Raw genomic sequence first — 115,343 nt, 5'->3', positions numbered from 1 at the left:
GACCTCGGTGCTGACGATCCTGTCGGAGATCGGCCCGGACCTGCGCCGCTTTGCTACCGTCAAGCACTTCTGCTCATGGCTCGGGCTGTGCCCCGGCACCAAGATCAGCGGCGGCAAGGTCCTGTCGGCGCGCACGCGACGCTCGACCAACCGGGTGCGCCAGGCGCTCAAGCTCGCGGCCATGAGTCTGTCGCGCAACGACTCCGCGCTCGGTGCCTTCTATCGCCGCCTGTGCGCCCGCATGGACAAGCCGCGCGCCAATACCGCCGTCGCCCACAAGCTCGCGCGCATGATCTACTTCATGCTCACGCGCGGTGAGGCCTTCCTCGACCAAGGTCAGCAGAAGTACGAGGAGCAGCAGCGCCAGCGCAGCATCGCCGCGCTCAAGCGCCGCGCCACCGCGCTCGGCTTCCAGCTCAGTCCTGTGGTGGCGGTGGCCCCCTGAACCCAGTTCTCAGGCGGTTTCACCGGTCTGTGCTTATCAATGTCCTACGCGCAGTCGATTACGCGCTGGTGCACTGGGCACAACGGAAATACAAAACCCTTCACGGTCGCAAAGCGCGAGCCTGGGCATGGCTGAACGGCGTCAGAGCTCGCCAGCCGGGCCTGTTCCCGCATTGGTCGTTGGGGGGCGGTTGAACGATAGGAGCCGGATGAATCGAGAGATTCACGTCCGGATGTGTGTCCAGCAAAGGCTGGCATGTTCAGCAGGAGATAGACCTGCCGGAGCAAAAGTCAGAAGCTCCGTAGTCAGTATGACTCCCCTGGGGGCAAGAGGGCTGGCCGCCGCGAGGAATCAAACGCGGGTTAGCATGACTGCCAGAGCCGCATGGTGTGGACAGTGCCACACCCGGCGATTTCCAGCGCGGAGGCCGGCGGGTAGCAGCAACGCATTGCTGCGTCGCCGCCCCCTAAGAACGCAGCGTGCGACTTTCACCGCACTGCGCTCAAGCACAGCGTTAAGTGTCGTCCCGACACCGACCATGTTGACTACATATGGACTTCGCATACGTCTCATCGTTGATTCACCGTATTGCCAAGGCGAGAGGCGCCGAACCGTAGTGATACCAGCCTCTTCCAGGCTTCCTCTCGTCGAATCTCAGACGATGGCATACGACAGCTGCACCATGCGGAAGTGGGCACCCTTTCAGGTCAGGGCAAATCTGGAACCCTTGTGCGCCCCATTACAGGCCGCCGTTCGCTTTTTCCGCAATCCCATGCCCGCTCCCCCAACAACTTTCCTTGCGGATTGCCTGCCTTCATACCGGTTCACTGGAATGAGGGCGAGAGATCGGGTTTACCACGTTCCCATCCTTGCCGACCCACGCCGGTGGGCCTATCCGGTTAGCACCTGCCTGTTCCCCGATGGCGCTTCGACGACGTACTTCCACATGCTAAGGAAGTAACCGGCCATTCACCTTTTGGTTCAAGCCCATCAGCAGCTTTGGCTTGTTCGTGTTTTCGAGGATTCGAGCGGCAATTCACTTACGTTGTGCATTCGGAACTTGCCTAGCCTTCACACCGCCTTGCTGCTTGCAGTGTCGGCCCCCTCGTCACCGAGATGAGCCGTCATTCGAAAAGTACATTGTCCCAAGAGCTTCACACCCGACAGTTACCCATCGCGCATGTCCTGGAAGGCAACTGCTGGTCGTACAGCAGGTCACAGTCTCTGCCGCAAATAGCAATGGCGGCGGAGTGTGACAAGGCAGGGAAGAGCTTTGCCATCCAATACCTCAACCGGTTTACGTCCGGCAGACGGCGACACGTGTCGCAAAGCATGGAGCACGATAGCACTTTGTATGTCGGGTTGGATGTCCACAAGGACTCGATCACGGTCGCCTATGCAATTGGCATGGGTGAGGTGGAGCTGCTTGGCAAGATCGGTACCTCGAAGACGGATATTGATCGCCTGTGCAAGCGCTTACAGTCCAAAGCATGCCGGATCCGCATCGTCTACGAGGCAGGCCCTTGCGGCTATGGCCTTTACCGGCAGCTTGCAGGGAAGGGATTCGAGTGTATGGTGTGCGCGCCGTCGCTGATCCCGAAGAAGCCCGGTGAGCGCGTCAAGACCGATAGGCGCGATGCGGTCAAACTGGTGCGATCGCTGCGTGCCGGTGACCTCTCGGCCGTGTACGTGCCTAGCGTCGAAGACGAAGCATTCCGCGATCTGTCACGCGCCTGGGTCAGCGCCAAGGACGATCTGAAGCGCGCCCGCCAACGGCTGAAGGCCTTTCTGCTTTTGCACGGTGTCCGCTACACCGGCAGAGCTGACTGGGGGCCGGCACACCGGCGCTGGATAAGCGAATTTGCGTTCGATAGCGCGTGGCAGCAACTTGCCTTTGACGAATATCGACGTGCTATCGAGGACCGGCTCGCGCAATGCGGCCGTCTCGAAGCGGCCTTGCGCGAAGCCGTGGTCAACTGGCGCTTCTATCCAGCCGTACTGGGCTTGCAGACCATGCGCGGCGTGCAGTTCACCACGGCGATAGGCATCCTCGCCGAGTTGGGCGATCTCTCGCGCTTTGTCCATCCGCGCCAACTGATGTCCTGGCTCGGCGTGACGCCCGCCGAACACTCGTCCGGTGAGAAGCGGCGACAGGGCAGCATCACCAAGAACGGCAATAGCTATGCAAGAAAGCTGCTAATCGAAGCCGCATGGAGTTACCGGCACCCCGCACGGGTGAGCCCCGAAATCCAGCGCCGGCACGAAGGCATCCCAAAAGCCATCGTTGACCGGTCCTGGGACGCCCAGGTCCGACTGTGCCGGCGCTATCGGAGACTTGCCGCACGTGGCAAGAACCCGAACATTGCGGTAGTCGCGGTGGCCCGCGAACTGAGCGGGTTCATCTGGGACATCAGCCAGCTCGCAATGTCGCTCGCCGTACCACATGAGGCGCGGGCAACATAACCCAGCGCCGCGGCATCGACGTATTTGACACCACTTTGGAGCCAGTTTCCTGAAGGCGGCGTAGCCCGGCACACGAGCAACCCGCGACCAAGCTAGGCAACGGATTTCATCCGACTCCCGGCCGTAGATAGCGGCAGGCTCATTGGGCGGACCTCTGTAATGCGGTAACCAACCCGCGGATATCAGCGTGATCCACCGTCGAGACTTACTGCTACGTCGCCCTCAGGAAATTGGGGAGAGAACAACATGCAACTGTGAAACTGAATCAAACCAATCTCGATTGACACGGGGAGTCATATCAGCTTGGATAGCAGGATGGCGGGAAACCAAGACTCTGAAGCCTATCGACAGGTGCTCCTTTGGGGAGTACGCGAGTCATCGGGCCGTAATGAAAGTGAACGTGAATGTGGCCTCGAAAATGAAAAGCCCCGAAGGCCGAGCCTGCATCCGTAGGGCGAAGGCAGCATGGGTAGCCGAAATCTGACCGATACGGCTATTCCACTTCGGCGGGGTGGAAGCGACGGCACGATGACAAGGACATGCTAAGCAACTGGAGAAGCCCTCCTCGCCCCGGCGCGAAATCACCGGAGCAAGGTAGGCCCTATAACCGGCGAACCCGGGAAGTGGGCCGAAGGCGAGAGGGTGGCGGATGGGTCCGTAGTAGCTGTGAAGCCGGTAACGACGGTGGAGCGAAGGGGCCCTGCTGTTTGTGATGTCCTCGACAACATGGGAGGCAAGGACGAGATGACAAAGGCGTCCAGCAGTTTGCAGGACCTGAGGCGGGGAATATACGTCAAGGCGAAGGCTGAACCGTCCTGGCGTTTCTGGGGGTTGTATGTCCATGTCTGCAAGATGGAAACGCTGCGCGAAGCGTACGCGCTGGCCAAGAAGAACGACGGCGCCCCGGGTAGTGATGGGGTGACGTTCGAGGTCATCGAGGCGCAAGGCGTGGAGTCCTTCCTCGAGCAGATACAGGGCGAACTGACCGAGCGCACCTACGTGCCGTTACGGGCGCGACGACAGGAGATACCGAAGGACGGGGGAAAAGTCCGCGTCCTCTCGATTCCTTGCATCCGCGACCGCGTGGTGCAAGGTGCGCTCAAGCTCATCTTGGAACCGATCTTTGAAGCAGACTTCCAACCGGGATCGTATGGCTATCGTCCGAAGCGGACCGCGCATGACGCGGTGCATCGGGTGGCGACGGCGATCGTCCAGTGGAAGACCCGTGTCATAGACTTGGATTTGCGCGCCTACTTTGACACCGTGCGGCATCATCTGCTGCTGGAGAAGGTAGCGCGTCGGGTCAATGATGGGGACGTCATGCATCTGCTGAAGCTGATGCTGACGGCATCGGGCAAACAAGGCGTTCCGCAAGGCGGGGTGATTTCGCCGCTGCTCAGTAACCTCTATCTCACCGAGGTGGATCGGATGCTGGAGCGGGCGAAGGAAGCCACCCGAAACGGGAAGTACACCTACGTCGAGTATGCTCGTTTCGCCGACGACCTGGTCGTGCTGATCGATGCCCATCCGCGCCATGCGTGGCTGCTGGGAGCGGTAAGCCGACGGCTTCGGGAAGAGTTTGCCAAACTACAGGTCGAGGTCAATGAAGAGAAGAGTCGCACAGTGGATTTGGACTGCGGGGAAAGCTTCGGCTTTCTGGGTGTTACGTCCCGCCGAACTTAAGGTTTAGCGAGGGGTGTTCATCGCGGTTTCGGCGAGAGCGTGTTTACGAACTTTGCCTTGATCATCGCGAGACTCAACGGATGTAAAGAAGGCCAGTACTGCTCTGATATCGTGCGACGTTTCCGACCCCGCACGAACCATCAGAACAGACCGGCCTATGCATCGAATTGTATTCGCGTTTCCCGCGCTCGAACAACATCTTCGCGCCGTGCGTTCAACGCCGCAGTCGTATCGGCCGGATGCCTGCGGGCATTGCGGTAGCGCATGCCTGTGGTGCCACGGCTGCTATCACCGCAAGGCTGACCGCAGTGATGACGGCTTGCTCAATCCGGTCCCTGTGCTGCGCTTTCGTTGTTCGACGTGCCGCCGAACCTGCTCTCGCCTGCCGCTGTGCCTCTGTCCACGCCGCTGGTACGACTGGACGGTGCAGCAGCAGGTCCTGCTGCTCCTGCTCATCGGCGCGTCGCTACGCCGCACGGCTGCGGTGCTCGGGCTGAGCTATTACACCGTGCGGCGCTGGTGGCGCTGGCTGCAAATGCATGGCGTCACCTTCGCCTTCCATCTGCGCAGCCGCTTTGCCGGGCTGGGCCGCGCCACCGATACGCGCGCGCTCTGGCTTGCCTGTTTCGACCGGATGCCATTGTGTGAAGCGATGGCCTGGCTCGATCACGACGGACAAGATGTCCCGTGATCCGTTGACTGCGGCGCGACGCGCGATGGGCCGATCCGCGCCGTAGCCAGCGCTCCACACACTTTGCCCACTGCCGCCGGATTCGGATCGCAGGTCTCATGGCGTTTCCTTTCTTTTAACGAGGAACGTTCATGAACGACATCGATCCGAAGGCGCTGTTTCGCCTGTCGGTGCTCGGCCCGCTGGTGAGCCGCGAGAAGCTGGGTCGCGGCGAGCTGCAGCAGCTCGTGCGGCAACTGGCCAGCCAGGAGTACGCGATTCCCGGCTCGCGCCGGCGCCACATCGGCGAGAAGACCTGGCAGGCCTGGTACTACGCCTGGCGGCGCGAGGGCATCGCAGGGCTGGCCGACAAGCCCCGCGCCGATACCGGCCGCTCCAAGCTGCCCGAGCCGGTGCAAGCCGCAGTGCTTTCCGCCAAGCGCGAGAACCCGCGCCGCTCGATTCGCCAGATCCGCCTGCTGCTCGAGGCCGCCGGCGTCGTGCCGCGTGACACGCTCTCGCGCTGCGCGATGCACCGACTGCTCCAGGCGCACGGTCTGTCGCGCATTGCCGGCCCAACTGTCGTGCCGGACGAGAAGCGCAGCTTCGTGGCCGAACACGCCGGTTCCATCTGGTACGGCGACGTCATGCACGGGCCCACACTGTCGCTCGGCGGCCGGCGCATGAAGACCTATCTCGTCTCGCTGATGGATGACGCCTCGCGGCTCATCGCCCACGGCGCATTCTGCCTGGCGGAGACGGCGCTGGATATTGAAGGCGTGCTCAAGCAGGCGCTTCTGAAGCGGGGTATCCCCAGGATGATCGTCGTCGACAACGGCGCGGCCTATCGCGCCTCGACCTTGCAGGCCATCTGCGCCAGACTGTCCATCCGCCTGGTCTATTGCCGGCCGTACGCGCCAGAAGGCAAGGGTAAGTTGGAGCGCTGGCACCGGACCCTACGCGACCAGTTCCTCGCCGAGCTCGACATAAGCCATATCCGCGACCTGGCCGACCTGAACGCCCGCCTGTGGGCCTGGGTCGAGCAGGTCTATCACCGCAACACACACAGCGCGCTCGGTAACCAAACGCCGCTGGCCCGCTATCAACAGGACCTACCCAGGATCCGCCTGCTGGGCTCGCTGGCCGCGCAACTCGATGAGCTGTTCCTGCATCGCGTCGCGCGCCATGTGCGCCGCGATGGCACGGTGTCGTTCCAGGGCAAGCGCTTCGAGGTCCCGTACGAGCTCACCGGCAGGACCGTGCTGCTCGTCGTCGATCCGCATACCGCGACGGTCAGGCGCGTCGAGAGCGAATCCGGACAGCCGCTGGGCGCCGCCACTGAACTCGACGCAGTCGCGAACCTCACCCGCCGACGCCGTAAGCCCCTGCCGGAACCGGCGAGCGGCGAACCCGCCGCGCCGGGTCCTAACCTGATCGAACTCGTTCACCAGCGCCACTACGCACCGGAGTCATGACATGTACCGACAACACTTCGGCCTGCATCGCGCGCCGCTGGACAAGGATTCGACCGAACTGTGGGACGATGGCGCGCTCGCCCAGTTGACTGAGCGCTTCCAGTGGCTGCTGACCAGCCCCGGCATCGGCCTGCTCACCGGCGAGCCCGGCGTGTGTTGGCGCCGATCCAAATCTGAGCCACCGTGCCGACTGAATATTGAGCCAGGGGTGGAAGCCGACTTCGAGAGGGTCGGCTGTGGATAAGTGTAGGGCTTGGCCTGGTTCGTTGATCTCCTTTGTGCTGTTTTGATGGCGAGGGGGAAGCCGCGTAGGGCGTAGCCCGTAGCGTCTTCCCCCTCGCGACTCCGGTCAGAATGGGTCGGCCTCAGCTTCAGTCCTGGCACTCGCGCGCGCCTGCTCGCGGGCTTTGATGCGCTTCTTCGCCTCGGCCGTGCTGCGACTGAAGCGGATCGACTCGTTGCCTGTCTCCACAATGTGGCAGTGGTGGGTGAGGCGGTCCAGAAGCGCGGTGGTCATCTTCGCGTCGCCGAACACACTGGACCATTCGGCGAAGTCCAGGTTGGTCGTGATCATCACACTGGTGTGCTCGTACAGCCTGCTGAGCAGGTGAAACAGCAGCGCCCCGCCGGCCTGGCTGAATGGCAGATAGCCCAGCTCATCCAGAATGACCAGATCCATGCGCAGCAGGCTGGTGGCGATACGACCAGCCTTGCCTTGAGTCTTCTCCTGTTCCAGCGCGTTGACCAGATCGACCGTGGAGTAGAACCGCACCCGCTTGCCATGCTGGGTGATGCCAGAAACGCCAATAGCCGTGGCCAGATGGGTTTTCCCAGTCCCGGGCCCGCCCACGAGCACGACGTTGTGCGCCTCGTCGGTGAAGGTCGTCGTGGCCAACGTGCCCACGAGTCTGCGGTCCACCGGCGAGACCTCGAAGTCGAAGCTCGCCATGTCCCGATGCACCGGGAACTTCGCCGCGTGCATTTGGTGGCTGACCGAGCGCATCGCACGATCAGTGCCCTCGGCCTGCAGCAGGTGCTCGATCAACCAGCGTGAGGACTCAATCCCCGCATGACCACCTTGCTCGACCAGATCGGCCCACGCGCCGGCCATGCCGTGCAGGCGCAGTGCCTTGAGTTCGACCAGCACGTCAGTCGTCATGGCCGGCTCCCTCGACGGTGATGCCAACGGTGTTGCCCACGCCGCTTGCAGCACGCAGGCTGTCGTAGCGCGCCGTGTTCGCCAGTGGTGGTGTAGCCACTTTCAACTGCGTGGCCGCTGTTGGCAGTGTCGGCACCGCGTTGAGCCTGCCCAGCACGTTGACCACGTGCTCCACACTGACCTTGCCCGGCGGCCCGCTCTCCAGGGCCAACTCCACCGCCACCAGCACCGCATCCAGTCCGGCGCTCAGCACGATGGCCAGCACCTGCGCCATCACCCTGTCGCCACCCGGGTTGCGCAGCAGCCCTCGGCGCAGCCGCTGCAGTGGCTCGGGCATGTCGGCAAACGGCGCGCCGTTCCTGAGTGCGCCGGGCTTCCGCTGCAGCAGCGGAATGTAGTGCTGCCAGTCGTACCGGGTCTCGCCAGCGCTGCTCAACCGGTCGTGGCGTGCAACGATTCTGTCCTCAGCCACGATGACGACGCTGGCCGGGTATAGCCGCGTGCTGACCATCTGGCCAAACAGTTCGCACGGTACCGAGTAGCGATTGCGCGCCACCGACACCAGGCAGGTGCTGGACACCCGAGCGGGCTTCTCGACGTAGCCGTCGAAGGGCGCGGGCATGGGCATCAGGTGCGCTCGCTCGTGCTCGAGCATCTCGGCCACGCTGAACTGCGTGTGCTCCGGGTGGCGCACCTCGTCCCACAGGGCCCTGCAGCGCTGGCCTAGCCAGGCGTTGAGTTCGGTGAAGCTGCCGAACTTGATCTTGGCCGCGTCGATCCAGATGCGCCGGCGGCTGTCCTGCACGTTCTTCTCCACGACACCCTTCTCCCAGCCGCTGGCCACGTTGCAGAAGTCGGGGTCGTACAGGTAATGCGCGCACATGGCGGCGAAGCGCTCGTTGACGATGCGGCCCTTGCCCTTCTTGACCTTGTCTACAGCCGTCTTCATGTTGTCGTAGATGCCACGCCGGGCCACGCCACCGAGCGCCGCGAACGACCGGGTGTGGGCATCGAACAGCATCTCGTGTCCCTGGCTTGGGTAGGCCACCAGCCAGAAGGCCCGACTGGCGCACAGCTTCATGTGTGAGACCTGCGCCCGGTAGTAGATGCCGCCTACCACCACGCCTTCCTCGCTCCAATCGAACTGGAAGGCCTCGCCCAGCTCAAAGGCCAATGGCACAAAGGCGTTGGCAGTCGCCGTTTGCCCTTCGCTCTGGCGCCACGCCCGGATGAAGTCGGTCACCCGCGTGTAGCCGCCTTCGTAGCCCGCGCTCCTGATTTCGGCGTACAGCGCCTTGGCCGTGCGACGCTCGCGCTTGGGCCGCCGGGAGTCTGCCTTCAACGCCTGCCGGAGCGCGTCGTGGAACGCTGTGAGCTTGTTCGGCTGCTGGCCGCGCCGGTACTTCGGTGGACTGTCCACCTCGCCGTGCAGCCACTTCGCAACCGTGTTGCGCGACAGCCCCGTCATGCGCGCAATCTCGCGCTCCGATTTGTTCTTCCGGGCATGCAAACGCCGGATCTTGCCAATCATGTCCATGGTGATCACTCCTCGTCCTCTGTTGCACAAAAAAGCAGCAGAGTAGGTTGCTCACCTGGCTCAGTTTTGGGTCGGCACAACCCTCATCAGTGGCTCAGTTTTCGGTCGGCGCCAACAGGGCGGTTCTGCGCGTGGATGCCGCCGGCGACGAAGGTGAAGACGAGGACTAGCCTGCCCCCGATGGATGCTCTCGCTTCCGCCGCTAGATGGTCAGCGCTGGGTTGCTCGGCACCGACTTCGGAGTCTTTGCGAGAGCGCTAAATGACTTGGCTCTATGAAAGGAATCGAAATGAAAACACTACTGTCAATCCTCGTCGCGGCGGCCTTTTCGGCCGTCAGTTTCTCTGCCCTTGCCGCCGATACGGGGGCGTCGGGAGTCGCTGCTGACGCAGCCAAGACGCAAACCGGTTAGCAGCATCGGGCTGCTTGATTCCCTCGGCTATAGGATTCGTGCGACAGAGGCAAGGTCAGCCGACGCGCATGCGAATTGACACTTTCGCTGACCAAGTAGTCACAATTTCCCTTTGTTGACAATATCACATTCAATTTTCTCCTGACGACTTCCAATAGACGGTCCTGCGCTTTGGGATGATGGTCGGGGCGATCTTTTGGGCCGGGAAATGGCCGCTTGCTCCACCCGATCGAAGGGCAGCGCCAATGATGACTGGCGTCACCTTGCCATCGACCGGCACGGTGGCAATCACTGGCGAAGGTGGCAGGCCGCCACCGACAAACAGGGTTGCGCGGCTGCCCCCACAGGCGCCCGGCACACCAACGGCACCGGATCCGTTGAACAGGTTGACCCAATATCCGTATGCCTTGCCCAGTGCCGTCGTGCAGGTGCCCTGCGTGGCCGGGATTGGCCGATTGGTACTGAAGGTCACCATGCCGCCACTGATCGCGGCGGACGTGACCGTTTGTTCGCCGGTCCCATTCTGGGTCAGGTCCATGAACCAGCCGCGCATGGTGGACGTCGGCAAAATGCCGGCGGTAGCGCATGTGGTGTCCTTGGTAAAGTCGACCATGATATTCGCATCGTCGAGATTGATGGCCGTAGTGCTTCCAAGGTTATCCAGGTAGATGTAGAAACGATTGATGACGGCGCTATAGGGGTACTGATTCGGCAAGGGATGCTCACGGTCTCCGGAACCGAGTGCCAGGTATACCTTGTTGCCAGGAGCCGGCAGCAGCGTGGGCGGAAACAGGAATTTCCGTCCTGCTCCCTCAGTGTAGGCGACGCGATTGATCGCCCAGGTGCTCACCTGCGAGCCGAAGTCGATGCGATAGATATTTCCCCCGGTGTCGACCGCGTAGGCGTGGTCTACCACGCCGGCAGTCTCCACGGCGAGCAGGGCTACTTCGGCTGCCACGCTGCGCGTGGTGCTGAAAGACTTGATCAAAGCGCCTGTACTTGCATCCAGTACGTACACGCCGGCACCCTTCGGGCTGGAGCACGCCGGCGAGGCCTGATTCGCATCCTCGCAAGCGTCGTATCCTCCGCCGACGATCACGACAGGCCCCGTGTAACCCTTGATCGCCGTCGTCACCTTCGGCATTGACCAGGTCTGCCCAATGCCGCTCATCCCGGTAGTGCACCCGCTGTCGTCGGCCAGATTCGGGCAGCCGACCTTCCACATATAGGCCGGCGAAGCGGGATCGGTAACGTTTAGCGCATAGATCACACGCCCACCGCGGCGCATCGTGGGGTAGATCCAGACCTTGGAATTGTCGGTGGGCTGGTACACGCCGATCGAGCCGTCGAAAAAGTAATCCTTGGCCGTCGGAGTCGGGGTGACGCCCGATGGCATACTTGGATAGTTGATCAATGGGCTGTTGTCCCTCAGCCGCTTGAGCCGTGGGAAGAACTCGGGCGCGATGAAGGCCCAGCGCTCGCGGCCCGTGGCGGCATCGACGGCCCGCAGCATTCCATCGTTGGCGCCGTAATAGGTGGTCACGCCAGTGCTGCCGCCATAGTCAACCGGCAGGGGACGGGAATGAATCGAATCCCCATGCAGCGAGGGGCGGGGCTCGGTCGTATCGCTGTTAGCATTCTCGTCATCGACATCCTGTCCCTTGATAAAGTTGACAAGCGTCGAGTCGCTGATCCCTGAATTCGAGGTTGAGACCGGTACCAGTGCACTACCCGATTGGGTATAGACCGTACGATTGAGCACCCACGTTGGTGTCGCATTCGTAGTGGGCGGGTTGTTGCCCTTGCGGATCACCTCGGCCACGCCGCCTTTTTCCACAATCGGGCCGTCAGGCGCATCTGAGAACTTACTGAAAGAGGTGTTCGGGCATTTTCCCGCCTGGTTAAGTGACTGCCAGTAGGTGCCGGAATCAGTCGTCCAGAAGCTGACTGCGCAGTCAGTCACAAAACCGGTTAGCGGATTTTCTGCTGGTTGCGGGGGCGAAGAGCTGTCGCCGATTGCCACATCGCTTCCCTGGCTGATCACTTGGTACTGCTTCAGGTTTCCCATCCAGCGCGGCTTGGCATCCGGGTCCGGCCGGAACATGGGAATGAACACCTGGTTCTTGTTCTGGGTGCGATTGGTTGTATTCACTGGCAGACTGGCCGATGCGAATGTCGAGTTGATCGCCTGGATCTCGACAAAGATTCTCAGCAACTCATTGGTGATTTCGACCTGGTTGCGAACGTGCTTGTAGCTTCCGCCGCCCTGCTTGGCCGTACTCTGCAAGGATTTGGAATAGCCCACATCCTGGTTGTCGTCAGGATAGTAGGCATCCAGCACGTAGGTCGTGATCTGCGGGTTGACGTTGGTATAGAGAAAACGCGCCCATTCTTGGGCATAGCTGTCCGGGGAGCTCGGCGCGGGGAGAATCTGCGGCCCTGCGTCAACGCCCTCATATACACGCTGTCCCATTGAGCCGCCGGCGGCGTTGTTGGCAACAATATAGATGATGTAGTTCTTGCCGCAATCCGAAGCGGTACTGTTGTATGTCCCGTCCGCCTTGAAGGCCCATCCTGAAGCCAGCCCCTGTCCGTATGCCGTGGAGCCCGCATATCCCCCCGCATTGCCGGCCGCATCTGCATACTTGTTCTGTGCAAGCGTGCCTGCGCGTGGCTTCAAGCCGGAAAAATACTTCCAGATTTCGTAGAAACCAGCGGACTCGTCCTTGTTGTTACCGGTTTCTTTGTTGACATTGGCATCGGCACTGATCTGCGCGATCAGGTTCTTGAGGGCTGTCCGATTCGCGTCAATGCTGATGTCTCTTGGGGCAAATCGAATATAGGCCCCTGAAGGACTGTTGTAGGAAAACGTGGCCAGGCCAACGTTTGTCGGTGTCTTGATGCTATCCAGCACCGCTGACAGCGCCAGGAATTTCGACTTGCCATTCGGCTGGTCGGATACCCAGTTGTTCGAGTTATCCATCAGGATCATGATATGCGGAGCAGCCGCCGATCCGCCCGATGAGCCGAGAAAGATGTCAATGTCGTCGGCCCTACCGAAACCTGGCGCGATCAAGAGACAGCAAAACAGGAAGCCCGAAATCAGCCTTCGAATGTGCAGAGCGCTCATGGGAAATCTCACGGTCAAGGACAAACGGAGGTTGCCGCCACGCGCACAGCGGTGCCCTGGTTAATGACATACTGCGCATTGCTCAGGACATCGGTTGCGACCGCCTGGACGTCCCACAAGGTATTTGCGCACATCGAGTTGTTGCTGGCGGCGCCGGCCACGCCAAAATCCTGACTGGCGCCCTCCAGGCAGCCCGCGTCGTTTGCATCGCTAAAGTTCAATGCCGATACGGGCACAATCTGAGTCGACACGCATTTCGACGTGACAACTACCGTGACATCGGTCACGCCGTCTCCATTGACATCGGCGCAGGTGGTGTTCGGCCCCGTCGCCTTGCACGGCTTGGCGAGCGCATTGGCTGGCGTCGTCGTAAACTGGGTGCTGCTGATGACCTGTTCGATGGCGCCCTGGGCCGCCGATAATGCCTGGTCGCGCTGCTGCGCATTCCCAACGACCTGTAGATTGCCCTTTGCAAGCCTGAATGCGCTAATGCCAAGCAGGGTCATCAGTAGCAGCATGACCATGCCCACCAGCAGCGTGGCCCCACGTTGACGAGATGAAAGCGATTTCATGGGGTATTTCTGCCGGCCGTGTTGTTCAGGCGGACCACGGAGTTATAGGCATGGCGCCTATAGGTGTCATTGAACGGGCCGGCCGTATTGGCAGTGCCATCCGCATTCAGACCCATGGCGTAGGTTTTGTTGTTGCCCCCGGTATAACCGGCAGAAGTCGCCTTGTTGCGAGCGAGCAGATAGACTTTCGCCGCGACCGTGTTCCGCCAGTACCCGACACAAGTCGATCCTGTGCAGCCCCCATAGCTGCCAGGATTGGCCGTAAATGCGCCGGCCGTACCTGTGGTCGGATTGACCGTCTCGAAGCCGTACTCGATCTGCAGGTTCTCGATGCCTTCGACCAGCGGGACGATGGTGAAGCCAGCTGCCCCGAGCTCCGCCCGTTTGAGGGTAGGAATGCCGTCCCCGCTCTTATCGTTGTTGGCAATGAAGTAAATATGCGTTCGGTACTGGTGCAAAGGTGCCAACGTTCCCGGCACGGGGGGATTGCAGTCCTTTTGGTGTAGGGTCAGCTTGGTGGTGTCGACCTCGAGTCCGTAGTAAAAGGAGACGTTGCCGGACGACAGTTCCGCTGTACTGCTGCAGGTCGAGGCCTGGAAATAGGGAGCGCCCGCGACAAGCGTGTCGCAACCTGCATCGCCGACGGCGCAAGTGCTTGCTCGGCGTACCACAACGATGTCCGTTCCCACGCGCACATCGCTCAGACAGCTCGGAGCAGCCGCTGGATTGTCATAACCCTGCACCGCAATCGGCAGAGCGGCCTTCAGATCGGCAGTTGCCGTGGCACATGGGTCGGGGAGCGCCGCCGGCGCCCCTAGCAGGGCCGGATTGAATTCAGCAAGGTAGCCAGCGTTGCGGAGGTCCTCCGTGAGCAGCCGCATGGCGTAGAGGCCGTTCTCCGTCTGCTCGCTGGCGCGCTCGATTTCGTTGCGTGTCTGGCTGTTGCTGACAAAGATCGTTGTCAAGCCTGCCGTGATGAGCAAGCCAAGCGTAATTGCTACCATCATTTCGATGATGGTATAGCCACTTTGCACAGGCTTATTGCTAGCGGTCATGGTCACTGCCGTCCGGAACATGGCAAAAGCACCAGGAGATCAATAGCATGCGGGCAACCCGACGAAAATCTGCGACGCGATAGAGCGCCGACGGGTGTCGTCGGTACCAAACTGTCCCTGGCCACAAGTGATGGCTGGTGCGGCGGTCTGGTGCATGCCCTGCCAGGCAACCGCTACTAGATAGATGCCGGGCGTGCAGATGCCGAGCGTCGGGTCAGGTGCCTGCACCTGCGTAATACAACCACGAGCCCCAACCATGGCGCCGATATTCGCCGATGCCTTCTGCTCTGCCGCCCCTTTCAGGGTATTGCTCCATTCGCAGAGATCCCGATCGGGCCCGACGGCGATACCGACACACGAAGCGGGCTGGCTGTCCCCTGTACCGATCGGGTTGGCGGCGACGTAGCTCGCAGCCTGTGCCCGGTTGGCACTGATTCGCTCGGTCATCTCATTCAGCACCAGAAGCGCCTGCGCACGCTGGTAAGACTCCACCTCGGCGAGATAAACTTTGCCGAGTAAACCGGCAAGGCCGAGCAGGCCGATCGTGAGGATCACGATGGCAACGAGCACCTCCAACAGGGAGATGCCTCGCTGGTCACTTGATCTATGTGATCGGGATGTCAGCATGATGGCGCCGCCACCATATATGGACGGCCGCTCAGGTCGACCGATACGCACTGGTAAGCAGTGGCTGATCCAGCCGTTGCCGTGATAAGAAATGAGGGCGCGGCGCCGGCGCCAAGCCGCCCGGACGCACGGTAAGTGACACTGGCGGGACCGTTGATGGTCATGCCTCCTGCGCTGCCGTGATCATCGAGCACATTTGCGGCATTGGACGGATCAAGAATCTGCCAGCCGCTTTGCCAGCTGCCCGCCTTGGGCGACAAGGTTACGGCCGTATTACGCATGATCGCCTCACTGCGCGTTCGCGACAGTGAGCCGAACAACTCCGAGGCAACGGCTTTGGCACGCTGGCTTGCTATCAGGCTGGAAAACGACGGCGCAGCGAGCGCGGCCAGGATGCCGGCAATGGCCACGGCTGCCATCAGTTCTATCAGCGTGAATCCCACTACGCGTTGCCATGGCGCTCCCCTACCACAGCGGAAAGCGGTTCTACGGAATTCACATGTAGTCATGCTGGTACACCTACCAGGTATTGGTAGGCGTCTTCGCGCCTGCGTTGTTGATAGTCAGGGTAACGTCAGCCGCCTGGGAGGTTCCGGCAATCGGTGTGGCAGTAGCTGTAAAGGCGGGCGGCGGGCCGGCGCTCGCGGTAATGGTGATGGTGTAGTAGGCGGAGACCTCGGGTGGCAGCGCAACATTAAGGCCAGCCAAGCTAGACGCGTAGGCTCTCGCATCCAGCAGATACTGCTGCTGCCGCTGCGCGACATCCATCAGCGCGGCTTGGGCGGATGAGCGCCTGCCCTTCACCACAGAGGAAATATATGAAGGATATGCGACCGTCGCCAATATAGCCACGATGGCGACAGTTATCATCAATTCGATCAAAGTGAAAGCTCTTTGTCGGCAAGGCACGCCTGCGGCCGAGATCTTCTTTGATGTCATGGCCGTGTCTCCGATGTGCCTTTTGTTGTTGTTTTCTTTATGAAAAACAATATGAGCACAGCAAACGGAGAGAGGACCCTCACAGCAGCGAGCGAAAATTCTAAGCGTCGAAGTGACAACTGTCGCCGGAGCAACCCGAAATTCTCGCGAGCAAAAAATGTGAATGGATCAAGTGTGGCGTCGGACCGGAGACTCCGAAATACGACGCCCTCGTAATCGGAAGCATCGGGGCTGCGGGGAGAACGCCAAGGGCATACGTACCGGCGCCCGGTGCCCATAATCCCGTTTACCCAAACGACCTGAAACGACAGATTGACCCGACTGTCGTGCCGCACTGCAGGGCTTCTCGGTCCCATGCTCGCGCTCCGATGCAAATTATGTGCTGATCGACTTATTTCCGACAGCTATGGCGTGAAGTGTAAGATAATAGTTACAAGTGGTCAAAAAATTCTGGTGTAGTGGCAATCAGCACGTTGCAGCAATCAGACAACGTCGGCATATTCCGCAACAGCCTTGGGGCGTATTGTGTGCGATGATGCGTCCCCTTCTTATACTGTATACCGCCGCACCACTCCTGCCGTCGCAGCAGGCGCTCGTCGACATCCGCGCTTCGTGCAGATGAACGGCGGAGCAGGACATGGTCTCATGCCCCTCATCGCGCCGCCCATGTGGCAGACCAGCAGCTTGTTCTACATGGCAGTAGGTTTCAGGCGTGCATGCATCATCAGCGCCGCATTCAACGTGGCCCCGCTGTCAATGGCTGCAACAAACTGCACCCCGATGAACAGGCCGTGGCCGCGGAGTCGCCCAAGTGAGGATGGCCGCTCGGGGCGTCGCGCTGGCGCGCGGCAAGGTATGCGGTGGCATGGCCGACGTACATCTGGCCTGTAAGAAACCGCTAAAGGTCACAATGATGTCATAGAGATGCGCCGCGTCGACAGCAGCATGGCTAGCCTTGGAGAAAGCAGCAATGAATCGGGCTTTGTTTAGGCCGTCGCTTCGGCAACGTTTCTAGCAGGCTGCTGAAGTACCTCGACCCCGAGTCAGCGCATCGACAGCTCGAAACGTTGATCTGAGAACTCGACACGATTCACTCTCCAACATTGCATGCGCGGCGCAGACACCTTCACCGAAAGCTTGTTCACCATGCGGCGGCTGGACGATTTCGTGCCCAAGTCCCATCCACTTCGCCCGATCCGCACCATGGTCAATCAGGCCTTGGCGAAGATGGATCGGCTGTTCGCGGGGATGTATGAGGCCGACATCAAGGGCGGTCGCCCGAGCATCGCGCCGGAGAAGCTGCTGAGAGCGATGTTGCTGCAGGTGCTCTACAGCATCCGGTCCGAGCGTCAACTGATGGAGCAGACGCAGTACAACCTGCTGTTTCGCTGGTTCATCGGGTTGTCGATGGACGACGCAGTGTGGGTGCCCACGGTCTTCACCAAGAACCGGGCGCGCCTGATCCAGCACGATGCGGTGATTGAATTCTTCAACGAGGTGCTGGCCCTTGCACAGAAGAAGAACTGGCTGTCGGGCGAGCACTTCAGCGTGGACGGCACGCTGATTCAGGCGTGGGCAGGCCACAAGAGCTTTGTTCGCAAGGATGGCAGTGACGGTGACGACGATAGTGGCGACTTCAGGGGGCACAAGCGCAGCAACGAGACGCATGAGTCCACGAGCGATCCCGATGCGAAGCTCTATCGCAAAGGCAAGACTGGCAGTGAGCTGCGCTACATGGGCCATACCCTGAGCGACAACCGCCACGGCCTGGTGGTCAGCGCCTTGGTGAGCACTGCTGATGGACACGCCGAGCGCGAGGCTGCGAAGGTCATGCTCAACGACGCCCGGCAGGCAACGGTCGACCCGGACACCGAAATCACAGTGGGTGCAGACAAGGGCTACGACGCGCAGGAGTTCATTCAGGCGTGCCTGGAGATGAAAGTGATGCCGCATGTCGCGCAAAACACCTCGGGTCGGCGCTCGGCCGTTCCTGATGCCATTGCCCGTAGCGAGGGCTATGCCATCTCGCAGCAAAAGCGCAAGCTGATCGAGCAAGGCTTCGGCTGGGTCAAGACGGTCGGGCGCATGCGCCAGGTGATGGCGCGCGGACTGAAGCGAGTCGACCAGATGTTCGTGCTGAGCATGGCCGCCTACAACCTCGTGCGCATGCGTTCGCTGGGACAAATCCGTCCGCAGTTGCAGTAAGCGGGCAAAGAAAGCCGGAAATGGGCGCCCAACAGCCGAAAAACTCAATTCAGGGGCGCGTAGGTTCCGGATTGTGAAATCAAACAGTGCCCACCTGCAGAGGCGGAAAGCATACCGTGTGTGCGGCGAGTACTTCAGCAGCCTGCTAGGCCTGCGACGGCTGGATGGTCTATTTATTCTCCTTTTCGCCTTGCTCGCCTGTCTGGCCATGCTGCTTGTCGCCTGATTCATCAGACTGAAATGCCAGCGCTGCTACCAACAGAGCTACTAATATGGCACCAATTCCGAGAACCCAACGGAGCGTCTTAGTCATCCTGTCCTCATGCGAAAATCGAGTGCAAATTGCGCTTTCTTAGGCAAGCCAATCCGCTGAGTTGTTTCGCTGATCCGATGAAATACGCGGCGCCTGTCAGTCTTGGTGCCCGTGCTGGCCGTGCTGGCCGTGGCCACGGCGGCCGTACCTGCGCCATTTCCACTCGCTTTGGTCGTCGTCATCGTCATAGTCCCGGCCTCGCCAACGAGGCCCATAAACGGGCGCGGGTGCCATGATGACCGGGGGAGGAGCATAGACAGGCGCCGGCGCGACGTAGACGGGCTCGGGCGCAACATAGACCGGGGCGGGCGCAGGGACGACAATGCCCGGAATGCCGATACCAACATCGACATTCACGTGCGCTTGGGCGGCGGGAGCAATTGCGAGCAGTGCGCTGCAGAGAACGAATGCAAGCTGCTTCATTTCTTCCTCAACTTTGGATATCGGCAACTGTACTTGCTCGCAGCGACCGCGTTGAGGCGTATTCTGTAACGGATAGTAACCGTTGTGTTTGCGCAGAATACGAGCACGCTGCGACCCTGGTCTGCGGCGGCACGACGAAAGCGGCGCGGGTTGGGTAAGCCAGAAACCTTTACGTTCCTGGGCTTCATCTTCATCTGCGGAAAGATGATCCGTTAAGCGTTCAACAAAAAGTCAATCTGTAGTCTGTACCGAATCCCTGAAGGATTACGTCGACATCAGCTTCTAGGGTTTTGGCGTCGCGGGCCTTGAAGGCCAGCCACTCGTATTTCATCTTGTGCCAAAGCTTCTCAATGCGATTGAGCTCCGGGCTGTACGGTGGCAGGAAGTACAACGTCAAACCTTTCCTTCGTAGCAGCCAGAGATAAGGCCGAAGTGCGCGTGCCGTGTGGACCGAGGCATTGTCGAGAATCACGGTCAGCGGCTTGCCGACGTGTTCGACCAGTAGGCCGAGGAATCCAACGAACAGCATCGAGGTCATCGTCTCCCACAACTTCACTGCAAACAGTCCTCCTGAGGAAAGCAGTGCTCCGACCACGTTCAGGCGCTTACCGCGCCGGGCTTCAATCATGTGCTGCTGCCCGACTGGTGTCCAAGCACTTCGATTCGGCTGCGCTTGCGCGAAGCCAGCTTCGTCTACGTAGGCGAGCTCGATTTCGCCACGCTTAGCTTGCTCGACCAACTCCCCGATTTCAGATTGGGCTTGTCGGAATCGCTGCTCATCCCGCTTTTTTTTAAACTATGCCGGGTTCGCTTCCATACCAGCCCCGCTCGCTTGAGAGCTGCTGTCAGCGTATTGCGATGAACCCGAACCCCGAACTTCTCTTCGAGTCGTGAGAGCAGTTCCGGAACAGTCAGCGCTTCCTGCGTCGCCCATGCCTTCAACTGTTCAACGTGCTCCGTCGACAGCTTGGATGGGGCACCGCTGCGCGGCGCGTCTGACAGCGCTGCCATGCCTTTTTCCAACCAACGATAGCGCCTCTCGTATACCGCCTCCAACGTCAACTCCTGTCGCTTGGCTATCTCCTTGGCAGGCACGCCATCGCTAAACATCAGAATTGTCCGCGACCTGTCTCGTGTTCTTCCATCACGGCGGCTTCTCGCCAGTGCTTCAAGCTCAGTACGTTGTTCCTTCGTCAGTTTCAGCGGCTTCAATACGGACATCGTCTATGTCGCAGTTCTTATTTGATTCGATATTATAGAGGTATTTCTTGTGAACCGCTTAGTGGGTAGCGATTTTTTGGCATAGAGCTCGGCATAGGTCGGCGCGGTGACGTCACCAGCGATGCCGAGCAGGGAGCGAAACGCGTTGAAGGGATAGAAACGGCGGTTGAAGCGGAAGGTGAATTCGTTGAGATAGGCTTGTAGGTGCTGCGGGCTGACACCGTGATGAATACCGCGCAGCCAGGTCTTGAGATTGGAGAACACAAGGTGAATGATCGGCAGGAAGGTTTCGGCCACTTGCATGTCACCGCGCTGCGCGATGGCGATATGGCCATAGCCGCGCTCGCCCAGCTTGGCATAACCGCTCCAGTCGTCGGTGATGATGGTTGCGCCGGATGCAACGGTACGCTCGATGAATCCGTCCAGCGACCGGGCACTTCGGTCAGGAACCAGAGCGAGCCGAACTCGTCCGGCATACCGTGCGCTCTTGCGTTTGTTGCGGCTGCCGGCAAGCTTGCGTTGCCGAACCTCGACAGCGCCGGCCACAAGAACCATGTCGTGCACGCCCCTGCCTTTGCCGCGAGTACGCCCACCGACGTAGGCCTCATCGGCCTCGACGTGTTCCTCAGGCTTGCCACCGATCCGATCCTGGTCGGGGCGCACCATGCCGGCGCGCAACTTGTGGAGTATCTGGAAGGCGGTCTCGTAACGCGACAGGCCGAGTTGGCGCTGGAACTGAACGGCCGACATGCCAGGCGTCTGACTGGCGACCAGATACGCCGCCCAGAACCAAACCGACAGCGGTGTGTGCGTGCGCTCCATGACGGTGCCAGCAGTGAGGCTCGTGTCGCGTGTGCAATGGCGACAACGGAAAACGCCGGGGCGATTGGCAAAGCGGTACGGCTCATCAATCAAGCCACAGTGGCCACAAATGAACCCATCGCTCCATCGAGCGCGCTCAAGGTAGGCCATGCATGCCGCTTCGTCTGGAAACATCCGCTGAAACTCCGGCAGCGAGCCCGGAAACGGCAGATCGCCTCGGTCAAGCACGTCAATAACCATGGTTGCCACGGGTTGGCACAGATGCCCAACATACTATCGGTAGGGGGCTTGGGAGACAACCGGATAAGCATGGCACCAACTACCTGTTTCGGCTGTACGAAGGCAGCGTCAAGAAAGAACAGGTGGTCGAGTTTCTTAAGGCGCTTAAAGCGCATCTGAAGCAGCCGTTGCTGATCATCTGGGATGGGGCCAGGCCCCATCGCGCCGCAATGGTCCGCGAATATCTGGATTCTCTCGAGGGACATATTCATATGACCTTCCTGCCACCGTACTGCCCCGAGCTCAACCCAGTTGAGTACCTGTGGGCATGGCTCAAGCGTCATGCGATTGCAAACTTCTGCCCCGACAACCTCAATGAGTTGCATACCGTCGCCCGCAACAAGCTCAAAAGCGCTCAACACCGGCCTTCGATCATCGCCGCGTGCTGGGTTCAGGCAACGTTGTGGTGATGTCGTGATTTACGGAAAGATCAATAGTCGATATCGTCCATTCGCTAGCCGAATACGGTCAGAACTTCGGCATGACTGCACGGGCATAACGCGGCGCCAACTTCAGGCCGGTGCTGGCGCACCGCTTACGTTGGTTACTATCACTACACTGATCGCAAAAGCCCCGCTAGCGCAGCTATGCCTGGTTTGGCTGCCCCCTCACACGCCTCATTGATTGTTTCCACTGCATGAAGCAAGTTCTTGCCGAGCGGAGTCAAATAAGTGGCCCGGCCTTGGATGGCGATGATCACAGGCAACTGCAGTGCATTCTCGAGTTCCTTTACCTTACGCCATGCTGTGCGATAGTGCATATTGTGCGCTCGCGCTGCGATGGTAATCGAACTGTGGGCATGTATGGCTCGCAGGAGGTCCAGCGTCTCAGGGGTCAATTTATAGTCCGAACCTATCTGCAGGTGCGGCCCTAACAAGTGAATTTGCATCCGTCCTTTCCATTTATTGCGCCAACGCGTCGGCAAGCCGTGACATTAACACTCTGCTGTGCACGGGCAGGTTCGTGAATGTTCGCCGTAGTTCCATCGAAAATTGCAATGCACCGCGAGTGGTGAACCTACAGACAGAGAAGCGCAGTATTTCAATTTTGCGCCGTATCCGGAAGCGGACCTGAGTAATATGCCGATCCGTCGCCCGCGGATTGAGGCCATTTGAGGGTCGCCCGGGATTCGGAAAGCATCCGCCTTCATGCCTCTGCAAGCTTCTGATTTAGCATCGAAACCGCATTTGCAGCGCCCGGTATCGCGCGGCAGTCCTCCTATCCGACCCGGTAAAACTCCACCGACTGTCCCGCATTGACCGCCCGCCGCAGCCAATCGGGCATCTCGCCCTGCCCGTCCCAGCTCATTCCCTGGGCGTTGCGATAGTAGACCGGTGGTGGCGGGGGCGGCGGATCGAAGCACCCCGCCGCTGCCAGTTCTTCCATCGTCAGCCCATAGTCGGCCATCTGGTCCTGGATCCAGCGGATCGCCGCGGCCCGCTCATTGTTGACTGTCATTGTCGTCGTTGCCATCGCTGCCGTCATCCGGATTCAGAGTTGTGGTTGGCGCGCCCTGATTTTCGCTCTGTGCTTGCTGCTCGGTCGGCGCTGGGCTCCCGGCCTTGCGCCGCCGCCCACCACCACTCTCCCCCCGCCGCTCCGGCGGCCCCATCCGCAATTCTGCCAGCAGCTGGCGCGCCAGCGCCGCCTCGGCCTCGGCGCGCTCCGCGCGGCGCTGCCCCGCGCCCAACTCCGCCTGCACCGCGTCCAGGTCGTGCACCGCTTTGCGCTGCGCCTGCTCGGCGGCCGCGAGCCGATCGGCGAGCGCCGCGGCCTGGGCCTCCAGCCGGGCCCGGACTTCGGCCTGCGCCACCGCCGCATCGCGGGCCTCGCTGCGCGCCGCCACCAGCTCCCCGCGCAACGCCTCGGCGGTGCGCTCGCTCTGCTGGCGCGCGGTCCGCTCCGCGTCCAGTTCGCGCAAGGCGCGGCGCTCGCTGGCTTCGGCCCGTTCCTGGGCAAGGGTCACCTGCTCGCGGGCGCGCTCGAGCTCGGTCGAGAATTGGGTACGCAGCTCCGCCAGCTGCCGCCCAGCGGCGTCCAGCTCCGCCCGCCCCGCTTCCAGCCGGGCCTGGGTCGCGGCGTGCCCCTGCCGCTCCGCCGCCAGCGCCGCCTGCACGGCCTCATGCGCCTGCCTAGCTTCGGCCAACTGCGCCGAGAGGGCGGCCACCTCTTCCCGCGCCGCCGCGGTCTCGGTGCGCGCGGCGTCGCGCTCGGCCTCGGCGGCGCTGACCGCATGGCGCGCCTCGGCGCGCAGCGTGGCCAGCTCGCCGGTGGCGGCCTCGTTGGCCGCCTGCCAGATGGTCTGCACCGCCCCGGCCGCGATCTCCTTCAACGCCTCCGGCAGGTCGGGGTGGTCAATGGTCACGCGCGTGCGCCCGCGCAGTTCCTGCCAGAACGCCTGCAGCACCTCGGCCGGCGTGCCCATGCTGCCCTTGCGCACCAGGCTGTAGAGCTTGTTGGCGGTGGGCGTGACGCCGTAGCGGAAGAACAGCAGGCCGCAGACCTCGCGGTAGAGCGCGCGGGTCTCGGGAAAACGCCCGCGCAGCTCAGCCAGGTCGGCCTGCAGCGCGGCGTCGGTCAGATCCAGGTCGGCAGCGGGCATGGGAAGAAAAACGCAAAAATGATGATAAATATTACACCGTAATACGTAATAAAGCCAATTTCAGGCAGCATATTTTAGACATAAGTCCGCTTATGTCTATAATATCGACACTAGGTGTGACTTTTAGACCCCGCCATGGACCCGCTTCCCCTCCCACCACGCCACAGCCTGGTCGACCCGCTCCCCACGCCGCTCGAGCGCCTGCGCCCGCCCCCAGCGCTGTCCGGCGCCCATGGCACCAACCGCGCACCGGCCACCGGCGCCCGCATTGCCGCGGCCGATGACCTGGCCGCCGTCACCGCCTGGCTCGCCCGCTATGCCGACAGCACCGCGACGCTCGCCACCTACCGCCGCGAAGTCGAGCGGCTGATCCTCTGGGCCGTCCTGCAACGCGGCAAACCCCTGTCGTCACTGACGCACGAAGACCTGCTCCTCTACGAGCGCTTCCTCGCCGATCCGCAGCCGGCCGCGCGCTGGATGCTGGCCGGCAGCAAGAAGCTCGCGCGCAGCCATCCGGACTGGCGCCCGTTTGCGGGGCCGCTGTCGCCCGGCAGCGTGCGTCAGGCGCTGCTCATCCTCAATGCCTGCTTCGCCTGGCTCACGGAAGCCGGCTATCTGGCCGGCAACCCGCTCGCCCTCGCCCGCCGTCGGCGCGCGCCCACCAAGCCACGGATCACGCGCTATCTCAGCCACGAGCTGTGGGCGACGGTCAAGGACACGGTCGCGGCGATGCCGACCGAAACCGCGCGGGAACGCCTGCACGCGGCGCGCTGCCGCTGGGTGCTGACCGTGCTCTACCTGGGGGGCTTGCGCGCCTCGGAACTGACGGCCACCCCCATGGGGGCGTTCTTCTGCCGCCGCGATGCCCAGGGGATCGAGCGCTGGTGGCTGGAGGTGACCGGCAAGGGCAACAAGACCCGGCTGGTGCCGGCCACCGACGAGTTGATTGCCGAACTGGCGCGCTACCGCCGCGCCCATGGGCTGCCGCCCACCCCGCAGTTCGGGGAGACGCGTGCGCTGGTGCTGCCGGTGATTGGCAAAGCGGGCAGCGAGAAACCGCTGTCACGCGGCGCGCTGCACCTGATTCTGAAGGAAATGTTCGGCATGGCGGCCACGCGGCTGCGCGCGCGCGGGCCCGAGTGGGAGGCGCAAGCCGCGGTGCTGGCCAGCGCCTCGGCGCACTGGCTGCGCCACACCGCGGGCTCGCACATGACCGACCAGCAGGTCGACCTGCGCTTTGTGCGCGACAACTTCGGGCATAGCTCGCTCTCGACGACGAGCGGCTACCTGCACAGCGAAGAGGATGCGCGGCACGAGGCCACGCAGGTGCGGCACCGGATCGGCTGGACGAACAAGGCCTGAGGCCGCCCCCTATTCGGCCCCGGCTAATTTCATGATCATGAAATTAGCCGGGGCCGTAAGGTTGCCACGCCGTGGCAGCACGGACCTGCCTTGCAGGGGTCATGCCGGGATAAAGCCGGAAATGACACTTAACACTAAAAGTAATATAGAACGCCGCTCTTATGCGATTAGTTGCGTGGCGTCAACTGCTCCAACGGCTCGATCTGACGGAGCCAGCCTTGCAGCATCGTGACGATTCGCAGCACTTCGGATAGCGTGTCGAACGCCAATTCCGGCAAACTTTCCTCGCCGGTTGCGACCGTCATCCCCGCGCCGTTGATGACGGTATGCGCCATCCCGTGCAGGCGCAGCAGCATATCGCGCAGCCCATCTTCGCCACGGGCTTCGCTCAACATGGCGTCGAGATCGTCCACCATGCGCAGTAGGCTCGTGGTGTCATAGGTTTGCTGTGCTTGCACCAATGCTGCCCGGTCCAGGCGACCGTAGGCCGTCTCGACCGTATCGTCGGAATCGCTCATATCAAATCCTCCTGATTTGTTGTTGCTGCTCAACCATTGCCGGCGTCGGCGCGCGCTCGTTTCACGGCTTGGCGGAACAAGGATTCCTTGAGCCACGGCTCCGGCGGCCGCTTCAAATCGAGGTGGTAGTTGCCGAACCGCTTGACCCCGGTCGTGCCATACGGGCTCATGAAGGCGGCATCGGCCGCGGAAACCGGTTCGCCGGCGGCGTGAAGGTCTTGCATGATCCGCATCATGTCGACCGTATTCTGCAGAATCACGGCCGAGGCCACCAGATCGATATAGCGCACGCGCTTCTGCTGCTCGTTCGGATCGTTTTCGGTAATGACGTCGCCGCCGAAATCGAGCCATTTGGTGAAGGCGTGATACGACTCGATCTTGTTGGTGGTCGCCGTCACCTCCTGCCGCATGTCCTTCTGCGAGATCCAGCGCAGCAGGTAGACTGTGCGCAGCACGCGACCGAGTTCTCTTGCCGCCGCAAACAGTCGGTTGTGCCGGCCCTCGTGGCTCAGCTTACGCAGCAGCATCGGCGACATGACGCGGCCGGCCTGGATTGAAATCGCCACCTGCATCAGATCCTTCCAATGGCTGCGGATCAGCTGCCAATCGATGACATCGCTGAACAGACGGTCGATGTGCTTGTAGCGGATGCCCTTCTCCGCCTTGTAGAAGCGCAGATCCTTCCAATTGCGGATGCGCGGCATCAACTGGATGCCGTTCAGGTAGGTGAATGCAAAGACGGCTTCGGATTGGCCGTGCGTATCCGAATAGACGGTGTCGGCCTGGACACTCAAGCCGGCTTTCAGCAAGCCCTCGATGACGTAAATGGCCTCCAGCACGCCTGGCGGGATGAAGTGGCGGAACACCGCGATGTAATTGTCGGCCACATGCCGGTAGGCCACGGCGCCCATGCGGCGGTAGCGGAAATGCATGCCGACCAGAAGGTTCTGCTCGTAGAAGTCGTACTGAGTGCCGTCGGCGGCCACCTTCTTGCCTTCGCCCCACAGCTTCGGCAAATCAAGGCGTAGATACAGCTCGGTCAGGTCGCGGCAGGCATTGTCCAACTGCTCGAGGCCCATGTGGCGCTGATTCACGTACGACAACTGATGTGGCGTCACGCCGTTCGACAAGTGCCGCGCCGCCTGGTTGGGGCCGAGGTTGCAACCCATGGCAAAGACGGTAAGCAGATAGCGTTCGCGCGCGTTGCGCAGTTTCGGATCGTCGCCGGATTGCGGGCCAAAATGGCGGGTGAACCCCGTCCAGTGCTCGATGTTGGCGAGGATGTCCAGCAGATTGCGCGGCACGAGCCGGCTGTCGATGGCGGCTTGCAAGGCAATGGCCGACGGCGGGACTTCGCGCGCCGTGACACGCGTGAGCGTAGGCTCGCCGCTGGGGCTGATCGTCACGTCGCCGGCATGCTGTGGGAATTCACTGTCGACCTGTTCGGCCGTCTGGGTCAGCAGCTGCTTGAGGTCGTTGACAAAGCCTTGCGCATCGGACGCCAGGCCGATCCGGTCGCAATAGTCCTGAAGCAACGCCTGACATTCTTCCCACGGCATCAATTGCTGACGAAGGTCGGCAAAGTTACCCGATCCTTCGATGCAAACGTCGCCGCAGCGCAGATCGCCGGCGAGATGGGAAAACACGCACACCTCCAGGTAGCGCCGATTCGTCGGCTTGCCCAAGGTCTGCGAGCGGCGCACCAGCTTGCGCCAGCGCTCGGATGCGAACGACAGGTCCACCTCGTCGGCGAGCCAATCGGTCTTGCGGTGCTCGTTCTGCAGCACGACGTCCAACGCCTTGAGCAGTCGGCGGTCTTCGGTCGCCGCGACAAAGCGCAAGCCCTTCGCCATCTGGAACATCGCCGCACGCCATGATTTGAAAGGCTTCCACAGCAAAGGCAAGTGATTGCCGTCGCTCCAGACGCGGATCGCTTCGCAATCGGCCTGCAGCTTGTCCAGATCGCCATGCGGCGCCAGCAGCTCGCGCACGCGCTGTCCGGTATGGGCATCGTCCAGGTCTTCGGCCAGAATGCCGATGACCAGCTCGAGCGCGGCGACCAGCTCTTCGCTCAATTCGCGCTGGCGCGCCTGGATGATGTCAAGTTCTTCCTTGGCACTCTTGTGGATCGCCCCCATGCGGCGGATGAACATTTCCGCGATGTCGTCGCGCGCGCCGATGCGCATCTGGCGCACCAAGGCCAGGATCAGTGCGTGTCGCTTGGCGGGCCGCAAGTCCTTCATGTCGCCGGCGTCGAGGGCGGATGCCATGTTGGCCAAGTGTTTTAGTTTGGTCGCCGGAACGCTGTCGAGTAGCGTGTCGCTGTCAGGCAGCGATTCGAGCCACTCCAACTGGTCCAGCACCAGGTCGAGGTGTTTGCGCGTCGCCTTCTTTGCGGATCGCTTGATCTGCTGATAGAGCGAGCGCCGCGCCGGCAGCTCGGTTTCCAGCAGTTGATCGAGCCATTGGCGCTGGTCGGCGGACAGGCGCTGCGCGATCTGGCGATGGAGCGCGGCTTCGGCCATGGCATGGGCCTGCTCCGCGATCTCGTCGAGCGTCCTGAAGGCAGGCAGTTCGTAGCCCAGCCGAACCAGTTCCTCGATCGTGATGTTGATGATGTCCACGCGTGTGTCCACCACGCCGGCGGCTTCCTCGGTGAGTCGGATTGCGACGAGGCGCGTCTGGGCATCGGTGTAAGGCTTGATGCCCAACAAGGTGCGGATCACCTTGTGATGCCGATAGCGCGCGGTATGCGCGGCGGGATAGGTGATCTGCCGTACCGGCGCCATGCCCAGGCAGGCCGACACGTGCTCGATGACTTCCGGGGGAACCGCCTCCACCGCCGGAAAGTGGCGCAGGAACTGGAAGCACTTCAGGTTGACCAGAAGCGCGAGGCGCCGCTCCGCGGTGCGGGCGAAGCCTTGCGCCCACTCAATTTCCTCCGGCCGCGGGGTGAACGAGGTCTGCAGATCCTTGAGCGTGAGCGTACGCGGAAAACGCGGATAGGCGGTGCGTTCGATGCTGGCCATGCAAGGGACTCCCCAACATGCGTTCCTTGTTCGCAACGGCTCGTTGCGCGGATCGCGCGCAAAGGCGCCAGCATATTCTGCCGCTGCCTGAATGCCAAGCCTGCTGCCATTACGCGGGGTTGGGGCCTGGTAGCGCGCCCGGCAGCGCCGATTCGATCCGGCGTCGGGCAAACGGGTCGGCCGCTTCGACATAGCGCATGGCCGAGTGGACATCCTTCCAGCCGACATATTCCATCAAGGTTTTGAGGTCCCAACCGTTGGAGGTCGCCCAATTGGCGAACCCGCGCCGCAGCGAATGCCCGCTATACAGCTCAGCCGAGGCGATACCGGCGTGCGCCAGGATCGAGCGCAGCAGCGGCACCAGGCTGTCGGCATGCAGCCCCGCCTCGCCGACATGGCCCCAGCGATCAATCGCGCGAAACACCGGTCCGGACGTCAGCCGCGCCGCTTCCACCCAGGCCGCATAGGCCTCGACCGGGCACAGCCGCGACAGCGCCGGCGCCTTGAAGGTGGTGCCCTGGTAGTGGCGGTCGCCCTTCGTCTGCGGGAAATAGCAGGTCATGCCTTCTCCGGGCGCGATGGCGACATGCTCGACCAGCAGGCGCGTCAACTCGTCGCCACGGAAGCCGCGCCAGAAACCGAGCAGGAGCAGCGCCTTGTCGCGCCGGTGGCGCAACTCGGCGCCGCGGTCACGCTCGGCGCGTGCCGTCTCGCTGGCGGCATCGAGCCAGCGCACGACCTGGTCCAGCTGCGCGAGCTGCAGCGGTTTAGCGCGCTTTTCCTGGGCGGGGTGCAGCGCCTGAATGCCGCGGAACACCTTGCGCACCACCGGCGCCTTGGTGGGATCGGGGAAGCCCTGCTCGAGATGCCATTGCGCCAAGGCGGCCAAGCGCTGCCGTAGCGTGTTGACCGACAGCGTCTCGGCTTGGTCGGCCAGGTAGCGCGCGATGCTGTCGGCGGTCGCCGGCAGGAAGCCGCCCCAACCGACCTCGAAGTGCCGCACGGCCGACTGGTAGCTCTGCCGCGTGTTGTCGCGCGTGGCGGCCCGCAGGTACTGGTCAAGCTTGCTCATCGGGGGGGCTCCTGTCGCTGGGCGAAGGCCGTATTACGGATCAAAGGGGCCAAAGCTGGCCGAATTTGCGCATGATACCGGATAACGCCGCCTTATCCGGTGTGAGTTTCCTCCCAAATCGTCATTGTCATGTGCGGTATTTTGCTATGTAATTACGTGGTATGTAATCTATTACGATATTTCGAGGACGCCCGATGGCCCGCACCGGACTCTACAAATCCGAAGTGAAAAAGGCGCGCGACGCGCTCATCGCGCAAGGCAAGCACCCGTCGGTCGACGCCGTGCGCATCGCGCTCGGTAATACTGGCTCGAAGACGACCATCCACAAGTACCTGCGGGAACTCGAGACCGAGGACGGCGGTGCCGCCGGCCGCAAGGCTTCTATCAGCGAGGCGCTGCAGGATCTGGTGGAGCGGCTGGCCGCGCAATTGCAGGAGGAAGCCAATGCGGGGATCGATGCCGCGCGCGCCGAACACGCGGAACAGGAGCGCCGGCACACGGAGCATCTGGCCGCCGCACACCGCGACGCCGAGCAATTAGGCGGGCACGTGCAGCGCGTCGAGACGGCCCTGCAGCAGGAGCGAGACGCGCACGGCCGCGCCCGCGAGACGCTGCAGCAAGAAACGATCGCGCGCCACACGGCCGAGCAGCAAGTCGCCGACCTCAAGGAGCGGCTGGCCGAGAACGAAGCCCACCGGCGCTCCCTCGAGGAAAAACACCAGCACGCGCGCGAAGCCCTCGATCACTACCGCCAAGCGGTCAAGGACCAGCGCGACCAGGACCAGCGCCGGCACGAGCAGCAACTCCAGCAACTGCAGGCCGAATTACGCCAGGCGCAGCAAACCATCGTCGTCAAGCAGGAGGAAGTCACCCGTCTGAACCAGGACGGCGCGCGCCTGGTGGCCGAACTGTCCCATACGCGCCAGGCTCTTCAGCAGGCTCAAGAATTCAGTCGACGCCAGACGCAAAAGCTCGAAGCGCTGCAGCCGATCGAGCAGCGCAACGGCGTGCTGGCGACGCAGCTCGCCGACAAGGATGCCCACGCCCAAGCGCTGCAGGAACAATTGGCGGCAGCGTTGGCACAAGCTGGCAGCCTGTCGACGCAGGTGCGCGAGCTTGAGCTGGCCTTCGCGCAGTCACAGGCCAAATGCGAGGCGCAGCAAGACATCGTAGCCGAGTTGCGCACCTATCTCGTGGCCAGTGGGCGACCGACATAAAGATGCCGTTCTTTATTACTTTTGGGCTTATGTGTCATTTCCGGCTTTATCCCGGCATGACCCCGCATCGGGCGTTGCAGACCGGCGCAATACGTGAAGGCGGAATCAAAATCCACGTCAGTGTGCTGAAGCTGCGTGGATCCGTCGGCATTGCGACGGTAGACATGGTAGGTCTCTGCGTCGGATTGGCACGCCGGGACGGTACCCGACGGCAGTTGGCGCATGGCTCGGATTTGCAGACGACCCACGATCACATTGAAACCTTTGAACGACATATCAGAACTCCAAGTAGATCCTATGTAGGGGAAGGGATCGCCAAGACGGCTAGCAGTAGGATTGATGGGGCACGGGCTTGCTCAATGGAGGGCATCATGGACGCCGATCACGCTACCGAACTACATGCTGAAGACGCCATCCTGGCGGTATCTCTCGAACTGTCGGCCGCACAATGGAAGGTTGCACTTCACGACGGCCTCAGGGAGAGACCCGCGGTTCACTCGGTTGGCGCTCTACAAGCCGCTCTTCGACTGCAGGCCGTCCTTGAGTTGATCGAGCAGCAAAAGCGCAAGTGGTCGCTGCCTTCGCATGTGCGCGTGGTTGTTAGCTACGAAGCTGGACAGGACGGATTCTGGATCCTTCGGTCGCTGCGCTCGCGCGGCATCGACTGTTATATGGTCGATGCCGCGAGCATCCCGGTGGAGCGCCACAAGCGGCGTGCGAAGACGGACCGCCTCGATGCGATCAAGCTCGTCACCAATTTACGTGCGTGGCTACATGGCGAGCGAGACCGTATGCGGGTGGTACGTGCGCCCTCTCTGCAGGATGAAGCGTCGCGTCATCTGATTCGCGATCGCGGACAACTGCAAAAGGAAGTCATGCAGCACCGCGACCGCATGCGCAAACTGCTTGTTACCGTTGGCTGTTGGGACGAGGTTGACCACCGTGCATTCGCCAAGCGGCTCGCTAGCGGCGAACTGACCTGCCACGACGGCTCCCCGTTGCCAGACGAACTGCGCGAACGGTTGCTGCGTGAATCGCATCGCCTGGAACTCGCCGAGCAGCAACTCAAGGATCTCCAGCGTACTCTTCACGACCGCCTACCCGAGCCGGTACGTGAGCGAATCACCTGGCTCAAGCGCTTGAGGGGAGTGGGTGACATTGGTGCATCGCGTCTTATGCTCGAACTGTTTTGGCGGCAGTTCCGCAACCGCCGACAGCTCGGCGCGTGCGTAGGACTCGTGCCCCAGCCCTACGACAGCGGCCAGAGCCGCGTCGATCAGGGTATTAGCAAGCAAGGCAATCGACGGGTACGGGTTCAGCTTATCGAGATGGCCTGGGGTTGGCTCCGATACCAGCCTGGCAGCGCGCTTACACGATGGTTCAACGAGCGAACCCAAGGTACCGGGCCCAACCGCCGTGCCCGCCGCATTGCCATCGTCGCGCTCGCCAGGCGCCTCGTGATCGCACTATGGCGTTACCTAAAGGAGGGCATCATCCCCGACGGGGCCCAGTTCAAACCGGCATGACATCAGTTGCGATGTCGCTTAACACTCGAGGGTGAGATGAGTTGTGCCCGTGCAGATCGCAGGCCTGCTTAGCGCGGCCGATAATTAGATGGGGCACATCTCCCGGATTGCACTATCCGGCGCCACGCGCATACAGGATGAGGCCGGTACTACCGGCGGATAGAAGTCGGTGAGACGTCGATGTCTCACGTGCGCACCAGCCGTCCCCCTCAAGTTAGTCGAGGCCACGTAGCCCCGACATCGAGGACTTTTTATGATCTGAATCTTTGTAGAAGGCTTGCCGCTACTTGACAAACTATTTCCCATAGAAGTGATCTGCCGCAAGGGTTCTCCCCCGCGGGCAGAACCCGCAGGGCAGAAAGAGAAAGAGGTACCGCCCCGAAAGGCGGCATTCAGAACGACCGGTTAAGCGCAGACTGCTCGCTGGCCAGCAATGCATTGCAACCGATACGCGGTGAGCCACTGGTCGCAAAAGTCCGTGCCGCGCACCAAAGGGCGATGCACGTGGACGGTCAGACCTTCACTGCGGGCGCGCTTGGCCAAGGCCAGCGCATCCGCCATGCCGGGCGACTTGCGTGTCTTCGGATCGATCTCATCGAAGTCGGCAAAGACGTGCAGCGTATGGATGCCAAGCCCTTGCGGCACGACGAAGCGGCTGAGCAGCACACGATTCAGGCAGCACCAGGTCGGCACGCCGAACAGCATGTGCGCCGCATAGGCCGTTTCCAGCCCTTCGGCCACGCCCAGCACGCCATCGCGCGGCGGCATGAGCCGTACCGCACCGCCAGGGAGGGGTAGCGCCGTCACGTCATTGCGCTTGGCCGGTAGGATTTCCCCGTCCGCCGTCACGATAAGCGCCTTGGCCGGTTTGGCCGGATCAAGCGCAGTCCGGTGCACCGTGGCCATGCGGCCATCTGGCCGCGTGAACTGGGCCACGATCGTTGGATAGCGCCCCTGCACTGCATGCTCGTGGCGATAGTCCATCATCGCCAGCCGCAGAGCGCTTGGGCGCGGTGCAACGAGACCTGGCACGCGAGCGGCAAAGTACCGCATCGCGGCGTCACCGGGCATCAGCGGGGTGGCGCTGGACCAGACTCGCTCGATACGACGGGCCTTGGCCGCGTCACCCATGCCACGACGCCGCATAGGGGGACGCGCCGATCGGACAATCGCCGGTGCCGGCTCCCCCTCCACCACACGAGCAAGCTCGAGAAAGGACATACCGGTGTACCGGCAAATGAGCAGGATGGCGTCGCCCGCCATCGGGTTGCCATTGGCACACTGGCGGCATACCCAGTCGCCACGGCCGCTTTTGCTGTCGTAAGTAAAGCGGTCATTGCCTCCGCACATCGGGCATGGGCCAGGCTTGCCGGTCAGGAAGCGCTCCGGCAGATACTGCAAAACCAGAGCGTCCCATTGAGCGGGCGTCCAGTTCTTCGTGATGTCACTCATTTTCATTGGGTTTCACTCCGGTCGGAATGGTTGGTCGATGCCTGAGACAGGCGGGGGAACTCGCTTGCTCAAAGGACACCCCGGCAGAGCCAGAGGGTCTTTTCAGCATGGCGCATCACTGCGGGATGGAGGATGAACCGCGCCAGTGTCCGGCGCACAGAGGTAGGGACTACTGCCGCCGGCGAAAGCCGGCAGCAGTAGCAAAACAACGTGGAGATGAGGCGAGAGGCGTCGAAGAGTCCGATTGTTCGTTCCAATCTCAGAATGGAATCGAATCGTCTTCCTCGTCGAATCCTGTCTGAGATGCAGGCCATTGGCGCGGCCGCGCGCTCTGGCGCTGACGCGTGCCCCGCTCGCCTTGCGACTGGCGGGAAGGTTGCTGGCCGTAGCCCTCGTCGTCACCGGCGCCGCCACCCTGACGGCTGCCGATCATCTGCATCTGATCGGCAACGATCTCGGTGCTGTACTTGTCCTGGCCGGACTGGTCCTGCCATTTGCGAGTGCGGATGCGGCCCTCGACGTAGACCGACGAACCTTTCTTCAGGTACTGGCCGGCGATCTCGGCGAGCTTGCCGAAGAAGGAGATGCGGTGCCACTCAGTGGCCTCCTTCATCTCGCCCGTCTGCTTGTCCTTGTAGCGATCGGTGGTGGCGATGCGGATGTTGGTGATCGCGTCGCCGCTGGGCATGTAACGGGTTTCCGGGTCGGCGCCGAGGTTGCCGACCAGGATGACTTTGTTAACAGATGCCATAGAAGAGTTTTCCTATTTTGAATCAATGTGAACGGGTAATCGACCACAGCCACTTGTCCCACATGATGGGCTGACCGTCGTCCTCGAGTTTTGGCGTTCCGGACTTGCGGTGGAATGCCTGTACCTTGACCTTGTGCAGACGCCGTACTTCCACACGGTCGCCGAGCTGGCAGCCGGCTTCGGCGATGGCTTCCTTTAACCCTTCGCCTTGCAGGGTGTCAACGCCAGTTGCCGTCTCCAGCTTCAGTGCAAACGACGTGTAGGTTCGACCGATGCGCTTGCGATCGGCGAACTCCGCTTCGCCCCAGAAAATGATGGTGCCGCGGTGCACTGCAGCGCCGGGCTCAAGACGGGTCTGCGCCCTGCCGGCCGCTGCGCCAGTGTGCTGGCTATGACGGGTCGGTTCGCGGGCAGATTGGCGTGCGGACTGGCTCGCGCCGCCGTCGCCCGGCGAGGCAGCTTGCGCCGGCGGAGCCACGTGGGCGCGAATCGCAGCGGCAATCACCGCGGAGAGCGTCGCCCCCTGATGTTCGGCCGTCACGTTCCAGTATGGAACCGGATTGGGCAACAGCTTCTGGCCAAAGTGCGTTGCCGTCGGGCGGGCATCGAAGTCGGCCACGAAGTGAACGATGCGCTCGCCCTCGTCGCGAAAGAGATTCGGCACGCCGCCGATCTCGATCTGCACTTCGTTGCGCAAACCGGTGCCGACGGCCGGTGCATTGCACGCACCCGGTGCGGCGGGCCGCGCTTGTAGGGCGTCCTGGAGCGTGTCGAAGAGTCGCTGAATGAAACTCACGGGCGACTCCCTAAAGCAGCGTGCCGCAGCGCATCCGGCGGACCTCGTCCAGATCGCGTTTGAGGCGGGGGTGGTTGAGGATGATGTCTTGCAGAACCTCGGGGTCAACGCCGGTCACAGCGCAGACATAGGTGTAGGGCACCGCCCCATCCCAGTAGCCGAAGATCCAGCCAAGCGTCATCTCGAAGTCGTCTTTCTCGACGGCCTTCCCATGCATGCGCGAACGCAGCAGGTCAGCACAGTCGGCTAGCGACTCGGGAAGGTTGTCGCCGCGACGACTGTCGCAGGCGAGGCTGATCAGGGCGTCAATCATCCGCTCGCGCACGGACTCGCTCCAGTACTTCGGATCGGGCAGCGGGTCGCGTTTGGGGGGATCGACCGTGAGGGGTGCTGCGTCCCCGAAGAAATCGAGTTGCCAGGCGGCGAGTTGCATTTTCATAGGGTGCTCCGCGCGGGAACCCTATTGCCACCTGCCGGTGAGAACGAGGTTCCCACGACAGTTGGATAGGGCCGCCCTCCAAGTGAGGGCGGTACAGGTCAGGCGCTGCGGCGGGCTGCTTCCTGACGTTTCAACGGCACAACGACAGGGGACTTGGCATACACAGGTGCTTGGGGCGCTTGCGGCTGCTCAGGTTCTGCATAGGCAGCTCGCGGCTTGGGCATCGACACGTCACGGGGCGTCGGCACAACGTGCGAACGACCGATGAGCTTGTGATACCCCCACGACAGCGCGACGATGCCGAGGAAAAAGCCGCAGACAGTGGATTGCGATGCCACATAGATCGCCATCAGCGTGAAGAACAGACGGATAGGCGCGCGCATCAGATTGGCCAAGGATTCCATGGTTTTCTCTCTTGAAAACAGTAAATGGGATTTCCCAGCAGAAAGGCCGGGCGATTATTCGATGCTCAGAAGAGCAAGGAATCCTTGAAGCGCCAACGCACTTGCCGGATGCACATGCATCGAGCAAAGGCGCTGGGCAAGGGAGATTGAGACGGAAAGGGGCGAGGACGAAGCAACCCCAGGGTGACGGTCTGCTTGTCGAAATCGATGCGTCTAGGACGCGCGTGTGAGTAAGACCTTAAATCAGTTTCCCGTCCGCGAATCCCCCGAAAGCTCGCCAAAAACACACAGCTTTTCGCGGCTGCCCGTCCAACCGGTTGGACTGGGGCCCTCCGCTGCCGCATTTGCACCAACGCACCGCACATCCCCACGGCGAGCGATTATCGCGCCGATGACACCTACCATAGGGGTAAACACCTACACATATCGAAGGTCGAGTCGTAAAAGAAGTACGCGATTCGGCAAGGCCATCTCGTGAAAGCTACATCCATTTCGTCGTCTTTCCGGACCGCAGCCCGTGAATGACGACGCTATCCTCGCCTTCACAAGAGAATTTTGCCTGGCGGTGAACTTGCCGTTTCGCAACTCACTACTCAACCGACTTTTCAACATATGAGCCAATCCGACCAAAACGAAAATCTGCCTTCACTCCCATCAGACGGCCCGCTCGATGATCGGGCTCGTCAGTTGGTGCTACTCGCCAGGGCTGTTCTCTCCGAGCATCTCGATGCAGCAGCAATCGGGCGCATCGTACAAGCGACTCAAGAGATATTCCTGAGCCTGGACCGCATTCAAACTGAATCGCTTGCCATTGGTTCGCGGCTGGCCCAGATCGACACCATCCTGGTCAGCAAGTTCGAGGCAGCATGCGGCAACCGTCAACTTGCCAGGCGCCAAGCGACTGGCCTTCTCACTACCTATTGCCAGCGTGTTCTGCGCATGAGTCGGTCATACATCTTCCTGCACATGCAGATCTACCGGCGTTTCCTCGACAACAATAAGGCGCTCAACCTGTTCAGTATCAGCGAGCTCTCAGTCCTCGTGCGGGCATCCGTTTCGGATGACGACTTGCTGATGGTGATGGAGGAAAAGGAGAAGAACAACAAGATCGGCCGGGCGGAAATTCGCCAATTACTGCGTAAGTCGCGTGAGGCTGACGAGCAATTGCTGGAAGCGGAAGCCAAGCTTGAAGGCGCAAGAGAGGAACTTGCGCAAGCTGTGTCCACGCAGCGCGATATGGAGTACGAAATCAAACAGCTCCGGGCGCAGGCACAGCAGACGGCTGCCGAACGCGATACTCACCGTGCCGCGCTGTCCGATGCCCAGGTGGATCTTGCTCGAAGCAACAGTTCTGTCAGTAAGTTCCAAATGGCGATTGATGACCTGACCCACGAGCGGGATCGTCTCCTCGAACAGCTGGCCACTGCCAAAGCCAGGGTCGAGACCAAAGAAGTCCTGCGCGAGGTGCCCCCCGCCGGCTACGTCACCATTGAAGCCGCCATCGAGGACGTCAATCAACGATTGGCGGCCGCACAACGGGAATTAAAGGACACCCTGACTGAGATGGAAGCCGCGCACGATGCGGCAACAAGGGAAGCGAACACCCACGCGGTCCTCACCGACTTCCACGCGCACTTTGAGGCCATGGTCACCAAGTTCTCCCTTGCACAACTGCGAGTCCTTATGGAGAACAACAGCGCGAAGGTCCGTCCGCTTCTGGAAACGATGGCATCTGTCGTTGGCCGATACCACTCGGACCTGGTCGCCGCTATCGCGGTTTCACGATAGTCGGAACGCCGTGACGCTGCTTAACCACGGAGCGGCGTGTAGGAAGCAAGAAACACAACAACAAAATACTAAGAGAAAAGCCCTGTCATGAAGCTTGACATTCTGCGCGGCGACTTTGACAAGCTGGGACTAGCCAGGTTGTCGGCCGAACGTATTCGCTCAACGAACTATCACCTGACCGACTACATGGAGGAGGCGCTGATCCGACACGCTGCATTTGCGCAGACCTTCGGAATCAGGAAGGAAGAGATCGAGGCTCTGCGCAGGAATGAGCCCGCCTTCCGCAAGGTGATGGGCATGCCGTTCATGACGGTTGTACCGACGATCGGAGCCGTAGCAGACTGGATGTCGCTCGTCTCTGGTCGCACTACGACGCTTGCCGTCGACAAAATCAGGCATCAGACGCCGGTTCTTGACAGTGTCGACAAGATCCTGCTTTACCACAACAACCGCGCCTACGTCTGGCTCATGGTCGAGCTGCTGCACGCCAGCATCCTGGCGGCCCCTCTTCTTGGGATCAGCCTCGAACTCGCGCAGTACCTGCGCGAACTTCCGCAGCATCATCTTGACCTGGCCGTCAGCCGCATTCAGTTCCCAATTTTCCGGTGGCGCATCGCAGAGCCGGTCTTCTTCATCGAGCACGGCGCGGACCGGACGTCCTACGACCTGCTCGGCCACTATTTCATGCAGTTCTCCCAAGCGCGTGTCGAGAAAGCTGAGGCCAAACAGGACTGGTCACGTCTTCGGGAGATATTGTCAAATCTGGTGTACGAGGGCTGATCGTGGCCGGCTGTCAGGCGGCGAGTTTCTGCTGAACCGGCGGATTGTCATGCGCCGGAGTTCCGTCCTTGAAGGGAACGCCCTTCAAGAGCAGTTCGATGTGTTCGGCACCGTTGATGCGGCGCCAGGTTTTCTCGGCTTCCTCGATCAGCTTGAAGGCCAGGCCAAGGAAGGTCGCTCGGGACACGCAATTGCGCGTGCGCGTCGTGCGGTGACGCACGGTCGCGAAGGTTGATTCAATCGCATTGGTCGTGCGGATGTGCTGCCAGTGCTCGGCCGGGAAGTCGTAGAACGTCAGCAGGCTGTCTCGATCTTTGGTGAGCACGCCGGTGGCCTTGGGATACTTGGCGCCGTAGATCGTTACAAAGCGATCGAAGGCGGCATCGGCATCGGCCCTGGTGGCTGCCATCCAAATCGCCTGCAGATCTGCCTTGGCGCGGCCATGCTGGGATTTTGGCAAGGCGTTCAGGACATTGCCCATCTTGTGGAACCAGCAACGCTGGGTACGCGTGGCCGGGAACACCTCTTCCAGGGCAGCCCAGAATCCCATGGCGCCATCGCCGACCGCCGCCAGCGGGCCAGCCTGCAAGCCGCGGGATTTCAGGTCCAGCAGGACTTCCACCCACGATGCCTTCGATTCCCGATAGCCGTCACCGATCGCCACGCGCTCCTTCCTGCCGTCGGGCGTAACGCCGATGATCACCAGCAGGCATTGCCCGTCCGAGCCTTCGCTGCGCAGACCCGTATGGATGCCGTCCACCCACCAATACACATACCGCGCCGCTGACAAATCACGCTGATTCCAACTCGCATGCTCGTCTGCCCACTGCGCCTTCAATCGGCTCACCACGTTGGCCGATAGCCCTTTGGCATCCTCGCCCAGCAGCACCGACAGCGCCTCGCTCATGTCGCCTGTCGAGACTCCCTTCAGGTACAGCCAGGGCAGCGCCGCACTCACCCGCGGCGACTTCCTCACATACGGCGGCACGATCGCCGAGTTGAACTTCACGCCGGAACCGGACCGGTCGCGCACCTTGGGCACCTTCACGGCAATCGGTCCGGCGCCCGTCAGCACCTCCCGCTCCGGGAGGTAGCCATTGCGAACCACGGCGCGCTGCCCGCTCAACGTCTTGACGTTACTGAACTGCTCAAGCAGCTCTGCCAGTTCCACTTCGATCGCCTCCTGGATGACCCGCCGGGCCCCGCGCCTGATCAACTCCTCGAGCCCAAGCCCGATTTCCGATAGACCGACTGCTTCTTTACCCTTATCCTTGCTCATGGTGGTGGACTTTTTTTGTGCTGGTTTCCGATCTCGACAATCAGATTCTCAGCGAAAAGCTCCACCGCCCTCGACTCCGCGCCTCAAATCCCCCGCCGTACACCACTTTCGACTTTAGCTCTGCGACTTTCACTACCATGCCCATGGCTATCAAGCCGGATACCAGGGCAAAGCCTTGTTGCAGTCGGTGACCACTTAACCGGCTGGCCACGCGCCGACCGACCAGCATGGCGACCATGGCGCCAGCGGCAAATGGCACGCCAACCTGCCAGTTCATGCGTCCGGCAATGGCCATCGAGATGACACCGGAGGCGGAGACCAGCGTGATGACGGCGAGCGACGTCGCCACGATGGCATGTACCGGGGCGTTGGTCGCCTTTTTCAGAGCTGGCACGATGACAAAGCCTCCGCCCACTCCGAGCAAGCCAGACAGAAACCCGGCACCAACACCAGAAACTGCCAGCGCGCGGGTGCAGGACGCGGTCCAGACAAAGCGGCCGGTGTGGTTGTCCAACTGGCAAGGCTGCAACGGCTGGCCGGCGCCCATTGCGTGTTCCGGCTTGCTCGCGGTCGCCTGCCGGAACATCCGTAATGCCACAAAGGCCAGCACGGCGGCGAAGAGCAGCGTCAGCGGGCCGTTCGGGAGGCGGTGAGCGAGCCATAAGCCGACGGGTGAGAACAACGTACCGGCGACAGCCATCACCATGGCAGCGCGGTAACGCACAATGCCCTCACGTAGTCCAAGCAAGGCCCCGACTGCGGCGGACAGGGCCACCGCAAGTAGCGCGACCGGCGCGGCCTCGGCGACGCTGAGATGCTGCACGAATAGCAGCAGAGGCACCGCGAGGATGGCGCCGCCGGCGCCGGTCAGCACCAGGATGAGGCCAATGACGGCGCCTAGCGTCGCGCTGCTAATAAGGATGCTTTCCATCGATTCACCGCTTACCAAAGTTTTTCACTGAACCGTGCCACCTTGGCCCGTGCCTTGCTCAGGCTCGCTGCATACTGGATTTCGTCCGCTCGAGGATTTCGAAGACAACCATGCCAGCCACCATCGCCGCGACAAAGCCAATCGCCTTCGGATAGCCCGCACCCAAAGCCACCAGCGCGGGGCCCGGGCAGAAGCCAGCCAGACCCCAGCCGACGCCAAACGCGGCGCTGCCCAGCACCAGCCGCAGCGTCACGGTCTTGCTGGCCGGCAGTTGCACGGGCAACCCCAGGAAAGAGCGCTTGCGGCGCTTGGCAATCAGGAAGGCAAGCGAACCAAGGAGAATCGCGCCGACCATTACAAAGGCGAGGGATGGGTCCCAATGTTGGCGCCGATCCAAATCTGAGCCACCGTGCCGACTGAATATTGAGCCAGGGGTGGAAGCCGACTTCGAGAGGGTCGGCTGTGGATAAGTGTAGGGCTTGGCCTGGTTCGTTGATCTCCTTTGTGCTGTTTTGATGGCGAGGGGGAAGCCGCGTAGGGCGTAGCCCGTAGCGTCTTCCCCCTCGCGACTCCGGTCAGAATGGGTCGGCCTCAGCTTCAGTCCTGGCACTCGCGCGCGCCTGCTCGCGGGCTTTGATGCGCTTCTTCGCCTCGGCCGTGCTGCGACTGAAGCGGATCGACTCGTTGCCTGTCTCCACAATGTGGCAGTGGTGGGTGAGGCGGTCCAGAAGCGCGGTGGTCATCTTCGCGTCGCCGAACACACTGGACCATTCGGCGAAGTCCAGGTTGGTCGTGATCATCACACTGGTGTGCTCGTACAGCCTGCTGAGCAGGTGAAACAGCAGCGCCCCGCCGGCCTGGCTGAATGGCAGATAGCCCAGCTCATCCAGAATGACCAGATCCATGCGCAGCAGGCTGGTGGCGATACGACCAGCCTTGCCTTGAGTCTTCTCCTGTTCCAGCGCGTTGACCAGATCGACCGTGGAGTAGAACCGCACCCGCTTGCCATGCTGGGTGATGCCAGAAACGCCAATAGCCGTGGCCAGATGGGTTTTCCCAGTCCCGGGCCCGCCCACGAGCACGACGTTGTGCGCCTCGTCGGTGAAGGTCGTCGTGGCCAACGTGCCCACGAGTCTGCGGTCCACCGGCGAGACCTCGAAGTCGAAGCTCGCCATGTCCCGATGCACCGGGAACTTCGCCGCGTGCATTTGGTGGCTGACCGAGCGCATCGCACGATCAGTGCCCTCGGCCTGCAGCAGGTGCTCGATCAACCAGCGTGAGGACTCAATCCCCGCATGACCACCTTGCTCGACCAGATCGGCCCACGCGCCGGCCATGCCGTGCAGGCGCAGTGCCTTGAGTTCGACCAGCACGTCAGTCGTCATGGCCGGCTCCCTCGACGGTGATGCCAACGGTGTTGCCCACGCCGCTTGCAGCACGCAGGCTGTCGTAGCGCGCCGTGTTCGCCAGTGGTGGTGTAGCCACTTTCAACTGCGTGGCCGCTGTTGGCAGTGTCGGCACCGCGTTGAGCCTGCCCAGCACGTTGACCACGTGCTCCACACTGACCTTGCCCGGCGGCCCGCTCTCCAGGGCCAACTCCACCGCCACCAGCACCGCATCCAGTCCGGCGCTCAGCACGATGGCCAGCACCTGCGCCATCACCCTGTCGCCACCCGGGTTGCGCAGCAGCCCTCGGCGCAGCCGCTGCAGTGGCTCGGGCATGTCGGCAAACGGCGCGCCGTTCCTGAGTGCGCCGGGCTTCCGCTGCAGCAGCGGAATGTAGTGCTGCCAGTCGTACCGGGTCTCGCCAGCGCTGCTCAACCGGTCGTGGCGTGCAACGATTCTGTCCTCAGCCACGATGACGACGCTGGCCGGGTATAGCCGCGTGCTGACCATCTGGCCAAACAGTTCGCACGGTACCGAGTAGCGATTGCGCGCCACCGACACCAGGCAGGTGCTGGACACCCGAGCGGGCTTCTCGACGTAGCCGTCGAAGGGCGCGGGCATGGGCATCAGGTGCGCTCGCTCGTGCTCGAGCATCTCGGCCACGCTGAACTGCGTGTGCTCCGGGTGGCGCACCTCGTCCCACAGGGCCCTGCAGCGCTGGCCTAGCCAGGCGTTGAGTTCGGTGAAGCTGCCGAACTTGATCTTGGCCGCGTCGATCCAGATGCGCCGGCGGCTGTCCTGCACGTTCTTCTCCACGACACCCTTCTCCCAGCCGCTGGCCACGTTGCAGAAGTCGGGGTCGTACAGGTAATGCGCGCACATGGCGGCGAAGCGCTCGTTGACGATGCGGCCCTTGCCCTTCTTGACCTTGTCTACAGCCGTCTTCATGTTGTCGTAGATGCCACGCCGGGCCACGCCACCGAGCGCCGCGAACGACCGGGTGTGGGCATCGAACAGCATCTCGTGTCCCTGGCTTGGGTAGGCCACCAGCCAGAAGGCCCGACTGGCGCACAGCTTCATGTGTGAGACCTGCGCCCGGTAGTAGATGCCGCCTACCACCACGCCTTCCTCGCTCCAATCGAACTGGAAGGCCTCGCCCAGCTCAAAGGCCAATGGCACAAAGGCGTTGGCAGTCGCCGTTTGCCCTTCGCTCTGGCGCCACGCCCGGATGAAGTCGGTCACCCGCGTGTAGCCGCCTTCGTAGCCCGCGCTCCTGATTTCGGCGTACAGCGCCTTGGCCGTGCGACGCTCGCGCTTGGGCCGCCGGGAGTCTGCCTTCAACGCCTGCCGGAGCGCGTCGTGGAACGCTGTGAGCTTGTTCGGCTGCTGGCCGCGCCGGTACTTCGGTGGACTGTCCACCTCGCCGTGCAGCCACTTCGCAACCGTGTTGCGCGACAGCCCCGTCATGCGCGCAATCTCGCGCTCCGATTTGTTCTTCCGGGCATGCAAACGCCGGATCTTGCCAATCATGTCCATGGTGATCACTCCTCGTCCTCTGTTGCACAAAAAAGCAGCAGAGTAGGTTGCTCACCTGGCTCAGTTTTGGGTCGGCACAACCCTCATCAGTGGCTCAGTTTTCGGTCGGCGCCAACACGGTAAGCAGTCTTTTAACGACGCCCCTCAGCGTTGCAGCGTGAGACGCAAGATTCAGCGGGGTGCAGCAGGCATGTTCCACGGCATCAACGCCGCGTAGTCGTCGGCAGTCTGTGCGAGCGGGAGGCGCTGGAACAACCAGGTCAGATAGCGATACGGTTCGATGCCGTTGGCCCGGCAGGTCTCGATGAGCGAGTAGAGGTTCGCGCTGGCTTCTGCGCCGGCGACGGAGGTCGAGAACAGGAAGTTTTTGCGGCTGATCACGAATGGCCTGATCGCGTTCTCACAGGCGTTGTTGCTAATTGGCCAATCCCCATTCTCGACGTAGCGAATGAGCTTGGGCCACTGCCCGCGCAGGTATTGCAGCGCCTTTCCAAGCAGGCTGCCAGGCACTACGTTTGGCAACTGTTCGCGCAGCAACTCCTCGATGGCTTGTAGCACACGCGCACTGTATCGGCGACGAAGCCGCTGTCGCCGCGCTGACGGCCACTCGGCCGAGCGCGATTCCGCGGCGAACAACTTGCCGATGAGCTTGACGAAGCGCGTGGCCGTCAATTGCGGCGTGCGCAGGGCCTTGGGTACAGCCTCCTCTGCCTTGATCACGGCACGCCGCGCGTGGGCCCAACAACCAAGGTGAATGAGCTGGTGCTCGATCGCCAAGCCGTTGTAAAGCTCGTAGCCATCGGTCATCAACGCCGCACCTGGACGGATGCCAGCATAGATTTCCTTGGCGTGTTTGGCGCCGCGTCCCGACGCGTAGCTGAACAAGCGCACGGGCGGCCCGGAGCCGTTCATTTGCGCCCACATGTAACTCTTCGTCTGTGGCCGCCGTCCCGGCTCCTTCAAGACCTGGAGGACCGTCTCGTCGCCGTAGAGGATGTCAGACTCAAGCAGCGTGTCGCGCAGCAGGTTGATCACCGGCTGCACGGCCTGACCCACGCGCACCATGCTGGCGGCGATGGTATTCGCCGAGATGTCGCCGCCGAAGCGGCGCAGCAATGCGGCCTGGCGATACAGCGGCATGCCGAACTGGTACTTGCCGGTGGCAATCCAGGCCAGTGCCGACTCGGTGAACAGGCCACGGGGGATGATACGCGGCGGGGCCGGCGTGACCTTGATGCCCAGATCGCAGCACGGGCAGGCGCGCTTGACGCGCTGGTGCTGGATGACACGGACCTGTTCCGGGATCACGTCCAATTGTTCGCTGATCTCGACACCGATCTCGACCAGCGCGTGTCCATCGTTGGCACAGAAGCGCTCGGACTCTGGCAGGTCGTGGCGCACCACTTCGCGTGGCAGATTAGGATCGAGGGGCTTGCGACCACGCTTCTTGCGGGTGTGAGCAGCGATCTTCGTGCCGGGCACGTCTTCCTGTGCCGGCTGTGCGTTGGCGGTGAGTGCTTCGGCCTCGTTGAACAGCCCGAGCTGGTCCGCATCACGCGCTTCGCTCTTGGCGCCGAACAGTTCGCGCCGATAGGCACGCAGTCGTTCTTCTGCTAGGTCGCGCTCCGCCTTTACCAGGCGCAACTCACCCTGAAGGACATCACGTTCGAGGCGAAGCTGGCGCGCTGCGTCGCGTTCTGCGAGCAGCTCCTCAAGTTCTTCAGCGGTGATCGTGACGTTGATGGGCATGGCGGGTTGGACCGACATGCCCATGCGAGAGTTCAACTCGTTCGCACGTAGATGCGTTGGGGATGCTTCCTGATGACTGCGATGTCGATGCCGTCCAGCAACCAATGCAACTGATCGACGGTGAGCGTGACGATATCGGTCGTGTCCGGCCACACGAAGCGATCCTCGGCTTCCAATCGCTTGAGGAATAGCCAGAAACCAGCACCGTCCCAGCCGAGGATTTTGATACGGTCGCACCGTCGGTTGCCGAACACATACAGCGAGTGGTCGAACGGGCTGAGCAACATCGCCTGCTCCACCAGAATCGACAGTCCGTTGATCCCCATCCGGAAGTCCACCGGCTCGCGATGCAGGAATACCTTCAGCCCGCTGTCGAACCGGAACACGGCATCCTCCCCAGCATCTGGACAATCATCGTCAGCCCTGCGAGATCCGCCTGGCTCAGATCCAGTTCGACGCCATTGGGCAATCGCACATGCAACGCGACGGCCATACAGGCGGAGGTTGGATCGACTGACGTCGCCTCTGAGGACTCCACGGCCACGAATGCTGAGGGTCGGTTCTCGGTCATCGTTCTCGTCTGCATCTGTTGCACAGGATCGCCGGGCGGATCGGGGAAATCCGCTGCTTGGCCGACAACCGGCGCCTGATCACTCATCGTGCGCTCACGCTCCAGCAGATACTGCGCTATCCACTTGCGCAGCAGGCTGACGTGCACGCCGCTCTCCAGCGCCTGGCCTGCGATGGATATCCCTGGCCGCAGACAGGCCTCAACCAGTGCTCGCTTGCTGGCCTTGTCGTATCGCTTGCGACCCCTGCTGTTGCTGCTGACAACTTTCAGTTCCGGCGATGCTTCGCTCATCAATGTTCTCCTGAAGTAGGTGGAGAACATCATCACCATTCAGACTGCCATTTGATAGACGCCAATGAAAGACTGCTTACCCAACACGCGCCCATGCGGCGCCCAGTCAAGACCAGTCAAGCGGGCTCGCTACGCATTGCCGCCCGTATGACTCCCTTTGCAGTCCCGCTCCCGCCAATGTGGTTTCGCCTCCGTTTGGGGCATCGGCGTCGACGGTAATGAATCAGCCGGCCAGCTTGAGGACCGTGGGCTGCGAGAGCTTCCTGGCCTTGCCTGCGCGCGACGGGGGGCGGCACATGCTGCATACAAAATTCGCCTGCGGCTCATATGGATGCGTCACGAACTGCCCACTGCAACAGGTGCAGGTGGAAAGCTGTAGCATATTGCGCTCGATAAACCGGACTAACGTCCAGGCACGGGTGAAACTTAAGACAATCTCGCCGCCGAGCAGCGATACCTGCTCGAGATAGAGCCGATAGCTGGCCACCACAGTACGGATGCCGCTCGCCTCGCCATGCTGCACCATGAATTGGTAAGCGGAGAAGAACAGCGACGAATGGATATTTGGCAGCCAAGTGGTGAACCAGTCGGTCGAGAATGGCAGCAGGCCTTTGGGCGGCGAGATCCCGCGCAACTCTTTGTAAAGCCGGATCAGGCGATCGCGCGAGAGCGTGGTCTCGGCCTCCAACACCTGCAAGCGCGCGCCCAGCCCGATCAACTCAATGGCAAGCTGGGTCTGCTTGGCATCCTGTAGCACGCTCTTGCGACTGGTCACCGGAGTGGCCGCAAGGCTCCGGGCCGGGACAGCTTGCAGCAGCGCACTCAACGGAAGGACTCCACGGGCTGGCAGGCCAGCAAGATGGCAGCGTGCATCTGCTGCATATCATGGCCCTTCGGGTTGTGGGTGAGCGTCGACAGCAAGGCATGATCGTCGAATCGGAACCGGCACAAAACCATATTGGATGCCGCCAGCTTGACCAGTTGCGCAGGTGTGAACTTGGCAATGATGTCAGCGACTTCCTTGCCAACACCCAGCCGGTACATGGCTTCTAACTGGTTCTCGCGCACGAGTTGTTGCGCGAGTAGCAGGTAAGCGAGGTTAATTTCCTTGATCTCATCCAGAAATCTGCTAGCTTCTTCCATCTTCTTCCCTTCTTCCCTACTGGCCCTCAGAGAGAGCCGGATGGACCACAAACTCGCCGCCGAACCCTTAACATCTTGTTAAATTGGTAACGAGATGTAACGCTATGTCCGGGATGCGTTATAGCATCGGTTCTTCCCTTTGCCAAACGATCTTCGCAGGAAAACTGGGAATGTTACACAACAAAGACAATGGGTGCCGATTCACGCACTGCCAGCATGGGGCGAATGCTGATTAGTTTACTTAGAGGCCGGAGCCTCCGGCCTCCAATACCCTGTCGGCTGCACACAATGCCTGCGACTCACATTCTTTTTATCCCTTTTGGTCATTTGACCGAGCGCGGGAAATTCACCTCAGCGGAGGCTTGCTGGATGCGACTACGGTGCTGCCCACGCTTGGGGAAGCGCGCGATTGAACATTTGTCGGGACGGCATCATGGCCGGCCCAATACTTCCGTCCCATCAACAATGGAATGGCCGACACCTCGAAAACGACCGCGTCATGGCGCTTAACGCAATAATCGGCTCACGCGTGGCCCGATATCGAACATTTCGGCAAATTGCAGCGCTGGTAAGGGGCGACCGAATAGATAGCCTTGCCCCTCTTCACATCCAAGGCGGTGCAGTGTGTCACGTTGCTCTTCGGTTTCGACCCCCTCGGCAATCGTCTCCATGCCGAAACTCCGTGCCATATCGAGCAGCGCGCGGACGATGGCAGCGTCCCGATCCGATTCCTGTATTTGTTGCACGAAGGAACGGTCAATCTTGATCCGGGTCAGTGGGAAGCGTTTGAGCAGGCTGAGCGATGCATAGCCGGTTCCGAAGTCGTCGAAGGCGATGCCCACACCGTGATCCCGCAAGCGCTGGAGCGATTCCAACGCCAGTTCGTTCCCATCGAGCACGATGTTTTCGGTGATTTCAAGCTCCAGCGCCTGCGGGGGCAGGCCGTGTCGCTCCAGGGCCGAGATGACCTGTGAATCCAGATCGTCCGCACGAAGCTGCGCGCCGAAGAGGTTGACGCCGATACGGAAATCTTTTGCGCCACTTCTGCGCCATAGCGCTGCCTGCGCACAGGCTTCATCAAGAATCCACGATCCAGCACTAACGGCGAGCGCCCCCTCTTCCAACGCGGGCAGGAAAGCCGCAGGAGACAGAAGGCCATGCTGCGGATGCAGCCAGCGGATCAGTGCCTCGGCACCGGTGAGTGAGCCGTTGGCCAGGCGAACCTGCGGTTGATAGAAGAGCACGAATTCGCCGTCGCTGACTGCCCGATGCAACTCAATGCTGTAGTGCCGCCGCCTCCTTTCGTAACACGGTGGCGAAGACGAACGACTGGCCATGGCCGATGCTCTTTGCCTTGAACAGAGCCAGGTCCGCATTGCCGATCAGTTCCAGCGCTTCCCGTGCATGAAGCGGTGCGATGGCCACGCCGCAGCTAACCGATAGCCGCACCTCATGTCCCTTGATGAGGATCGGCTCGGCCATGCTGGCAATCACGGCATGGGCGACATCCTTCGCCTGCCCGGCACGATCGCATTCCGGCAGCAGGATAGCGAACTCGTCCCCACTGATGCGTGCGACCGTATCGTTCGGTCCCACCGCGTTCTCCAGACGGCGAGCCACCTCGCAGAGGATTCCATCGCCCACCGCGTGGCCAAGCGTGGCGTTGACGTCCTTGAACCCATCGACGTCGACCATCACTACGGCTGCCGGCAAGGCGAGCGTGAGTACCTCTTCCACGCGCCGGTAGAAGCTCGCGCGGCTGGCAAGTCTGGTGAGCATGTCGATGCTCGCAAACCGTTGCAATGCCCGCTCCTCACGCCGCAGCGCTGTTAGGTCCTGCAGGCTGGCCTTGCATGTCAGGTCTGCGTCCGTGCGCAGGCAACTCAGGGACAATCCGAGAAGAAATTCCGTTCCGTCTTTGCGCAGGCCGTGCAGTTCCACCAGCATGGACGCTTCGTCGACCGAACCGGCCTCCGCACGCGAGATCAGCTGGCGCAGTGCAGCCCCCTCTCGCTCGGGGAACAGGCTGTCAAAGGATCGGCCGGGGCCCTCGCTCGGCTCGTATCCATACAAGGCAGCAGCAGCGTCGTTCCAAACGAGGATATCCCGTGCTTGATCGAACTGCACGAAGGCAGCGGCGTGGTCTTCGGTCAACCCCTCCGTGGAACGCCCCCGTACTGCCTGTGCAGCAATTTCGATGCGGCGCAACTCCAGCCTGTCCTCTGCCATTCTGGCCAGCTCGCGCAGACGCTCACGGTCTTCCTCTGAGAAGTCGCGGTGTGGCCGCCCGTCGATCACGCAGAGTGCCCCTACGGCATGGCCAGCAGGAGACATCAGCGGGACGCCGGCGTAGAAACGCAAGTTAGTTGGCCCCGTGACCAAAGGGTTGTCGTAAAAGCGTTCGTCGAGCGCGGCGTCCGGCACCACCATGACTTCGTTCCGGGTGATCGCATGCGCACAGAAGGAAACGTCGCGGCTCATGTTGACTTTTGCGCCCTCGAGACCAGTGCTTGCCGCAAAGAAGACATGGTCGCTGCCAATCATGTTCACCGCTGCAACAGGCATCTTGAACACCCGTGCGGCAATTTTGACCACCGGGTCGAGACTGGGCAATGGCCTATCGCTTCCCAGCCCATATGCTGACAGGGCCGCTAGACGCTCTGCCTCAGTCGCCAATACTGGAGGACACTTCATAAGAGTTCTCCTAACTCGCCGCAGCAGTGCTGAACTGCCTCAGTCAATTGCTCCGGCCATGCAATACGTGTCCCAAATGTGATATATGTGCAGCTTTCAACACAAATAATTTACACTCCGTGCTTGTTAATCACGTGCGCGTTTGGCCGAGAAACTTGACTTGCCGGCGTCATCTGTTAATACACCGTCACTTTCGTGAAAAATCGCGACAATATTTAGTATCTGATGTGCGCGCTTCGCTCCTTTCTTCAGGGCCATCCGCAATACGCCTGCCGAATAGGCTGTCTGCTTCGGCCAAGCGTCCTGAAGTCCAAGTATAAAGTACAGGAAAGCAACCTCACGCTCAGGTTCTGGCGCGCTATGTGGAGCATAGGGCGCATACAGTGACCACGCCTGCGCCAGCCACTCCGGCGTAAACGGAAGGTCCGGGAAAACCTTTTTGAAGCGTGTTGCATGGTCCTTTTCCCATTTCGGATTCGCTTCCACCATCCGTTCTTGTAACCATGCGAAATCCAGGAAATTCAGCCTATTGAAGCCGAAAACGAGTCGATCAACATCGCTGACTTGCACTTTCATTATGAATTCATCCTTGGCGTTGTGCGATTTAGCTCTTCATGCAGTGTCCAGTTATCCCGATGGATTAAGAAAAAAATAAAATTCCTCTTCCACGCGAAATGGTTAACGACGTAATTTAATGTGATGGCTAACTGGTGGCAGTCCAGAAAAAATGTCGGAAGCAGTCATCCAGCTCCGTTTCGAACACGTGATTGGTATAGTTGCTGAGCGTCGTGACTGCTATGGCTAGAATGATGTCCAAGACATTCTTCTCACTGTAACCGGCATCGAGAAATGCTTTTAGTTCGACTGTGCTCGGTCGCCCTCGATGGACGAACATTGCACGTGTGAAGTCCACCAGCGCGTGAAGCCTTGCATCCAATACGCCCCCCCGTCACGAATTGCATTTATGACTTCTGGGGGCGCGTTGATGACGGTAGTGGCGATGCCGCTATGCATCGCCACTGAGTAGGAACCGCCATTGGCAACGGATAGTGCCAGAGTATCACCTCTTGTTCCAGTGGCGTCAGGGAACACTCCTGACGGAATTGGGTGTAGCTGTAAAGGTATGCATCAAACAACCCCGGTGCGTTGGCCATCGCCGCATACATATTGGGAATACTGCCGACCTCGTCTCTAACACCGTCGAGAATCTCCCTGGCATTGGGGCTCGCTGTATGCAAGGTTACAAGAGGCAAGGAGAGACGGGCGCATAGAGTCATCGGGTCACCTGGTGCACAAGTAGGTATTGTTGATTTTGGTCGGATCGGTCCAAAAAGGTGCAAAAAATGCTGCAATGCGCATAAGATTATCAATCACCGGGGACAATTGACGCTCTGTGTAACCTGCTTTTGCCTGCATCGTGGAGATATCCCTACGCATCCTCATTCGGAGCCCCCGTCGAGGAAAGAAAGCGGTCCGCAAAGGCCGCTGCTGGTAGCGGCGGGCTGCACAGGTATCCCTGCCAAAGATCACACCCGAGTTTCTTCAGGAAGAGTCGCTGGGCTTCGGTTTCTACGCCTTCGGCTTGTACGCGCAGACCGAAACCCCTTGCCATCGCGACAATGGTGGCCACCAGTTGCATGTCTCCGGTTTCGTCAGGTACATACCGGATAAAGCTGCGATCGATTTTCAACTTGTCAACAGGGAAGCGCCTTAGATAGGCTAGCGAGGAGTAGCCTGTGCCGAAATCGTCAAGGGCCAACTTGATACCCAGCGATTTCAGGCTGCGCAGAAACTCGACCGCCTGGCTGCCGCGCGACATCAGGCCAGATTCGGTGACTTCAAGCTCTAATCGGTCTGGCGGGAAACCTGTCTCTGCGAGTATGTCCCGCAACTGCCCTTGGACATGACCGCTGCGAATCTCCGTAGCGGACAAGTTGACGGCAAGCACCTCGATTGCTTTGCCCTCATCAAGCCATTGTCGGCCTTGACGGCAGACCTCGCGTTGGACCCACGCGCCGAGCGGCAAGATTAAACCGGTGTCTTCCAGCAAGGGAATAAACTCGGACGGGCCGACTTCGCTTCCGCCGTCCCGCGGCAGGCGAACCAAGGCCTCGGCCCCGATGACCTTGCCATCTTCCAAGTTGACCAGCGGCTGGTAGTGTAGTTCGAACAGCCCCTGCCGTAGCGCTCGTCGCAAGCGCGCCTCTAGAGCCAGTCTAGAGTTGGCTGCAGAGGTGAAGCCCGGTGCATAGGTACGCCAGGTGGCACGACCTGAGCGTTTCGCTTCGTGCATAGCGGCTTCCGCATTTCGGATCAACTCCGGAGCATGACTGCCATGCTCTGGGTTGACCGCAACGCCGATGCTAACCTGCACGAACAACTCGCCGACCGTTGGCAAGCAGAATGGCGCAGAAAAAACCTCAATGAGTTGGCGGACGAACTCATCCGCCCCACGGACGTTTTCCATGTCATGGAGAACCACCACAAACTCGTCTCCGCTTTGCCGGCCGAGGATGTCGTGAGATCTCATCTGGGCCTGCAAACGTTGTGCGACTGCAACTAACAATGCATCACCCACGGCGTGACCGAGGCCACCATTGATCGTTTGGAAATGGTCAATATCGATGAATAGTACTGCCAGGCGATGGCCGCCTTGCTGCGCGACGGCAAGCGATTGCTCTAAGCGCGCACGGACCAAGAGGCGATTCGGCAGATCCGTCAATGGGTCGAAATGAGTCAGAGCGTCCAGCCGATTCTCAGCCTGCTTCCAACGTGTCAAGTCGGTCAATACAGTGACATAATGCTCAGCTTTCCCGTTGTCGCCTGTGACGGTGCTGATAGACAGGAAGTGCGGCAGTACCTTGCCGCTCTTGCTTTGATTCCATACTTCCCCTTGCCAGTAGCCCTCGCGCGCAAGTGTATCGTGCATCTCCCGATAAAATTCGACCGGGTGCATGTCCGAGCGCAGAAGACTGAGGGGATGACCTACTGCTTCGACCTCGTCATAGCCAGTTAAATTGCTGAACGCGCGGTTGGCCGAAACGATACGGGTATCCAGATCCATGATGATGATGCCGTCTCGCGAGCTTTCTAAGGCTGCCGCCAGCAGGTGAATCCGGGCGGCCTGTGCAGCATGCTTGGCGACAATATTGAGGCGAGTCAGCGCAAGGGAGATGTCGCCGCCGATCTCTCGCAGCAGATCCACTTCCTCGTTACGTTTGAGATCAAGCGCGTCGCTGGCGAGATGGAGCACGCCGATGAGCTCCTTATCGCACCGCAATGGAATACCGGCGCAGGCGCTCATGCCGCCCGTCAAATCTCCGATCGCCCACTCCGGAGCGATGTCATCATCCCGAAAGCTGGTGATATAAACGACTTCTCCGCGGCTCCAGGCATTGATCGGATCGCCGTTGCGGAGATCGACCGAATTAGGGACGGTGGCCTTAGTGTCTGCCTTGCGCGTTGTTATGCCGACACTATCGAACTCTTCGATCCAGGCCCGGCGGAACCCGCCGAATCGCAACGCAGCATCGCACACACATTCAAACAGCATCTCCCGTGTGGTCGCGTGCATGCTTGCCTGGTTCACGTGACTTAGGAAGCCGTATAGGCGAGACAGTTCACGCACACGCTGTTCGGCGCAGTGCCGTTCGGTGACGTCCCACGCCAGCCAGATCACGCTGTCGGTATTACCAATCGGAGCAACGCGGGCATCGAACCAGCGTTCGCTTCCATCGATTGTCAACCGGTATTCGTATGCCGTGGTGCGTCGGCTAGAGAGCGTTCCCCTGACGACACTGAGGCAGCCGTCGGCGGCGTCTGCCGGCAAGATATCCGTGATTTTGCGTTGCAGGATCGCAGTGGCTGGCTGAAGAAGTAGCTCGGTCTCGCTGCCAAATACTTCAAGATACCGCCCCTCAGCATCGAGCAGAAAAGATACGCCAGGCATCGCCGAAACAAAGGCGCGAAGCTGTGACTCCCTCTCGGAGAGTTCTTCCAGGGCACCGGCACGACGTCGCTCGGATCGCGCGAGTAACGCAAACAGGACCAGTGTCAGCAGGCCGACAAGCGCGATATTCAATGCATCGAGCCGATGCAATGCGCTACGCCGGGCAGCGATCTCTCGAAACAGGATGCTCTCCACTTCTGACGCCGCTTGCTCGACCGCTCTGTAATGCATCCGCAATTCGAGCTGCGTAGTACTGCGTGGATTAGCGAGCCTCTGACGAATGGCAGCAGCCATCCTCTCGAGCTTGACACCATAAGCGATTGCGGCGGCATCGATGCGGACGGTGGAGCGCTGCGTGACGGCGAAATCAGCAAGTTGGCCGTTCCCTTCCACCAGGCCACGGCCGGCCTCACGCGCGCGAGCGAGACTTGCAATCAGCAGACCCTGGGTCGAGGAAGGATCGCCACTTAGGATACTCTCCAGGTGCAGCTCGGCCGCAGTGGCCGCGCGGCGGCTCTCAGACAGACGGTCGAGGGCGATCAAGCCTTCGCGTAAGGTCTGATCGGAACGGTAACTTGACCAGGCCATCAGCACCGCCGTGATGCAGACGAACACCGTGAGCGCTGCCAAGAGTGGCACCGTACCCGGAGTTTGGTTCGAATGCCTGGTCATTGTCATGGAGCGCCCGGTGCAACTGCAATATTGTCGGCGAGAAGCCCGAACCGCCGCATCAGTTCCAGATGCGCGGGGCTACCCACGAAGTCCGCCAAGGCATGATCGATAGCATCGCGTAGTCGCTTATCCTCTAGCCGCATGGCAAAGGCCGGGGGGCCAGGGGAATATTGGTCGCGCGCGGTATCCGGCCTAATGAGTTCGAATACGCCAGCCTCTGCCCTTGGCATCAGGAAATGCAGCGATACGGATGAGAGCATCAAAGCATCTGCAAGGCCTGTTCTAACTGCAGCCGCCGCTGCAGCCGCGTCCGGAAAGGCTTGGATTTGCCCATCTGACAAAGCGGCTTTATGCGCCAACTGCTGCTCGACCGAGCCATCGATAATGGCCAGCTTTGCGGTCGGTAGCGCTGCTAAGTCACTTAGCGATCGAAGATGGAGAGGATTGCCATAACGAACTAACAACCCTGGTTGAATTGTTGCCGTTGGGCGAGTGAAGAGCACGCGCTGCGCGCGCGCAGGCGTGACGAACATGCCGGCGGCGATGATGTCAATGCGACCGCTCTCGAGTTCGTGAATGAGACTAGCGAGATCGGCCTGCATCCATACCACATTCTCCCTGCCGAGGGAGCGCAAAGCATGACGCAAGACCTCCGGCGCTTCGCCGGTAACTCTGCCATCTGCTTCGACCATCGCGAATGGTTCTTCGATGGCGTACCCTACTCGCAACGCTTGGCCACGTTGATAGCGGGTCAGCGTGTCCTCATGGTTCATGTCGAACACAAATATTGCTAGCGACACAGTGACTAGGCCCGCCAGCGTGGCCGCCAAGAGGTAAGGCCGTCGCAACAGCTTAATCAAATGCATGCCTGCCGAGTAGAAGGTCATTAGCACATCCTCGACAACCAGGATCGGAGGGAGGTTCGGATCATTAGCTGGGTGTTTTATTCGCAAGCTGGTCCAGTGCTGGACAATAGGAGTCGGGAGCCGCATTGGAACATTGATTCAGAAGGCCGTGCAACTCGGCTTTCATTGTCTGAAATTCGGATAGCTTGGCTTCGATCATTGCTAGACGCCGTGCGATCACGCCACAGATTGTCTGACAAGAGGAATCCCGCCCAACGAGAATCCCGATGTCAGCAAGAGAAAGCCCACAACTCTGGGCACGGCGAATTAAACGTAGTTGCCGGAGGTGAGCGGCCTCATACCGGCGCTGACTACCATGTGGCTTATTAGGAACATTCAGTAAACCCAAGGATTGATAGTAGCGGACGGTTTCAACGCCGACACCCCCATGCTGCGCCAATTGACCAATCGTGTAACTCACCAGCTTGACTCTGTAGTTCACTACGGAGTTAGAGTCTTTATGCGCAGAGGGCAGGGACTCTTAGTCCGGAGATTCAATATTGACCCAGCAGGATGAATTTATTTTTTTATAGACTGTAACAAAACGTTAACAAGATCACAAGTTATCGAAAATGCAACATCACTCGTGATTTCCTCGTTCCGGCAATCGGAGTTACAGCATCGCTGCCCTTCCATTTACGTAAGGCTGTGGGTCAATTGATGATAAATAGCTGAGAACGCCCGGTCAGGCGCAATTCGCCACAACGGCGACCACCGGACATAGTGCTCCGGGGGGCAGAGACAGCCGCCATTTGGCCTGATCTTGAATTGCAGCGCCATCAAGTCTGCGTGCCGCCGCCGATTCGACTAGACCGAAGCGTACCGCCCGCAGAGCGGCGAGCGCTGCGAGTTGCACTTCCAGCAAGTTGCGCCTCCGCCAATCCTCCGCTGCTCCTGGCCGATTGCGCTTGAGACGGCGCCGTTGCAAGGCTACGCTCGCCTGGAGCGACGCTATCAGGACGTCAAGGCTGTCAAGGCGGGAGATGTTAATGATGGCTTGATGATTGTTTGGCATGATGCATGAGGGCGAGGCCCGATGAAAAAGGTCCGATGACAAAGGCTTGCCGGCTAATGGCCAAAGCGGCAACGCCGTAGCCCAAAATTCGCCGCATTTCGCTATCGGATGAGGCGATCCCAGCGACCATAGTGCTCACGGCTGCGCCATCCGCGTGGCAGCGTGTTGCCGATGACGGCATAGTCGGCAACGGGAGGATAAGTGCATTCCCTTATACAGAAGTAGGACCGCCTCGGCAGCCGAGCATGTAGCCTGAGGCTGCGAAATTTCGAGGTAAGGGGTTGTTAACTTCGCCAGACTCGCGTTTACTCTCGAATTTTCGCGCAGCAATGAGCAACGAGTCGGGGGCATGGGTGGACGAGGAATTTGAGAGTCTGGATCTTGGTGATCCGCGGCGGGATCGGCGCGCCAAGGAATTGCTCAAGCGGTTTGCGGCCCTGCCCACGGCGAGCATCCCCGGCGCATGCGACGACTGGTCGCAAACCGTTGGGGCATATCGGTTTCTCGGCAATGAGCAGATCGATTGGCGGGACGTGATGCAGCCGCATTGGGAACGCACGGCGGACAGAGCTGCGCAGTTTCCGGTAGTGCTGTGCATCGCTGATTCGACCGAGTTGAACTTTAATGGCCAGGAGATGGAGGGGTTGGGGCCGCTGAGCTACGAAGCCCAGCGGGGCATGTATCTCCATCCGACCTACGCGGTGACGCCAGACCGGGAACCGCTTGGGGTGATCGATGCTTGGATGTGGGCTCGGGAACCGAAGGACGCCGACGGCAACCGCGGCGGGATCAAGGAAAGCGTACGCTGGATAGAAGGGTATGAACGCGTTGCGGAACAAGCCGCGCCATTGCCCAGGACACGACTGGTGTATGTGACGGACCGCGAGGGTGATATTGCCGAATTGATGGCGCGCGCCCAGGAACTTGGCCAACCAGCCGACTGGCTGATCCGCAGCCAACACAACCGCAACCTTGCTGAGGGCGGCAAGTTGTGGGATAGCGTCGGCGCCAGCCCGGTACTCGGGGAAATCACCTTTATCTTGCCGGGGCGTGCAGGCCAGAAGGCGCGCGAGGTCAAACAGGAGCTACGCTCCCAACGTGTGAAGCTGCCGGGTCTGGTCGGCGCGGAGATCACCTGTGTAGAGGCAAGGGAGATCGAAGCGCCCGCGGGCGTCAAGCCAGTGGTTTGGCGATTGGTGACGAACCGTGAAGCACAGGATGCCGATGCCGTCATCGAGCTGGTTGAATGGTATCGGGCCAGGTGGGAGATTGAGATGTTCTTCCATGTCCTGAAGACTGGCTGCAAGGTCGAAGCGCTACAGCTATCGCAGATGGATCGTGTGGAGCGGGCCTTGGCGTTGTATATGGTGGTGGCGTGGCGCATTGCCCGGCTGATGCGATTGGGCAGAACCTGCCCGGATCTGGATGCGTCCGTGTTCTTCGACGCTGACGAAATTCGGGGAGCATACGTGCTTGCCAAGAAAGCTCGCCCGAAGACACCGGTCACACTCAATCAGATGATTCGGCTGGTTGCTTCCCTGGGTGGGTTCCTTGGGCGCAAGAGCGATGCCGAGCCCGGCGCAAAGACGATTTGGATCGGCATGCAGAGAACCATGGACGCCGCCCTCACCATTCAAGCACTGCGGGAAGAGTCATGACTTCCGTATAAGGAAATGGGATAAGTGGGGTTGCGGAACACTCCGTCTCCTTGACTCGCCAAAATGGCAAAGCCGGACGTTGCGGACATGGCTTTCGGCGCCCATGCCGTCTGATTGCCTGTGCCACTAGCGCAGGAAAAAAACTTCAACGCGCTATGCCTGCGTTACACGGCTCGCCCTCCCGCTGTGCCATGGCTTCCCGAGCCACGCGTCACCGTTGAAGATCGAGCCGCCTTCTATTTAGGACTAGGCTATGGCGAGACAGGCCTGCGCGCACGCCTGACACGCTTGCGCGCACTCCTGGCAATGCTGCGCCTCATGCTTGGCGCACTCCGCCCCGCACTCTTCACAGACCTTCGCGCACTGCGCGCATATCTCGCGCGCGTACTGGCTGTCACGCGCCATCATCGCCGCGGCGTACGCACACGTTTCGGCGCAGTCCAGGTCTAATGCGATGCAGCGCTTTATGGCCTCAACCTTTGGGTCACGCAGGCAAGACGCCAAGCAGTGACGACAGGCGACTGCGCAGGCGTGACAGGCTTCAATACAAGATAGATAAGCGTTCAACAAAAAGTGAATCTGTAGTCTTTTCCGATTCCTTGAAGGATTACATCGACATCAGCTTCGAGGGTTTTGGCGTCGCGGGCCTTGAAGGCCAACCACTCGTATTTCATCTTGTGCCAGAGCTTCTCAATGCGATTTAGCTCCGGGCTGTACGGTGGCAGGAAGTACAACGTCAAGCCTTTCCTTTTTAGGAGCCAGAGATAAGGTCGCAGTGCGCGGGCCGTGTGGACCGAGGCATTGTCGAGAATCACGGTCAGCGGCTTGCCGACGTGTTCGACCAACAGGCCGAGGAATCCAGCGAACAGCATCGAGGTCATGGTCTCCCACAACTTCACTGCAAAAAGCCCCCCTGAGGACAGCAGTGCTCCGACCACGTTCAGACGCTTACCGCGCCGAGCTTCAATCATGTGTTGCTCCCCGACTGGTGTCCACGCACTCCGATTCGGCTGCGCTTGCGCGAAGCCAACTTCGTCTACGTAGGCGAGTTCGATTTCGCCACGCTTGGCTTGCTCGACCAACTCCCCGATCTCAGATTGGGCTTGTCGGAACCGCTGTTCATCTCGCTTTTTTTTAAACTATGCCGGGTTCGCTTCCACACCAGCCCCGCTCGCTTGAGAACCCCTGTCAGCGTATTGAGATGAACTCGAACCCCGAACTTTTGCTCGAGTCGTGCCAGCAGTTCCGAAGCCGTCAGCGCCTCCTGCGTCGCCCACACCTTCAACTGCTCAACGTGCTCCGACGATAGCTTGGAGGGCGCACCGCTACGCGGCGCGTCCGACAGCGCTGCCATGCCTTTTTCCAACCAACGATAGCGCCTCTCGTACACCGCCTCCAACGTCAACTCTTGCCGCTTGGCTATCTCCTTGGCTGGCACGCCGTCGCTAAACATCAGAATGGTTCGCGACCTGTCTCGTGTTCTCCAATCACGGCGACTTCTCGCGAGGACCTCAAGCTCGGTGCGTTGTTCTTTCGTCAGTTTCAGCGGCTTCAGTGCCATCGTCTATGTCGCGGTTCTTGGTTATCTCGATATTATAGAGATACTTGTCATGAACCGCTTAGCCCGACTTTCGCAAGCTTGATGTTGTTCCGGGGCGGCACCGAGTCGGAATGTGGCGTAGATATTGGATTTCGGTTGATTCGTTGGCTCGAAGATGCTACATGAAAGAAATGCACATTTTCGAACGAACAGTCAACGGCCATCGCTACCGCATCGCGGCGCAGTCCGTGTGGAATGCCGAGCGGGGACGATCCGTCGCACGCCAGGTCGTGCTGGGACCGGCCGAGCCGCCGCGAGTCGCGGATCTGAGTGCGACCCAAACGGTGGGCACGCGCGGGGTCGGCGACGTCGGGGCGTTGATCTGGGTGGCCGAGCAATTGGACCTGATCGGGCAGATTGATCGGGCGTGCGCAGGGGTTGGCGCCAAAGGCGGCCCGTCCGTGGGCGAGTTGGCGGTGGCCGTGGCGATTCAGCGCGCGTGTACACCGGGACCCAAGTGTGAGCTGGGTGAGTTTCTCGACGGGAGTCTGCCGCGCCTGTCGTGTTTGCCGGGCTCAGCGTTCACCGGCCAGGCCTTCCATCGTGTCGCGCAGCAGGTGACCGATGAGCAGTTGGAGCAGGCGCAGGTGGCCATCGCGAAGGCCGCCATCGCCCGCTTCGAGCTGTCCGCGGACGTGCTCGCATTCGATACCACGAACTTCGATACCCACATCGACACACAGACGCCCGGCGATCTGGCCCGGCGAGGACACGCCAAGAGCAAGAGAAAGGACCTGCGTGTGGTCGGGCTTGGCCTTCTGGTCAGCGAGACGGGTCATGTGCCGCTGTTGTATCGGACGTATCCCGGCAACGGCTCGGACCAGGCGGTGCTCGCGGCGTGCCTGGCTGGGTTGGCGCAGTTGCATGAGGCGCTCGACAGCGGTGAGGGTCGCAAGCAGCCGGCGCAGCGCACGGTGGTACGGGACGGCGGGTTCTGGAGCCCGCAACTGGAACTCGATCTCGATGCCGCCGGCTACTACAGCCTCATCTCGTTGCCGCTGGGGCACAAGGCCGCGCAAGAGGCGCTGCAGATGGCGGCGCAGCGCGGTGCGATGAAGCCGCTGTCGGGCAAGCTCAGCGAAGTGCGGGCAGCGCGGGTTCGAACCACCGTCGGCGAGTTGGACCGCACGCTCGTGGTGGTGGAGAGCCAGGAGCTGCTCGAGGGTCAAAAACGCGGGATCGCGGTGGCACTGCGCAAGGCGAAGGAGGAACTGCGCACGCTGGAGGGGTTGGTCCAAAAGGGTCGCATCACGCGCAGCCGGCTGGAGCTGCGGGTCAAGAAGGCGCTGACTCGGGAACACCTGTCGAGCTTCGTCGTGACCACCATCGCCGGAACCGAAGCGGCACCGACCTTGCAATGGCACGTCGATGCCGCATTGCGCCGCGAGCTGGAGCGAACGCGACTGGGCAGGCGGGTGCTGTGTACGGATCGGCACACCTGGAGTACAGGGCGCATCGTCTACGCGTTCCGAGGGCAGTGGAACGTCGAGGAGTTGTTCCGCAGAACGAAGAAAGGCGGCGTGGTTCCGTGGGGGCCATCACACCAGTGGGCCGACGGATCGCTGCGCCTGCACACCTTCGCGACCGTGCTCGGCCTGATGCTCGTGAGCTTGGCGAAGATTGCCCTGCGGGCCGACGCTTCGGCCCGTCGCATGATGGAAGGACTGGCCGAGATCAAGGTGACGTTGGTGAGGACGAAGACCGGGGCAGCGGGACGACGGCCAACGGCGATGCTGGCGCCGGAGCTCACGGCCGAGCAGCGCCGCGCCGTGAAGCTCTTCGAGCTGCAGAGGTGGGGACCAACATTATTTCATGTATGACGTCGGCGCCCGTTCAGCAACGATTGACGGCCAAGAGCCGTCGATCCGGCCCCTTGCTTTGCGAAAGTACCGTTAGATAGATAGATAGATAGTTTTCATGTGGCATGGCAAAGCTCCCAAAAGGAAATTCGGCAAGCGCGCGAGGCGCCGCCAGGAACGAGAGCAATTCGCGCGCCACAGGATGCAGACGCCAGCATGGATGCGCCCACCTTACAGGAGCATTACGCGATGATGACGCTGATGGTCCGCGCATGTTCTGACCATCTGGATGGCGTTAAAGAAGCTTTTGCTTCGACGTGGCGCGCACTATGCTAAGTGGACGCTTGACCATTGGGCGAGGAGACAACGTGTTCAATCGACTTAGCGATGCCATGCCTAGCCCCGTCTCACTGAGCCGCCGTCGACTGCTGGGAAGTCTAATCGCCGGAGGCGGCCTGGCGACTTTGGGCGTGTGTCCACGCGCCGTTTGGGCCTTGAAGAGCCAAGATCATCCGGTCGTGCTGACAGGGACCACGTTCGATCTAGCCATCGGCGCGACCCCCATGTCGTTTACCGGCCGTATCCGGCCGACCACCAGCGTGAACGGCTCCATCCCCGCGCCGATTCTGCATTGGAAGCAAGGCACCGAGGTCACGCTGCGCGTGACCAACCTGCTTGATACCCAAACGTCGATTCACTGGCACGGCATCTTGTTGCCGTTTCAAATGGACGGCGTGCCCGGTATTTCTTTTGCCGGCATCGCGCCTGGCGAGACCTTCGTGTATCGCTTTCAAGTGCGACAAGCGGGCACCTATTGGTACCACGCTCATACCCGGTTTCAGGAGCAAACCGGCTTGTACGGGCCGCTAGTCATCGAGCCAATGCGTCCAGATCCGATCAAGGTCGATCGCGACTATGTCGTGATGCTAAGCGAATGGACGGATGAAAACCCAGAAATGGTGTTCGCGAAGCTGAAGAAGATAAGCGACGTCTATAATTTTCAGATGCCGACCGTGGGCGACTTCGCCCGAGATGTGTCTGAAATGGGACTGTCCCAGGCATTGGCCAAGCGCGCCATGTGGAACCAGATGCGGATGAATCCGACCGATCTGGCCGATGTTTCGGGGGCCACCTTTACCTACCTGATCAATGGCACGCCCGCACATATGAATTGGACGGCGATTGCTAAAGCCGGCGAGCGCGTGCGGCTGCGCTTGATCAACGGCTCGGCGACCAGCAACTTTGACGTCCGGATCCCCGGCATAAAGCTGACCGTGGTATCGGCTGATGGCCAGGACGTTGAACCGGTACAGGTTGACGAAATCCGCATTGCCGTCGCCGAGACCTACGATGTGGTGGTGCAGATGCCGGACGACAAGGCATACACCATCTTTGCCCAGTCGATCGATCGAAGCGGCTACGCCAGGGCGACGCTTGCCCCGGAAGTCGGGATGCAGGCGGAGGTGCCCAAGCTCGATCCGAAGACCTGGCTCACCATGGCCGACATGGGTATGGACGACATGGCTAGCATGGACATGGGGGGCATGATGGACCAGCATCAATCCATGACCACAGACCGCATGCAATCAATGGGTGGCGCGCACATGATGCCGCCCATGGCGCCCGAGGCGGGCATGGCCGGCATGGGGGGGCATGACATGTCGAGCATGCCCGCTCCAGCGCAGAACGCACATGCCGGAATGACCGGCATGGACCACGGCAAGTCCGCCGCGATGCCTGGGATGCAGAAAACGGGTGGTGAGATGGGGCACGACATGGGCACGATGGCCAATATGCCTGGCATGGGGCCACAGGTCGACATGCGCTCGATGACCCCTTCCCGCTCACTGTCGGATCCGGGCCCGAGACTGCGCAACAACGGCAGGCGGGTGCTGACCTACGCCGACCTCAAAACGCTCGGCCCGGTGATCGACACGCGCCCGCCCAGTCGGGAGTTGGAACTGCGCTTGACTGGCAATATGCGCCGCTTCATCTGGGGCATCGATGGCAAGAAGTTCTCCCAAGCCGAACCGATCCGGCTCTACTACGGGGAACGCCTGCGCATCACGCTGATCAACGACACCATGATGAACCACCCGATGCACCTGCATGGGATGTTCAGCGAGTTGGAGAATCACGAAGGTCAGGCGCTGGTCCGAAAGCACACGATCAACGTCCAGCCGTCCAAACAGGTCAGCTTCCTGGTGACGGCCGATGCGCCGGGGCAATGGGCTTTTCATTGCCACTTGCTCTACCACATGGAAGCCGGCATGTTCCGCAAGATCGTGGTCGCATGATCGGGTTGAACTTCGCCAATGCCAGGGAGATAGACGTGTCCAACCACCGTCACATCCTTCTCGGAAGCCTGGCCTTATTGGCCAGCTTGCAGTGCCATGGCGTGGCGGCGCAGACCATGGCACCAATGCCAGGCATGGCCCACGATGCACCGATGCCACCGATCGCAGCCCCCGACGCGAAGGCTGCGCCAAGCCATACCGCGACCAGCCGGACTGAGTCTGACGTAGAGCCTGGCGGAGCGAACGCTATCATCCAGGTAAAGGAGCCGCCGGTGCCGATGGCAGATCCGAACCGAGGCATTCCGATGCCTGGGGATACGATGGCCGATAACGATATCTACTATCAAGTGCTGTTTGATCGCCTCGAGTACGTCAAGGCGCCAGGCGGATCTGGCCTGGCCTGGGACATGCTCGCTTGGGTAGGTCGGGATCTAAACCGGTTATGGGTCAAGTCAGAAGGCACACGCCTGTACGGCAACACCGAGGAAGCCAGAGCTGAAGCACTTTGGGGGCACGCTTTTGCAACGTTCTGGGATTGGCAACTGGGCGTGCGCCAAGACTTCGGCAATGGACCGCGGCGGACCTGGGGCGCCTTTGGCGTGCAGGGGCTGGCGCCGTACTGGTTCGACATCGAAGCCACGGCCTACCTGGGATCGTCCGGACGCGCGGCCGCCCGTTTTCGGGCCACCTACGACATTCGCTTCACGCAACGCCTGCTGTTGACGCCGGAATTCGAGGCAAACGCTTACAGCAAGGCCGATGCGGCGCGAGGGCTTGGTAGCGGCGTGTCCGAACTCAAGCTTGGCTTGCGCCTGCGATACGAGATTCGCCGGCAGTTCGCCCCCTACCTGGGCGTGGTGTGGGGCAAGAAGCTGGGCAATACCGCAGATTTCGCGCGTGCTGCCGGCGAGCGGACTACCGACAAGCAAATCGTTGCCGGCGTGCGAATCTGGTTTTGAACGCATTGCAACCGCGGCCCACCTGCGGGTCCGTTGCTGGTTAACCGCAAGCTGTCCGGGCGATTACATTTCGTGTCAAGCCTGCCAAGGCCAATCGCGGGAAAATAGAATGGTCACTATGGCGCACGTGGCGACATAACTGTGGGAACGCCGGCGGATGGCGCGGTATCCTGCATTGGCCTCGCCAAGCTTGCGCATGCATCGCACAAGTCGTCGGCTAACTCAGGAACGATCGATGAAAGTCGGAACGCTACTGCTCTTGCTCGGTGGCGCGGCAATCGGAATCGCGCCCGGTTCGATTCACGCCATTCAGCTCGGCGGAGAGTCCATGCAGGGCCTCAGCAGTAGTTGGTGGCTGCAGTGCGGCGAAGAGCCGGTTGCTACCCTGCATCCGATGGGGCCTGCCGTGGACCATGAATGGGAAATTTGGTCGCTGTACTGTGCGGCGCAGCGAGACAAGGCGACCCTGCAGTATGCGCTTGCGGTGAATCCGCGGCACCGCTTATTCAAGCACGACAACAGCGCCGCGGCACCGTCGAAGAATCCCAAGCCTAAGCCGTCGCGAGATGCGAAGCGGCAAGACCTTGAGTGCGGCCAGCCCTCACCGACGGCCCCGCAATAGTCTTGACGCCCCCTTTCGGCCCGCGCTTTCCGCGCGTGCCAACGTAGTGTCACCTGTGCCACCGAACCAACGGAGATCTTGAAGATGAAACGCAAACTTGTCGTTGCAAGCCTGATTGCCGCGGTTTCGCTTACCGCGACCGCGACCGATCTGAGTACTGTTGTGAAAACCTATGAGCTCAAGGACGGATCAAAAGTCCACGTTTTCAAAGACGGAAAGATGGGCATGGAGAACAAGTACGGCAAGTCCGTCAGCATGCCGGAGGGCAAGGTCATGGAGACTAAAGACGGGAGCAAGATCTTGATGAAGGGTAATGAGGTGTTCCGTCTGGACGACGCATTGATTAAGGGTCACCGCGAAGGCGGCTAACGGGGCGACGTGACACCGGCTGTTGCAAGCCGGTGTCTAGGTAGCGCCCGCTTTCTCAAAGCTCGTCCGGGCCAGTTGCCAACCTCAGCGTCACCTAGCTAGGCCGCGCGAGCGATGAGCGGGCGCTGCACTATTTAGTATCAGCGTACACGGACACGCTGAGCGAGCGAGAGGCCTGCAGTGTCAGGGCATGGCGACCATGCCCGGGAATCCGCATCGATACCGGTCGCGTACCGGGCATGACCCGTCCGGCCTCATCCTGAGAGATCACCACGGTGACCTCGGCAGGCTCATTGCGGGGATTGTCCAGGACCAGCACGCAACCCTCCCCCGCGACAAGCGTTCGGCGCCATGTCGCGTCGGCCCGCGCCCCGACGTCGATCAACCACTCAGCAGGGCGCGACTCGGCCAAGCCACCCGGCACAAAGGCGGCAGGCCCACGATCGAGATCCAGGATCGGGGCGTGGGCCAATGCAGAAGCGCTAAGGCCAACAAGCAACGCCGTGAGGCCGGCTCGGGAAAGGTTCAATCGAGGTCTCCCCAGAAAAGACGTGGACGCAAACCGCATTCGTGGGATCTGACGAACCCGTCATCGCGCAGCATGCTGCGCTGGCACTCGATCCACGACGACGCATGTGATTCTAGGCGGCCAGCCTGTCAAGGAGATTACGTGAACATGACAGGCCATCATCCCCGGCATCGCGCGCTACCGAGCACCCCACTAAGGGGGCGTCGTGCACGTCCCATGCGCCACCCAGAGCCTTACCTAGGCCGTTGTGGCCCTCACGACCGCTGCGCTCAGTACAAGTTGCGTCAGCGCCAACAATGTAACCAGCTTGCAATGTCGCAGTAACCTTGGCCTCATTAGACTCCAGTGCCCATCGAAGTCCAATAACGTGGCGAACTGGAGACGCTATGAAAAGAAGAAGGATGACCGCCGCTGGCATGCTGCTGGGGTCGCTGTCATTGGGCGCTTATGCTCACCCCTTTCAAGGTGACGAAAATTAGGGCACCCTCCGTGTTCTCGAACAGAAACCGGAGTCAATGGCGTGGTACTGGACGCAGTAGTGGAGCGCTTTCTCGAACTCAGCCCGATTAGCGTGATGGCGCGCCTGGGGTTGCAACGCGCCCTTGATCCGGCCTGGATCGACGAATTGTTCGAGCAAGAGCGTGAAACGCAGTACACGCGGGAGTTATTGTTCTCGACGACGGTGGAAATCATGTCACTGGTCGCCGTGGGGCTGCGCCCGTCGGTGCATGCGGCGGCCAAGGCCAGTCCGGCGTTGCCGGTTTCCATCACCGCGCTGTACGACAAGCTCAGCCGGACCGAGCCGGGGCTGGTTCGTGCCCTGGTGCAAGGCAGTGCGCAGCGGTTAGGGCCGGTCGTGCAACCGATGTTGCGCAAGCAGCCGCCCTCGGTGGACGGCTATCGCCTGCGCATCGTGGATGGCAGCCATTTGCCGGCGAGCGAAAAGCGCCTGAAACCATTACGTGGGTTTCGGGGCGCGGCCTTGCCGGGGCAGTCATTGGTCGTCTATGACCCGGACACAGCGATGATCGTTGATCTGGTGCCCTGTGAAGATGCGCATGCCCAGGAGCGGGCCATCATGGAAACCCTGCTTGTTATGTCTCGGCCTATTCGAGGAGCAGCGTCGCGAGCTATTCGAGGTGAGACGGCGGCGATCGTCGCGCGTTGCGTGGGTCGCAGAGCCATCTTGCGCAGCGTGAGATGGAATGAGGCGACGTTTGAGAATCGTCGCGCGATGAAGGGGCCGGCCGAAGTGCAAACAGCCCCGGCGGGTGAGGCAGGGGCTGCTGTTCAGAACGGATCGTCGAAACGAGGGGCTCGCGGGCCGCTACCGTGGTGCCATGGCTCGTAGTAGTGGCGGATCTGGTCCCTGTACGTGGCGCTGAACCACAGGAAGCTGTCTCGCAGGAAGTGCAGGATCTGCACCGCGGCTTCGTCCGAGAGGGTGGGCGGAACCGGCATTGGAGGGATGGCGGGACGGGCTGTGTGCTTCGATCGCATGTTGCAGTACTCCTTGTGTTGGCGACGCCGGGCGATGCCGCGCGCCGACTGCGGGAACGCCAGGCTTGGCGTTGTCGGTCATCGCAATTCCTCAATGGCCTGTTGTAGCAGTTCGTCAGGCAGGTGATTGAGTCCTTTGGGAACGGCCAGCTGCATCGCGGTGCGCAGGATGCGCCCGGCCTGCCGGGGGAGGCCACGCGAGGCCTGCCGCAGCAGCTCGAGCCCGGAGTCGGCCAGCAGCGTGTGGGTGGAGCCGGCACTCTTGAGCGCGTGCGCAATGAGCTGCGCGAAGCGTTCACGCTCGATGACCGGTTTGAATTGCACGCGTGCCTGAATGCGTCCATACAAGGCGGCGTACGGCGCGCGTTCGAGCGTACTGGCCAGACTCGGATGACCGGCGAGCCAGACGGTGAGCAGGTCACGAGCATCGAAGGCGAAGTTCAAGAACGATGGGAAGTCGCGGAAGAACTCGGGCGGCAGGTTCTGGGCTTCGTCGATGATCCACACAGGCAGCAATTGTTTGCTGTCGGCGAGCTCGGTGATGCGCAGCTTCAGATCGCGCCACAGGTCGGCACGCCGATAGCCGGGTTCGAGGCCAAGCGCGCGGGCCAGCGCCCGGTACAGATCGACGCGACCGAACTCGGTTTCGGCCAGATAGATGACCAGATAGCGATGCGGGTTGAGTGTGCGGGTGATGTGGCGTAGCGCGGCGGTCTTGCCCACGCCGGGCTCGCCGGTGAGCAGGCCGATGCCGGGGCTGGTCAGCAGCCACTGGAAGCGCTCAGTCAACTGGGCGAGCGCGCCATCGTCCCACAGTTCGGTCGAATCCTTGTCCAGCGGCGCGCGATGCAGGCCGAAGTGTTGTCGGTACATGTCATGACTCCGGTGCGTAGTGGCGCTGGTGAACGAGTTCGATCAGGTTAGGACCCGGCGCGGCGGGTTCGCCGCTCGCCGGTTCCGGCAGGGGCTTACGGCGTCGGCGGGTGAGGTTCGCGACTGCGTCGAGTTCAGTGGCGGCGCCCAGCGGCTGTCCGGATTCGCTCTCGACGCGCCTGACCGTCGCGGTATGCGGATCGACGACGAGCAGCACGGTCCTGCCGGTGAGCTCGTACGGGACCTCGAAGCGCTTGCCCTGGAACGACACCGTGCCATCGCGGCGCACATGGCGCGCGACGCGATGCAGGAACAGCTCATCGAGTTGCGCGGCCAGCGAGCCCAGCAGGCGGATCCTGGGTAGGTCCTGTTGATAGCGGGCCAGCGGCGTTTGGTTACCGAGCGCGCTGTGTGTGTTGCGGTGATAGACCTGCTCGACCCAGGCCCACAGGCGGGCGTTCAGGTCGGCCAGGTCGCGGATATGGCTTATGTCGAGCTCGGCGAGGAACTGGTCGCGTAGGGTCCGGTGCCAGCGCTCCAACTTACCCTTGCCTTCTGGCGCGTACGGCCGGCAATAGACCAGGCGGATGGACAGTCTGGCGCAGATGGCCTGCAAGGTCGAGGCGCGATAGGCCGCGCCGTTGTCGACGACGATCATCCTGGGGATACCCCGCTTCAGAAGCGCCTGCTTGAGCACGCCTTCAATATCCAGCGCCGTCTCCGCCAGGCAGAATGCGCCGTGGGCGATGAGCCGCGAGGCGTCATCCATCAGCGAGACGAGATAGGTCTTCATGCGCCGGCCGCCGAGCGACAGTGTGGGCCCGTGCATGACGTCGCCGTACCAGATGGAACCGGCGTGTTCGGCCACGAAGCTGCGCTTCTCGTCCGGCACGACAGTTGGGCCGGCAATGCGCGACAGACCGTGCGCCTGGAGCAGTCGGTGCATCGCGCAGCGCGAGAGCGTGTCACGCGGCACGACGCCGGCGGCCTCGAGCAGCAGGCGGATCTGGCGAATCGAGCGGCGCGGGTTCTCGCGCTTGGCGGAAAGCACTGCGGCTTGCACCGGCTCGGGCAGCTTGGAGCGGCCGGTATCGGCGCGGGGCTTGTCGGCCAGCCCTGCGATGCCCTCGCGCCGCCAGGCGTAGTACCAGGCCTGCCAGGTCTTCTCGCCGATGTGGCGCCGGCGCGAGCCGGGAATCGCGTACTCCTGGCTGGCCAGTTGCCGCACGAGCTGCTGCAGCTCGCCGCGACCCAGCTTCTCGCGGCTCACCAGCGGGCCGAGCACCGACAGGCGAAACAGCGCCTTCGGATCGATGTCGTTCATGAACGTTCCTCGTTAAAAGAAAGGAAACGCCATGAGACCTGCGATCCGAATCCGGCGGCAGTGGGCAAAGTGTGTGGAGCGCTGGCTACGGCGCGGATCGGCCCATCGCGCGTCGCGCCGCAGTCAACGGATCACGGGACATCTTGTCCGTCGTGATCGAGCCAGGCCATCGCTTCACACAATGGCATCCGGTCGAAACAGGCAAGCCAGAGCGCGCGCGTATCGGTGGCGCGGCCCAGCCCGGCAAAGCGGCTGCGCAGATGGAAGGCGAAGGTGACGCCATGCATTTGCAGCCAGCGCCACCAGCGCCGCACGGTGTAATAGCTCAGCCCGAGCACCGCAGCCGTGCGGCGTAGCGACGCGCCGATGAGCAGGAGCAGCAGGACCTGCTGCTGCACCGTCCAGTCGTACCAGCGGCGTGGACAGAGGCACAGCGGCAGGCGAGAGCAGGTTCGGCGGCACGTCGAACAACGAAAGCGCAGCACAGGGACCGGATTGAGCAAGCCGTCATCACTGCGGTCAGCCTTGCGGTGATAGCAGCCGTGGCACCACAGGCATGCGCTACCGCAATGCCCGCAGGCATCCGGCCGATACGACTGCGGCGTTGAACGCACGGCGCGAAGATGTTGTTCGAGCGCGGGAAACGCGAATACAATTCGATGCATAGGCCGGTCTGTTCTGATGGTTCGTGCGGGGTCGGAAACGTCGCACGATATCAGAGCAGTACTGGCCTTCTTTACATCCGTTGAGTCTCGCGATGATCAAGGCAAAGTTCGTAAACACGCTCTCGCCGAAACCGCGATGAACACCCCTCGCTAAACCTTAAGTTCGGCGGGACGTAACACCCTGCTCGCATCGGCTCAGCCGGCCGAACTGTGGATCGCCGATCGCAACTTCAGCACCCGGGCGATTCTTGCCGGCTGGCAGCGTCGCGGCAGCGCCTTCATCGTGCGGGAGCACGGCCGCAATCCGAGCCCCAGCGAGCTGGAGCCGTTACGCGAAATGGGCCGGGTCGAAACCGGCATCGTGTACGAGCAAGCGGTCAGCATCCCAGATGAATCCGTGCTTATCCGGTTAGCTCCCAGACCTACTAGATGTAGTGGGTAGCGATTTTTTGGCATAGAGCTCGGCATAGGTCGGCGCGGTGACGTCACCAGCGATGCCGAGCAGGGAGCGAAACGCGTTGAAGGGATAGAAACGGCGGTTGAAGCGGAAAGTGAATTCGTTGAGATAGGCTTGTAGGTGCTGCGGGCTGACACCGTGATGAATACCGCGCAGCCAGGTCTTGAGATTGGAGAACACAAGGTGAATGATCGGCAGGAAGGTTTCGGCCACTTGCATGTCACCGCGCTGCGCGATGGCGATATGGCCATAGCCGCGCTCGCCCAGCTTGGCATAACCGCTCCAGTCGTCGGTGATGATGGTTGCGCCGGATGCAACGGTACGCTCGATGAATCCGTCCAGCGACCGGGCACTTCGGTCAGGAACCAGAGCGAGCCGAACTCGTCCGGCATACCGTGCGCTCTTGCGTTTGTTGCGGCTGCCGGCAAGCTTGCGTTGCCGAACCTCGACAGCGCCGGCCACAAGAACCATGTCGTGCACGCCCCTGCCTTTGCCGCGAGTACGCCCACCGACGTAGGCCTCATCGGCCTCGACGTGTTCCTCAGGCTTGCCACCGATCCGATCCTGGTCGGGGCGCACCATGCCGGCGCGCAACTTGTGGAGTATCTGGAAGGCGGTCTCGTAACGCGACAGGCCGAGTTGGCGCTGGAACTGAACGGCCGACATGCCAGGCGTCTGACTGGCGACCAGATACGCCGCCCAGAACCAAACCGACAGCGGTGTGTGCGTGCGCTCCATGACGGTGCCAGCAGTGAGGCTCGTGTCGCGTGTGCAATGGCGACAACGGAAAACGCCGGGGCGCTTGGCAAAGCGATACGGCTCACCAAGCAAGCCACAGTGGTCACAAATGAACCCATCGCTCCATCGAGCGCGCTCAAGGTAGGCCATGCATGCCGCTTCGTCTGGAAACATCCGCTGAAACTCCGGCAGCGAGCCTGGAAACGGCAGATCGCCTCGGTCAAGCACGTCAATAACCATGGTTGCCCCGGGTTGGCACAGATGCCCAACATACTATCGGTAGAAGGCTTGGGAGACAACCGGATAAGCACGAAACGAACTTTACCGCCTAGTACATACCGCTTAACCCGAAGTTCACCAGCCGCCTGGGCAAGTTTCCCGTTTTGCGACAGCCACTTGTCGTGATTCCCGCGTTCCAGTTTCTGTCTACACGCGGATTTGCTGAAGCAATTCCAGAGCCTGCTTCTGCTTCGCGTTGGCCGTGGTGACGAGCTCGAACGTCGGCACTTCAGCGCCAGCGCTGGGTGTGCGGCAGGTGTTACGCACGATCGTGGCGAGTTCGGCCATCAAGCTCGAGAAGCTGTGCACAGGCGTGCCGTCGTCAAGTGTGTGGCGCGCCGCCTTGGCCAGCGCTGCCGCAGAGCGCACGGCAGGCGCCACCGGATCACGCGTGGCCTTGGCGGCCTGATCCGAGTCGGCGAACATCAGTTCGCGCCAAGCCTCGCGCATTTGCCATTCGACGTAGTAGGCCAGCATGCACAGCAGGATATGCGCACACACCCGATCGGCCGTGCGGTGATGGATTGGCCGCACCTTCAGGTCCACCGTCTTGAGCGAACGGAACGCGCGCTCCACGTTGGCCAGCGCCTTGTAGTTGCGCACGCACTCGGCCGAGTCCATCTGCGCCGCACTCACCGAAGTGCGGATGATATAGAGGCCGTCGAGCGCCGCCTCGCGGGCGATGCCCTCGCTGTTGCGGCTGAACGTGAAGGCCGCGTCGTCGATGCTCAGCGCAAAGTGCTTGGCCACCTTGTACTTGTCGATCACCTTGCCCACGCGCAGGCCGATCTGATCGCGCCCGGCAAGCTTGCCCGCCTGCACGCGGGCAACGATCGGCTGCAAGCACGCCTCGGTGGCCGCCAGCAACTCTTCTCGCTTGTGGGTACGTAGCCTGGCCAGTTCCGGATTGCGGCACGCCACCAGCCGCTCGCCCGGATAGTCCGGTGAACTCAGCTCCAGCAGGTTGGGCTCGTCGAACAGGCCAAGCTGCAGTTGCCCTTGCTTGAGCAGCGGGCGGATCGAGGCGCTCTTGAGCGCGGTGATCCAGCCCAGGTCACCGCCCTCACGCATCTGGTCGATGGCCTTGCTGGAGATCATGCCGCGATCGCCCACCATGACCAATCGGGAGAGACCAAATTCCTCTTGCAGGCGCCGCACCTCGGGCATGAAGGTCTGGCTGTCGGCCACGTTGCCCTCATGCACCGACACCGCCACTGGGCAGCCGCGCGCATCGGTGAGCAAGCCGTAGTTGACCTGTAGCAGCCCCTTCTTGCCATCGCGGCTGTAGCCAAGCTTGGCCAGCGGGCAGGTGCTGCCCTCGAAGTAGCTGGAGCTCAGGTCATACAGCACCAGGCCACCGGCGCTCAAGTGGCGCGCGGCGAGCTTCTTCTGGATTGTGCCCTGGCGCGCGAGCAGCCAGTCCATGGCCGCGTACAGGTCGTTCTCGTTGGCCTCGGTCACGCCGAAGTCCTCTGCCAGGGTGCTGGTGTGCCACCAGCGCGTGGTGGCTAGCTTCGTGTGCGGCGCCGCGATGCGCGCGGCCACCATCGCCAGCACCAGGTCGCGCTCGCGCGAAGGCTTGGCGGCGATCAGCGAGGCAAAGCCCAGACGCTGCATGGCCGTGGCCACCGCCTGCACGTGGCCGTGAGCGCGCGAGCGTGTCACCTCGAACGCCTCGCCCAGTGGCACGAAGGTCTCGCCCTTGAGTGAGCGGCGGATGATCTCGATCAGTGCCTCGGGCAAGTGGGACAGGTTGCCCAGCGTCTCGTTCTTGACCACGCCGTCCTCGCGGTAACTGCGCCGCAACAGGTGGGTGCGATAGACCTGGTCCTTGTACTTGCGGGTCGTCGTAACGACGTGAGCGGTTCCGGTTCGTGCTGGCATAGCCAGCAGAATAGGATAAAACACGCGTATGTCAAGTATTTTTAGTGACTACAAAATGAAGACATCGAACACCCCCTGATGAGCCGATTCCTCAATCAGGACAAGGGCTTCGCGACGCCGCAGCCGCGGCGTCACCATGGAACTTCGGCTTAACGCGCGGTTGACGGCGACACGTGTCGCACGGGTGGGGCCAAGATGCCCGGCCGGTAAAGCATAAGCCGTCGGGCGGACTGGCACAGCGGCCTGATCCCGCTGCTCATGGCACGTTCGTACAGTCCTCCCAGAAACGTCTAGCGTAGCCGGGGTGCCGGTAGAGCGCCTTCGGCACAGATTGAAGCGCCGGTATTGCAGCCATTGCCGGCGCAACCCTGGAGTTCGCGCGCTTGAAGACAGTGACAACGCATCTCCGAACGCGAAGGCGGCCGATGGTCGTCACAATGTAGTCGACACGAGCGGCCCATGGCTGCGTGCCCCACATGCCAAAGTTTACGAGTGTGAGCAACCGCACGGTCGTTGCTTGGCTGAAGCTACAGACTTGCAATGTAAGATCTGCCGCCACTCGAGGGAACCGTCGCTGTCTCACAGCTTGATCAGTTCCCAGTCTCCGGCTAGCGGCTGCCGCATAGTCCGGAGATGCTGGGGGCCCGCAATTCTCGCGCAACGACGCGAGGCAAAAGACATTGGGGAAGGGATGCGCCAGTTCAAGCCACTTACCAGTATGCGGCTGTTTCTCGCCTTGTGGGTGCTGTGTAGGCACTGGTTTCATAGCTACGGTACGGAGGGCCCCTACTTCGATATCGGCTTTACCAGTACCTTCTTCGACCATGGCTATCTCGGGGTCGATGGCTTCTTCATCCTGAGCGGCTTTATCCTGACCTACAACTACGACCCCTCGCCCCGTGAGCGCCTGGACTGGAAGAAATTTATCGTGGCGCGGATCGCGCGGATCTATCCGGCCTACGTCGTCAGCCTGTTTGTCTTCGCAGCTGCCGTGATAGCCCGAGATCTGGTCGTGCCTACGGAAATGCTGGGGACCAGCGACTACACTGCATCGAGCTTCCTGTTGCAGCTGTTCCTGCTCAGTGCGTGGCGGTATGCCGGCCCCGCCGGGTGGAACGACGTCGGTTGGTCGGTCAGCGCGGAATGGTTCGCCTATTTCTGGTTCCCGCTGTTCCTGTTGGCCGCTCCGCGATGGAACAAGGGTCGCATCCTTCTACTGGCAGCCCTCTCGCTGGCGGCGCTGGCCGTGGTGGAGGCGACCTCGCCCGAACACCTCTCGCTCAGTGGCGGCGTAGCGCGGTTGATTCCCGAGTTCATGTTGGGAGTACTGCTTTGCCGGCTACGCCAAGCCATGCCCCACTACAAAGGCTTCGCATTGGGTGCGTTACTGTCCTTGCTCGTATGCGCCGTTGGGGTGAAGCTGGGCGTGGATACCCTATTTGCCGCTGGCGCGGCGGGGTTGGTTTTCTCACTTTCCTATGAAAGAGATGCACTCACACGCATCCTCTCGGGAAGCATGCTGGTGTTTCTCGGCGAGATCTCCTACTGCATCTACATCGTGCAGCGAATCCCGCAATACCTGTTCACGTCCGCCAGGTCCCATCTGCCCGACCTGGCGGCGATGCCGGGTTCCGTGCAGGCGGTGCTCCTATTGGCACTGACGCTTGCCGCTGCAATGCTACTCCACTATCTGATCGAGAAGCCGATGCGGTCATGGATCAATCGCCGGTTCGGATCCAGCACCCAAAAGCGGCCGAAGCCGCTGCCTACCTCCGGGGCGAGCGGCCTGTAGTGGTCCCATTGCATGGAGCGCGGAACTTAGGATCCTAGCAAAAATAACTTGAACAATTACGTCTTGCGACGAGATGTTCGAGGTTTGATGCGGTAGTTCCACTCGCCATGAAATTCGTCGCGCTCAATGGCCACGGCAGCGAGTTCGGCGTCGCTGACCTTGATACCTGCGTCGTACATGTTCTCGTCCAGTTCCGCACGCACTTTCAGCCCTTCAGCGGTACTCACGCTGCCGATGAGGTTCACTACCACCTGACGCGTCAACAGCGGTCGGCCGCGCCAGTTGTTCGTGATATGGCAGAACAGGCGATGCTCGATCTTGTTCCACTTGCTCGTACCCGGCGGAAAGTGGCACACCTGCACAGCGAAACCGAGTTCGTCGGCCAGTCGCTGCAACTGCACCCGCCACAGCCGCACACGATACCCGTTGCTGCCACCGCAGTCGGCGGTGACCAGCAGTCGCCTGGCTTTCGGATACAACGGACGGCCCATCTCCAGCCACCAGCGACGGATGCTTTGAACCGCGAACTCGGCGGTGTCGTGGTTGATGCCCACGCTGACCCAGCCCTCGTTGGCCGTCACATCATAGACGCCATACGGGGCAACCTTGCCCAGTTCATCGTCGATGAAATCGTGCACACGCGCCTGCTCGGGTTGGCCCTTGGGCTGCCATTCGCGGCCAGCGTTCTTGAAATCGCCGATCAGCTCCTTCTTTTTCGTGTCCACCGAGATGACCGGCTGACGCTGGCGCTGATACTGCGCCACCTTGTCGGCGATGTAGTGGAACTGCGCGTCGCGGTCGGGGTGCTGCGCGCCTTCGCGTGTCTTGCGCACCGATTGCAAGCTGTAGCCCGTCTGCGTCAGCAGATCGCAGATCGTGCGCTGACTCACGCGATGCCCCAGCCGGTTGAGCTCTTCGGCCAGACGGGTGGTGCTCTTGCACGTCCATCGTAGTGCTGACATCGGGTCACCCCGGCTGGTCGGCTCCACCAGTGCATCCAGGTGCTCCAACAACCTCGCATCGAGCTCAGTTAGCCTCTTGCGCCCGCCTCCCGGGGCACGAATGCGCTTGGCCGTCATGTCCCGCGTCGCTCCACCGGCCGCTTCGAGTTCGGCCAGTCCCGCATAGATCGTGGTGCGCGAGATGCCTATCGCTTTGGCCACCAGACTCACGCCCCCACGCCCCAGGCTGCGCGCTTCGGCGGCGGCCCATAGGCGCAACGTCGCCTCATCAAGGCGCGCCTGCAGGGCCCGAAACTTCGCTTCGACTGCCTCGCTGATATCCATGTGCGCATCGTATAGACGCGAGGACAACTGTTCAAGTTATTTTTGCTAGGGTCCTTAGTGTGCCCTCGATCAGTTCCCCGATGAGTTCCTTTACCTTGGCACGTGCATCCGAGCGGGACGCCTTTCCTTGCTCGGAAATCTTGAGAAATTGGAATTCGTCAGACGGCACTTCCCAAAAAATCAGAGGCTTATCAGCTAATTCCGTAAGTGCTCAATAACCCGGGGCAAAGATGAGCCTGCTGCTCATGCAGAGATAGCGAGGCGCTGCTCGAGGATGTGCGGCAGCAGGGGAATGTGATTGGTGTATGAGATGCGGTCGGTCAGGTAATTCCAGAAGGAGATTCCCAGCTTCCGACAGGTCTTCTTCAGGCTCGAGAAGGTGTCACGGCATTGACGACCGAGTTCGCTGCGTGTGCCGCCACTGATCTTCTGCTTTTTCACTTGATCGCGAATGTCCCGTTCACTGCCATTTGTATGCAGTGGCACTTCGGGGCGTTCCAGCACCAGCAGCAACTCGGACTTGTTCTTGTGAATGCGCCTGAGCAAGCGGTCAAGCGTCGCGTAGCGGGTCTTCTGGATGAAGACGAGCTAACGTCAAGAGTGGTGTATGGGCATTTGATGGCGGTCGATTTCAAGCGGCGAGTTTCTGCTGAGCCGGTCGATCGTCTTTTACCGGTTCGCCGTCCTTGAAGGCAATGCCTTCCAGCAACGGCTTGATCTGTTCAGCGCCGTTGATGCGACGCCAGGTCTTCTCCGCTTCCTCGATCAGCTTGAACGCCAGGCCGAGGAAGGTCGCTCGGGACACGCAGTTGCGCGTGCGCGTCGTACGGTGGCGCACCGTCGCGAACGTCGACTCAATCGCATTCGTGGTTCGGATGTGCTGCCAGTGCTCGGCTGGGAAGTCGTAGAATGCCAGCAGACTATCTCGATCCTTGCTGAGCACACCCACAGCCTTGGGGTATTTGGCACCGTAAATCGTCGCAAAGCGGTCAAACGCCACATAGGCATCCGCCCGGGTAGCCGCCATCCAGATCGCCTGCAGATCCGCTTTGGCGCGCCCCTGTTGCGACTTCGGCAGCGCGTTGAGGACGTTGCCCATCTTGTGGAACCAGCAACGCTGAGGCAGCGTGGCAGGGAACACTTCCGAGAGCGCCGCCCAGAAGCCCATCGCGCCATCGCCGACCGCCAGCAGCGGGCCCGCTTGCAGACCGCGCGCTTTCAGATCCAGCAGCACTTCCTTCCAGGAATCCTTCGATTCCCGATAGCCGTCACCGATCGCAATGCGCTCCTTCTTGCCTTCCGGCGTGACCCCGATGATGACCAGCAGGCATTGCCCATCCGAGCCCTCGCTACGCAGACCCGTGTGGATGCCGTCGGCCCACCAGTACACGTAGCGCGACTGCGCCAGGCTTCGTTGCCCCCAGCGCGTATGCTCGTCTGCCCACTGCGCCTTCAGCCGACTCACCACATTGGCCGACAGTCCCTTGGCTTCCTCACCCAGCAGCACCGACAGCGCCTCGCTCATGTCGCCTGTCGAGATTCCCTTCAGATACAGCCAAGGCAACGCCGCGCTCACCCGCGGCGACTTCCTCACATACGGCGGCACGATCGATGAGTTGAATTTCACGCCAGACCCGGACCGGTCGCGCACCTTGGGCACCTTCACCGCAATCGGTCCGGCTGCCGTCAGCACCTCCCGTTCCGGGAGGTAGCCATTGCGCACCACAGCCCGCTGCCCACGCAACGTCCTGACGTTACCGAATCGCTCAAGCAATTCCCCAAGCTCCAACTCGATCGCCTCCTGGATGACCTGCCGGGCCCCGCGCCTGATCAGCTCGTCGAGCCCCAGACCGATTTCCGATAGACCGACAGCCTGTTTTTCCTTATCCTTACTCATGGTGGAGCGTTTCCTTGTGCTGGTTTCTGACTTCGACAATCAGATTCTCAGTTGAAACCTCCACCGCCTTCAACTCCCTGCCTCAACTCCCCGCCCGTACACCACTTTCAACTCTAGCTCGATGAAGACCGCGTCAAAGCGTTCTTGCAGTTCGCATTTGCGTTGGCTCGTCGGATGCAGCTTGTATTCCTTCAGATCCGCATAGAACGACCAGATGTCTGCGCGCACGCGGGCAATATCCTCGCGGTGCAGGTCATTGAGCGGCAGCAGCTTGTGCACGAGACGCTCGGCGTGTACCCAGCATAGCCCGTGAACCAGCACATTGAACTGTCCCGCATCATCGCTGATGATGGCCAGATCCTGGGCGATGCCTCGCCGCTTCAGGCAACCCAGTAACGCCCCTTCGGTGGCGATGGTCCGATGACGGGCAACGTCCATGCCCAGGCTGTCCAGGTGAGATAGCCACGCACTCTGATCGGCAAAGCTCGCGCGCTCGTGCTGACGCAGCACATCCAGGAACGCCTGCGGCAGTTCCCGCCTCTTCATGTAGGCGATGGCCTCGTCGTTGATCGGGTAGCCATGTCCCGCTGCGAGCAGCTCGAGGAAATTGATCCGACTCTTCGAGTTCGTGCTTTTGAAACAGGCGAAGTGCTCGTTACCGATGTGGGTGACATAGCCGTTGCGGCCCTGATGCCGCGTGCCAGTATCGTCGACCGTCACATATGCCGAGAGCGCCAGACCCGTCGACAGCAGGCCGTCTTTCTCGTCATGGAATCGCTCCTTGTCCTGCTGCAGCAGCGCATTCATCTGCCCGGACGAAATCTCGATGCCCCATTCCCGCAGTTGCTCGCACAGCAGCGGCTGAGTGATGTGGCAATGGTGGTACTGGTACAGCACGTAACTGACTAAGGTCGCGCCAAAATGGCTGGCATCAACGGCCTTGGGGAGCTGCCCGGTCAGTGCCTGACCGTCTGGCGTCTGCCACCGTGCGAGCCGGTAGCGCGTATTGTGTGTCCCGATCACGAGGTCCTGTACCACGAAGTCCCGGTAGCCCTTGAACCGCGAGCCTGGCGGGATCGGCTCGCTCGGCTGGATGACTTGCTCGCGATCGATCTTCAACTGCCCCGTCTTGCTCCTGGAGGGCGAACCGCGTCGCCTGGCTGGCTTGCCATGCTGCGGACCAGAGTCGCTGGCTTTGCCAGCCTGCTCATGCATACGGCTGGGCTTGAACGTCGGCCGCTTCTTCTCCCCCTTGAGCACCGCGACTTCGTCGTTCGCATGCCCCTTCTCCTCAACTAGGCGATGGACAAGCTCCACGAGGCTTTCACCCCAGGCCAGCACCTTCAGCACCGCCGGCGTGCGCTCAGCCTCCGCAATGTACGGTGCAACAAGCTTTTTCTTCACGGCCGCTGTCGCTCTACGCGCGCTTTGCAGCTCTTCTCAGCTCAGCAAGCTGCTGCTCCAGTTGCTCCTTCTCCTGCTGCAGGCCATTGGCCATCTCGACCAATTCCTCAACCCACGCCAGCACCTCGAGTTCCTTGGGCGTCATTCCTTCTCGCGGGATCTCTGGCAGCGTGTATTTTTTGGAGATGGTCATTCGGCAACGTCGGTGGTGGTAACGGCGCCGCGAAAGTTAACATCTCCACCCCGCGTTTACAAGCAAAACTCGCTGCAGCTGGCAACAGCCTCGTGTCCATACCTATCCCAATCACCCAGCCACAGACCATCCAGCACCACGCCGCTTTGCCCCGGGTTATTGAGCACTTACCTAATTCCGTCGCCGTTCGCCAGACTTGGAATCGGTAATAGCAAGACTGTGCCGACGGGAAGCGCGAATACACTGGACTGATCCCCACCGCTTGTTCACGGGGAACGGTCACGCAGATCGGCGAAACAGCATTTCTTTACGTGCAAATTGCCCCGAGGTGATGGCGCCACGCCTAGAAGCCAACCACTGCTAGCCAGCTGCGACCGGTGCTTTACTGGCGTGGAAACGTCAAGATGAAGCGCGTGGTACCGCCCGACGATTCCGCCGAGACCTGGCCACCATGTGCGACCATAATGGCCTGTGTGATGGAAAGTCCCAGTCCCACGCTATCGGAATCGGCCCGCGTCCTTGACTTATCGGCACGGAAGAAGCGGTCGAATAGCGAAGGTAGCAACTCGGCACTGATTTCCTCACCCTCATTCTCGACCATAATGGTCGTATTGGCACCCTGCTCACGCGCCTCGACCCTGATCTCCTTGCCGGATGGCGTGTAGCGGAGCGCGTTCGAGAGCAGGTTGCTGAGCGCCCGGCGCAACATCAGACGATCGCCGGTAATCTTCGCTTGACCGTGAAGGCGCAGATTGACGCCCTTGTCCTCAGCCAGCGCGTCATAGAAGTCAAACAGCGCCTGCACTTCGTCGGCCACGTTGATGGCTTCCTCGTTCGGCAGTGTAATGCCGTGCTCCATCTTGGCCAGGTACAGCATATCGGAAACCATCCGGCCAAGCCGCTGCAATTCCTCCGCATTCGAGGCCAGGACCTCCCGGTATTTGGCGGCGTCCCGCGGCTGAGACAGTACGACATGCGTCTGCGTCATCAGGTTGGTGATCGGCGTGCGCAATTCGTGAGCTAAATCGGAGGAGAATTCCGAAAGCCGCCGAAAATCATCCTGTAGTCGCGCAAGCATCGCGTTTAACGTGATCGCCAGATCCGCCATCTCCACTGGCACGGCCTCGACCGGCATGCGTGCATCCAGCTTGTTCGCGGTGACGCCCTTGGCGCGACTGGCCATCATGCGCAAGGGCGCCAGTCCGCGTCGCGCTGCCCACCAACCGAAGAGGCCGCTGGCGACCACCGCCAATGCCGTATAGAAGGCGAGGGAACGGCGAAAGGCATGCATAAAATGTGCATGGATTTCCGTGTCCATGCCGACGACGACCTTCAATGGGGCAATGCGTGGGTCAGCCGCACTCACCTGCGCGCGCATGCCGCGATACTCTTTCTCGCCTTGCTGCCAGACGAAGGTATTGTCTCGCGCTAAATCGCGTGGGATTGCCTCGTAAGCAATCGCAAAATCGAAGTCCTTGGTTGCATACAGCTTGTGGCCCTGTGCCGTCTGCACCTGCGCGACGAAGCCAGGATGGTGATCGACCATTTCCCGCAGCCGCTGCGGCAATCGTTCGGCCGGCGTCTCCTGTGCAATCTTTTCGATAAGGCGAATGTTGTCACCCAACACCACATAATCTTCGGTGGCGAAGTGGCGGTCCATCGCCAGCCAGATAAGAGCGCCCAAACCTAGCAGCACCACCGCAGAGCAGAGCGAAAACAGGATAGTCAGGCGCATCGTCAGAGACAGGCGATGCGTCATACCCGGTCCTCCGGCGCTTCCAGCACGTAGCCCATACCGCGCACGGTCTGTATCAGCTTGGTATCGTAGTCATCATCGATCTTCGCCCGCAAGCGGCGAATGGCCACATCAATCACGTTGCTATCGCTGTCAAAGTTCATGTCCCAGACTTGGGAAGCAATCAACGAGCGTGGCAGCACCTCACCGCGCCGGCGCGCGAGCAGTTCGAGCAGCGCAAATTCTTTGCTGGTCAGCGTAATCCGGCGTCCGGCCCGCGACGCCCGGCGCCTGCCCAAATCCAGTACCAGGTCGCCCACCTGAATGCGGTCCATCGCCAACTGTACGGTCCCGCGACGCAGTAACGTGCGTACGCGCGCGAGCAGCTCCGAGAACGCGAACGGCTTGACCAGATAGTCGTCAGCGCCCAACTCCAAGCCCCTGACCCGATCGGCCACGCTGTCGCGGGCGGTCAGGAATAACACCGGAACTGGGTTGTCCGCGGCGCGGATCGTCTGAAGAATGCGCCAGCCATCCAGATCCGGTAGCATGACGTCGAGGATAATCAGATCGTAGGACTCGTTAAGCGCCAAGTGCTGTCCGTCCAGCCCGTTGGCGACCAGGTCGACCACGAAGCCAGCCTCGCTCAGCCCCTGGCGCAGGTACTCGCCGGTCTTGGACTCATCTTCTACCACCAGCAGCTTCATCTTCGTGCCCTCCCCCTTCTTCCGGATTGTGTGCCCGCCTCTTGGGCCGGCTGTAATACGGGGTAGTCTACCCAGACGCTTTGTGGGTAACCTAGACCTTACCGGAATGTAATGTTTGGGTAAGTTGACGGTAGCCTCGCTCTCGTTACTCTCTTGCTGCCGCCTTCCGACGCGGCCATTCAAGCAAAAAAGGACTTTTTCATGCGACGTGATCGACCGTCTGGCCTTGTGCTGCCTAATCTGCCGCGCCGCCGTTTTGTACAGGGCCTGGCCGCCGGGGGCGTGATGGCGGGACTGTCTGGCCTGGGCGGTACGGCCTGGGCGCAGCCGTCAGGCCGACCGGCAGATGTCTTATCCGGCACAGCACCAGTGCTGCGGGGCACCGAATTCGACCTCGTGATTGGCGAGTCGGTGGTCAACTTCACCGGAACCCCGCGCGTGGCGACCACCATCAACGGCATGTTGCCGGGGCCCACGCTGCGCTGGCGGCAAGGTGACACCGTGACGATCCGGGTTACGAACCGGTTGCGCGAGCACACGTCGATTCACTGGCACGGGATCATCCTGCCGTTCGAGATGGATGGCGTGCCGGGCATCAGCTTTGCCGGCATCGCACCGGGTGAGACCTTCACCTACCGCTTCAAGGTCGAGCAGACCGGCAGCTATTGGTATCACTCGCATTCGGGCTTCCAAGAGATGACCGGCGTGTATGGCGGCCTTGTCATCGATCCCGCCACCGGCGTGGATGGCGTGCGAGCCGATCGCGATTACACAGTGCTGCTCTCGGATTGGACCGACGAAGATCCGATGCGTGTGCTCTCCAAACTGAAGGTTCAGAGCGATTACTACAACTATAACCAACCGACGGTTATCGACTTCTTCCGCGACGTCTCCAACGAAGGGATGAAGAACGCGCTCGCCAAGCGCAAGATGTGGAACGAGATGCGGATGAGCCCAACCGATCTGGCCGATCTCTCGGGTGCCACGCTGACTTACCTGACCAACGGCGTCACCCCCGCCGGCAACTGGACCGGCGTGTTCAAGCCGGGCGAGAAGGTCCGTCTGCGGTTTATCAACGGCGCGGGCAACACGTTCTACGATGTCCGCATTCCCGGCCTCAAGCTCAAGGTCATGCAGGTCGATGGACAGAACATTGAACCGGTGACTGTGGACGAATTCCGCTTCGGCCCGGGTGAAACCTGTGACGTGCTGGTCGAGCCGCGCGACGACGCCTATACGATTTTTTCGCAATCGATGGACCGCACGGGCTATGCACGCGGCACCCTGGCGACCCGGGTCGGGCTGACAGCCCCGATACCCGCGGTGGATAAGCCGCAGTGGCTCACCATGGCCGACATGATGGGCAGTATGGGCGGCATGGACCACGGCACCATGGGCGGAATGAGCCATGATGGCATGGCCATGCAGGGCATGAACCACACCGGGATGCAAGGCATGGACCACGGTTCGATGGGCATGCAAGGCATGAGCCACGGCGCTATGGCCATGGATCACAGCCAGCATGCTGCGGGGGGCATGGCCGGCATGGAGAGCGAGGCGTCGCTGAAGGTGCCTAGCACCAAGGCGCGGCACGCCAAGACCGAGTACGGCGCGACCACCGATATGCGCGTTGACATGGCACGCACCAACCTGGATGACCCGGGCATCGGCTTGCGCGACACCGGACGCAGCGTCCTGACGCTGGCCGATCAGCATACCATTGGCGGTCCGTTGGACCAGCGCGGTCCGGGGCGCGAAGTGGAGTTGCACCTGACCGGCAACATGGAGCGCTACTCCTGGTCCATCGATGGGGTCGAGTTCGGGAAATCAACCCCGGTCCACTTTAAGTACGGCGAGAGGCTGCGCGTCATTCTGCACAACGACACGATGATGACGCATCCGATGCACATGCACGGCATGTGGAGTGAACTTGAGTCACCGGATGGCGCTTTCCTTGCGCGTCGACACACGATCGCGGTGCAGCCTGCGCAGCGAATCAGCTTTCTCGTTACCGCCGATGCCTTGGGCCGGTGGGCGTGGCATTGCCACCTGATGTTGCACATGGACGCTGGCATGTTCCGCGAAGTGGTGGTGGCCTGACCTTAACGATTATGCACATGGATAAACCAACAAGAACAGTACTGGCCGCCTTGCTTGCTTCCGCAGGCATGAGCGCAGCTTGGGCCCAGCACACCCACACCACTGAAGTTCCAACACAAACTGCGCCGCCTGCCGCTGCTGAAAAGGCGAAATCCGTTCCGAAATCACAGTCATCGGGCAAAGTTGGCGGCACTGCTGCGACGGACGGCCAGATGCAAGGCATGGACCACAGCCAGATGCAGGGCATGGACTCGATGCAGGGCATGGACCACAGCCAGATGCAGGGCATGGGCTCGATGCAAGGCATGGACCACAGCCAGATGCAAGGCATGGGCTCGATGCAGGGCATGGACCATGGCCAGATGCAAGGCATGGACCATGGCGACATGCAGATGCAAGGCGGCAGCGCGCCTGCCGACGCGCGGGATCCACATGCGTATTCGGGCGGATATCAGCTTGGCGTGGGCCAATATGCCATTGGACCGAGCCGCTCGCTGCACATGGCAGATGAGCATCTGTTCGCCTCAGTACTGATTGACCGGCTGGAATGGGTCAAGGGAAATGAGAGCAATGCGGCCGCCTATGAGGCGCAAGCGTGGATTGGTAGCAGCTTTAACCGCCTCGTGATCAAGGCCGAGGGGGAATCCGAGAAGCGCAAGATCCACGAAGCACGCACGGAACTGCTGTGGGGCCATGCGATCGCCACCTATTGGGATACGCAACTGGGTATCCGCAACGATGCCGGGTATGGCCGACCGACCCGGAACTGGCTGGCATTTGGTGTTCAAGGCCTGGCGCCATACTGGTTCGAGGTGGACGCCACTGGCTACATCGGCACCGAAGGTCGCACTGCGCTGCGCCTGTCAGCCGAGTACGAATTGCTGATTACTCAGCGTCTGATCCTCCAACCTAGAATCGAGGCCAATCTCTACGGCAAGAATGATCCGGCGGTCGGCGTGGGCAGCGGGCTGTCCAGCGGTGCCGTGGGGCTGCGCCTGCGCTACGAGTTCAGCCGTCAGTTTGCGCCCTACATCGGCGTTGAACGGTACCAAAGCTTTGGTAATACCGCCGACATGGTTCGCAGTTCAGGCGGCCGAAGTGGCGAAACTCGTCTCGTAGCGGGTGTTCGCATGTGGTTCTAACTACGTATTTCAACCCACATTCTTATTTGGAGTTCATCATGCAAGCGCCCCGCTTCTCGATTCGTGCCGCCCTGGCTGTCGCTGCCGTGCTGGCTAGTACCGCAGCCTTCGCCCATCCGAAGCTGGTGTCGTCCACACCCGCCGACAAGGCCGAAGTAGCGGCACCGCAAAAGATCGAGCTGGAGTTTTCCGAGAACCTGGCGAGCCAATTCTCCGGGGCCAGCCTCGTCATGACCGGCATGCCCGGCATGGCCAACCATGCGCCGATGAAGGTTGCCGCCAAGGTTTCCGGCAGCGACGATCCCAAGACCATGGTGATCACTCCGGCCCAGACGCTGGCGCCTGGCAGCTACCGCGTCGATTGGCGTGCCGTGTCGTCCGACACGCACCCGATTAACGGCAATATCGCGTTCACCGTAAAGTGATCCGCCGATGGACTGGGCAACTGTTGCAGTGCGTTTCGCACTCTATTTCGATCTGACCGCGCTGTTTGGTCTGCCGCTGTTTGGCTTGTACGCACTGCGCCGTGACGAAATGGCGTCGCCAACTGGTGCGCGCTTTTTGACGATTGGCATGATGGTTGCGGCCCTAGGCATCATCCTGTCGCTGGCCAATATGGCCATCATGGCCAAGGGCATGACCGGTGCCGCGTCTTACGCCGAACTGCAAGGCCATGTCTTCGAAATGATTGTGACAGGCACCGCGTTTGGCGCGGCCTGGGCCGTGCGGCTCATTGCCCTGCTCCTCTGCGTGTTGGTCGGGATGTTCGTCCGCAAGCGGCCAGGGCTTCAATTCGGTATTCTGGCTGCAGCGGGCGGCGTCGCGCTGTCAACGCTTGCCTGGGGCGGCCATGGCGCCATGGATGATGGCATTCGACGCTACATTCACCTGACTTCGGATATCGCTCATCTGATGGCCGCCGGTGCATGGGTGGGCGCTCTGCTCGCATTCGTCCTGTTGTCCCAACCGTCTGCCACGCCTAGCAAGGTTGCGTTACTGAGCCGCACCTCCAACGGCTTCGCCCAGGTTGGCACGATCGTAGTCGCGACCTTGGTCATTACCGGCGCAGTGAACTATTGGTTGATTGTCGGTCCGGTCTTGCCGGAGTTGTCGCTGAACTCATACGGTGGGCTACTGCTGTCCAAGCTGGCGCTGTTCGGTTCCATGCTCGGTCTTGCCGCGGCTAATCGCTTTCATTTGAGCCCGCGCTTGGAGCATGCCATACGGACCGGCGATCATGCTGTCGCCGTTCGTACCTTGCGTCGCAGCCTGATGTTCGAGACCAGTGCGGCAACGCTCATTCTGGCTCTTGTCGCCTCGCTCGGCATCCTGTCCCCCGCAGGCATGTAGCCACTGTATTCAGGAATCGCGCAGCAAGGCTGCGCTTGCCTTGCTCTCAAACAACCGCCAAGGAGATTGCCATGAAGACGATCAAGTCGTTGCTGCTGGTGATGGGCCTATCGCCGATGCTGATCTGGGCCGCAGGCAGTATGGACGGCCATGTGAGCCCCGCAAGCGCTACCAACGCCGCTGCGGGTCAGCCGGGCAAGCCGGGCAAGGTCTCGCGCACGATTAACGTGACCATGAACGACACGATGCGGTTCGAGCCCGATTCAATTCAAGTCAAGCGCGGTGAAACAGTGCGTTTTGTCGTGCGTAACGTCGGCAAGGTCGACCACGAAATGGTGATCGGTACCGCCGCTGAGTTGAAGGAGCACGCTCAGATGATGCGCAGCATGCCCGATGCCAAGCACCGTGCCCCGAACCAGATTACGCTGGCACCTGGCAAGCTGGGCACGCTCGTCTGGCAGTTCGACGGCCCCGGGACCGTCGACTTCGGTTGTTTGGTCCCGGGCCATTTCGAAGCCGGCATGGTGGGTAAGGTGGCCGTCAAGTAACGCGCGATGCCGGCTGGGGCGTCCGCGCGGCGACCAAAACCGCGCAACGACCTGATGTATCAGCAGCGTAGGGTTGATCATGGTGCTACCGTCACTCGGCGCGCTCCCTTGCACTCGAGTTCACCCTACGCTGGGATCAAGCCGCACTGCAGACCGGACCAGACGCCTTGTCTTTCGCCGGCAAACGTGTTCCTGTCCAGAATGTAACGTTTGAGCAAGGTCAGCGTTGGGATGTCCTGATTAGACTTGATTGTGCAGCAACGGCTTTGCCGCAAATCGATAGGGAGTCTCATCATGACTGCCAAGCTGGCTTCACGGATCGCGCTGGCACTCACGGTCCTCGGCATGGCCTCGGCGTGTGCGCCGTTGCCACCTTCCAGGGCTGATTTGTATGGTTCGGTCGCTACCGTCGAGACGGCGACTCGGTCGATCACACTGCGGCCAGGGGCACGGTACGTTAACGTAACCTCTGGTGAAACCGTCGCGTTCCGGGGCGCTAACCGCACAGTCGCGTGGACCTTTATGACTACCAGTAGCGGACGATCGGCAGTTGAGCTGAGCTTCCTTTTGCCTGATCTGCCGGAAGCCAAAGGCGTCACCGCCATCATCGCGCCGAACCCTCTTTTTCGGGGCAGCGCCTGACGTTGTAGTAGCCAACGGGAGGCGTGCCACACGGCTGCTTTGGCTGCCATCCCCAACGCCGCAATCCCGCGCCCTATGGGGGGCCGAGGCATCCGTCTTGGCCCGCTGCCTTGGCGCTAGACGCGAAACGCGGGCTTAGCCGCTATCGCACTCCTGCGCAACGCCGGGACGTGACCTTGACTGCGTATGCACGCGTGCAGACCGGCAAAGCATCCCTAGTGCAATTTGGCGAGAGCATGCAAAATTTCAGGCTCGTGGGCGGAATCTGTGGGTGAATCGGGGCGCGATCAGGCGTTCCGCGGCCGATTCAGATAGTGGTAGAGCTTGCGGCAGGTTGCATCGAACGAATTCTGCTCGGACTCGGAGATACGTGGCCAGATGAGAGGGCCGCCGTCCTCCTCGATGAGGTTGTGCAAGAGGGTGACCACGGGCATGGCAAGCACGTCGGGATCCTCGTAACGTCGCCGGATCATTTCGCCGCCGAGCATCCAGAGGTGATCGCGGTGGCGAAGAAGTGTTTTGCGTGCGTATCCCAAGGTCAGCAGATACTCGAGGAAAGGGAGCTAAAGTCGAAAGTGGTGTACGGCGGGGGATTTGAGGCGCGGAGTCGAGGGCGGTGGAGCTTTTCGCTGAGAATCTGATTGTCGAGATCGGAAACCAGCACAAAAAAAGTCCACCACCATGAGCAAGGATAAGGGTAAAGAAGCAGTCGGTCTATCGGAAATCGGGCTTGGGCTCGAGGAGTTGATCAGGCGCGGGGCCCGGCGGGTCATCCAGGAGGCGATCGAAGTGGAACTGGCAGAGCTGCTTGAGCAGTTCAGTAACGTCAAGACGTTGAGCGGGCAGCGCGCCGTGGTTCGCAATGGCTACCTCCCGGAGCGGGAGGTGCTGACGGGCGCCGGACCGATTGCCGTGAAGGTGCCCAAGGTGCGCGACCGGTCCGGTTCCGGCGTGAAGTTCAACTCGGCGATCGTGCCGCCGTATGTGAGGAAGTCGCCGCGGGTGAGTGCGGCGCTGCCCTGGCTGTACCTGAAGGGAGTCTCGACAGGCGACATGAGCGAGGCGCTGTCGGTGCTGCTGGGCGAGGATGCCAAAGGGCTATCGGCCAACGTGGTGAGCCGATTGAAGGCGCAGTGGGCAGACGAGCATGCGAGTTGGAATCAGCGTGATTTGTCAGCGGCGCGGTATGTGTATTGGTGGGTGGACGGCATCCATACGGGTCTGCGCAGCGAAGGCTCGGACGGGCAATGCCTGCTGGTGATCATCGGCGTTACGCCCGACGGCAGGAAGGAGCGCGTGGCGATCGGTGACGGCTATCGGGAATCGAAGGCATCGTGGGTGGAAGTCCTGCTGGACCTGAAATCCCGCGGCTTGCAGGCTGGCCCGCTGGCGGCGGTCGGCGATGGCGCCATGGGATTCTGGGCTGCCCTGGAAGAGGTGTTCCCGGCCACGCGTACCCAGCGTTGCTGGTTCCACAAGATGGGCAATGTCCTGAACGCCTTGCCAAAATCCCAGCATGGCCGCGCCAAGGCAGATCTGCAGGCGATTTGGATGGCAGCCACCAGGGCCGATGCCGATGCCGCCTTCGATCGCTTTGTAACGATCTACGGCGCCAAGTATCCCAAGGCCACCGGCGTGCTCACCAAAGATCGAGACAGCCTGCTGACGTTCTACGACTTCCCGGCCGAGCACTGGCAGCACATCCGCACGACCAATGCGATTGAATCAACCTTCGCGACCGTGCGTCACCGCACGACGCGCACGCGCAATTGCGTGTCCCGAGCGACCTTCCTTGGCCTGGCCTTCAAGCTGATCGAGGAAGCCGAGAAAACCTGGCGCCGCATCAACGGTGCCGAACACATCGAACTGCTCTTGAAGGGCGTTCCCTTCAAGGACGGAACTCCGGCGCATGACAATCCGCCGGTTCAGCAGAAACTCGCCGCCTGACAGCCGGCCACGATCAGCCCTCGTACACCAGATTTGACAATATCTCGAGGAAAGGCGTGAATATGGCCACGATTGCCTGTCCGGGCGGGATATCCCCGTCTTCGACGCGCCACGACGCAGGCCATTCCTGCAGGTCGGGTACATATTGCGTCAGTGTGTCTGGATCCTGCGCGACAATAGCCGGTTTGCCCTTGCCACTCGGCGCCCTGCTAGCCATGTTGCTGACCCGCCTGCTGAATGCCTGTCATCATATTCCCGGTTTCGTTTATGAAGGTGCGCGGCTGTGCGAGGCGACCCAGTCCATCGAGATCGACGTACGGCCGCGCAAGGGCTCGAAGCCAATCTGTTCATGCTGTAGCCAGCCTGCTGCGGGTTACGACACCCTCACACAGCGCAGGTTCGAGTTTATTCCGGTCTGGGGTTTTGCAGTATTCCTGCTCTATACCATGCGACGCGTCGATTGCCGTGACTGTGGCGTGAAGGTCGAAGCCCTGCCGTGGGCCAATGGCAAGCACACGCTCACGCGGGCTTACATGCTGTTTTTGGCGCAGTGGGCACGCAAGCTGTCATGGAAGGAGACGGCACAAAGCTTTCGCACCAGTTGGGAGAAAGTCTTCAACGCAGTGGAGTGGGTGGTCGAGTGGGGGCTGGCCCAACGCGAACTCGGTACGATCCGTGCCTTTGTCGTCGACGAGATCCAGTATGGTCGTGGACACAAGTACCTCACACTGGTCTACCAGATCGAGGCCGGCTGCACGCGTCTGCTGTGGGTTGGGCAGGAGCGCACGAAAGCAAGCTTCGCGAAATTCTTCGCCATGATCGGAAAAGAGGTATGTGAGAAGGTCGAGTTCGTCTGCTCGGACATGTGGAAGCCCTATCTCGAGATGATTGCGCTGCATTGCCCCAACGCACTGAACATCCTGGATCGCTTCCACATCGTGGCCAAGATGAACAAGGCGATCGATGAGGTCCGCGCCGAGGAAAGCCGCCGCATGAGCCGCGACGGATACGAGCCGGTGCTCAAGAAGTCACGCTGGTGCTTGCTCAAACGCCCGGAGAATTTTACCGACAAGCAGCGCCTGCGCATGCGTGACTTGTTGCAGTACAACCTGCGCACTGTACGCGCCTGGCTGCTCAAAGAGCAATTCCAGCAGCTCTGGGAGTACATCTCACCGGACTGGGCCGGAAAGTTCCTCGACCAGTGGTGCACCCAGGTGATGCGCTCTCGCATCGAGCCGATGAAGAAGTTCGCCCGCACCGTGCGTGCCCACCGTGAGCTGATCCTCAACTACTTCCGTGCGCGCAAGCAGTTCTCCAGCGGCGTCGTCGAGGGTCTGAACAACAAAGCCAAAGTCACCATGAGAAAATCGTACGGATTCCGAACCTTCAGGGCGACGGAAATCGCGCTATATCATGCACTTGGGAAGCTTCCTGAGCCTACGTCTACCCACACATTTTTCTGACGAACCTTTGCAATAAACCAAGCGTGTCTTCTCCGGGTGTAGCGAAAGCCCACAAGCGGTGAGCCGTTCCCTCAGGACAGACAGGAACTTTTCCGCCTGCTGCTTCGTTTTGCAATGACAGACCACATCGTCGGCATACCGTTCAAACGGCACCTCCGGATGCTCAGTCTGGACCCATCGATCAAACGCATAGTGAAGAAAGAGGTTGGCCAACAACGGACTGATTACGCCACCAACAATAGAGCAAACTGCCGGATAAAATTGGGCCTGCGCATTTCGAGGGAGTGTCTGGCGCCCTGGTCCAGAAGCTGTGCTGACGTCAATGTGGATCTTGTCCTTGAGACGGTCGCTCCCGCTGACAGGCAGGTGCAGCGATGACCCGAAGACGTAAAAAGTGGAGCGTGCGTCTGGCTTTCGAGCCGAACCGCTATGCCCAAGAGCAGTTGCAAAAGGCATACGAGCAGATCAGTCCGATCGAAGCACGCGCGACGGCACAGCCGTCCGCTACGCGGTCTGCAGAGTCCAAGCAAGCGACCATCAAGCGAGGTAGACGATGAGCAAAGCTGCGATGGTTGCGCTCTACGCGCGGGTATCCTCCGAACAGCAAAACAAGCGCGGCACCATTGAAAGCCAGATCGCTGCACTGAAGGAGCGTATTTCAGCTGACGGCGCGCAGATCGTCGACGACATGTGTTTCCTTGACGCTGGCGTGAGCGGTGCGACGCTGATCAGGCCACAATTGGAGCGGCTCAGGGACTGTGCCGCGCTCGGTGCGATCGATCAGCTGTACATCCTGTCACCGGACCGGCTGGCGCGCAAATATGCGCACCAGGCGCTGCTGATGGAAGAGTTCTCAGCCTGCGGTGTCCAGGTGGTGTTCCTCAATCACGCGATCGGTACGACGCCGGAAGAGTCGCTGCTATTGCAGATGCAGGGCATGATCGCAGAATACGAACGGGCAAAGATCGCCGAGCGTCACCGTCGTGGCAAGCTTCACGGCGCAAAACGCGGCAGTGTCAATGTCCTGTCCGGCGCGCCCTACGGCTACCGCTACATTCGCCGGCAACTCGACGGAACGCCGGCCCGGTACGTTATCGAGTTGCCCCAGGCTGCAACGGTCCGGGCGATTTTCCAGTGGGTAGGGATGGACCGCCTGAGCATAGGGGACGTGGTACGCCGTCTCGCCGAGTCGGGTACCGTGACGGCGTCGGGCAAGCCGTACTGGGACCGTAGTGTGGTGTGGGGCATATTGCGCAATCCTGCGTACATGGGGCGAGCCGCGTTCGGCAAGACGCAGTCGCGCGATCACCTGCAGGTCCGCGTGCGTGCACAGCGCCACAGTGCCGACGTGCCCAGAAAGCCGTACTCGACAACACGCACCGAACCGCCGAATTGGATCGAGATCCCAGTACCGGCCATCGTCAGCGAGGCGCTGTTCCAGGCGGCTCAGGAACAGCTTGCCGAGAACCGCAAGCTGGCGCGCCAGAGGCGCGAGAGTGCACCGCTACGCCTGCTGCAAGGGTTGACGGTATGCGGCCAGTGCCATTACGCCTATTACGCAAAGAAGGTGAGCAAGGCTGCGGCTAAGGAACGCGCACGAAATAACTTCCCGCTATGCGGCGCTCCTTGAGCGGATGCTGTAGTTCCACGAAGGCAGGGTTGAGTCGTACTCGATGTTGAGTGAAGCGCGAGCGTGGCGGGTGACCGTCCGTCCGGCTTCATAAACTCCGTCAAGGATGTCAGCGGTAACTTTCAGACCGGTTTTTGTACAGGCCTTTTCGATCAGTTCCCGGACCAGACTGACGCTGCTGAAGACTACGCCAGCACAGGCCCGCGTAATGTGTGGAAACACGCGGTGCTCGATAGGATTATGTTTCGAGCAGTATGGAGCATAGTGGGCCACCCGGATTTCCAGTCCGAGCCGGTCTGCCAGATTTTGCAGATCGGCTTTGAAAAGCCACGAATTACTCGGGTTGCTGCCTCCGCCATCGCACAACAGCAGTAACCGTGTGGCGTGGGGATAATCGGCGCGAGCCTGTTTTTCCCACCAGTGCGCCACGCTGTCACAGGCAAACTGCGTCGTGTCACGGCTCACGCCGATGTTCACATGTGCCTTGTTCAGGCCGATGTCATACAGTCCATGCGGAATGACCCTGCCTTCGCTGTAACTCGGAAAATCGTGGTCGAGGACTTCAAGCTGTTCGCGCGTGTAGAGCTTGCCGTCGCGATAGAAGTTACCCAGCATCTCCTTTTTCTTCGTATCGATGCTGATGACAGGCTGGCCGTCTTCGAGATATTCCGCCTTGAGTTGCGTAATACGCTGAAACTGCGCGTCGCGTTGCGCGTGGGATTTGAACGACTTCTTTTTCTGTGACTCAACATTAGACATGCGAACGGCCGCCTCGCCGGCTGCGATGGTGGTCGTTAACGACGCGATTTGGCAATGGAAACAGCAATGAGACGCCGTCAGAAGCGCGCGCGGGCAGTCCTACGAGGTCGGTCGCGTGTCGTTGCGTGGCGTCGGCCACTGGAATTTCTGGGACTTGCGGTTCAGGCCATCGCGAAACGCAAGTCCAGTAAATTCCATGCGCAGCCACTGCATGACCAGGCCGGCTGTGACGGGCTGATTCACGCGCCATGGTGCGACCGAGTCCATCGGGAAGGTCTCGGCAAGCACCAGACTCAGCAGTTGGTTCAAAGTCCAGGCCATCGAGCGAATTTGCATCCACAACTCCAGCACGGTGCGCGTTTGCTGCCAGAGATTGCTCACGCCGAACCAGCGCTTGAGATTGTGGAACAGCGGTTCTATGCCCCAGCGGCGCGCGTACAACTGCACGACCTCCTCGGCGCTCAAGTCCGTTTCGGTCGCGAGCAGCAGACGGGGCTTGGTCCAGACCTGTTTCTTCGCATCGAAGAACTGGCACCAGACGGCACGCACCAACGCGCCCTTGAGGAAGCGAGCGCGGGCCTCGGCAGAGCGCAGGCGAACCTGCTGGTCTTTGCCATAGAGCGGCATGCGCAGTTCGATCGCGGGCAGTGCTTCGATGGCCTCGGCATTCAGGCGCTCGCCATAGATGCGCTTGCGACCACGTCTGGGTGTAGTTGGCGGTGGCGGGACGAGAAACAGTGCGGTGTCGATGCGCGCCTGTCCAATCACATGCATTTGTCTGCGCAGCAAAGGCAATACCAGGCGGGCGCGCATGAACCACGAATCGAACAGTACGCGCACCGGCTTGTTGGCCACCCCTGCCAGAGAGCGGACCAGCACCAGCGCAATCTTCAGCTTGTTGCGGTTGCCGGCGTTTGGCACCAGCCGCGAGAGAATTGGCAGCACCAGATTTCCCCCTCCGTTGCCCAGCGCGCTCACGCCCAGTGTGACCCAGCACTGGGCCCGCATGAATTGCGGCCGATTGATCTTTCGGCTGTGGTCGTGGCGATACGCGCAACCGGGCGCCTGCTCCGAGGAGCGCGGCACCAGCGTATCGTCGATGACCAATGTCAGCACATCGCATGGCAGCACTGTGAGCACCAGCAAGAACAATCGGCGGGCCAAACGCACGGTGCGCAAGCTGCCGCGCTCGAGAAGCTTGTAGTAGGTCGTCCAGTGCCTGCGTCGCGCGATGGCGCTGATAGCGCGCGTCACCCAGCCTTCTGGCGAAACCATACAGCCGCACAGCAGTTCGATAAAGCTCGCGCGAGAGCGAATCGGCACGGCCAGAAGCAGGAGGTTGATCCATTCGGACAGACACAGTCGTACACGGTTGGACAAAGACATGGGCAATCGCAAGAGGACCGAAAACGATCCTCATTGGCCGCCGCGCTGCTTGCGCTAAAACCCGCGCAAGCAGCGCGGCGGCCACACGATCATTGCCCCATGTCAAGCATTTTTCGATTTCTTGAATCCGTTTCCAACCCGCTCGTTGAGCGGGCCTGAATGTCTAAAGTTGAGTTTCTGTGATTGCCGCCGGGAAAAACCGTTGCGTTTTAACAGCTGCCGGACCGTTCGCACGCTCACCCGTCCGTCGACCTGCTGCGTCATCGCCTGGGCGATTTCGCGTGGCTTCAGATCTGTCCAGATGACGCCGTGTTGTGGATTACCCGCCGTATGCTCTCGCACCACGTCCAGAAATATCGCGCTCCACTCCGGATGGTCCGTTAACCTGGATTTACGCCCCTTTTCGGATCCGCTCTCCAGCCGGATCCAGCTCTTCTTCCAGGTCCTTCAACCCTTGCCTGATTGTTTTCGGGTCAATTTCAAACAGTTTCGCAATATATTCGAAACCGCCATGGCCCAGCTTGTCCGCCTCCACAGCCGCATACCGACGTCGGTCCTTCTCCGACAACCGCACGTACAGCCGCTTCATCCGCGTTTCAACCTCAGCCCGGTAACCAGCCTGCATCGTCTGTCCTCCAGAAGGACCGCATCTTACCAGCGTCGCTTTGCACCCGCCACGTCCACTTCGGGAAGTTATTTCTCACCCGTTCCTAAGGGGCATCAGCGGGACTACGCCTATTACCGCTGTGTTGGGACCGATGCCTACCGTTTCGGCGGCCACCGCATCTGTGACAATCTGCAGGTACGAACAGACAGGCTCGATGAGCTGGTATGGCAGCAGGTTGTGGAATTGCTCAAGCATCCAGAACGCTTGAAGAGCGAATACGAGCGTCGACTGGATATGATGGAGCGCAACGAGAAGAGTGCCTTCGACACAAGCAACCTAGAAAAGCAGCGGCTTCAGCTAGAAAAGGGCAAGTCCCGGCTGATCGACAGCTATGCGGACGGCATCCTCGATAAGTCCGACTTCGAACCGAAGATGCAGCAGTTGAGGAATCGGCTTGAGCAGATTGACCAGCAGATCCTTGAATCGAGGCAGCAAGGCGGTGCAAAGCGAGCTGTTTCTGGTCATTAATCGGCTCGAGGAATTTGCAGGCGCTGTCACCGAAAAACTGGACACGATTGATCTTGAGACGAAGCGCAGAATCGTATTGGGTCTGGTCAAGCGCGTCGAAATCCACAAGGATGAAATCGTCGTTGTGTTCAGGGTTGACCCACAGCCTGGGGCTTTTGACAGCGAAAATTCGAATGATTCAGACGACGGAGTGAAAAGTATGCAACGTTGTAAGTGGCGTAATCACCCCGCCTTGCGGAGTACCTCGATCCCGACCAACCAACTCCCCGGTTTGCTTCTGTACCGGACTCTCTAGCCAGCGTCTAATGTAGAGCCGTGCCCATGGCTCCGTGACGTGTTTTTCTACCGCACGCCACAGAAGCCCGTGGTCGATTGTGTCAAAGGAAACCACCACAGACTACCCCTCTCCACCACGTTCCTGAATCCGTTGTCATCACACGATCCGGCCACCCGTTCGAGGGCCGGCGCCTCCAGGTCATCAGCCGACGGCAACGGGCCGGCAGATTGCACCTTCTGCTGACGCTTCCCGACCAATCACGTGGGCTGATTCCCGCCGACTGGACCGATTTCCCTGCCGCCTCCGGCAGCGTTCCCACAGCTACCGGCGCCCCAACATCCGACGCGCTGGGCTCGATTGCCGACCTGCTCCACGCTCGCCTCATCATTGACGCTTTGCTGCGCCACACGGAACAGGAGAGCAACAATGCAACTGAACCTACCCTTGCGGATCTGCCGTCCGGCGACGACAGCCTGTGGGAACAACTCGATCCAACGACACGCGAGGCGGTAATCAACGGCCTCGCCCGGGCGATCGCGAAGCTCGTGACCTACAACAACCCGCTGCCCCGGGAGAACAATGATGATTGACGCCTCCAACAAGATCGGCCCCAGCCATTTGCAGCGCACCGCCTTCGTCTACATCCGTCAGTCCAGCGCCAGCCAGGTCGAGCACAATCGCGAATCGACGCAGCGCCAGTACGCGCTCGCACAACGGGCCACCGCCCTCGGTTGGCCCGCGCAGCAGGTCAGCGTGGTCGACGAGGATCTGGGCCTCTCCGGCGCCAGCGCCGCGCACCGTGGTGGGTTCGCCCGTATGACCGCCGAAGTCGCGCTCGGACACGTCGGCATCATTCTCGGACTGGAGGTCTCCCGCCTGGCGCGCAACAATTCCGACTGGTACCGGCTGCTGGACCTGTGCAGCATGACTGATACGCTCATCGGCGATGCTGACGGCGTGTATAACCCGGCGCTGTTCAACGACCGCCTGTTGCTCGGCCTGAAGGGCACCATGAGCGAAGCCGAACTGCACATCCTGCGCGCGTCTGGACGGCGGCATCCGCAACAAGGCTGCCCGCGGGGAGTTGCGCCGCGGCCTGCCCATCGGACTGGTGTGGGGTGAGGCAGACGGCGAAGTCAGGCTGCATCCGGATGAAGCCGTCGTCGGTGCGCTGCGCACCGTGTTCGAGCGTTTTAGCGAGCTCGGCTCTGCCCGCCGCGTCTGGCTGTGGTTCCGCGCCGAGAATCTGTCATTCCCGCTGCAGCTCAATCACACCGCGCAGATCCGCTGGGTCGCCCCGACCTATACCGCCATCTACAATGTCCTCACCAATCCGGTTTATGCTGGCGCCTACTGCTACGGCAAGACCCGGCAAGAGCGCTACGTCGATGAACATGGCGTGCTCAAGACCCGATTGCGCCGGCTGCCCCAGTCGCAATGGGCCGTGCTCATCCGGGACCACCACGAAGGATATCTCGATTGGACGACCTATGAAGCCAATCAAATGCGCCTGGGGGCCAATACCAAGCCCCGGCCTCATCAGGCCGGAGGCGCCGTGAGGGAGGGGGCCGCCTTGCTGCAAGGCCTGGCCTGCTGTGGTCACTGCGGCCGGCGACTCAAGACGCACTATCGCGGAACCAACCAGACGCCCGGGTACCATTGCTCCAACAAAGGAATCGAGAATGGCCGCGGCGTCTTCTGCCTCAATGTTGGGGGCCTGCAGATCGATGCCGCCGTTGGGCAGGCCTTCTTGCAAGCCGTGGAGCCGGCCGGCATCGCAGCAGCCGTGCGTGCGGCCGAACGCCTCGAGAACGATCACGACGCGGCGCTTGCACAGTGGCGACTGAACGTTGAACGTGCCCACTACGAGGCACAGCGCGCCGAACGGCGGTACCACGCCGTCGACCCCGAGAACCGCCTGGTGGCGCGCGGTCTCGAAACGCAGTGGGAGCAGCAGTTGCGTGAGCTCGAACAAGCTCAGGCGGAACTTGCTCGGCGTGAACAGCTTCGTCCACGCACGCTGAGCGCTGAACAGCGCAAGAGCTTGCTTGCGCTCGGTAAAGACCTCAAGCAGTTGTGGGACGCGCCGACCCTCACCCTGCGCGACAGGAAGCAATTGCTGCGCATGCTGCTCGAGGAAGTGTGTATTACCGTCCATCGCGAAGAATACCGGGCGCATCTGAAGCTGCGTTGGCGCGGCGGCAAGCTTACCGATTGCGAGGTCGCGTTGCCGCGCTCGCGACCCGCGACCATTCGCACCGACGAAGACACGATTGCCCTGGTCCGCCGTCTGGCTGAGCACTATCCCGATGCCACCATCGCCGGCATCCTCAACGCACAGGGCCGGGTCACTGCGCGCGGTTTGCGCTTCAACCAGAACCTCGTAGGCAACCTACGGCGCCATTGGCATATCCCTTGTTTCGAGCGCCCCACGGAACTTCCTGATGGCGAGTTGCTCAGCATCCGCCAGGCAGCACGCGTGCTGGGTACCGCGCCGTCCACGCTACACCGCTGGGTCAACGACGGCTTTATCGCCGGCGAACAGACCACGTCCGGTGCGCCCTGGCGTATCCGTATCACCGATGCGCTGCGGCAACAATTCGTCGCGCACAGCCCCGATGGCTACGTCGTCATGCAGGAAGCAACCAAGCTGCTCGGCGTGTCCCGCCAAACTGTGTTGCAGCGTGTAAAGCGCGGCGAACTCGATGCCGTCCTGGTCTGCCAGGGACGGCGCAAAGGCTTACGCATCAAGGCTGTCAGCGAGCAACCCGATCTCTTCGAACACTCCTCATGAACCAAAGGGCATTCTCATGCGCGATCCAAGAAGGATTTCAAGTCAATATCGACTACCCAGTCGTAGCGCCAACAGTTTCTTCTCGCTTGCGCCACAGCTTGCTTCGCCGACTTGTTAGGACGATAACCGAACGATGATGAATGAAATCTCGCATCGATTCTCGGCTCAACCATTAACTTTACCGCCATCTGAGCCACGCGGTCCGTGATAGTCGGCACCCCGAGAGGGCGAAACCCGTCCCCCTTCGGAATCAGCACCTCTTTGACCGGCTGATGAAAATAACTCCCCGAACTCATTCGATTCCACAGGGCGTATAGATTTCTCGCCAAGCGATTTCGGAATAATTCAATACTTTCCCTGTCCACGCCCGGCCCTCCTTGATTGGCGGCCACGCGCTTCCAGGCTTCCCAGATCAACCGCTTGGGTATCTCGAACGACTTGGCGTCGACCCTGGAATCCTCCCGCGACGCGGTTGTTCTATGATCTTCGCCAGACAAGGTCATGCCTTCGCTCCAGAGGTCATTACAACCCTTTCAACGCTACTACGCATGACTCCGCCCCTGTGCCTCGCATTGGTACTCTGGCTCTCACGGGTTCTCCGCTTGAGTTTCTCCCTTAGCATCGAGACGACAGGTTCCCAAGTTCCGTATCCATGCCTGCAGGAAGGTCGCGCCATCTCTATGCCGGATGCCGTCAGACCCACTTCCAGGTCGCCGTCTGACTGATCCCGAGGAGATGTCGAATCCTCGGTTTTGACATCATTGCAATTATCGACACTTCTTCGATGGTTCACTTTCGTTCGCCTCCTTCCTGCCTACCTGACGAGATTCATCTCGCCTTTTCCCTAGACGCTCACCACAACCGCTCTTAACGGAAGCAGCTCTGGGTGGTTTGGTATCACCGCCTGATCGGCGAAACCGAGGGGCCTACCCTCATCACGGATACAGCATGTACGGCGACAAACTGTCGCTTTCCTTCTTGGCACACCGACAACTAGTCTGCCACGGGGGGCTAACGAGGATGGATGATGGTGTCGCGACCCCTTCCATCCGCGCCGCGATGTGCATCGTATGGCCCACCGGGTCGTAGTCGGTGCGCAAGTCGTCCTTGCGAATCGAGCGGACCACCACTTCCCCGGTATGGACGCCGACCCGGATCTGTAGCGGGATCCCCTGCTCCAGGCGGACTTTGTCGCTGTGAAGACGCATGGCCTGCTGCATGCGCAGCGCGGCAAACAACGCCCGTAGCGCATGATCCTCGTGCGCGATCGGTGCGCCGAACAGAGCCAGGATGCCGTCGCCCAAAGATTTGGCCACATACCCCTCGTAGTGATGCACGGCTTCCATCATCAGCGCCACAACGGGGTCAATCAGGCTGCGGGCTTCCTCAGGGTCCAGATCTTGGATTAATGCTGTGGAACCGGCCATGTCTGCAAACAGCGCCGTGATGGTCTTGCGCTCGCCGCCTGAGTCCCCGCCCTTGGCCTCCATGGCGGCGCGCTCTGCACGGATCCGCTCGGCCAAGTGTGGCGGGGTGTAGAGGACTGGAGCAGGCACCGGAGGCGGAAGTTGCTCGGATGCTGGAGCCGCGCTCGTCAACAGCGCGCCGCATGCACCGCAGAATTTCGCAGTGGGGCTGGATTCGTGGCCGCATTGCTCGCAGACCTGCACAAGCCTTTGACCACACTGCTCGCAGAACCGGACTCCCGCGGGGTTCTCAGATTGGCAATGTGTGCAGTGCATATCGCCCCTTACTGCTTTCTGCCGCCACCAATCAATTAAAGGTGCAATCACGCCCTTAGCAAGACGTCAACGGTCGTGATGTGTATCAAATATCACTCGCCGGACCGACGGGCACGGCATCGTGCGCACGGGTGCCTTGAGAAGCGGTGCCTTGCCCTGCCGTGAAGGCGTGAAGTGTAGTGAGGGTGCAATCTCGCAGCAAAAGCCGTGCAGTGTAGTAGTCGCGTTTGCGCCTGAATTGCTGCAGAGATGTTTGCGCGGGTGGCGCAATCATTACGGGCGGACAGAAGTGCGGCGGAGAGTGCTCGATCAAGCCTGATAACGCGTATTATCAGGCTTGAATTTTTGAGGATTTTGCCGGGTTTTGCTGGCTTCACTTCGGGGATCGGGGGGGGGCGCGTCCGCCGCAAGCGCGGCGCTGGCCAGGAAAGAGAATGGCAATCCGGTGCGGCCAAGCTCATTTTCGACCGTTGGACAGCACCAGTGTAGCCACAAAATGCGCCGGCGACCACCCCGCTACCTGCCGGTGGTGCTGCGCGGCTGGGATCTCCTCCCTTCGGTGTCCGGTCGCGAGCCCGGTGGTCTGGTGGCCCCGGCCGGTGGGCTGCGCAGGGGGTCCCCCATGCTACTCCGCGACCGCAACGTGGCCTGTGACAATCCGGGACAGAGTACGGCAGCATATTGTTATCAGGTAAGATGAGGCCGCCTACCGGACTCCTACTGCCATGGCCCAACACAACCAGGTCGCCACCACCGTCATTCGCTATACCCGCGCCGACTTCACGGCCCTGCGCTTTCGGCTCAACCGCATTCCGACCGCGCATATCCTCGAGCGCGTCTATGACGACGAAGCGCTGGCCAAGGCCGGCATCGGCACGCCGGCGCAGCTGGAGGCCCGGCTCGATGCGATGCGCGACCATCTGGTCGAACGCGTCTGCCTGAGCAATCCATACCTGTCGGCAAGCCTGGCGGATGCACGGCGCTTCAATCGCTGGCCGAAGACCGCCATTGACTACCTGGTGCGCGCCGCCGACCACGACGTGTCGCGGCCGCAGCCCGAAGACCCGGTGTCCGCCTGGTTCCGCCCCATCGTGTCGCGCGCGTTGCGGCAGGAGAACATTCAGACGCTGGCGCAGCTGATGGCGTACATCACGTTGCGCGGCAAGCGCTGGTATCTACCGGTGCCGCGGCTGGGCACGGGCAAGGCACGTGCGATCGAGCGGTGGCTGCAGGCCCAGGCGGAAGCGCTGGGCACCCTGGCGGTGGCCGACGACACGCCGCGCGCGGACCGCGTGGACCTGGGAGCGGACGGCGCTAGCTGTCTGGTCCCGCTGGAGCAGGTGCGGCGGGTGGTGCCGGCCCTCGACGGCAGCGAGGGCCGCAATCGCGCGCCCGGCTGGTGCCTGATCGCGGCACGCGACGACCTGGAGGCCGTGCAGGCCTACCTATCCCGCTTCCGCGAGCGGGACAAGACCGCCCGCGCCTACCAGAAGGAACTGGAGCGCTTCCTGCTCTGGTGCATCTGCGCTCGCCGCACCGCGCTGTCGAGCGTGGGCGCCGACGACTGCGAGCGCTACAAGGACTTCCTGGCGCAGCCGGACCCGGCGTGGATCGGCACCAAGGCGCCACGCGCCTCCGCGCGCTGGCGCCCCTTCGCCGGCCCGCTCCAGCCGGAGTCGCAGCGCTATGCTGTGCTGGTGCTGCGGGGTTTCTTTGCCTGGCTGGTGGGCGTGCGCTATCTGGGCGGCAATCCCTGGCTGATGGTCAAGGATCCCGTCATCGCGCAGCGAGAGGTGCCGATGGCGATCGACAAGGCCTTGCCCGGTCAGCTGTGGGGGTCGCTGACGCGGCGCGACGGCCTCCTCGACCGGCTTTGTGTCAGGTTCAACGCGACGGCGCCAGCCGGCCCGCTGAGCGCGAAGGACGCCGACACACCGGGTGCGCAATGTCGCCTAGCGCGCGCCGCGGTGCTGCTGATGGGCTGCAGTGGGGCGCGCCGGGAGGAGGTCGCCCGCGCGCGCCGCAGTCACCTGAAGCCCGTCCCCGAGCAGGCCGGCATCCCCGATGGCCTGTGGGAGTTGGCGCTGCTCGGCAAGCGCGGCAAATGGCGCACGGTGTTCCTGCCGCCACGCGTGATCGAGGCGCTGCGGGCGCACTGGGCCGATCGGGGCCACGATTTTGAAGACGTGCACCAGGATCTGGCGTTGCTGTCGCCGGTGTCGCTGCCCTCGACGCGCACCGCCCGCAGCAAGCACCTGACGCTGCGGGAGGGCTTGCCGGTCCTGAGCGGAGAGGGATTTTCGCCGGACGGGCTATACCGGGTGCTGACAACCACGCTGCTTCGCATCGCGGAAGACAGTACCCTGCCGATTGACGAGGCCGAGCGCCAGTTGCTGTGCAAGGCCGCGCCCCATGCGCTGCGGCACACCTTCGCCACGCACGCGGTGGCCAACGATATCCCCACCGATGTCCTCCAAAGGCTGTTGGGCCACGCCTCGCTGCAAACGACCTCGCTGTATGTCCGCGCGGAACGCAGGCGCGGTATTGCCGCCATGGCGAAGCTGTACAGCATCCAAAGTTAGCGGCTTTCCAGGACTGGGTATCTACGCGGTCGTGCGCGCGGCTTTCGCCGAGGCGGCCGACCGCCTGGAGCGCGAGGGCCAAGGCGAGCAGGTGGCCCAGGCAGCGCGCCGCGTCGACGCACTGACTGCAGCATGCGCATGCCACGCATCTGCTGCAGCTGGCGTGCCATGACCGACGTACGGCCCGCCCTTGGGTCACCGCAACACTAGCACTACGCGGCGCTACACCCACGAGGCACTGGAAGAAGTGGCGTGTGCGTTCGCCGGCAAGCCCTTTGCGGCGCCGGGCCCCCTCACTGCCCTTCTGGCCTACAGACGGGCAATGGCACTCAGCCGGCGAGTACGGGAGCGCGTTGACCTTTCGAGGATGCCCCGATCCGGAATCCTTCTGTGGAGGCAGCGGAATGCGTAGCGCGGCAGGCAGGCTCTCACAAGGTCACCAATATTGTTCTGTTCCGATGCTCCCCAACAGGCAAAGTCACCGTCGATTGTCCGTTAGCGGCAGAGTCCGGCGCTAAACAAGTCCGCGCACAGGGCTTACGGAGGCCTTGCAACTAGGATTCGTACAAACTTTGTGACCTTGCTGTCGGTCCTTGCGCCATCGTGTCGCGGGATCCCGCGAGGGTATGTCTCAAGTTGAGACGAGACGAAGCCGGGGCATGCACGCTCTGGGTGACGTGAGGCAACTCATTGAGAGGTGTGACCACGGATGGCATCGTCCGATTCCGCAGCTTGCTCCATGTCCGGCATTCGCGTTCGATCGGTGATTCGCTGCCAATCAGACTACGCAGAGTATGGCCGGACCAATTCAAGATTTGTGCGTAGTTCGCAGCGGTCGCCCCGGATCGAAGGGCCGCTGTCTCTCCAATCCTGGAAGGGCGCTATTCCGATCAAGTGTTCCGTCTTAGATTGGCCATCCACGTGTGAAGAACTCATGGGCGACTGTCGCGGACAGGTCGAAGTGAAGGAATTCAAAATGGCAATAGACAAGGCGCTACTTCCCTGCTCTCGGTTTTGGAGGTTGAGGCGCCAAGCGCATCGACCGATGGACTTAAGCCTTCATGGAGCAGGCGGCCACCTGGTAGCTGTTGGCGCGGGGCACGCGAAAGCTGCGGCGTACCGCATTCAGCCAATGAGGTAATTGACGGTATCCAGTCCAACTTCGGTCCCCCTATGAGAGCCGGCGCTCGGCGCCCGCCTTTATCATGTCGCACTCTTTCAGGCGACGTGTCCTCGGCCGTCAGCGCTCCATAGCAGCGCGATCTTGCGCCGCAAAGCTATTGCTGCTGTCGGTTTGCAGTGCCTGCCCTACAAGGGTCCCCGTAAGCGACCTCCATTGACGCCCAAAATGCGCTCGCCCGAGGTATCGCCGGGACAACCTCAGCTGCGTTCCAAGTCAGAACACGGACACCCGCACGACCAGCCTTAGTCGGGTGATGCAGCTTCAGACCTTTGAGCTTCGTGTTCCGAGTCGGAACACGAAGCTTTCCAGCGGACTTACTCGGAAGTGTTAAGGAACGCGCACGAAATAACTTCCCGCTATGCGGCGCTCCTTGAGCGGATGCTGTAGTTCCACGAAGGCAGGGTTGAGTCGTACTCGATGTTGAGTGAAGCGCGAGCGTGGCGGGTGACCGTCCGTCCGGCTTCATAAACTCCGTCAAGGATGTCAGCGGTAACTTTCAGACCGGTTTTTGTACAGGCCTTTTCGATCAGTTCCCGGACCAGACTGACGCTGCTGAAGACTACGCCAGCACAGGCCCGCGTAATGTGTGGAAACACGCGGTGCTCGATAGGATTATGTTTCGAGCAGTATGGAGCATAGTGGGCCACCCGGATTTCCAGTCCGAGCCGGTCTGCCAGATTTTGCAGATCGGCTTTGAAAAGCCACGAATTACTCGGGTTGCTGCCTCCGCCATCGCACAACAGCAGTAACCGTGTGGCGTGGGGATAATCGGCGCGAGCCTGTTTTTCCCACCAGTGCGCCACGCTGTCACAGGCAAACTGCGTCGTGTCACGGCTCACGCCGATGTTCACATGTGCCTTGTTCAGGCCGATGTCATACAGTCCATGCGGAATGACCCTGCCTTTGCTGTAACTCGGAAAATCGTGGTCGAGGACTTCAAGCTGTTCGCGCGTGTAGAGCTTGCCGTCGCGATAGAAGTTACCCAGCATCTCCTTTTTCTTCGTATCGATGCTGATGACAGGCTGGCCGTCTTCGAGATATTCCGCCTTGAGTTGCGTAATACGCTGAAACTGCGCGTCGCGTTGCGCGTGGGATTTGAACGACTTCTTTTTCTGTGATTGCCGCCGGGAAAAACCGTTGCGTTTTAACAGCTGCCGGACCGTTCGCACGCTCACCCGTCCGTCGACCTGCTGCGTCATCGCCTGGGCGATTTCGCGTGGCTTCAGATCTGTCCAGATGACGCCGTGTTGTGGATTACCCGCCGTATGCTCTCGCACCACGTCCAGAAATATCGCGCTCCACTCCGGATGGTCCGTTAACCTGGATTTACGCCCCTTTTTTTCGGATCCGCTCTCCAGCCGGATCCAGCTCTTCTTCCAGGTCCTTCAACCCTTGCCTGATTGTTTTCGGGTCAATTTCAAACAGTTTCGCAATATATTCGAAACCGCCATGGCCCAGCTTGTCCGCCTCCACAGCCGCATACCGACGTCGGTCCTTCTCCGACAACCGCACGTACAGCCGCTTCATCCGCGTTTCAACCTCAGCCCGGTAACCAGCCTGCATCGTCTGTCCTCCAGAAGGACCGCATCTTACCAGCGTCGCTTTGCACCCGCCACGTCCACTTCGGGAAGTTATTTCTCACCCGTTCCTAAGCATCTGGGGGGTCTCCTGTTGGCAGCAAAGCCGGGAGTCGTTTGAGCAGGCGATAGTGCTTTTGTTGATAACGCGCCGTTCCGAGCCGATCTCAACCAACAGGAGCGGAGCGGTCATGTTGCTCACCTCAGAGATGTAGTCAGCAGGCGAGCGTGCAATCGGATCGGCGCCAACGCTTGTCCCACGATGGCGTCTAGTTGGCGGGCGTGTGCTCCGAGGCTCCAATGGCGTGAGCATCGTGGGGTGAGGCTCGAAGCTCGACCGGATCAGGCTATGGGCGGGCAGATCAATCCGCATCGCGTGTTGACGTCGCTCTTGCACCCAGGCACGCAATGGATGTGCAGGTTCAACATCAACTCGAAGTAGGCTTCGACGAAGCGGCGCGCCGGCTTCCAGTACACCCGGAGGCGTCGATGACCGCATCGGTGCAGCCGTTCGAATCGTTTGGGATCGTGTGCCTGATGACGTCGTGTTCCGACTCGGAACACGATTGCACGGGCTGTCGATGGGACCACATTGCACCGTTCGCACCGACAAACTGCGCTTCTGACGGGTCCACGGGGAATTCAGACCGCGTTTGTACAAGAACGAGACTGGTGTTCCGACTCGGAACACAAAAAAACCCCTCAGTGAGGGGTTCGAATAGTCTGGGCGACAACTGTTAGCGTTGCGGTCCTCCGTCGAAAAGTTCATTGATAACCGTCCGTATCCGCTCCTCTTGAGCGGCAGTCAGGACAGCACTCTTAAGCTTTACGGTAAAGCTCACGGAGTCCTTGGTAATACTGCCGGCTTGAGTCTTGCCCGCATAGACTTTATGAATGTCACGCTGGGAAGTTACAGGCGTCGCTTCACGACGAAGTAGCGAAGCCTCCAGCAGCTTGGCGACCTTCGACTGCTCAAGGCTACCGTCTACAAGTTGCTTCCAGACCTCGCGAGCCGCTGCCACAGCTGGCTCGCCATGCTTCTTGAGCACGGCGTAGGTGTCACTTGCCGCAGTACCGCTGAAAAGCGAAGGGTTCTTCTCCAGATCTACACGCATGAATTGGGGTAGATTGTCGAAGGCAAAATATCGATAGAGTGTGCTCCGGCTCATCCCCATGGATTCAGCCATCCGCTTCCTGTCTGGAAATTCCTTCTCGACACGGCGCATCGCCTTGCCAATTTCGTAGTCGGTGAGGTCTTCACGGCTGACATTCTCGGCCAAAGCGAGGACGGCCATATCTGCATCTGACGCATCCGTGATGAGCGCCTTGATTTCTTGTAGGCCCAGCACCTGGTGAGCGCGCCAACGGCGCTCACCGGCAATCAGCTCGAAATAGGATTCTCCGTTGTCCGGCGTGACTCGTCGAACGAGAATGGGCTGCATTAGGCCCAGTTCCTTAATGCTCTCCGCGAGCTCAGTGAGACTGCTCTCGTCAAACTTTATCCGCGGCTGCCAGGGATTCGGCCGAATCTTCTCGACCGGAACGGTGCTTGCAGCCCCTTGGGACTCCAATTCTTGAATCCGAAGCTGTGCCGCACTCAAGGCCGCCATCATCCCTGGTGCAGTCTTCGGCCGGTCTGCAACTTGGGGGGCGATTTCCACTTTGATTTCATTAGCAGGAGTCAAATTTGCGGTTTGCTCCAGCATGCGCTTGCGCATATTCATTTAGGCGTCCTCCCACTTTCCGGCGTAAAACTCATCCACCCAACGGCAATATTCGTCGAACGGAATCCGCACACGCTGGAATGTCTTGTTGCTGCCCTCGAACTTACTAATGTCGAAGACCGTCGCAAGTGCGAGAGCCCCGTTACTCATCACGGAGCTCGCCGGCACTTCAATTGGGCTCATCCAATCGCCATAGGCTCGTTGTACCCAGGAGCGAACTATCGGAGCCGAAGACGCTACGCCATAGTCAACCTTCGAAAGCAGAATGCTCACAAAGTCGTAGGTTTTGTTTCCTTCGATGTTCTTGAAGCTGTCCGCCATATCGGAGAACAGACTCCAGAACGATACCGAGCTAATGAAGTCGAGACTTTCCGGCACCAAAGGCATCACCATGGCGTCCGCAGCCATCAGGCCGTTGATAGTTAGGTAGGATAGCGAAGGCGCCGAATCCAACACGATATAGTCGTATTTTTTTCGAAGTGGCTCCAAGCCCTTACGTAACAGCGTCCAGAAGCGATAATTCGCCGACTTGCTTGCCATCGCCGGGATATGAAACTCGGCGGAGAACAAAGATGGATGCGCAGGGATGACATCAACCCCATCCCAATACGTCTCCTGAATGACGCTCTCAAGCGTAAAGTCTTCAGGGCTGTAGATGTACGGCAGAACGGTGCTTTCCTCGACAATCATCTTCTCAGCATACAGGCCGCACAATTCGGTCAGCGATGCCTGAGGGTCCAAGTCAACGAGCAGCACCTTGCGGCCGCGCAAACTTAATCCCTGCGCCAGGCACATACTCGAAGTCGTCTTGCAGCTACCACCTTTGAAGTTGGCAGAAATCAGAACGCGGCCATCCGCTTCACCTTTTCTTAGTAGCGGGGATGGCTTCACCTGTGAAGCTTGTTGAACCCACTTCCGAGTCTCACCAAGCGTAAATTGGCGTACGCGCCCATGAAGCTCGCCCGCCGGAAGTGTGCTCCCGTCTTTCGTTGCCAGATAATGAAGCCGCGCACGGTCGATACCGCACATTTCGGCAACCTGGGTGGAGGTGAACGTGGGCGGACTTTTCCGAGGGCGAGGTGCCAGGATATGTTCGCGAAGTTCCTCCGTAAGTTTTTGAAGCTTCTTCGAAAAGTCACTCATTGAACCAATCGTGACAGTCCGGTCAATCTCGGTTAATTCGCTCTTCACCACCATATTCAACGTTCCATGTGAAATTCAGGATGAAACGTAGAATACGCGACCAACGGGGAAACTTCACGTATTTGTACGCACTTTTGGCGAAAAAGTGACGCCTAGAGGGGCTCTATGTGCGCGATTCGCCGTATCTGATGAGGCCAGGCCGGCCCAGAGCGTAACTCGCGTTGGGGGAAAGGATTGAATTGAGCCGTCCCCTCCATAAAGACCGGCACGCGGGTGAATCCTTGGGTAATAGGCAAAGTCACCATCAATTGTACGAATTCACTGTTTTGTGGTTCTGCAGATTAGCGTCCGGCCCCGCAGCGGAGTTCTTTTACTAGCGACCCTTACCCGGGCAAAGTCACCAAAATTGTACGCATCGCTGTGCTGTAAAGGTCACCACGTTCCTACGGGCGTTGCTATCCCTTAAAACAACGGATGAAGACCGGCGACTTTGGCTGCTGCGGAATACTTATCACCGGCAACTGGCAAAAAAGGCCGCCACCTTCTTGACAACTCCATAGTGACTGCTGCGCAATGTGCCTTCAGCCAGTAACCTGTGGGAAGCTCGCACAATTCTGGTGACCTTGCTAGATAGTTAGAGGCCCAGATCGTACAAATCTTGTGACCTTGGCTCCCACTCCAGCAACCGGACAGACAATTTTGATGACCTTGTTGCCCGTGTATCGTCAATCCAGCGATCTCAGCGCGCCTGTTGTTGCTGCAATTACGGACAATCTTGGTGACCTTGCTCCATCTGTGGCTGCGTACCAAGCCGTTCCCCGCAGAAATACAATTCCTGTGACCGTGCGTCGGGCAAACCGCTCGCAGATCCTTTTGGGGTTGGCTTAGGCCCGGAATCGAACAAATCTGGTGACCTTGAGGACAATTTTGGTGACCTTGTCAGAGCCGACAGTCCATCGACCTGGGAGGCCCGGCCAAATCCGGTGTCCTTTCGACCACATCTAGTAACCTTGCCCGACAAAATCGGAGACCTTTGGAACCACAGAAGTGACCTTTCCAAACTAAGTCATTGATTTTATTGACAAGCCTGCTGCCTCTAGTAAGTGGTGTTCTGTTTATAAAAACAACAAACTAACCCGCCCCACGCTCCTATAGACAGATATAAAAGCGGGGCACGTCGAACAACCCCCACCGCAGGACCAAGCATCCGACTCCAAAAACGGTCACCAGAATTGTCCCGAACCGCGACGAACGCAAATTCCTATGTTGACCAAACTCGGCCACACCATCGCTGGGACGCCAACCAGACGACAGGAAGGCAAAGTCACAAGAAATGTTTTGACTTTTCGACCTTTCCCCTGCAACCTCCTGCCCGAAGGAGGGGAGTGGTATGGAAAGCGCATCGCAACAATTAGCCTTGGCATTGTTCGAGGACTTCGCTCCTCGAGGCCAGAGCGTCACGGAAGCACCCAAGGATTTGGGCTTCCGTCGCAGCAATGCTTTCGTCAAAATCATCGACCTCAGTTTGGCAGGCCGTCGCCTTATCGATGTTGCTTACTTTCTTGTAGCTGAAGACCAAGAAGTCCGGCGCGAATACCGGGTCGATGTCGGCTTGTTCAAGTGGCTTCTGGCCACAACGAGCAACAACAGACGCCACCTAAGCAAGCTCGTTCGCGAAGCCCAGAAAGCGGCTATCGAGCTTAATGAGATCGACGTCGAAGACCCTTCCAAAGATCGCTGGGGTGCAGTGCCCCTAATGGGCTCAGCATTCATCGAAAAAGGGGAGTTCATCTTCGAGCTTCCTGAACGGCTACAGCGCGCCATCAAGAACCCAAAATCTTCCCACTTTCTTAGCCTGCGCTATGTATTCAAGTCGGTGCACTCTAAGGTCCTGTACGACCGACTACAACAATTCATGGTTGAGGGCATCACCCCTTGGTTCGAAGTTCAAGCCCTACGAGCTTGGCTAGAGTGCGAGAAGAAAACCTACGATCTCTTCAAGCACTTCCGAAGTAAAGTCCTTGAGGTAGCCATCTCCGAAATTCGCGAAGTGACCGGACTCCACATTGAGATGCTTACACTTAATGTGCCCGGTTCAAAGAAAATCGGCCAAGTCCGATTCCGATTGAACGTTACCGAGCAGCCCAACGAGCAAAAGACCGCGTTCATCGTGCTTCGCAACGTCTATGAGACGTTGCGCAAAGAGTTCGCACTCAACCAGTCCGAATTCAACGAGATTATTACCAACCGCGACCTGTACAACGACGAGCGAATCCACCAGGCCATGGAGTACACCCGGCACAACGTGAAAGTTGGCAAGGTGAAGGTGCGAGCAGGTGGTTATTTCATGAAGGCCCTTCGCGAAGGCTACTTGCTTGGTGAACTCGACAAGCAGATTCATCATCAGTCGGCCATTGTAGAGTCAACTCGTAAGGCTGCTGACCAGGAGATGGCTGAGCGCGAGGCCCGCGTGAAGGCTGCTGGCGCCGAGCGCGACCAACGAGAAGCTGATTTCGGTTGGGAAGCCTACAACAAGCTGTCCACTGAGCAGCAATCGGACATGATCTCCGAATTTTGTCAGTCTCAGGCTGCCAAGCTTCTTGCGCGAAGACTTAACGTGGCGACCCTGAACGTGCATGAGTACATCAATGACCCTAATGTTCGAAGCACGTTTGGAGGCTTCGTGGCCAGTCGCGTGCACAAGGCGGCGAAGGCCGCCAAGCGAGTAGGTGCAGCGGCCTCAGCAAGTCTGATCTGAGCACACCAGCGTTACTTCACCACAAACTCAACGCCAGCTAAAGTAAAGCCCCGCTGCGTCGATCTAACCATTCGAAGCCAGTGTACAAGTCTGATTGCGGACTGCTCCCGAGAATGCCTGAGGTCTTGCCGTGCTGGTTGCAGGCAGCGGACTCAAAATCCGCCTCCGAGAGGACACCGTGGGATGAACTCTCCCACCCCCGCTAAGCGCCTGTCGACGCGTAGCGGGGGTTTCGCGGGTCACGGACTTTGACTTGGCGCGTTGCCGCCCCAGCTGTTTCGGTCTAGCGCCTTCGAGCGCGCCATAGCGCCCCCAAGCGAGTTGAAGCGCTCTCAAGCGCCTCAAAGCGCGTTGCTTTCAACCCGGGTGGTACAAGGCCTGCAAGCACGTTGGAGCGTGTAACTAGACCTCCGAGCTCAGCCACCTACCATGTTGGGTGGAGGTCTGCCACCGAGGATGCTGCGAAGTTGCTCAATAGCGGCCTGTGCCGTGGCCGACGATGACCGTGTCGCTGACGACGGCTGGGCCAAGGCACGCGAGAGCCCAGTCGCTGCTCTGTCCATCTCGATCAGCCAGGCGCGCGCCTGGTCGTGCCCTAATGAACTCCGCCGACCGTTGGCCTCGGTGATCACAATCGAGGCCGAGTCGACCTCGTAGATCCGACCGTCAGGTGCGGACACCCGTCGCCCACGGTATCGCTCAACGAGTTGGGCAACCTCCAGCCGGTCTTGCGCCGCCTGCGCGGCGGTTGCGCGCCTCTCGTCTTCTTGGGCCTTCCGAGTTTGAACGACATAGCTATAGTCTATGGGCTTTCCGAGGAGCGACTTGAGGTAGGCGAACAGCTCTCGTCCCCGCAGCGGCCCAAGAACATGACCCGCCGCCGAGACAACGTCCGACAGTCTGTGGCCGGCCTCTCTCGCGAGCCGCATCAGAAGGAAGAGGGCGGACGTCGTCAGCTCTTGGTCGCGCACGAGAGGCGCTAGATCAATGGGCACAGCCCGATCGTGAATTTGCACAAACTCTCTCGGGCCCGAAAGTTTCTTCGTAGAAGACTGCTTGGGGTTGTTTACGCCACTCACTGGTGCGAGACATGCGGAGCTGGACCGCGACTCATCGGAGCCCGTTTGAGGTTCTGGGTACCCAAGCTCCCGGCCAGCGAGCCCGATACACTGTAGCAACTTTGCGGTGAACCCGATCCGCCCAACGACCTCGAGCTGCGCCCTCGTGCGTTGCTGCCTTTCACGCTCAATAAGCCCGGCGTCTTCAAGTGTGCCAAGCGCCCGATAGACAGTGGCCTCGCTAATCGAGAGGTGCTGCGCGATCGTTGCCTTCTTTATGAAGGCGAGCGAGGTAGGATCCTTCTGATTCAGAGCGAAGCGGATGAGCGTTGCCAAGACTTGGCGATTGGTGATGTGCAAAGCCCGAAGCCCATCGGACTCGTAGACCAACGCGATCGCTCTGAGAATCCGCTCGGGCAGCCGGCGGGCATCGCACCTGGCTGCCTTGCGTTTCGAATCTTCGCTTTCGATAGGGGCCGGAGAGTGCGGCGCACCGCCACACGTTGTTGTTCTTCGGGCAATAGGAAGCCCGTCGAAGCGATAGCTCAT

95 protein-coding genes and 9 pseudogenes (1 of these 104 running past the window's edge) are annotated in these 115,343 nt (G+C 60.8%); 37 read left to right on the top strand and 67 right to left on the bottom strand.

Going from position 1 to position 115,343, the window contains the following annotated elements:
* From RS901_RS35320 to RS901_RS35295, 6 genes and pseudogenes are all read left to right on the top strand, one after another.
* Nucleotides 1-445, top strand: a pseudogene (locus RS901_RS35320) (IS110 family transposase) (its annotated part extends 551 nt beyond the left edge of the window); the annotation flags it as partial.
* A 1,332-nt stretch (nucleotides 446-1,777) separates the two neighbouring features.
* Nucleotides 1,778-2,908, top strand: a complete 1,131-nt coding sequence (locus tag RS901_RS35315; RefSeq protein ID WP_316157566.1) for an IS110 family transposase — start codon at nucleotides 1,778-1,780, stop codon at nucleotides 2,906-2,908.
* A 744-nt stretch (nucleotides 2,909-3,652) separates the two neighbouring features.
* Nucleotides 3,653-4,585: pseudogene (locus tag RS901_RS35310) on the top strand (reverse transcriptase domain-containing protein); the annotation flags it as partial.
* 163 nt (nucleotides 4,586-4,748) lie between these two features.
* Nucleotides 4,749-5,282, top strand: a complete 534-nt coding sequence (locus RS901_RS35305; protein WP_316151022.1) for a DUF6431 domain-containing protein — start codon at nucleotides 4,749-4,751, stop codon at nucleotides 5,280-5,282.
* Between the two features lie 131 nt (nucleotides 5,283-5,413).
* Entirely contained in the window at nucleotides 5,414-6,736 is a 1,323-nt protein-coding gene (locus RS901_RS35300; RefSeq protein WP_316151023.1) for a DDE-type integrase/transposase/recombinase, read from the top strand.
* Nucleotide 6,737: 1 nt separating this feature from the next.
* A pseudogene (locus tag RS901_RS35295) lies at nucleotides 6,738-6,890 on the top strand (AAA family ATPase); the annotation flags it as partial.
* 195 nt (nucleotides 6,891-7,085) lie between these two features.
* Here the strand turns inward: RS901_RS35295 and istB (RS901_RS35290) are convergent.
* The 8 genes from istB (RS901_RS35290) to RS901_RS35255 form a co-directional block, all read right to left on the bottom strand.
* On the bottom strand, nucleotides 7,086-7,895 hold the full coding sequence (gene istB / locus RS901_RS35290) for an IS21-like element helper ATPase IstB (RefSeq protein ID WP_316152097.1): 810 nt from the start codon (nucleotides 7,893-7,895) through the stop codon (nucleotides 7,086-7,088).
* Nucleotides 7,885-9,432, bottom strand: a complete 1,548-nt coding sequence (istA, locus tag RS901_RS35285) for an IS21 family transposase (protein ID WP_316152099.1) — start codon at nucleotides 9,430-9,432, stop codon at nucleotides 7,885-7,887. Before istA (RS901_RS35285) ends, istB (RS901_RS35290) begins: the two co-directional genes overlap by 11 nt.
* 542 nt (nucleotides 9,433-9,974) lie before the next feature.
* Nucleotides 9,975-12,974 carry a pilus assembly protein gene (locus RS901_RS35280; protein ID WP_316157565.1) on the bottom strand — a complete coding sequence of 1,000 codons (3,000 nt, stop codon included), beginning with the start codon at nucleotides 12,972-12,974 and terminating at the stop codon, nucleotides 9,975-9,977.
* 14 nt (nucleotides 12,975-12,988) lie between these two features.
* The gene (locus tag RS901_RS35275; RefSeq protein WP_316157564.1) at nucleotides 12,989-13,546 is read right to left on the bottom strand and encodes a PilX N-terminal domain-containing pilus assembly protein; all 558 of its coding nucleotides are present in this window, start codon (nucleotides 13,544-13,546) and stop codon (nucleotides 12,989-12,991) included.
* Nucleotides 13,543-14,601, bottom strand: a complete 1,059-nt coding sequence (locus tag RS901_RS35270; RefSeq protein ID WP_316157563.1) for a PilW family protein — start codon at nucleotides 14,599-14,601, stop codon at nucleotides 13,543-13,545. The genes RS901_RS35275 and RS901_RS35270 overlap by 4 nt, the downstream gene beginning before the upstream one ends.
* 39 nt (nucleotides 14,602-14,640) lie before the next feature.
* Nucleotides 14,641-15,228, bottom strand: coding sequence for a type IV pilus modification protein PilV (gene pilV, locus RS901_RS35265; protein WP_316157562.1), 588 nt, complete (start codon nucleotides 15,226-15,228; stop codon nucleotides 14,641-14,643).
* Nucleotides 15,222-15,671, bottom strand: coding sequence for a GspH/FimT family pseudopilin (locus RS901_RS35260; RefSeq protein ID WP_234824940.1), 450 nt, complete (start codon nucleotides 15,669-15,671; stop codon nucleotides 15,222-15,224). The genes pilV and RS901_RS35260 overlap by 7 nt, the downstream gene beginning before the upstream one ends.
* Before the next feature lie 76 nt (nucleotides 15,672-15,747).
* On the bottom strand, nucleotides 15,748-16,167 hold the full coding sequence (locus tag RS901_RS35255; RefSeq protein WP_078196382.1) for a type IV pilin protein: 420 nt from the start codon (nucleotides 16,165-16,167) through the stop codon (nucleotides 15,748-15,750).
* A gap of 1,107 nt (nucleotides 16,168-17,274) precedes the next feature.
* Between RS901_RS35255 and RS901_RS35250 the strand changes: the two genes are divergently transcribed.
* The gene (locus tag RS901_RS35250; RefSeq protein WP_316157561.1) at nucleotides 17,275-18,372 is read left to right on the top strand and encodes an IS5 family transposase; all 1,098 of its coding nucleotides are present in this window, start codon (nucleotides 17,275-17,277) and stop codon (nucleotides 18,370-18,372) included.
* 169 nt (nucleotides 18,373-18,541) lie between these two features.
* Here RS901_RS35250 and RS901_RS35245 read toward each other — a convergent pair whose 3' ends face one another.
* The 5 genes from RS901_RS35245 to RS901_RS35225 all read right to left on the bottom strand — a co-directional run bounded on the left by RS901_RS35245 (nucleotide 18,542) and on the right by RS901_RS35225 (nucleotide 21,391).
* On the bottom strand, nucleotides 18,542-18,685 hold the full coding sequence (locus RS901_RS35245; protein ID WP_164704842.1) for a hypothetical protein: 144 nt from the start codon (nucleotides 18,683-18,685) through the stop codon (nucleotides 18,542-18,544).
* A gap of 96 nt (nucleotides 18,686-18,781) precedes the next feature.
* A complete protein-coding gene (locus tag RS901_RS35240) occupies nucleotides 18,782-19,108 on the bottom strand; it encodes a hypothetical protein (RefSeq protein WP_316157560.1) in 327 nt (108 codons plus the stop codon).
* Between the two features lie 220 nt (nucleotides 19,109-19,328).
* Nucleotides 19,329-19,847, bottom strand: coding sequence for an IS630 family transposase (locus tag RS901_RS35235; RefSeq protein WP_316155129.1), 519 nt, complete (start codon nucleotides 19,845-19,847; stop codon nucleotides 19,329-19,331).
* Entirely contained in the window at nucleotides 19,802-20,329 is a 528-nt protein-coding gene (locus RS901_RS35230) for a helix-turn-helix domain-containing protein (protein WP_316155128.1), read from the bottom strand. The genes RS901_RS35235 and RS901_RS35230 overlap by 46 nt, the downstream gene beginning before the upstream one ends.
* A 3-nt stretch (nucleotides 20,330-20,332) precedes the next feature.
* On the bottom strand, nucleotides 20,333-21,391 hold the full coding sequence (locus RS901_RS35225; protein ID WP_316157559.1) for an IS1595 family transposase: 1,059 nt from the start codon (nucleotides 21,389-21,391) through the stop codon (nucleotides 20,333-20,335).
* A 74-nt stretch (nucleotides 21,392-21,465) separates the two neighbouring features.
* On the opposite strand from RS901_RS35225, the pseudogene RS901_RS35220 reads away from it, so the two are divergent.
* A pseudogene (locus RS901_RS35220) lies at nucleotides 21,466-21,840 on the top strand (transposase); the annotation flags it as partial.
* A 143-nt stretch (nucleotides 21,841-21,983) separates the two neighbouring features.
* Here the strand turns inward: RS901_RS35220 and RS901_RS38990 are convergent.
* The 3 genes from RS901_RS38990 to RS901_RS35210 all read right to left on the bottom strand — a co-directional run bounded on the left by RS901_RS38990 (nucleotide 21,984) and on the right by RS901_RS35210 (nucleotide 24,032).
* On the bottom strand, nucleotides 21,984-22,319 hold the full coding sequence (locus RS901_RS38990) for a winged helix-turn-helix domain-containing protein (protein WP_078196378.1): 336 nt from the start codon (nucleotides 22,317-22,319) through the stop codon (nucleotides 21,984-21,986).
* A gap of 329 nt (nucleotides 22,320-22,648) precedes the next feature.
* Nucleotides 22,649-22,888, bottom strand: a complete 240-nt coding sequence (locus RS901_RS35215; protein WP_316157558.1) for an H-NS family nucleoid-associated regulatory protein — start codon at nucleotides 22,886-22,888, stop codon at nucleotides 22,649-22,651.
* Entirely contained in the window at nucleotides 22,872-24,032 is a 1,161-nt protein-coding gene (locus tag RS901_RS35210) for a DNA-binding protein (protein ID WP_316157557.1), read from the bottom strand. Before RS901_RS35210 ends, RS901_RS35215 begins: the two co-directional genes overlap by 17 nt.
* Before the next feature lie 135 nt (nucleotides 24,033-24,167).
* Between RS901_RS35210 and RS901_RS35205 the strand changes: the two genes are divergently transcribed.
* Nucleotides 24,168-25,394 (top strand): tyrosine-type recombinase/integrase, encoded by a 1,227-nt coding sequence (locus RS901_RS35205; protein ID WP_316157556.1) that lies wholly within the window; start codon nucleotides 24,168-24,170, stop codon nucleotides 25,392-25,394.
* Between the two features lie 167 nt (nucleotides 25,395-25,561).
* On the opposite strand, the gene tnpC (RS901_RS35200) is transcribed toward RS901_RS35205, so the two are convergent.
* From tnpC (RS901_RS35200) to RS901_RS35190, 3 genes and pseudogenes are all read right to left on the bottom strand, one after another.
* Nucleotides 25,562-25,912, bottom strand: coding sequence for a Tn3 family transposase post-transcriptional regulator TnpC (tnpC, locus tag RS901_RS35200; protein ID WP_316149748.1), 351 nt, complete (start codon nucleotides 25,910-25,912; stop codon nucleotides 25,562-25,564).
* Between the two features lie 29 nt (nucleotides 25,913-25,941).
* The gene (locus tag RS901_RS35195; protein ID WP_316149749.1) at nucleotides 25,942-28,941 is read right to left on the bottom strand and encodes a Tn3 family transposase; all 3,000 of its coding nucleotides are present in this window, start codon (nucleotides 28,939-28,941) and stop codon (nucleotides 25,942-25,944) included.
* 121 nt (nucleotides 28,942-29,062) lie between these two features.
* Nucleotides 29,063-30,013: pseudogene (locus RS901_RS35190) on the bottom strand (site-specific integrase); the annotation flags it as partial.
* A gap of 194 nt (nucleotides 30,014-30,207) precedes the next feature.
* Between RS901_RS35190 and RS901_RS35185 the strand changes: the two are divergent.
* Both RS901_RS35185 and RS901_RS35180 read left to right on the top strand, forming a co-directional pair.
* On the top strand, nucleotides 30,208-31,230 hold the full coding sequence (locus tag RS901_RS35185; protein ID WP_316149751.1) for a DNA-binding protein: 1,023 nt from the start codon (nucleotides 30,208-30,210) through the stop codon (nucleotides 31,228-31,230).
* Between the two features lie 371 nt (nucleotides 31,231-31,601).
* Entirely contained in the window at nucleotides 31,602-32,756 is a 1,155-nt protein-coding gene (locus RS901_RS35180) for an IS110 family transposase (protein ID WP_316154667.1), read from the top strand.
* 405 nt (nucleotides 32,757-33,161) lie between these two features.
* On the opposite strand, the gene RS901_RS35175 is transcribed toward RS901_RS35180, so the two are convergent.
* From RS901_RS35175 to RS901_RS35155, 5 genes are all read right to left on the bottom strand, one after another.
* Nucleotides 33,162-34,214 carry a primase-helicase zinc-binding domain-containing protein gene (locus RS901_RS35175; RefSeq protein WP_316157555.1) on the bottom strand — a complete coding sequence of 351 codons (1,053 nt, stop codon included), beginning with the start codon at nucleotides 34,212-34,214 and terminating at the stop codon, nucleotides 33,162-33,164.
* 253 nt (nucleotides 34,215-34,467) lie between these two features.
* Complete coding sequence (locus RS901_RS35170) at nucleotides 34,468-34,959, bottom strand: single-stranded DNA-binding protein (protein WP_316157554.1); 492 nt, start codon at nucleotides 34,957-34,959, stop codon at nucleotides 34,468-34,470.
* A 22-nt stretch (nucleotides 34,960-34,981) separates the two neighbouring features.
* Nucleotides 34,982-35,755: a hypothetical protein gene (locus RS901_RS35165; RefSeq protein WP_316157553.1), complete on the bottom strand. Its 774-nt coding sequence runs from the start codon at nucleotides 35,753-35,755 to the stop codon at nucleotides 34,982-34,984.
* Nucleotides 35,756-35,765: 10 nt separating this feature from the next.
* Entirely contained in the window at nucleotides 35,766-36,194 is a 429-nt protein-coding gene (locus tag RS901_RS35160) for a hypothetical protein (protein ID WP_316157552.1), read from the bottom strand.
* 98 nt (nucleotides 36,195-36,292) lie between these two features.
* Nucleotides 36,293-36,598, bottom strand: coding sequence for a hypothetical protein (locus tag RS901_RS35155; protein WP_316157551.1), 306 nt, complete (start codon nucleotides 36,596-36,598; stop codon nucleotides 36,293-36,295).
* Between the two features lie 612 nt (nucleotides 36,599-37,210).
* Here RS901_RS35155 and RS901_RS35150 point away from each other — a divergent pair.
* A complete protein-coding gene (locus RS901_RS35150; protein WP_316157550.1) occupies nucleotides 37,211-38,386 on the top strand; it encodes a hypothetical protein in 1,176 nt (391 codons plus the stop codon).
* A gap of 87 nt (nucleotides 38,387-38,473) precedes the next feature.
* Nucleotides 38,474-39,166 (top strand): hypothetical protein, encoded by a 693-nt coding sequence (locus RS901_RS35145; protein ID WP_316157549.1) that lies wholly within the window; start codon nucleotides 38,474-38,476, stop codon nucleotides 39,164-39,166.
* 13 nt (nucleotides 39,167-39,179) lie between these two features.
* On the opposite strand, the gene RS901_RS35140 is transcribed toward RS901_RS35145, so the two are convergent.
* The 16 genes and pseudogenes from RS901_RS35140 to RS901_RS38985 form a co-directional block, all read right to left on the bottom strand.
* Nucleotides 39,180-40,445: an IS256 family transposase gene (locus tag RS901_RS35140; protein WP_316154236.1), complete on the bottom strand. Its 1,266-nt coding sequence runs from the start codon at nucleotides 40,443-40,445 to the stop codon at nucleotides 39,180-39,182.
* A 40-nt stretch (nucleotides 40,446-40,485) separates the two neighbouring features.
* Nucleotides 40,486-41,376 (bottom strand): sulfite exporter TauE/SafE family protein, encoded by an 891-nt coding sequence (locus tag RS901_RS35135; RefSeq protein WP_316157548.1) that lies wholly within the window; start codon nucleotides 41,374-41,376, stop codon nucleotides 40,486-40,488.
* Between the two features lie 58 nt (nucleotides 41,377-41,434).
* Nucleotides 41,435-41,773: pseudogene (locus RS901_RS35130) on the bottom strand (DUF6691 family protein); the annotation flags it as partial.
* Nucleotides 41,774-41,951: 178 nt separating this feature from the next.
* Nucleotides 41,952-42,761: an IS21-like element helper ATPase IstB gene (gene istB / locus RS901_RS35125; RefSeq protein WP_316152097.1), complete on the bottom strand. Its 810-nt coding sequence runs from the start codon at nucleotides 42,759-42,761 to the stop codon at nucleotides 41,952-41,954.
* Entirely contained in the window at nucleotides 42,751-44,298 is a 1,548-nt protein-coding gene (gene istA / locus RS901_RS35120) for an IS21 family transposase (protein WP_316152099.1), read from the bottom strand. The genes istB (RS901_RS35125) and istA (RS901_RS35120) overlap by 11 nt, the downstream gene beginning before the upstream one ends.
* A gap of 171 nt (nucleotides 44,299-44,469) precedes the next feature.
* Nucleotides 44,470-46,047: an IS66 family transposase gene (tnpC, locus tag RS901_RS35115; RefSeq protein WP_316154628.1), complete on the bottom strand. Its 1,578-nt coding sequence runs from the start codon at nucleotides 46,045-46,047 to the stop codon at nucleotides 44,470-44,472.
* A gap of 32 nt (nucleotides 46,048-46,079) precedes the next feature.
* The gene (tnpB, locus tag RS901_RS35110) at nucleotides 46,080-46,433 is read right to left on the bottom strand and encodes an IS66 family insertion sequence element accessory protein TnpB (protein WP_316154630.1); all 354 of its coding nucleotides are present in this window, start codon (nucleotides 46,431-46,433) and stop codon (nucleotides 46,080-46,082) included.
* A complete protein-coding gene (locus RS901_RS35105) occupies nucleotides 46,409-46,909 on the bottom strand; it encodes a transposase (RefSeq protein ID WP_316154632.1) in 501 nt (166 codons plus the stop codon). The genes tnpB and RS901_RS35105 overlap by 25 nt, the downstream gene beginning before the upstream one ends.
* A 223-nt stretch (nucleotides 46,910-47,132) precedes the next feature.
* Complete coding sequence (gene flhC, locus RS901_RS35100; protein WP_316157547.1) at nucleotides 47,133-47,735, bottom strand: flagellar transcriptional regulator FlhC; 603 nt, start codon at nucleotides 47,733-47,735, stop codon at nucleotides 47,133-47,135.
* Nucleotides 47,732-48,052: a flagellar transcriptional regulator FlhD gene (gene flhD / locus RS901_RS35095; protein WP_316157546.1), complete on the bottom strand. Its 321-nt coding sequence runs from the start codon at nucleotides 48,050-48,052 to the stop codon at nucleotides 47,732-47,734. Before flhD ends, flhC begins: the two co-directional genes overlap by 4 nt.
* Before the next feature lie 506 nt (nucleotides 48,053-48,558).
* Complete coding sequence (locus RS901_RS35090; RefSeq protein ID WP_316157545.1) at nucleotides 48,559-49,296, bottom strand: EAL domain-containing protein; 738 nt, start codon at nucleotides 49,294-49,296, stop codon at nucleotides 48,559-48,561.
* Between the two features lie 31 nt (nucleotides 49,297-49,327).
* Entirely contained in the window at nucleotides 49,328-50,665 is a 1,338-nt protein-coding gene (locus tag RS901_RS35085; protein WP_316157544.1) for a diguanylate cyclase domain-containing protein, read from the bottom strand.
* A gap of 207 nt (nucleotides 50,666-50,872) precedes the next feature.
* Nucleotides 50,873-51,322 (bottom strand): hypothetical protein, encoded by a 450-nt coding sequence (locus tag RS901_RS35080; protein WP_316157543.1) that lies wholly within the window; start codon nucleotides 51,320-51,322, stop codon nucleotides 50,873-50,875.
* Between the two features lie 853 nt (nucleotides 51,323-52,175).
* Nucleotides 52,176-55,325, bottom strand: coding sequence for a bifunctional diguanylate cyclase/phosphodiesterase (locus tag RS901_RS35075; protein WP_316157542.1), 3,150 nt, complete (start codon nucleotides 55,323-55,325; stop codon nucleotides 52,176-52,178).
* Nucleotides 55,326-55,369: 44 nt separating this feature from the next.
* Complete coding sequence (locus RS901_RS35070) at nucleotides 55,370-56,254, bottom strand: transporter substrate-binding domain-containing protein (protein WP_316157541.1); 885 nt, start codon at nucleotides 56,252-56,254, stop codon at nucleotides 55,370-55,372.
* A 43-nt stretch (nucleotides 56,255-56,297) separates the two neighbouring features.
* Nucleotides 56,298-56,693 carry a MerR family transcriptional regulator gene (locus tag RS901_RS38985; protein WP_410054120.1) on the bottom strand — a complete coding sequence of 132 codons (396 nt, stop codon included), beginning with the start codon at nucleotides 56,691-56,693 and terminating at the stop codon, nucleotides 56,298-56,300.
* Nucleotides 56,694-57,616: 923 nt separating this feature from the next.
* Here RS901_RS38985 and RS901_RS35065 point away from each other — a divergent pair.
* A complete protein-coding gene (locus tag RS901_RS35065; RefSeq protein WP_316157540.1) occupies nucleotides 57,617-58,945 on the top strand; it encodes an IS4 family transposase in 1,329 nt (442 codons plus the stop codon).
* A gap of 246 nt (nucleotides 58,946-59,191) precedes the next feature.
* Here the strand turns inward: RS901_RS35065 and RS901_RS35060 are convergent, their stop codons facing one another.
* From RS901_RS35060 to RS901_RS35050, 3 genes are read right to left on the bottom strand one after another with little or no spacing between them, the layout of a single operon-like run.
* Complete coding sequence (locus RS901_RS35060) at nucleotides 59,192-59,515, bottom strand: four-helix bundle copper-binding protein (protein WP_316157539.1); 324 nt, start codon at nucleotides 59,513-59,515, stop codon at nucleotides 59,192-59,194.
* Nucleotides 59,509-60,027: an IS630 family transposase gene (locus RS901_RS35055; protein WP_316155523.1), complete on the bottom strand. Its 519-nt coding sequence runs from the start codon at nucleotides 60,025-60,027 to the stop codon at nucleotides 59,509-59,511. Before RS901_RS35055 ends, RS901_RS35060 begins: the two co-directional genes overlap by 7 nt.
* The gene (locus tag RS901_RS35050) at nucleotides 59,982-60,506 is read right to left on the bottom strand and encodes a helix-turn-helix domain-containing protein (protein WP_316155525.1); all 525 of its coding nucleotides are present in this window, start codon (nucleotides 60,504-60,506) and stop codon (nucleotides 59,982-59,984) included. Before RS901_RS35050 ends, RS901_RS35055 begins: the two co-directional genes overlap by 46 nt.
* Before the next feature lie 161 nt (nucleotides 60,507-60,667).
* Here RS901_RS35050 and RS901_RS35045 point away from each other — a divergent pair, with 161 nt between their 5' ends.
* The 6 genes and pseudogenes from RS901_RS35045 to RS901_RS35020 all read left to right on the top strand — a co-directional run.
* Nucleotides 60,668-62,365: an IS1634 family transposase gene (locus tag RS901_RS35045; protein WP_316157538.1), complete on the top strand. Its 1,698-nt coding sequence runs from the start codon at nucleotides 60,668-60,670 to the stop codon at nucleotides 62,363-62,365.
* A 371-nt stretch (nucleotides 62,366-62,736) separates the two neighbouring features.
* The gene (locus tag RS901_RS35040; protein WP_316157616.1) at nucleotides 62,737-64,641 is read left to right on the top strand and encodes a copper resistance system multicopper oxidase; all 1,905 of its coding nucleotides are present in this window, start codon (nucleotides 62,737-62,739) and stop codon (nucleotides 64,639-64,641) included.
* Nucleotides 64,638-65,600: a copper resistance protein B gene (locus tag RS901_RS35035; RefSeq protein WP_316157537.1), complete on the top strand. Its 963-nt coding sequence runs from the start codon at nucleotides 64,638-64,640 to the stop codon at nucleotides 65,598-65,600. The genes RS901_RS35040 and RS901_RS35035 overlap by 4 nt, the downstream gene beginning before the upstream one ends.
* 235 nt (nucleotides 65,601-65,835) lie before the next feature.
* Nucleotides 65,836-66,222 (top strand): hypothetical protein, encoded by a 387-nt coding sequence (locus tag RS901_RS35030; protein WP_316157536.1) that lies wholly within the window; start codon nucleotides 65,836-65,838, stop codon nucleotides 66,220-66,222.
* A gap of 84 nt (nucleotides 66,223-66,306) precedes the next feature.
* Nucleotides 66,307-66,591, top strand: coding sequence for a periplasmic Cu(I)/Cu(II)-binding protein CopK (gene copK / locus RS901_RS35025; RefSeq protein ID WP_316157535.1), 285 nt, complete (start codon nucleotides 66,307-66,309; stop codon nucleotides 66,589-66,591).
* Nucleotides 66,592-67,694: 1,103 nt separating this feature from the next.
* Nucleotides 67,695-68,213 (top strand): annotated as a pseudogene (locus RS901_RS35020) (IS4 family transposase); the annotation flags it as partial.
* A 485-nt stretch (nucleotides 68,214-68,698) separates the two neighbouring features.
* On the opposite strand, the gene RS901_RS35015 reads toward RS901_RS35020, so the two are convergent.
* From RS901_RS35015 to RS901_RS34995, 5 genes are all read right to left on the bottom strand, one after another.
* Complete coding sequence (locus RS901_RS35015; protein WP_316151024.1) at nucleotides 68,699-69,493, bottom strand: ATP-binding protein; 795 nt, start codon at nucleotides 69,491-69,493, stop codon at nucleotides 68,699-68,701.
* A 1-nt stretch (nucleotide 69,494) separates the two neighbouring features.
* Nucleotides 69,495-70,817: a DDE-type integrase/transposase/recombinase gene (locus RS901_RS35010; protein WP_316151023.1), complete on the bottom strand. Its 1,323-nt coding sequence runs from the start codon at nucleotides 70,815-70,817 to the stop codon at nucleotides 69,495-69,497.
* Between the two features lie 131 nt (nucleotides 70,818-70,948).
* Nucleotides 70,949-71,482, bottom strand: a complete 534-nt coding sequence (locus RS901_RS35005) for a DUF6431 domain-containing protein (protein WP_316151022.1) — start codon at nucleotides 71,480-71,482, stop codon at nucleotides 70,949-70,951.
* Nucleotides 71,483-71,891: 409 nt separating this feature from the next.
* Nucleotides 71,892-72,917, bottom strand: coding sequence for an IS1595 family transposase (locus RS901_RS35000; protein WP_316157534.1), 1,026 nt, complete (start codon nucleotides 72,915-72,917; stop codon nucleotides 71,892-71,894).
* A gap of 186 nt (nucleotides 72,918-73,103) precedes the next feature.
* Entirely contained in the window at nucleotides 73,104-74,840 is a 1,737-nt protein-coding gene (locus RS901_RS34995) for an IS1634 family transposase (protein ID WP_316157533.1), read from the bottom strand.
* Nucleotides 74,841-75,531: 691 nt separating this feature from the next.
* On the opposite strand from RS901_RS34995, the gene RS901_RS34990 reads away from it, so the two are divergent.
* On the top strand, nucleotides 75,532-76,632 hold the full coding sequence (locus RS901_RS34990; protein ID WP_316157532.1) for an acyltransferase: 1,101 nt from the start codon (nucleotides 75,532-75,534) through the stop codon (nucleotides 76,630-76,632).
* A 56-nt stretch (nucleotides 76,633-76,688) separates the two neighbouring features.
* On the opposite strand, the gene RS901_RS34985 is transcribed toward RS901_RS34990, so the two are convergent.
* The 7 genes and pseudogenes from RS901_RS34985 to RS901_RS34955 form a co-directional block, all read right to left on the bottom strand.
* Nucleotides 76,689-77,918, bottom strand: a complete 1,230-nt coding sequence (locus tag RS901_RS34985) for an ISAzo13 family transposase (RefSeq protein ID WP_316149395.1) — start codon at nucleotides 77,916-77,918, stop codon at nucleotides 76,689-76,691.
* A gap of 243 nt (nucleotides 77,919-78,161) precedes the next feature.
* Nucleotides 78,162-78,503, bottom strand: a pseudogene (locus RS901_RS34980) (IS66 family transposase); the annotation flags it as partial.
* Nucleotides 78,504-78,549: 46 nt separating this feature from the next.
* Nucleotides 78,550-79,815: an IS256 family transposase gene (locus RS901_RS34975; RefSeq protein ID WP_316153370.1), complete on the bottom strand. Its 1,266-nt coding sequence runs from the start codon at nucleotides 79,813-79,815 to the stop codon at nucleotides 78,550-78,552.
* Between the two features lie 69 nt (nucleotides 79,816-79,884).
* The gene (locus RS901_RS34970; RefSeq protein ID WP_316157531.1) at nucleotides 79,885-81,219 is read right to left on the bottom strand and encodes a transposase; all 1,335 of its coding nucleotides are present in this window, start codon (nucleotides 81,217-81,219) and stop codon (nucleotides 79,885-79,887) included.
* Between the two features lie 13 nt (nucleotides 81,220-81,232).
* Nucleotides 81,233-81,412: a hypothetical protein gene (locus RS901_RS34965; protein ID WP_316149314.1), complete on the bottom strand. Its 180-nt coding sequence runs from the start codon at nucleotides 81,410-81,412 to the stop codon at nucleotides 81,233-81,235.
* Nucleotides 81,413-81,794: 382 nt separating this feature from the next.
* Nucleotides 81,795-83,171: a heavy metal sensor histidine kinase gene (locus tag RS901_RS34960; RefSeq protein WP_316157530.1), complete on the bottom strand. Its 1,377-nt coding sequence runs from the start codon at nucleotides 83,169-83,171 to the stop codon at nucleotides 81,795-81,797.
* Complete coding sequence (locus RS901_RS34955; RefSeq protein ID WP_316157529.1) at nucleotides 83,168-83,854, bottom strand: heavy metal response regulator transcription factor; 687 nt, start codon at nucleotides 83,852-83,854, stop codon at nucleotides 83,168-83,170. Before RS901_RS34955 ends, RS901_RS34960 begins: the two co-directional genes overlap by 4 nt.
* Before the next feature lie 201 nt (nucleotides 83,855-84,055).
* On the opposite strand from RS901_RS34955, the gene RS901_RS34950 reads away from it, so the two are divergent.
* The 6 genes from RS901_RS34950 (at nucleotide 84,056) to RS901_RS34925 (ending at nucleotide 89,636) form a co-directional block, all read left to right on the top strand.
* Entirely contained in the window at nucleotides 84,056-85,954 is a 1,899-nt protein-coding gene (locus RS901_RS34950) for a copper resistance system multicopper oxidase (RefSeq protein ID WP_316157615.1), read from the top strand.
* Nucleotides 85,955-85,971: 17 nt separating this feature from the next.
* Complete coding sequence (locus tag RS901_RS34945; protein ID WP_316157528.1) at nucleotides 85,972-87,096, top strand: copper resistance protein B; 1,125 nt, start codon at nucleotides 85,972-85,974, stop codon at nucleotides 87,094-87,096.
* Nucleotides 87,097-87,134: 38 nt separating this feature from the next.
* Entirely contained in the window at nucleotides 87,135-87,521 is a 387-nt protein-coding gene (gene copC / locus RS901_RS34940) for a copper homeostasis periplasmic binding protein CopC (RefSeq protein ID WP_316157527.1), read from the top strand.
* A gap of 7 nt (nucleotides 87,522-87,528) precedes the next feature.
* On the top strand, nucleotides 87,529-88,446 hold the full coding sequence (copD, locus tag RS901_RS34935) for a copper homeostasis membrane protein CopD (protein ID WP_316157526.1): 918 nt from the start codon (nucleotides 87,529-87,531) through the stop codon (nucleotides 88,444-88,446).
* Nucleotides 88,447-88,517: 71 nt separating this feature from the next.
* Nucleotides 88,518-88,994 (top strand): cupredoxin family protein, encoded by a 477-nt coding sequence (locus RS901_RS34930; RefSeq protein ID WP_316157525.1) that lies wholly within the window; start codon nucleotides 88,518-88,520, stop codon nucleotides 88,992-88,994.
* Between the two features lie 294 nt (nucleotides 88,995-89,288).
* A complete protein-coding gene (locus RS901_RS34925; protein ID WP_316157524.1) occupies nucleotides 89,289-89,636 on the top strand; it encodes a CzcE family metal-binding protein in 348 nt (115 codons plus the stop codon).
* A 287-nt stretch (nucleotides 89,637-89,923) separates the two neighbouring features.
* On the opposite strand, the gene RS901_RS34920 is transcribed toward RS901_RS34925, so the two are convergent.
* Entirely contained in the window at nucleotides 89,924-90,172 is a 249-nt protein-coding gene (locus RS901_RS34920; RefSeq protein ID WP_316157523.1) for a hypothetical protein, read from the bottom strand.
* A gap of 145 nt (nucleotides 90,173-90,317) precedes the next feature.
* On the opposite strand from RS901_RS34920, the gene RS901_RS34915 reads away from it, so the two are divergent.
* Together RS901_RS34915 and RS901_RS34910 are read left to right on the top strand one after the other, a co-directional pair.
* Nucleotides 90,318-91,583 carry an IS256 family transposase gene (locus RS901_RS34915; protein ID WP_316154236.1) on the top strand — a complete coding sequence of 422 codons (1,266 nt, stop codon included), beginning with the start codon at nucleotides 90,318-90,320 and terminating at the stop codon, nucleotides 91,581-91,583.
* A 215-nt stretch (nucleotides 91,584-91,798) separates the two neighbouring features.
* Nucleotides 91,799-93,046, top strand: coding sequence for an ISL3 family transposase (locus RS901_RS34910; protein WP_316157522.1), 1,248 nt, complete (start codon nucleotides 91,799-91,801; stop codon nucleotides 93,044-93,046).
* Here the strand turns inward: RS901_RS34910 and RS901_RS34905 are convergent.
* Nucleotides 92,990-93,502 carry a reverse transcriptase domain-containing protein gene (locus RS901_RS34905; protein ID WP_316157521.1) on the bottom strand — a complete coding sequence of 171 codons (513 nt, stop codon included), beginning with the start codon at nucleotides 93,500-93,502 and terminating at the stop codon, nucleotides 92,990-92,992. The two genes, RS901_RS34910 and RS901_RS34905, sit on opposite strands and share 57 nt — an antisense overlap.
* Before the next feature lie 97 nt (nucleotides 93,503-93,599).
* Between RS901_RS34905 and RS901_RS34900 the strand changes: the two genes are divergently transcribed.
* Nucleotides 93,600-94,676 carry a recombinase family protein gene (locus tag RS901_RS34900; RefSeq protein ID WP_316157520.1) on the top strand — a complete coding sequence of 359 codons (1,077 nt, stop codon included), beginning with the start codon at nucleotides 93,600-93,602 and terminating at the stop codon, nucleotides 94,674-94,676.
* Here RS901_RS34900 and RS901_RS34895 read toward each other — a convergent pair.
* The 3 genes from RS901_RS34895 to RS901_RS38980 all read right to left on the bottom strand — a co-directional run bounded on the left by RS901_RS34895 (nucleotide 94,659) and on the right by RS901_RS38980 (nucleotide 97,163).
* Nucleotides 94,659-95,435: an ISAzo13 family transposase gene (locus tag RS901_RS34895; protein ID WP_316157519.1), complete on the bottom strand. Its 777-nt coding sequence runs from the start codon at nucleotides 95,433-95,435 to the stop codon at nucleotides 94,659-94,661. The genes RS901_RS34900 and RS901_RS34895 overlap by 18 nt on opposite strands.
* Before the next feature lie 99 nt (nucleotides 95,436-95,534).
* Complete coding sequence (locus tag RS901_RS34890) at nucleotides 95,535-96,821, bottom strand: IS701 family transposase (RefSeq protein ID WP_316150576.1); 1,287 nt, start codon at nucleotides 96,819-96,821, stop codon at nucleotides 95,535-95,537.
* A gap of 102 nt (nucleotides 96,822-96,923) precedes the next feature.
* Complete coding sequence (locus tag RS901_RS38980) at nucleotides 96,924-97,163, bottom strand: ISAzo13-like element transposase-related protein (protein WP_410054259.1); 240 nt, start codon at nucleotides 97,161-97,163, stop codon at nucleotides 96,924-96,926.
* A gap of 169 nt (nucleotides 97,164-97,332) precedes the next feature.
* Between RS901_RS38980 and RS901_RS34885 the strand changes: the two genes are divergently transcribed.
* From RS901_RS34885 to RS901_RS34865, 5 genes are all read left to right on the top strand, one after another.
* The gene (locus RS901_RS34885) at nucleotides 97,333-97,956 is read left to right on the top strand and encodes a zinc ribbon domain-containing protein (RefSeq protein ID WP_316157518.1); all 624 of its coding nucleotides are present in this window, start codon (nucleotides 97,333-97,335) and stop codon (nucleotides 97,954-97,956) included.
* Nucleotides 97,928-98,251, top strand: coding sequence for a hypothetical protein (locus RS901_RS34880; protein ID WP_316157517.1), 324 nt, complete (start codon nucleotides 97,928-97,930; stop codon nucleotides 98,249-98,251). The genes RS901_RS34885 and RS901_RS34880 overlap by 29 nt, the downstream gene beginning before the upstream one ends.
* 209 nt (nucleotides 98,252-98,460) lie before the next feature.
* Nucleotides 98,461-98,823 carry a hypothetical protein gene (locus RS901_RS34875; RefSeq protein ID WP_410054256.1) on the top strand — a complete coding sequence of 121 codons (363 nt, stop codon included), beginning with the start codon at nucleotides 98,461-98,463 and terminating at the stop codon, nucleotides 98,821-98,823.
* Nucleotides 98,813-99,355 carry a recombinase family protein gene (locus tag RS901_RS34870; RefSeq protein ID WP_316157515.1) on the top strand — a complete coding sequence of 181 codons (543 nt, stop codon included), beginning with the start codon at nucleotides 98,813-98,815 and terminating at the stop codon, nucleotides 99,353-99,355. Before RS901_RS34875 ends, RS901_RS34870 begins: the two co-directional genes overlap by 11 nt.
* Nucleotides 99,318-101,027 carry a recombinase family protein gene (locus RS901_RS34865; RefSeq protein WP_316157514.1) on the top strand — a complete coding sequence of 570 codons (1,710 nt, stop codon included), beginning with the start codon at nucleotides 99,318-99,320 and terminating at the stop codon, nucleotides 101,025-101,027. Before RS901_RS34870 ends, RS901_RS34865 begins: the two co-directional genes overlap by 38 nt.
* A gap of 14 nt (nucleotides 101,028-101,041) precedes the next feature.
* Here the strand turns inward: RS901_RS34865 and RS901_RS34860 are convergent, their stop codons facing one another.
* A complete protein-coding gene (locus RS901_RS34860) occupies nucleotides 101,042-101,530 on the bottom strand; it encodes a reverse transcriptase domain-containing protein (protein WP_316157513.1) in 489 nt (162 codons plus the stop codon).
* 507 nt (nucleotides 101,531-102,037) lie between these two features.
* Nucleotides 102,038-102,769 (bottom strand): annotated as a pseudogene (locus tag RS901_RS34855) (adenylate/guanylate cyclase domain-containing protein); the annotation flags it as partial.
* A gap of 725 nt (nucleotides 102,770-103,494) precedes the next feature.
* Between RS901_RS34855 and RS901_RS34850 the strand changes: the two are divergent.
* Complete coding sequence (locus RS901_RS34850) at nucleotides 103,495-105,351, top strand: phage integrase family protein (protein ID WP_316157512.1); 1,857 nt, start codon at nucleotides 103,495-103,497, stop codon at nucleotides 105,349-105,351.
* A 1,539-nt stretch (nucleotides 105,352-106,890) separates the two neighbouring features.
* Here RS901_RS34850 and RS901_RS34845 read toward each other — a convergent pair.
* The 4 genes from RS901_RS34845 to RS901_RS34830 form a co-directional block, all read right to left on the bottom strand.
* Nucleotides 106,891-107,820: an ISAzo13 family transposase gene (locus RS901_RS34845; RefSeq protein WP_316157614.1), complete on the bottom strand. Its 930-nt coding sequence runs from the start codon at nucleotides 107,818-107,820 to the stop codon at nucleotides 106,891-106,893.
* Nucleotides 107,821-107,860: 40 nt separating this feature from the next.
* Nucleotides 107,861-108,097, bottom strand: a complete 237-nt coding sequence (locus tag RS901_RS34840) for a hypothetical protein (protein ID WP_316155122.1) — start codon at nucleotides 108,095-108,097, stop codon at nucleotides 107,861-107,863.
* 751 nt (nucleotides 108,098-108,848) lie between these two features.
* Entirely contained in the window at nucleotides 108,849-109,835 is a 987-nt protein-coding gene (locus tag RS901_RS34835; protein WP_316157511.1) for a ParB/RepB/Spo0J family partition protein, read from the bottom strand.
* Nucleotides 109,836-111,032 (bottom strand): ParA family protein, encoded by a 1,197-nt coding sequence (locus tag RS901_RS34830; RefSeq protein ID WP_011154286.1) that lies wholly within the window; start codon nucleotides 111,030-111,032, stop codon nucleotides 109,836-109,838.
* 1,336 nt (nucleotides 111,033-112,368) lie between these two features.
* On the opposite strand from RS901_RS34830, the gene RS901_RS34825 reads away from it, so the two are divergent.
* Nucleotides 112,369-113,736, top strand: coding sequence for a replication initiation protein (locus tag RS901_RS34825; RefSeq protein WP_316157510.1), 1,368 nt, complete (start codon nucleotides 112,369-112,371; stop codon nucleotides 113,734-113,736).
* A 416-nt stretch (nucleotides 113,737-114,152) separates the two neighbouring features.
* Here RS901_RS34825 and RS901_RS34820 read toward each other — a convergent pair whose 3' ends face one another.
* On the bottom strand, nucleotides 114,153-115,343 hold the full coding sequence (locus tag RS901_RS34820; RefSeq protein ID WP_316157509.1) for a helix-turn-helix domain-containing protein: 1,191 nt from the start codon (nucleotides 115,341-115,343) through the stop codon (nucleotides 114,153-114,155).

Source organism: Cupriavidus sp. BIC8F (genome assembly GCF_032465815.1).
In the GTDB taxonomy this organism is placed as follows: Bacteria; Pseudomonadota; Gammaproteobacteria; order Burkholderiales; family Burkholderiaceae; genus Cupriavidus; species Cupriavidus necator.
This window is presented reverse-complemented; position numbering and strand designations above follow the sequence as displayed.

Excerpts from the sequence above, each read along its gene's own strand:
- RS901_RS34945 (WP_316157528.1), top strand. The coding sequence starts at position 85,972 with ATGGATAAACCAACAAGAACAGTACTGGCCGCCTTGCTTGCTTCCGCA.
- RS901_RS34925 (WP_316157524.1), top strand. The coding sequence starts at position 89,289 with ATGACTGCCAAGCTGGCTTCACGGATCGCGCTGGCACTCACGGTCCTC.
- RS901_RS35050 (WP_316155525.1), bottom strand. The coding sequence starts at position 60,506 with ATGGCACTGAAGCCGCTGAAACTGACGAAAGAACAACGCACCGAGCTT.
- RS901_RS35035 (WP_316157537.1), top strand. The coding sequence starts at position 64,638 with ATGATCGGGTTGAACTTCGCCAATGCCAGGGAGATAGACGTGTCCAAC.
- RS901_RS35175 (WP_316157555.1), bottom strand. The coding sequence starts at position 34,214 with ATGAAAATGAGTGACATCACGAAGAACTGGACGCCCGCTCAATGGGAC.
- RS901_RS34950 (WP_316157615.1), top strand. The coding sequence starts at position 84,056 with ATGCGACGTGATCGACCGTCTGGCCTTGTGCTGCCTAATCTGCCGCGC.
- RS901_RS34870 (WP_316157515.1), top strand. The coding sequence starts at position 98,813 with ATGATGATTGACGCCTCCAACAAGATCGGCCCCAGCCATTTGCAGCGC.
- RS901_RS35145 (WP_316157549.1), top strand. The coding sequence starts at position 38,474 with ATGAAGCTTGACATTCTGCGCGGCGACTTTGACAAGCTGGGACTAGCC.
- RS901_RS34955 (WP_316157529.1), bottom strand. The coding sequence starts at position 83,854 with ATGAAGCTGCTGGTGGTAGAAGATGAGTCCAAGACCGGCGAGTACCTG.
- RS901_RS35105 (WP_316154632.1), bottom strand. The coding sequence starts at position 46,909 with ATGAGCGAAGCATCGCCGGAACTGAAAGTTGTCAGCAGCAACAGCAGG.
- istA (WP_316152099.1), bottom strand. The coding sequence starts at position 44,298 with ATGGACATGATTGGCAAGATCCGGCGTTTGCATGCCCGGAAGAACAAA.
- RS901_RS34820 (WP_316157509.1), bottom strand. The coding sequence starts at position 115,343 with ATGAGCTATCGCTTCGACGGGCTTCCTATTGCCCGAAGAACAACAACG.
- RS901_RS34825 (WP_316157510.1), top strand. The coding sequence starts at position 112,369 with ATGGAAAGCGCATCGCAACAATTAGCCTTGGCATTGTTCGAGGACTTC.
- RS901_RS34890 (WP_316150576.1), bottom strand. The coding sequence starts at position 96,821 with ATGTCTTTGTCCAACCGTGTACGACTGTGTCTGTCCGAATGGATCAAC.
- RS901_RS35015 (WP_316151024.1), bottom strand. The coding sequence starts at position 69,493 with ATGTACCGACAACACTTCGGCCTGCATCGCGCGCCGCTGGACAAGGAT.
- RS901_RS34975 (WP_316153370.1), bottom strand. The coding sequence starts at position 79,815 with ATGAGTAAGGATAAGGAAAAACAGGCTGTCGGTCTATCGGAAATCGGT.
- RS901_RS35210 (WP_316157557.1), bottom strand. The coding sequence starts at position 24,032 with ATGCCCGCTGCCGACCTGGATCTGACCGACGCCGCGCTGCAGGCCGAC.
- pilV (WP_316157562.1), bottom strand. The coding sequence starts at position 15,228 with ATGCTGACATCCCGATCACATAGATCAAGTGACCAGCGAGGCATCTCC.
- copK (WP_316157535.1), top strand. The coding sequence starts at position 66,307 with ATGAAACGCAAACTTGTCGTTGCAAGCCTGATTGCCGCGGTTTCGCTT.
- RS901_RS35030 (WP_316157536.1), top strand. The coding sequence starts at position 65,836 with ATGAAAGTCGGAACGCTACTGCTCTTGCTCGGTGGCGCGGCAATCGGA.
- copD (WP_316157526.1), top strand. The coding sequence starts at position 87,529 with ATGGACTGGGCAACTGTTGCAGTGCGTTTCGCACTCTATTTCGATCTG.
- RS901_RS35225 (WP_316157559.1), bottom strand. The coding sequence starts at position 21,391 with ATGGTTATTGACGTGCTTGACCGAGGCGATCTGCCGTTTCCGGGCTCG.
- RS901_RS34885 (WP_316157518.1), top strand. The coding sequence starts at position 97,333 with ATGGCCCAGCTTGTCCGCCTCCACAGCCGCATACCGACGTCGGTCCTT.
- RS901_RS38990 (WP_078196378.1), bottom strand. The coding sequence starts at position 22,319 with ATGCAAATTCACTTGTTAGGGCCGCACCTGCAGATAGGTTCGGACTAT.
- RS901_RS35185 (WP_316149751.1), top strand. The coding sequence starts at position 30,208 with ATGGCCCGCACCGGACTCTACAAATCCGAAGTGAAAAAGGCGCGCGAC.
- RS901_RS35135 (WP_316157548.1), bottom strand. The coding sequence starts at position 41,376 with ATGGAAAGCATCCTTATTAGCAGCGCGACGCTAGGCGCCGTCATTGGC.
- RS901_RS35180 (WP_316154667.1), top strand. The coding sequence starts at position 31,602 with ATGGACGCCGATCACGCTACCGAACTACATGCTGAAGACGCCATCCTG.
- RS901_RS35070 (WP_316157541.1), bottom strand. The coding sequence starts at position 56,254 with ATGACCTTCTACTCGGCAGGCATGCATTTGATTAAGCTGTTGCGACGG.
- RS901_RS34850 (WP_316157512.1), top strand. The coding sequence starts at position 103,495 with ATGGCCCAACACAACCAGGTCGCCACCACCGTCATTCGCTATACCCGC.
- RS901_RS35080 (WP_316157543.1), bottom strand. The coding sequence starts at position 51,322 with ATGAAAGTGCAAGTCAGCGATGTTGATCGACTCGTTTTCGGCTTCAAT.
- RS901_RS35150 (WP_316157550.1), top strand. The coding sequence starts at position 37,211 with ATGAGCCAATCCGACCAAAACGAAAATCTGCCTTCACTCCCATCAGAC.
- RS901_RS35305 (WP_316151022.1), top strand. The coding sequence starts at position 4,749 with ATGCATCGAATTGTATTCGCGTTTCCCGCGCTCGAACAACATCTTCGC.
- istA (WP_316152099.1), bottom strand. The coding sequence starts at position 9,432 with ATGGACATGATTGGCAAGATCCGGCGTTTGCATGCCCGGAAGAACAAA.
- RS901_RS35275 (WP_316157564.1), bottom strand. The coding sequence starts at position 13,546 with ATGAAATCGCTTTCATCTCGTCAACGTGGGGCCACGCTGCTGGTGGGC.
- tnpC (WP_316154628.1), bottom strand. The coding sequence starts at position 46,047 with ATGCCCATCAACGTCACGATCACCGCTGAAGAACTTGAGGAGCTGCTC.
- flhD (WP_316157546.1), bottom strand. The coding sequence starts at position 48,052 with ATGGAAGAAGCTAGCAGATTTCTGGATGAGATCAAGGAAATTAACCTC.
- RS901_RS34990 (WP_316157532.1), top strand. The coding sequence starts at position 75,532 with ATGCGCCAGTTCAAGCCACTTACCAGTATGCGGCTGTTTCTCGCCTTG.
- RS901_RS34860 (WP_316157513.1), bottom strand. The coding sequence starts at position 101,530 with ATGACCTTGTCTGGCGAAGATCATAGAACAACCGCGTCGCGGGAGGAT.
- copC (WP_316157527.1), top strand. The coding sequence starts at position 87,135 with ATGCAAGCGCCCCGCTTCTCGATTCGTGCCGCCCTGGCTGTCGCTGCC.
- RS901_RS35215 (WP_316157558.1), bottom strand. The coding sequence starts at position 22,888 with ATGACAGTCAACAATGAGCGGGCCGCGGCGATCCGCTGGATCCAGGAC.
- RS901_RS34910 (WP_316157522.1), top strand. The coding sequence starts at position 91,799 with ATGTTGCTGACCCGCCTGCTGAATGCCTGTCATCATATTCCCGGTTTC.
- RS901_RS35160 (WP_316157552.1), bottom strand. The coding sequence starts at position 36,194 with ATGAAAATGCAACTCGCCGCCTGGCAACTCGATTTCTTCGGGGACGCA.
- istB (WP_316152097.1), bottom strand. The coding sequence starts at position 42,761 with ATGACGACTGACGTGCTGGTCGAACTCAAGGCACTGCGCCTGCACGGC.
- RS901_RS34995 (WP_316157533.1), bottom strand. The coding sequence starts at position 74,840 with ATGCCAGCACGAACCGGAACCGCTCACGTCGTTACGACGACCCGCAAG.
- RS901_RS35245 (WP_164704842.1), bottom strand. The coding sequence starts at position 18,685 with ATGACTAAGACGCTCCGTTGGGTTCTCGGAATTGGTGCCATATTAGTA.
- RS901_RS35300 (WP_316151023.1), top strand. The coding sequence starts at position 5,414 with ATGAACGACATCGATCCGAAGGCGCTGTTTCGCCTGTCGGTGCTCGGC.
- RS901_RS34965 (WP_316149314.1), bottom strand. The coding sequence starts at position 81,412 with ATGACCATCTCCAAAAAATACACGCTGCCAGAGATCCCGCGAGAAGGA.
- RS901_RS35010 (WP_316151023.1), bottom strand. The coding sequence starts at position 70,817 with ATGAACGACATCGATCCGAAGGCGCTGTTTCGCCTGTCGGTGCTCGGC.
- RS901_RS35040 (WP_316157616.1), top strand. The coding sequence starts at position 62,737 with ATGCCTAGCCCCGTCTCACTGAGCCGCCGTCGACTGCTGGGAAGTCTA.
- RS901_RS34915 (WP_316154236.1), top strand. The coding sequence starts at position 90,318 with ATGAGCAAGGATAAGGGTAAAGAAGCAGTCGGTCTATCGGAAATCGGG.
- RS901_RS34930 (WP_316157525.1), top strand. The coding sequence starts at position 88,518 with ATGAAGACGATCAAGTCGTTGCTGCTGGTGATGGGCCTATCGCCGATG.
- RS901_RS35045 (WP_316157538.1), top strand. The coding sequence starts at position 60,668 with ATGAAAGAAATGCACATTTTCGAACGAACAGTCAACGGCCATCGCTAC.
- RS901_RS34830 (WP_011154286.1), bottom strand. The coding sequence starts at position 111,032 with ATGGTGGTGAAGAGCGAATTAACCGAGATTGACCGGACTGTCACGATT.
- RS901_RS34840 (WP_316155122.1), bottom strand. The coding sequence starts at position 108,097 with ATGCAGGCTGGTTACCGGGCTGAGGTTGAAACGCGGATGAAGCGGCTG.
- RS901_RS35250 (WP_316157561.1), top strand. The coding sequence starts at position 17,275 with ATGCGCGGCGCAGACACCTTCACCGAAAGCTTGTTCACCATGCGGCGG.
- RS901_RS35230 (WP_316155128.1), bottom strand. The coding sequence starts at position 20,329 with ATGTCCGTATTGAAGCCGCTGAAACTGACGAAGGAACAACGTACTGAG.
- RS901_RS35065 (WP_316157540.1), top strand. The coding sequence starts at position 57,617 with ATGAGCAACGAGTCGGGGGCATGGGTGGACGAGGAATTTGAGAGTCTG.
- RS901_RS35155 (WP_316157551.1), bottom strand. The coding sequence starts at position 36,598 with ATGGAATCCTTGGCCAATCTGATGCGCGCGCCTATCCGTCTGTTCTTC.
- RS901_RS35195 (WP_316149749.1), bottom strand. The coding sequence starts at position 28,941 with ATGGCCAGCATCGAACGCACCGCCTATCCGCGTTTTCCGCGTACGCTC.
- RS901_RS34895 (WP_316157519.1), bottom strand. The coding sequence starts at position 95,435 with ATGTCTAATGTTGAGTCACAGAAAAAGAAGTCGTTCAAATCCCACGCG.
- RS901_RS35140 (WP_316154236.1), bottom strand. The coding sequence starts at position 40,445 with ATGAGCAAGGATAAGGGTAAAGAAGCAGTCGGTCTATCGGAAATCGGG.
- RS901_RS35000 (WP_316157534.1), bottom strand. The coding sequence starts at position 72,917 with ATGGTTATTGACGTGCTTGACCGAGGCGATCTGCCGTTTCCAGGCTCG.
- RS901_RS35315 (WP_316157566.1), top strand. The coding sequence starts at position 1,778 with ATGGAGCACGATAGCACTTTGTATGTCGGGTTGGATGTCCACAAGGAC.
- RS901_RS34985 (WP_316149395.1), bottom strand. The coding sequence starts at position 77,918 with ATGGATATCAGCGAGGCAGTCGAAGCGAAGTTTCGGGCCCTGCAGGCG.
- RS901_RS35205 (WP_316157556.1), top strand. The coding sequence starts at position 24,168 with ATGGACCCGCTTCCCCTCCCACCACGCCACAGCCTGGTCGACCCGCTC.
- RS901_RS35240 (WP_316157560.1), bottom strand. The coding sequence starts at position 19,108 with ATGAAGCAGCTTGCATTCGTTCTCTGCAGCGCACTGCTCGCAATTGCT.
- RS901_RS35270 (WP_316157563.1), bottom strand. The coding sequence starts at position 14,601 with ATGACCGCTAGCAATAAGCCTGTGCAAAGTGGCTATACCATCATCGAA.
- RS901_RS35280 (WP_316157565.1), bottom strand. The coding sequence starts at position 12,974 with ATGAGCGCTCTGCACATTCGAAGGCTGATTTCGGGCTTCCTGTTTTGC.
- RS901_RS34900 (WP_316157520.1), top strand. The coding sequence starts at position 93,600 with ATGAGCAAAGCTGCGATGGTTGCGCTCTACGCGCGGGTATCCTCCGAA.
- RS901_RS35170 (WP_316157554.1), bottom strand. The coding sequence starts at position 34,959 with ATGGCATCTGTTAACAAAGTCATCCTGGTCGGCAACCTCGGCGCCGAC.
- RS901_RS34960 (WP_316157530.1), bottom strand. The coding sequence starts at position 83,171 with ATGACGCATCGCCTGTCTCTGACGATGCGCCTGACTATCCTGTTTTCG.
- tnpC (WP_316149748.1), bottom strand. The coding sequence starts at position 25,912 with ATGAGCGATTCCGACGATACGGTCGAGACGGCCTACGGTCGCCTGGAC.
- RS901_RS35255 (WP_078196382.1), bottom strand. The coding sequence starts at position 16,167 with ATGACATCAAAGAAGATCTCGGCCGCAGGCGTGCCTTGCCGACAAAGA.
- RS901_RS34835 (WP_316157511.1), bottom strand. The coding sequence starts at position 109,835 with ATGAATATGCGCAAGCGCATGCTGGAGCAAACCGCAAATTTGACTCCT.
- istB (WP_316152097.1), bottom strand. The coding sequence starts at position 7,895 with ATGACGACTGACGTGCTGGTCGAACTCAAGGCACTGCGCCTGCACGGC.
- RS901_RS35005 (WP_316151022.1), bottom strand. The coding sequence starts at position 71,482 with ATGCATCGAATTGTATTCGCGTTTCCCGCGCTCGAACAACATCTTCGC.
- RS901_RS34905 (WP_316157521.1), bottom strand. The coding sequence starts at position 93,502 with ATGCCTTTTGCAACTGCTCTTGGGCATAGCGGTTCGGCTCGAAAGCCA.